Raw genomic sequence first — 112,665 nt, forward strand, 5'->3', positions numbered from 1 at the left:
ATTGGTGGAGCTAGACGGGATCGAACCGTCGACCTCTTGCATGCCATGCAAGCGCTCTCCCAGCTGAGCTATAGCCCCTCATCGCTGAGGACGGGGCGAATCTTAATGGCGCATCGGAAAGCTGTCAAACTTATTTTTCAAAAAAATTAAAATTTTTTGCCGACATAACAATCACTTACCGCCCTCCCCCCGTAAATTCGGGGGAAGCGCCGAAGATCAGGATCAAAAGATCGCGGCCTTCGGCAGCTCCTACTGAGTCAAACGCCGTCAGGCAATCGCGCCCAGAAGCTTTTCCCACTCTTTGTTTTCTTTCTTCGACACGCCGCCCAGCAGGTCAATGGCCTGGCGCAGACGGAAACGGGTCAGGTCCGGACCGAGGATTTCCATCGCGTCGAGTACCGATACCGAACTGGCCTGCCCGGTGATCGCAGCAAACATCAGCGGCATGGCGTCACGCAGCTTCAGCTCCAGGGATTCGACCACCGTCTGAATCGTTGCAGTGATGCTGTCCTTCTCCCACTGACGCAGGCTTTCCAGCTTCCACAGGATCAATTGCATCAACTGACGAACCTGATCGCCCGAGAGCTTCTTGGATTCGAACAGTTTAGCGTCCGGATTCACGCCACCAGCGAAGAAGAAGCCAGCCAGCGGCGCGACCTGGCTGAAGGTTTCAACCCGGCCCTGCACGTGCGGCGCGATCTTCATCATGTATTCAGGGTTCAGCGCCCACTTCTGCACGCGAGCGGCGAACTCTTCCACCGGCAGGTCACGCAGCCACTGGCCGTTGAGCCACGACAGTTTCTCGATGTCGAAAATCGGCCCGCCAAGCGAGACGCGGCTCAAGTCGAAGTTGTCGACCATTTCCTGCAGGGAGAACTTCTCGCGCTCGTCCGGCATCGACCAGCCCATGCGGCCCAGGTAGTTGAGCATCGCTTCCGGCATGAAGCCCATGCGCTCGTAGAACGTCACCGAGGTCGGGTTCTTGCGCTTGGACAGCTTGCTCTTGTCCGGGTTACGCAGCAGCGGCATGTAGCACAGCTGCGGCTGTTCCCAGCCGAAGTACTCGTACAGCAGGATCAGTTTCGGTGCCGAAGGCAGCCATTCTTCACCGCGCAGCACGTGGGTGATGCCCATCAGGTGGTCGTCGACCACGTTGGCCAGGAAGTACGTCGGCAGGCCGTCGGTCTTCATCAGCACTTGCATGTCCATGCGATCCCACGGGATCTCGACATCGCCACGCAGCATGTCCGGCACCACGCACACGCCTTCGGTCGGCACTTTCATGCGGATCACGTGGGGTTCGCCGGCAGCCAGGCGGCGCGCGACTTCTTCCTTGGACAGCAACAGCGCACGGCCGTCGTAACGCGGGGTCTCACCGCGGGCCATTTGCTCGGCGCGCATCTGGTCCAGTTCTTCAGCGGTGCAGAAGCACGGGAAGGCATGGCCCATGTCGACTAGCTGCTGGCAGTACTTCTGGTAGATATCGCCGCGCTCACTCTGACGGTAAGGACCGTGCGGGCCGCCGACATCCGGGCCTTCGCTCCAGTCGATACCCAACCAGCGCAGGGCGTCGAAAATCTGCTGTTCGGACTCGCGGGTCGAACGCAGTTGGTCGGTGTCTTCGATCCGCAGGATGAACTCACCGCCATGCTGCTTGGCAAAGCAGTAGTTGAACAAAGCGATGTAAGCGGTACCTACGTGGGGGTCCCCGGTAGGCGATGGCGCGATGCGAGTGCGGACGGTGGTCATGGCATGTCTCAAAAAGAATGAAAAGCGAAGATCAAACAAGGGGCGAATGGTAACAGGCGATAGCCGCCCGGCTCCAGTGAGAGCGGGATTTAAGCGCTGCTGGAGCTGCCAAGGCTGCGATCTTTTGACTTTGCCTGTAAAAACAAGATCAAAAGATCGCAGCCTTCGGCAACTGCTACAGAGGGAGCGTCAAACCGCGATCAACCGCTCCCGCAGCTTGCCGATTTCGTCGCGCAGCTGCGCCGCGGCTTCGAACTCCAGGTCGCGGGCGAGCTGGTACATCTTCTCTTCCAGCTGACGAATGCGCTTGGTGATCTCGCTCGGCGAACGCAATTCGGCTTCGTATTTGGCGCTTTCCTCGGCAGCCTTGGCCATGCCTTTGCGCTTCTTGCTGCGCGAACCCGGCACAGTCGCGCCTTCCATAATGTCGGCGACGTCCTTGAACACCCCTTTGGGCGTAATGCCGTTGGCCAGGTTGAAGGCGATCTGCTTGTCGCGACGACGCTCGGTTTCGCCGATTGCCCGCTCCATGGAACCAGTAATCCGATCCGCATACAGAATCGCCCGGCCATTAAGGTTGCGTGCCGCCCGGCCAATGGTCTGGATCAGCGAGCGTTCGGAGCGCAGGAAACCCTCCTTGTCCGCATCAAGAATCGCCACCAGCGAGACTTCCGGCATGTCCAGGCCTTCACGCAGCAGGTTGATCCCCACCAGCACATCGAAGGTGCCGAGGCGCAAGTCACGGATGATCTCGACCCGCTCCACGGTGTCGATGTCCGAGTGCAGATAACGCACGCGCACGCCGTGATCGGCCAGGTAATCGGTCAAATCCTCGGACATGCGCTTGGTCAGCGTGGTCACCAGCACCCGCTCTTCCAGGGCTACGCGCTTGGTGATTTCCGAGAGCAAGTCGTCGACCTGAGTCAGCGCCGGACGGATTTCGATCTGCGGGTCCACCAGGCCAGTCGGGCGCACCACTTGCTCGACCACGCGCCCTGCGTGCTCCGCCTCGTAATTGCCCGGCGTGGCCGAGACAAATATTGTCTGCGGGCTGATGCCTTCAAACTCGTCGAAACGCATTGGCCGGTTATCCAGCGCCGATGGCAGGCGGAAGCCATATTCCACCAGCGTTTCCTTACGGGACCGGTCGCCCTTATACATGGCGCCGACCTGCGGCACGCTGACGTGGGATTCGTCGATCACCAGCAAGGCGTCGGCCGGCAGGTAGTCAAACAAGGTGGGCGGCGCCTCGCCGGATGCACGGCCCGACAGGTAGCGCGAGTAGTTTTCGATGCCGTTGCAGTAACCCAGCTCCAGAATCATCTCCAGGTCGAAACGAGTGCGTTGCTCCAGCCGCTGGGCTTCCACTAGCTTGTTGTTGGAGCGCAGGTATTCCAGGCGCTCCTGCAACTCGACCTTGATCCCCTCGACGGCGTCGAGCAGGGTTTCCCGAGGCGTCACGTAATGGCTCTTCGGATAGAAGGTGAAGCGCGGCAGCTTGCGGATGACTTCGCCCGTCAGCGGATCGAAGGCGGACAGGCTTTCCACCTCGTCATCGAACAGCTCGATGCGGATCGCCTCAAAATCGGATTCCGCCGGGTGGATATCAATCACATCGCCGCGCACCCGGAAAGTCGCCCGGGCGAAGTCCACGTCGTTGCGGGTGTATTGCAGGTCGGCCAGGCGACGCAACAGCGCACGCTGGTCGAGCTTGTCGCCGCGATCCACGTGCAACACCATCTTCAAATAGGTTTCCGGGCTGCCCAGACCGTAGATGCACGACACCGTGGTGACGATGATTGCGTCTTTGCGTTCCAGCAGCGCTTTGGTCGCGGACAGGCGCATCTGCTCGATGTGGTCGTTGATCGAGGCGTCCTTCTCGATGAAGGTGTCGGACGACGGCACATAGGCTTCGGGCTGGTAGTAGTCGTAATAGGAGACGAAGTATTCAACGGCGTTGTTCGGGAAGAACGCCTTGAACTCGCCGTACAACTGCGCGGCCAGGGTCTTGTTCGGCGCCAGCACCAGCGTCGGGCGCTGCACTTGGGCGATCACGTTGGCGATGCTGAAGGTCTTGCCCGAGCCGGTCACACCGAGCAGCGTCTGGTGCGCCAGCCCGGCCTCGATGCCCTCGACCATCAGACGGATGGCTTCCGGCTGATCGCCGGCGGGCTCGAAGCGGGTGACTAGCTGGAATTCAGACATACATACCTCTGGTTCACTCTTGCCCGGTTAAGCCGGACAGGAACGAGAAAGACCGCAAACGACCGATGTCGCCCGAGGAAAAAACTGGATTGTGCTCAATGTGGAGCCGATTGCCATCCCTTTCAAGGCAAACGTCCTACATCGGGTAAAACCTTTGACGACGTCGCTCGACCAACGATCGAAAAATAATTGGAAAAACTTACCGTAAAAGCCGAATCGCCTGTCGCCATCAATCGCTGATGGCCTCTATACTAGCTCCCCGTTTGTGCACCGCTCTAGTGCATTCGGCTGGAGCGCGACACGTCCCTCCACACTCCATTCAGAGCCGCCGCAATAATGAGCCTGTTCTCCGCTGTCGAAATGGCACCACGCGATCCAATCCTGGGCCTCAACGAAGCATTCAATGCCGATACCCGTACCACCAAGGTCAACCTGGGGGTCGGTGTTTACTGCGACGAGCAAGGGCGAATCCCTCTCCTGCGCGCCGTTGTCGAAGCCGAGACGATTCGCGCCGCTCAACACGTTTCCCGTGGCTACTTGCCGATCGACGGCATCGCCGCCTACGACCAGGCCGTGCAGAAACTGCTGTTCGGCAATGACTCGCCACTGATCGCTGCTGGCCGGGTCATCACCACCCAGGCCGTCGGCGGTACTGGCGCGCTGAAAATCGGTGCCGATTTCCTCAAGCAACTGCTGCCGAACGCCGTCGTGGCGATCAGCGACCCGAGCTGGGAAAACCACCGCGCACTGTTCGAAACCGCCGGTTTCCCAGTACAGAACTATCGCTACTATGACGCCGCCACCCACGACGTTAACCGCGCCGGCCTGCTGGAAGACCTGAACGCCCTGCCGTCCGGCTCCATCGTTGTGCTGCATGCTTGCTGCCACAACCCGACTGGCGTCGACTTGAGCCCGGCGGACTGGAAAAACGTGCTGGACGTGGTGAAAGCCAAAGGTCACGTTCCATTCCTCGACATGGCCTACCAGGGCTTTGGCGACGGTATCGATGAAGACGCTGCCGCTGTGCGCCTGTTCGCCGAATCGAACCTGACCTTCTTCGTTTCCAGCTCGTTCTCCAAATCCTTCTCGCTGTACGGCGAGCGCGTTGGCGCCCTGTCGATCGTCAGCGAATCGAAAGAAGAAAGCGCGCGCGTGCTGTCGCAAGTCAAACGCGTGATCCGCACCAACTACTCCAACCCGCCGACCCACGGTGCAAGCATCGTCGCCGCTGTGCTGAACAGCCCGGTATTGCGTGCCCAGTGGGAAGAAGAACTGGCAGAAATGCGTCTGCGGATTCGCGGCATGCGCACCCAGATGGTCGACCTGCTGGCGAAAAACGCTCCACAGCGCGATTTCAGCTTCGTCGGTCGCCAGCGCGGCATGTTCTCATACTCCGGCCTGACGGTTGAGCAAGTGACCCGTCTGCGCAACGAGTTCGGCATCTACGCCCTGGACACCGGCCGCATCTGCGTTGCCGCGCTGAACCAGAGCAACATCGACGCCGTGACCAAGGCCATCGTTCAGGTGATCTGAGTCGTCGCGTGACATGAAAACGGGAAGCCAAAATGGCTTCCCGTTTTTTATTGGCCTCAGATAAATCTCAAAGCAGCCGCTGCGCCCTTTAAACTCCCACAGGCTTTATGTACACCCGAGAATTCTTGCGAGAACCCACATGAAAAACGACGACCTACGCGCCGACCGCGATGAACTGGACCACTTCGTGCCCCGCTCCTCGGCCAAACGCGGTAATAACCTGGTGCTGCAAGTGGCCGCGGGCGTGTTCCTTGGCGGCCTGGCCTTGTGGCTGGTGCAACTGGCCGCCACGATGCTGTATGCCAAGCTGATGCTCGGCACTATCACTTTTGGCGGTTAGGCCAATTCGCTCGCACGCTGGCTGGCCGCGTCGTCATAGGCGACATAAAGCGACTCGGCCACCTGACTTTTGATCGCCTTGGTGCTTTCCAGGCCCAGGACAAAACCTTCGGCCTTGCCGCCTGCGCGGTTCAGTTCTTCAGCGGTGCTGGCCTGAGTGATTGCGTCGAACAGTTTCTCGGCGTGCGGGCCGACACCTTTGGGCAAGCTGATCTGAGCAATGCTCATGGGAACACCCCACTGTTTCGGGGTGTGAAGGCTGGGTGATTCATGGCGCGTACCTTTTCGGCTGAGGGCCGGCAGCGCGTGTCACCACTTCCGGGCAGCCATGGTAGACCTCTCCCGCGCTTCTGGTAACCGCCGATGGCCGATAAACCTCCCTCTGATCCGATGAAAACATCAAATTGCCAACAGAGGCTTGACTTCTCTTTTTGAATCAGTAACATACACGCCATTCCGCGATAGCTCAGTTGGTAGAGCAAGTGACTGTTAATCACTGGGTCCCTGGTTCGAGTCCAGGTCGTGGAGCCAGACAGCAAAACCGAAAAAGCCCCTGAATCGAAAGATTCAGGGGCTTTTTTGTGCATGCCATAAAGTCAAAAGATCGCAGACCGCAATCTTTTGACTATCTATCTTTAGACATGCTCACTGCTTTTCGCATGCACCGCCCGTAAATCGGCGTGCCCATGATCCATCTCCACCACCGGAATCTCATTCCCGTCGCAGTCGCGCAGTTTACCTTCGCTGAAGTAGTCCCCTTCCCGCAGCGCCGCCAGGTCTTGATAACGCAGGACTCGTTCAGTACCGGCGGCAAATACCGATTGCTGGTCCGAGTTGCCGGCCGTGAGGTGGTTGAAGGTCAGGTTCAGCACGATGGCCATGATCGCCGAGGAGCTGATGCCCGAGTGGAAGATCGTCGAGAACCAGCTGGGAAAGTGGTCGTAGAAGTTCGGGGCGGCGATAGGGATCATGCCGAAACCGATGGAAGTGGCGACGATGATCAGGTTGACGTTGTTGCGGTAGTCGACCTTGGACAGCGTCCGAATGCCGCTGGCGGCGACGGTACCGAACAGCACGATGCCGGCGCCACCAAGTACGGAGGTTGGCACGGCGGCGATGACCCGTCCCATGAACGGCAGCAACCCAAGCACCACCAGAAACACACCACCGGTGGCCACCACGAAGCGGCTCTTGATCCCGGTGACCGCCACCAACCCGACGTTCTGGGCGAAGGCGCTCTGAGTGAAGGAGCCGAAGATTGGCGCGATCATGCTCGACAGCATGTCTGCACGCAAACCGTTGCCCAGGCGTTTTGAGTCGACCTTGGTGCCGATGATTTCACCGACGGCGAGGATATCGGCCGAGGTTTCCACCAGGGTCACCATGATCACGATGCACATCGACAGGATCGCGGCGAAGTGGAAGGTCGGCATGCCGAAATGGAACGGCGCCGGAAAGCCGAACATCGGCCCTTGGGTAACGGACGAGAAATCCGCCATGCCGAGGAACACAGCGATGACCGTGCCGATGACCATCGCCAGGAGGATCGACAAACGGGAAATGGTCGCGCTGCCGATCTTGCTCAATAGCAACACCAGCACCAGCGTCATCGCCGCCAGACCGATGTTCGCCATGCTGCCGAAATCCGGCGCATGGCTGTTGCCACCCATGGCCCAGCGCGCGGCCACCGGCATCAGCGTCAAGCCGATAGTGGTGATCACAATGCCCGTCACCAGCGGTGGAAAGAACTTGGTAATCCTTGAGAACACCGGCGTGATCAGCAAACCGATCAACGACGCGGCAATCACCGCCCCGAGAATCGACTGAAAGCCACCCTCCCCGCCACTGCTGACTATCGCGACCATGGTCGCAACGCCGGAGAACGACACGCCCTGCACCAGCGGCAACTGACAACCGAAAAACGGCAAACCCAGGGTTTGCAGCAATGTCGCCAGCCCCCCTGCAAACAATGAAGCAGCAATCAACAAACCGATGTCTGCCGGCGAGAGCCCGGCCGCCTGGCCGATGATCAAAGGCACCGCGACGATACCGCCGTACATGGTCAGAACGTGTTGCAGGCCATAAGCCATATTCGCGCCGATCCCAAGGTTTTCGTCCTCGGGCCGTTGGTGTGAAACATGGGGCGTTTTCATGGTTGGGGGGTTCCCTGGTTTTTGTTATGCGCACACTGTATTCAATACTTAGGACAACTGTCTATAGAGTTGTATACAACTGCCCAGTCAGATTATGGACACTTGTCCACGCCACCCTTTGGCCATAGCGCCTCCAACCCCAAACGTCTTGAAATACATCCCTGCGCCCCTATCCCTCCTCACCGCTAATCTTTTGCTTTCCAAGCGACCGCCGGCACGGACGCCTCCTCGCTTATACATATAAAGTATGCATAATGAAGTCATTCGAGATTCAGTATCACAGGGCAAAGAACGCGGCCAACAAACTAAAACATCAAGGCATCAGCCTCGCAGAGACAGAACCGGTGTTTTATGACGAACGAGCCCTGACTTTTCAGGACAATCATCATGATGAGCAGCGGTGGATCATCATGAGGCTGGATGCCAAAGGTCGCTTGCTGGTCGTTGCGTACACCTGGCGCGACCCGAATTTCGTGCGAATCATTTCCGCACGCGTCGCCACCAAAGGCGAGCGTCGCCACTATTTGGAGGCTTGAACGATGAAAGACGAATACGACTTCAGCAACGCCAAGCGTGGAGCAATTGCCACAAGCAAAGGCAAGACCCGAATCACCATCATGCTCGACGATGTCGTCATAGAGGCTGCACGCGCTCTGGCAGAAAACGAGGGGTATGGCTACCAGACAGTGATCAACAATACTTTGCGCCAGGTGTTGCTCAGCGATAAAGGCAAAGCGGCGAAGCCCGATGAGAACACCGCAGGTACAAACGTCGGGCATTTCAAAAAAGGCATAACCGCCTCGGAGCTGAAAAGCCTGGAGAAAAAATTGTCAGAGGCCCTCAGCGAAATCCATCACGTGATGGAGCTAGAAGTTCGTTCCTAGACACAAACCGCTTGAGTCGGCCAAATAAAAAAGGGCGGATTGATCAGATCCGCCCTTCGCGTGGTGCTCAGTTTGCCTGCGGCACCGGCTCGATCAACCGCTCCAGCACCGGCTCCAACGCCTCCTTCGCTGGCACCCGAATGTCGAACTCACGTTCCAGCAACCCGATCAACTCATCCACATCCGTCACCTGCCGCCGCTCGCTCTCACTGCCCAAGCGGTGAATGGCAAAACTGCCATTGTTCAGCGTGCGTCGCCATCCCTCCCCCGTCCGCGCCACCATCAATTGTTTGACGAAGGGCGATTCAGGATGAGTCGAGACGTACCAGTTACCGAGGGTGTAATCGATGTCTTCCTGACGTTGCAGATCGAAGATGTACATCGCCCGCCATTCACCGCCGACGTTGGCACGCAGGGTGTAACCGTCTGCATGCTGTTCGATGCGATAGGGTTCGTGGGGAGTGAGCTGTTCGTCCTCGATGTCGAGGATCAGCGGTGCGGTGGGCACCATGCCGCCGAAGCCGACGTCGGTGATGTAGCGCACGCCGTCAAGGATCACCAGGCTCAAGCGGTGAGTGCGTGCGGTCCATGCGCCTTCGGGCTGGTTCATGACTACGCGACCGGTGATGCCGCGCGCCTCGAACCCCAGCGTCTGCAGCAAGGCCAGGAACAGGTTGTTGAGTTCGTAGCAGTAACCACCGCGACCGTCGTGCAACACTTTCTGCTCGATGGACGGCAGGTCGACGAGTACCGGTTGCCCTAACAGCGTGGTGAGGTTTTCGAACGGAAAAGCACCGGTGTGGCGCAACTGCAATTGACGCAGGGTTTCCAGGGTCGGCGCCGGGGGCGCGTCGAAACCCAGGCGTTGCAGGTACAGCGCAAGATTTGTCAGTCGTGGTTCGCTCATCGCTCAATCCTTATGCATGGAGCCCGCGGATCGCTCCGCCGATGGCCGCCATGTATAAGGGAAAAAGTGCTCGGGCCGATAATTGATTTCGCCAATCGCCGCTCACGCCAAAACTATCGCCGTTTGCGTGAACCCAATCGAATCCACGTCGGCGCGTGATCGCTGGCATGAGACTCGTTACGAACCCAGGCGTCGACGCCGGCCTCTTGCAGATAAGGACTCGCTGCCTGATTGAGCAGTAGATGATCGATGCGCAGTCCCGAGTTTTTCTGCCAGTGCTGCCGGAAGTAGTCCCAGAAGGTGTAGATCCGCTCCTCTGGATACAGATGACGCAGGGAATCAGTCCAGCCCTGATCCAGCAGACGCTGATAACACGCACGACTCTCGGGTTGCAGCAGCGCGTCCTTGAGCCAGGAGCGTGGGTTGTAGATGTCCATATCGGTGGGCACCACGTTGTAGTCGCCGGCCAGCACCACCGGATGCTCGCTGCTCTGCAGGTCCTTGGCGTACGAGATCAGCCGCTCGAACCACGCCAGTTTGTAATCGAACTTCGGCCCCGGCTGCGGATTGCCGTTGGGCAAGTACAGACACCCCACCAGAACCCCGTGCACGGCCGCTTCGATGTAGCGGCTATGGGTGTCACTGTCATCGCCCGGCAGACCACGCCGACGCTCCAGCGGTTGCGCATCGCGCGCCAAAATCGCCACCCCGTTCCACGCCGCCTGGCCCTGCCAGATAGCGCCATAACCGGCCGCCTCCAGCTCAGCGGCAGGGAATGCCCCGTCCACCGATTTGAGTTCCTGCAGGCAGGCGATGTCTGGCTGCTCCCGCGCCAGCCACGCCAGTAGATTGGGCAGGCGTGCACGCATGCCGTTGACGTTGAAGGTGGCGATTTTCAGGTTGTTCATAATCCGACGCTCGCAACGGATGGGCGGTATCCCATTGTGACCGGGGGCCGCCACGGCAGTTGCCGTGGCGTACGTAACAGGCGACTAAAGGTGCGCGCCCTGCAGCGGGAAATCTTCCTGCGAGACCTTGAGCAACGGCAGCAGTGCAGACCTGTCCACTGGACGACTGAGGTAAAAACCCTGCACTTCATGGCACTGATCCGAGATCAGGAAGTCCAGTTGCTCCAGCGTCTCGACACCTTCGGCAGTCACCGTCAGGCCCATTGCCTTGCCCAGGTTGATGATCGCCTGTACCACGGCGCGATCATTGCTGCCGCTGCTCATGGACGAAATAAAGCGTTTGTCGATCTTGATCCCGTCGAACGGATACGTGCGCAAGTAACCCAGCGAGGAATAACCGGTGCCGAAGTCGTCCATGTTCAGGCGCACGCCCAACTCCTTGAGCGCATTCATGGTCGCCAAGGCGCCATCGACGTCGATGAGCATCACGTTTTCAGTGATCTCCAGCTCCAGCCGACTGGCGGGCAAGCGGGTCTGGATCAACGCTTCGCGCACGTCCTCAATCACATCGCTACGGGCGAATTGAACCGGTGACAGGTTGACCGACACCATCATCGCACCGGGCCAGGTCAGAGCGGTCTCGCACGCCTCGCGTAGCACCCAGCGGCCCAATGGCACGATCAGATCGGTTTGCTCGGCCAGCGGGATAAACGCGTCGGGACTCAACAAGCCTTGCACTGGATGCTGCCAGCGCAGCAGCGCTTCGACCGAGACGATGCGCTTGCCATCGACGTGATAACGCGGCTGGTAATGCATCACGAATTCGTTGTTCTTGATCGCCCGACGCAGGTCGGTTTCCAGTTGCCGGCGATGCTGGATCTGATCGTTCATGTGCGCGGCAAAATAGCACCAGGTCTTCTTGCCATCGGATTTGGCCTGATACAACGCGATATCGGCACACCGAATCAGCTCCTGTGGAATATGCCCCTGGCGCCGACTCAAGGCGATACCGATGCTCGCGCCGATGTGCAGCGAGTGATGGTCGTAGTGAATCGGCTGATGCAGGCTGTCGAGCAAGCGCTCGCAAAACCGGTCGATTTCCGCGTGGCTGTCCATGCCATGGAGCACCAGCACGAACTCGTCGCCACCCAGTCGGGCGACCAGGTCAATTTCTCGTGTGCACTCGCGCAAACGGGTGGCGACTTCCAGCAATACTGCATCGCCGGCCGGGTGGCCGAGGGAATCGTTGATCGGCTTGAAGTTATCCAGGTCGATCATCAACAACGTCAGCGCCGTCGACTGCTCTTTCAGTGCCAGCGCCTCATCGAGAAAACGCGCCAGTTTGTTGCGGTTCGGCAGGCCGGTCAGGGCATCGTGCAACGACAGATGCTGGATCTGCGCATGGGCGGCGACTTCGTCGGTGATGTCGCTGGCCGTTCCGCGATAGCCCAGCACTGCGCCCTTGCGCTGGATCGGCCGTGCCGACACCCGACAGACCCGCTGTTGCCCCGATTGATCGCGGTAGGAACAGCGCAAATGGCTGACGGCTTGCTCTTCATCGAGTTTGTTCAGCCACAGCGACAACGGCGTCGTATCGCAATTGAGCAATTGCCCGATGTTCTGTCCCAGCCACTGCTGATCGGAGAACCCGGTGACGGTGCTGAAGCGTCCCGACAGATAAGTGATGCAATGCTGGTCATCGATTTCCCAGATCCAGTCGGACGCGGCCTCGGCTACCGCACGAAAACGCTCTTCACTGGCCTCCAGTGCCTGGTTCGACAAATCGAGGCTGGTGTAACTGGCATCCACATGCCCCGACGTGCGCAGGACATAGCGAAAGAAATAAGCGGTCAACAACGCCAGAACCAGCAGCGCCCCGCCCAGTGGCGGCAGCAGTGACCAAAGCAATTGATGACCCGGCCGCTGGAGCCGGGAGACCAGACTGTAACCGGTGCCAGCGAGGGCAATAGCGGGCTGACCGGGAGCGATGACGTTGTCGGGCGTCAGGCTCAAGTCGTGCAAACCGTAATCGACGCTCAAGGCGCTGAGCTTTTCAGGGTTCAGCTGGTCAACGTATATAAGCACCGAAGTGCTTTTGGGATCGACCGCCGGGCGTTCGTCATTGGGCACAATCGCGGCGGCCGACAGCAGCGCGGGTTTGCCCTCGAACAAGGTGTAGTGGCTGACGGGTTTGATGAGGTTCTCCTGACCCTGAACCTCGTCAATGAGCGTCGCCATCAAGGTCGACAGATAGGCCGCCGCCTCGTCCTGCACCTGAAGCCCACGCACCACGGCGTATTTTGTTCGCTGGGGATCGACCACGAAAACACCCTCGTAGTGGTCCATGGTGAACAGGGTCTTACCCAGGTTCTGCTCGACGTAGGCCCATTCCACATCGACCTCGCCGTTCAGGTGATCATAGGCCGACGTCCAGTTGGCATAACTGGCAATGTAGTTTTTCGTGGCGGTAATGCGGTTTTCCAGCGCGCGCTGGGTATAAAACGTGGTCTTGGCCAGGTCCTCGGCATCGAGCCGCCCGGCAATACTGAACAGGGCGATCAGCGCGATCAGCACCCCAACCACAAACAACAGACCGACCACCAACATCAGGTTGCGGGTAATCGGGGTATGGCGCGCAGGTGCAGCGGTGGTAACGGCAGACAAATCCATGCACTTGATCCTGTCGATCGATTGCTCGATCGGAATGAGACCGGTGGGCCGGTCGGTCAGGTGTGACAGCCAGGCTCTCTGCACTGACCATAGCAGGCATGCCCGATCATCGCTCCTGGATAACGCAAGTCATTGCCGCACTTGAAGAACCGGTCACAAGAACCATTGCCCATCGATGGCCGCAAGCATCATCGATCCGAGCGCATCAGCGCCTCGACGCCCCCTTCCATCGACAACACCGCCGAGCGATTTCGCCCTGAATGCTTGGCCTGGTACAGCGCCGCATCCGCGCGCTTGATCAACACTTCGGTGCTGTCGTGCGCCGTCGGCACAAACGAATAACAGCCAAGACTGACCGTCAGATAGCCCGTGGGCGAACCGCTGTGGGTGATGTTTTTGTCCATGACGCTGCGGCGGATTTGCTCGGCGATCGTCAGTGCTCCATGAATGTCGGTGTCCGGCAGCAACACCGCGAACTCTTCACCGCCGTAGCGCACCGCCAGATCGGCTTTGCGGTGACAGCAACTCTTCAGGGCCCGCGCCACTTCAGCCAGGCAATGGTCCCCGGCCACATGACCGTAAGTGTCGTTGTAGCGCTTGAAGTAATCGATATCGAGCATGATCAGGCCCAGCGAACTCGACCGCCGGGCACCGCGCCCGAACTCTTTCTCCAGCGCCCGTTCGAACAAGCGGCGGTTGGCCAACCCGGTCAGGCTGTCGTGGGTGGCGATCAGTTCCAGGGTTTTCTGCGCCTCGCGCAAATCCGCCTCGATGCGCTCGCCCGCGCGAACCTGATGAATGAACACCCAACCGAACAACCCCACGCCGAGGACAACCAGAGCGACGATCACACCGGATTGAATCGCCGTGTCGTACCAGTCCTTGAGGACCGCGTCTTTGGAGGATGCCGCCGCGACCACCACCGGATAGGCATCGAGCTGACGATAGCCATACAGCCGAGGGATGCCATCCACCACTGAGTCGATCATGGCATTGCCGGATGTGGCGTTGGGCAAGAGTTTCTGAAAAATCTCGCCCTTAGCCAATGACCTGCCGATCTGCGATTCCACAAACGGCCGCCGCGCCAGCAGTGTTCCATCGGTCAATGCCAAAAACATCGCGCCGTTGTCGTCGAGGCTGAAGCTTTTGAAGAACTGATCGAAGTACGACATCTTGATCCCGGCCAGCAACACACCCTGGAAATGACCGCTCTGATCGTTTATCCGCCTGGAAACCGGAATGATCCACTCGCCATTTTCCCGACTACGAATGGCCGGGCCGATGTGCGCCAGGGTTGAGATGTTTTGCTGGTGAAACCTGAAATACTCGCGATCCGCCACACCAGCCCCGCGGGGTAGATCCTCGAACGACGTCACGGCCCATTGCCCCTGCCTGTCGAACAGAAATATCCCGTGCAACTGATGCAGCGCCTGCACCCGCCGGGCGAAGGTTTTCTGCAGGCGTGGCGTCTGGGCAGCGTCGAAACCTTCAGCCTGAATCCAGTCCACCAGACTGGTCAGTACCAGATCGGCCTTCATGAACGTGTCTTCGGCCTGCTGCGCCATGGCCCGGGTCAGGTTCGACGACGACACCTCGGCCAACGCCAGGTCATGCCGACGCGACTGCTCCAGTTGCAGGTAAAGCAGCCCACAGAGACAAAGACATACCGCCGCAATGAACAGCACCGCGGCCTTGAGCAAAGGCAGTCGCTTCAAGGCACCGCCGGACGCGTGCTGCGGATCGTGAATGGGGATAGGCAAAAGTGAGTCCTGGAAAAGGGTAAGACATGGGCAACGGCCCAAAGCCCCTATTTTTTTGAGCGTAGTCTACGGGGTTGTGCGGGATAAACAGAGGATTGAGGGATAAATGGTTGTGTTTTAATTCCATGACGCAAGGCAAAACCACATGACCTTGAAGAAGCTACGATTAACTGACATCACGACAGGAAATCGAAATGAGTAAGGTAGACGAGCTCGCCGCGAAGCTTAAACAATCCCGGCAAACCAGTGCCGACGCGACCATCGCCGATCAAGCCATCGACAGCTGGCCCGCCCAGGTCTACGAGCTGTATCACCAGATCGAAGCCTGGCTGCAACCACTGATCGAGGTGGGCCTGAAGCTGCGACGCAATTCCACCCATGTATTCGAGAGTGCGCCGGACGGCGCGACTTACGATTACGCCATCGACCAACTGCTGATCGAAGGCAACCACCACGGCATCACCTTCGATCCCGTCGCGCGCCTCACCGTCGACGGTGCCGGGCGGATCGAAATCCACTCGACAGGCAAGGAGCTCGCCTTGTTACGAACCGTGAACGAACACGGCGAGACGCAGTGGTGGCTCCAGGCGAGCGAACAATCCGGACAACAACCGGATGCGATCGCGCTGACGGAACACAATTTGCTGCTGGCCGTGCAGGAAGGCTTGGGGCTTTAAGGCCTACAACTTGCTCTGCTCCGCTGCCACCGAGGGAGGCGCCGTTCGCCTCCCGTCCAGCGCCGGCCGCTCCGAAGGCAGATTCAACGCCCGCAATACCGGGGAGTCATAGCCATACACATCGGGCTTGAATGTCACGCGCCCATCAAGACTCAGGTCCACCGTCCAGTAGGCCAACAGCACCGGCACTTTCACCGGGAGCCTGATGTTCTCTGTCTTGCCGTTGGCTAACTGTTTTTGAATCCCTTCGCTGTTCCAGTGAACCGGATCGTTGAACAACAGCTCCACCAATTGCAGCGGGTTTTCTACCCGAATACAGCCGGAGCTGGTCGCGCGATTGGATTTCGCGAACAAATCTCGATGCGGCGTGTCGTGCAGATAAATCGAATACTCATTGGGAAAACGAATCACTACCTGCCCCAGCGAGTTATCCGACCCCGCATCCTGCCGCAAGGTGAGACCGCGCGGGTTGTCCCAATCGACAGTGGACGGATCAAGCACATTGCCATCTCGATCGATCACGCGAATCCGGCTTGCCTCAAGGTAACCAGGATTGTCGCGAATCTTCGGAAGCATGTCCTTGAGCAGAATCGTCGGTGGTACGGTCCAGGTGGGGTTGAACGTGACGTAGGTGATCGCGGATTGAAAAATCGGCGTGCTGCGAAACGGTTTACCGACCTGCACCCGTGAGCGCCAGATCGGTTTGCCATCGCGATAGAACGCGACTTTATACCCGGCGATATCGACCACGACGAAGGTGCCCTGAAGCTTGTACAGCAGCCATCGCGCCCGCTCCATGTTCACCCGCACCTGATCGATTCGCGCCTCGACTGGTACATTCAGCTCCGTGAGTGTCGCCGGCCCCGCTACGCCGTCCGCCCCAAGGTATTGCTCCGTCTGAAACTTCTTCACCGCCGCGGTGACGGCGTCGTCGTAGTCAGTGCGAGCAGTTCCTTGCGCGGCGAGATAACCGCCCGCCGCCAAACGCGTACGCAGTAGAGCAACTGAGGCGTCGTCCATGCCGGGCCTGAGCGTCTGCCCTTCCGGGATCTTTGGCCAGCCACCCCGATCACGAACCTTGCGCAGTTGCGCCAGGCCATGGCGCAACGTGCCGTAAACCGCTTCTTGGGGCGGCGCCTGGGCAAAGGCGCGCGCAATGTCATGGCTATCGAGGGCGGCAAAAAACTTATTGACGTCCTCCCGAGGATCGACGCCGGCGGGGTCGAAGTTCCAGTGGATGTCCAACCGCGAAGGGTCGACCTTGCCGCGCCGCAACTGCAGCAGCGCCGTGATGAACGTCCGGGTGGCGGAGATATCAAAGGCTGCCCGTTGCCCGGGGGTTGGGGAGGTTGTCTGCATCAGCGTGTGGGCCTCGGCCAACTCGGCGATCCGGAAATCCGCGGGGTTCAGGCCATCGGCCTGGGTATCACCCAAGCTTTTCAACAACTGGGCGACATCGTCATCGTCCGTCCAGGCGGCGCGATAGCCACGATGGCTATAAAAATCCAGCACGACTCGGTTCACATCGACCCGTTGATGACGCGGCGAGGTGAGCAGCGGCGGAAACGCCGAACTCAATGGCGCCAACTCCGCCTGAATCGCTTGGCCGACATAATCACCGGGAGCCGCTTCAGCCACAGTGCTAACGGGAGATGCCGGCTCAATCGGCGAAGTTTGCGCGATCGCCGTGCCGCTTATCAGAAAGCCCATAAAAAATATGCGGCTTATGACGAATAACCTTGTTAACTGCCCCATGGATAATCCTTAATCTTCCGTTTTCAACCGGCTAGCGTCGTGCGCGCTGCTAGACTCGAAATATTCAGATGAGACTTGCATATGGCCCCACACCGCTTTGGCTGCTTAATGACGGCCCTGCTGCTGACTGCTTTTTTTTCATTACCGGCAGCCTACGCCGATTCGCTTGAAGCTGCCTTGGTCAAAGCGGCCCCCGATGCCAACGCCAAAGTCATTGCCCTGGCCGTTCGCGCCTCCCAATGCAGCCGGGCACAAGGCACGTCCCCGGCGCAGAGACTCGCAGTGATCGATTATTCCCTGCCCTCGACCGTACAACGTCTTTGGGTATTCGACCTTAAACAACGCAAATTGTTGTTCCATGAACTGGTCGCCCACGGTCGCAACAGTGGCGAGAACATGGCCAGCCAATTCTCCAATCAGAATGCCAGCTACGCCACCAGCCTGGGCTTGTACCGTACCCAATCCAGCTATGTCGGGCAGAACGGTTATTCCCTGCGCATGGAAGGCCTGGAACCGGGTTTTAACGACAACGCCTTCGAACGGGCGATCGTCATTCACGGCGCGCCTTACGTCAGCCCTGCCCTGGCGCGGGCCAATGGCCGGATTGGCAGAAGTCTCGGCTGCCCTGCAGTGAGGCCTGCGATTGCACATCGGCTGATCGACTCGATGAAGGATGGGCAGTTGTTATTTTCTTACTACCCGGATCAGCGTTGGTTGAAGTCTTCTTCGTATATCAATTGCGGTAACGCCACCGTGGCGGATTCGTCCAGGTCCAATAGCAGTCCTTGAACACCGCGTGAAACTGTCAAAACTGTAATCTTGGCCTCAGCCTGCTGAAAGGCACCGCCCGTTAGCCTCCTCCCCATTGAGTTCTCTTCCTTCCGCTTAGGATGGACCTGAGGGCTTCATCAGGCTGACGGACGGGATAAAACGGCATGCATTCCAACACCTCAAGACGCACCTTTGTGAAGGGCCTGGCCGCTGGCGGGGTGCTCGCTGGCCTCGGGCTGTGGCGCACGCCAGTCTGGGCGGTCACCAGCCCCGGCCAACCGAATGTGCTGGCCGGTACCGACTTCGACCTGTTCATTGGCGAATCCCCGGTCAACATCACCGGCAACCCTCGAACCGCGATGACCATCAACGGCGGCATTCCCGGCCCCCTGCTGCGCTGGCGTGAAGGCGACACCGTCACGCTGCGGGTGAAAAACAAACTCAAGGACAGCACGTCCATTCACTGGCACGGCATTTTGCTGCCGGCCAACATGGACGGCGTGCCGGGCCTGAGTTTTCACGGGATCGAACCGGACGGCATGTACGTCTACCAGTTCAAGGTCCGGCAGAATGGCACTTACTGGTACCACAGCCATTCGGGCTTTCAGGAACAGTCCGGGGTTTATGGGCCGTTGGTGATCGATGCCAAGGAGCCGGAGCCGTTCCAGTACGACCGCGATTACGTGGTGATGCTCACCGACTGGACCGACGAAGACGCCGTCGGCCTGATGAAAAAACTCAAGAAACAATCGGACTACTACAACTACAACAAACGCACTGTGGGCGACTTCATCCACGACGTCAGCGAGAAAGGCTGGGGGTCGACGGTGGCCGATCGCAAGATGTGGGCCGAGATGAAGATGAACCCCACCGACCTGGCGGACGTCAGCGGTGCCACTTACACCTACTTGATGAACGGCCAGGCACCGAACATGAACTGGACTGGCCTATTCCGTCCCGGCGAAAAGCTGCGCCTGCGTTTTATCAACGGCTCGTCCATGACCTATTTCGACGTGCGTATCCCGGGCTTGAAAATGACCGTGGTCGCGGCGGATGGCCAACACGTCAAACCGGTGAGCGTCGACGAGTTCCGCATCGCGGTGGCGGAGACGTTCGATGTAATTGTCGAGCCGACCCAGGACGCCTACACGCTGTTCGCCCAATCGATGGATCGAACGGGTTATGCGCGAGGCACCCTGGCGGTGAAGGCAGGGTTGTCGGCGCCGATTCCAGCGCTGGATCCGCGACCGCTGCTGACCATGGATGACATGGGCATGGGCGGCATGGATCACGGCAGCATGGGCGGTGACATGGCGGGGATGGACCACGGTGCCATGCAAGGCATGAACGGTGGTGACATGCAGGGCATGGACGGCGGCGACATGCAGGGCATGGACAGCATGGCCGGAATGGATCACAGCAGCATGGCCATGGGTGGCATGGCCGGAATGCAATCCCATCCCGACACGGAAAAAGACAACCCTCTGGTGGACATGCAAGCCATGAGCACCACGCCAAAACTCGACGACCCGGGCATCGGCCTGCGCAACAACGGCCGCCGTGTGCTGACCTACTCCGACCTGCGCAGCACCTTCGAAGACCCGGACGGCCGCGAGCCCGGCCGCACCATCGAACTGCACCTGACCGGCCACATGGAGAAGTTCGCCTGGTCATTCAACGGCGTGAAGTTCTCTGATGCCGAACCCGTGCGACTCAAGTACGGCGAGCGGGTTCGAGTGGTGCTGGTCAACGACACGATGATGACTCACCCCATTCATTTGCACGGCATGTGGAGCGACCTCGAAGACGAGAACGGCCAGTTCATGGTACGCAAACACACCATCGACATGCCGCCAGGATCAAAGCGCAGCTATCGGGTCACTGCCGATGCGCTCGGCCGCTGGGCCTACCACTGCCATCTCCTGTACCACATGGAAATGGGCATGTTCCGTGAAGTTCGCGTGGAAGAATAAGGCGCTACCCATGACCAGACTCACTCCGATCACTTTGACCCTCGTCACCATGGGCCTGACGCTCTCTTCGGCCATGGCCGCCACCGACAACATGCAGGGCATGGACCATAGCCAGATGCCGGGCATGGACCACAGCCAGATGCAGAGCGAGGATTACGGGCAAATGCAGCCCGCCGCGCCGACCCAAAGCCGCACGCCGATCCCGGCATTGACCGACGCCGACCGTGCCGCCGTTTTCGTCAGCCCCGCCGGCCATGACATGCACGACAGTGCGCTCAACTATTACTTCCTAGCCGACAAACTCGAATGGCAGGACGCCGATAACGGCAGCGCATTGGCGTGGGATCTGTCCGGCTGGATCGGCGGCGACATCGATCGCCTGTGGCTGCGCTCCGAAGGCGAACGCGTCAATGGCAAAACCGAAGACGCCGAGGTCCAGGCCCTCTGGGGTCACGCGATCAGCCCATGGTGGGACGTGGTGACCGGCGTGCGCCAGGACTTCAAACCCGGCGCCCCGCAAACCTGGGCCGCGTTCGGCGTGCAAGGCATGGCCCTGTACAACTTCGAAACCGAGGCCACCGCGTTCATCGGCGAAGGCGGTCAGACCGCTGCACGCCTTGAAGGCGACTACGACATCCTGCTCACCAACCGGCTGATTCTGCAGCCGACCGCCGAGCTCAACGTCTACGGCAAAAACGACCCGCAACGGGGCATCGGCTCCGGGTTGTCCAGCACCGAAGCCGGCCTGCGCCTGCGCTATGAAATCCGCCGGGAATTCGCGCCCTACATCGGCGTGACCTGGAACCGCACCTACGGCAAAACCGCCGATTACGCCAGGGACGAAGGCGAGGACCGCAGCGAAGCCCGACTGGTCGTCGGTGTTCGGCTGTGGTTCTAAACACTTCAACTCAAAAACCTAAAAACCAACCGCTTAAAGCGGTAAGAGGCCTTGCATGCGCACCATCAAAACCACCGCTGTCGCCATCGCACTTTCCACCGGGCTGCTCATGAGCGCACTGGCTCAAGCCCACCCGAAACTGCTCTCCTCCACTCCAACCGAAGGCGCGGACGGCGCAGCGCCCAGCAACATCGAGCTGCACTTCTCCGAAAACCTCATGACCCAATTCTCCGGCGCCAAACTGGTCATGACCGAAATGCCCGGCATGGCCCATTCCCCCATGCCGATGAAAGCCAAGGTCTCCGGCGGCAGCGACCCGAAAACCATGGTCATCACCCCGCTCTCGCCCCTGCCCACCGGCAGCTACAAAGTCGAATGGCGCGCCGTGTCTTCGGACACTCACCCGATCACCGGCAACGTTACGTTCAAAGTGAAGTGATTGATGAGCGACTCGGTCGGCATTGCCCTGCGGTTTGCGTTGTATGTGGATTTGATGCTGTTGTTCGGGGTAGCGCTTTTTGGGCTGTACAGCCTTAAAGGTCAGGAACGGATGTCCGGGGCGGTGCTGCCATTCCGCTCGATGCTGGCGGGGACGGCAGTGCTGGGCGCGGTGTTGTCCGTCGCCAGCATGGTGATGATGGCGAGCGCCATGAGCGGTGAAACGGACTTCGCCGAGCTGCGTCCGCACATCGAAATGATGCTGTTTGAGACGGATGTCGGCTTGGCTTGGGGGGTTCGCATTGTTGCGCTGGTGATCGCTGGCTTAGCGGTGATGCTCCGTGCATCTGGTTTCAGTTTATGGGTCGCGGCTTTTGCCGGTGCTGTTGCCCTCGCCAGCCTGGCCTGGAGCGGGCATGGGGCGATGGATGAAGGCGATCGTCGCTTTTGGCATTTCGCGGTGGACATTCTGCACCTGCTGGCCGCGGGGGCTTGGCTTGGCGCGTTGCTGGCGTTTGCGTTGATGGCGAAGATCAACGCCCTGCAAACCGAAGCGCGCCTCAGGTTGCTGGCCCGCGCGGTCAATCGGTTTGAGGCGATTGGCGCGGCCATCGTCGTGGTCATCACGGTGACGGGGGTGGTGAATTATCTGTTCATCGTTGGGCCGAAGCTGGACGAGGTGTTTCTCAGCACTTACGGGATTCTGCTGTTCATCAAAGTGGTGCTGTTTGCCGGCATGCTGGTGCTCGCCGCGTTGAACCGGTTTCACCTCGGGCCGTTTCTGGAGCGGTCGTTGCGGGACGGGCAATACACGGTCGCCGCCAATGCGTTGCGGCGCAGCGTGGTGGTGGAATTGGCAGCGGCGGTGTTGATCGTGGGATTGGTGGCCTGGTTGGGGACGTTGAGTCCGGAGATGAAAATGGGCGAATTGTAGGGGCACAAGTACCTTTAGAAGGCGCGTAACAAAAGAGGTCGCCTTCCCCGACGTCCGGTGCCCTCCTTTATTTGCCTAGGTGAAAATCCCCTACTACCGTCAACAGTCAGAGGCGGCATTTACCGCTGTGGGCACTCGACATCAGGGAGCGAAATCGGGATGGCTTACAATTTAGCGTTGGTGAACCCCTTTAATGCAAAGGAATCAGCGGATTACGACGAAATATCTAGAAGCTGGCTTGATGCCTGGAAAGAAAAGTCCAAAAAAATAATGCCCTCACCCTCGGAAAGCGATTCAAAAAATTCATCTCCTTCTTTCAAAGAAGATGGAATAAAAAGATTAAGAGATGACGATGAGGAAGAAAAGGCACACCCGAGCAAGACACAAAAAACTTCGACAATCATCTCTAAATACATAAGCAAAGGCTGCCTGGTGTCCGGTGGACCCGCCGCCGAGCAGCTTGTTAGTTTTATTAGAACACTGATTGGAGACGGAGATCGAATTTACGTCCTGGGCCATTGTGAACCGGGAAGCTCCGTGCTTATGTCCTCGGAAGAAAAAGGCAAAGGTCAAACCGTCAACGCCAAAGAACTGGCAAGATTCTTTGACGTGTTATTTGGACTTAATAAGAGCTATGCGGGAAAAATCAAGATATTCGGATGCCATAGCGCACTGGGTTTGGGTGATACAAAATCCTTCGCCGAACAATTCAAGGATGCAATGAGGAAACGTGAATACCATAACTGCACCATTGAAGGGTATACAGCGTCAGTCAGAGGCTACGATGGCGAGCACAAAGTTGCGTTCATCGGAACCGCCGAAGAGCTAAAACGAGCCCAGATGGCTGAAATTCTGTATGCAGAAGAAACGATCAGCAAAGCTAAGCTCGACTCTTTCTATGAAAACAAAACCGCACGTCCCAGCACCCGGAGAGTGTCCTTCGCCTAGTTTCAGATAGTTTTAAGACAATAGGCTGACGCGTCGCTCAATCATTAAAGGGCGCAAAGGCTTAAGGGTTGACACCCAAGCGCCAAGGTGAAAAAAAGCGGCGCAATTATCGAAAGGAGTTCGAAAATGGCTGACGTGATGAAAGTAGTGGATGTCGACTTAAAAATACTTAAATCAAACCCACCGCAGCTACACATATCGGCAATTGGCCTGGTGAATTCTGGTGGATGGACAAACCCGAGACTGGAGCCACGGGTCTATATCCAGTTCCCACCGGACGGCATTCAGGACTTCGATTTTGTTGCTGATCCGCCCCAAGGGGCTGCTATACAGGTCATCCTTCCCATCGACGCATCAAAACTTTGGAAAGACCCGCCACTCGATAAACTCAAGGGAGTAAGAGTCCACTCTGCTAGCAACTCGATTGAAGCTCACCTTAAGAGTTCGAAGTCCGTGGCTTGTGGATAAACAACTCATATAGAGGGATACGTGTCGGGCCTTGCCTGACACGTATCAGCCATTGGAATGTCACCCTGGCAGCACAACAAACCTCTGTGGACGTCGTTTGATATGGATCAACAACGCCCTGCGACCGTGGCGTAAGTTCAAGATCACTCCCTCTAACGGGAACACAACATACCTTGGTCCGCAGCCATCCGACGCTGCCGATCCGCGTTATCAATGTGGAGATCGCCATGCACATCTACGTCAAGTCCCTCCTGGCCGCACTGGTCATGAGCAGCCCATTGCTGACGCTGGCTGCCGAATACCCCGAAACAACGCCCGCCGCCCCCTCCGAGGACGCAACCCAAGCCACGCCCATGCAAGACAAGGCCATGAGCGAACAGATGAAGAAAATGCAGACGGCCCACGACAAAATGATCGCCGCCAAAACCCCGGCCGAACGCCGGGCAGCCATGCAGGAAGCCATGACTACGATGAGAACAAGCCTCGGCATGCTGCACGACAATTGCAGAGGTATGGGGATGGGCATGGGCATGTCCGGTGGCAAGGGCAGCTCGGATACGGCGATGATGGACATGATGATGAAAATGATGGATCAGCAATCCATGATGATGAAGATGCCGATGGGCCAATAAGCATCGCGCCATGGCCCCCGTCGTAGACGGTTGGCATTGGCCGGCATAGCCGGACGACACCCCGGAAGATTTCCGTCAGAACGGAGCGCGTCACATGAACCACTCAAACCCCTCGACACCTCCAGCCACCTCATTCTGGCGCAGCAAACCCGGCATCGCGCTAGGCATGCTGCTGGTGATCGGACTGTTCTACCTGGCCCGCGAGCATTACGGTCATATCTACCCGCTTTTGCCCTATCTGATTCTATTGCTGTGCCCGCTGATGCACCTGTTCGGGCATCACCACGGCAGACACTGACCCATGCATCGCCATCTCGATCACCTCAAATCACCTGCTTTGGCGCAGCAGGCGGCGGAGCCGACGACCGAAAAAGAGTACACCTGCCCCATGCACCCGGAGATCCGCCAGCGCAGTCCGGGTACATGCCCCAAGTGCGGCATGACCCTTGAGCCGGTGTTGCCCGAACTGGAGGAATCGGACAACCCTGAGCTCGCGGACTTTTCCTGGCGCTTCTGGTGGACCCTTCCTCTGACTCTAGCGGTGACCGCACTGGCGATGGGCAGCCATGGCTTGAGCCTGTTTCACGGCGCCACACAGAACCTGGTCGAACTGGTGCTCGCCACGCCCGTCGTGCTTTGGGCCGGCTGGCCGTTCTATGTGCGCGGCGCCCGTTCGGTCATCCAGCGCAGCCCCAACATGTGGACGCTGATCGGCCTCGGCACCGCGGCGGCCTTCCTCTATAGCCTTGCCGCCACCCTGACACCCGGCCTGTTTCCAGCCACCTTCATGATGGACGGCCGGGTTGGTGTGTACTACGAAGCAGCGGCGGTCATTATTTCCCTGACGCTGCTCGGACAGATGCTGGAACTCAAGGCGCGCTCGCAAACCTCGGCCGCGATCAAATCACTGCTCGGCTTGGCGCCCAAGACTGCGCGCCGGATCAACACCGACGGCAGCGAAACAGACATTGCACTGAGCCATGTGCACAGCGGCGACACCTTGCGCGTGCGCCCCGGCGAGAAGGTCCCGGTCGATGGTGTGGTGTTGCAGGGCGAAAGCGCGGTGGACGAGTCCATGCTCACAGGCGAGCCGGTCCCCGTGATGAAACGCCCTGGTGACGGGCTGATCGGCGCCACCCTCAATACCCACGGCAGCCTGGTGATGCAGGCGCGGAAGGTGGGCTCAGCCACCGTGCTTGCGCAAATTGTGCAGATGGTGGTCCAGGCACAACGCTCCAAAGCACCGATGCAACGCCTGGCGGACGTGATTGCTGGCTACTTCGTCATGGTGGTGATCGCCATTGCCGTCCTGACTTTTGTCGGCTGGGGGTTGTGGGGGCCGCAACCGAGCTGGGTGTTCGGCCTCATCAATGCAGTGGCGGTGCTGATCATCGCCTGCCCGTGTGCCCTCGGCCTGGCCACACCGATGTCGGTGATGGTCGCCACCGGCAAGGCGGCCAGCAGCGGCGTGCTCTTTCGGGATGCGGCGGCGATCGAAAACCTGCGCAAAATCGACACCCTGATCGTGGACAAGACCGGCACCCTCACCGAAGGCCGCCCGGCGTTTCACAGCGTCGAACCTGCGCCTGGCTACAGTGCTGACGAGGTGCTGCGCCTGGCCGCCAGCCTCGACCAGGGCAGCGAGCACCCGTTGGCCCACGCCATCGTCGAACATGCACGCGCCAATGGCTTGGTGTTGAGCACAGCGCAGACGTTCGAGTCGGCGTCAGGGATCGGCGTGCGCGGCCAGGTCGACGGGCACCGTGTTCAACTGGGCAACACCGCCCTGATGGCAGAAGCCGGCATCGCCCTGGAAGCCTTGCAACCTCAAGCCGAGCAACTGCGCAGCGACGGAACCAGCATCATGTACCTGGCCGTGGATGGCGTGCTCGCGGGGTTGCTCGCCGTCGCCGACCCGATCAAACCCACCACCCGGCTCGCTGTCGAACGCCTGCAGGCCGATGGCGTGCGGGTGATCATGGCGACCGGAGACGGCCTCACCACTGCCCGTGCCGTCGCCCGCCAACTGGGTATCGAAGAAGTCCACGGCGAGGTCAAGCCACAGGACAAGGAACGCCTGGCCGCCGCATTGCAGGAACGCGGGCACCGAGTGGCAATGGCCGGCGACGGCATCAACGATGCCCCGGCCCTGGCCCGTGCCGATGTCGGTATCGCCATGGGCACTGGCACCGATGTCGCGATGAACAGCGCACAAGTCACCCTGGTCAAGGGCGACCTGCTCGGCATTCTGCATGCCCGCAACCTGTCGGTGGCAACCGTGCGCAACATGCACCAGAACCTTGCCTTTGCCCTGGCCTACAACGCCATGGGCATCCCCCTCGCCGCCGGGTTGTTCTACCCGCTGACCGGGCATTTGCTGTCCCCGTTGGTGGCGGCACTGGCCATGAGCGTGAGCTCTGCCTCAGTGGTGTTCAATGCCTTGCGCCTGCGCCGGGCCGTGATTGACTGAGCACATTGCTGACAGCCAGGAAGCGGTTTCACTACACTGATCCAGCCTTGCCCCCCACTCCATCACAAAAGCCCGATAACGATGAAAACCATAAAAAGCACATTGCTGCTCAGTGGCCTGCTGGCGCTATCCTGCGGCGCTCAGGCAGAGCAAAGCCCTTCGCACCTGGACACCGTCCTGCAACAAGGCCAACTGCGCGTTTGCACCACAGGCGACTACAAACCCTATACCTTCAAAGGTGAAGACGGCGAATACTCGGGCATCGACATCGCCATGGCCCGCTCACTGGCCGACAGCCTGGGAGCGAAGGTCGAGTGGGTCCAGACCACCTGGAAAACCCTGATGCCCGACATGCTCGCGGGCAAATGCGACATCGGCGTCGGCGGCATCTCCGTCACCCTGGAACGCCAGAAAAAAGCCTTCTTCAGCACCACCCTGGACGTCGACGGCAAAATCCCGCTGGTGCGCTGCGAAGATCAGGCGAAATACCAGACCCTCGAACAAATCAACCAGCCTTCGGTTCGCCTGGTCGAACCGGCCGGCGGCACCAACGAAGCCTTCGTCCACGCCTTCCTGCCCAAGGCGCAACTGCAGCTTCACGACAACGTGACCATCTTCCAGCAACTGCTGGACAAGAAGGCTGACGTGATGATCACCGATGCGTCGGAAGCGCTGTATCAGCAGAAACTCAAACCGGGTTTGTGCGCGGTCAACCCGACGCAATACATGCAGTATGGAGAGAAGGCATATCTGCTGCCGCGGGATGACATCAGCTGGAAGATGTATGTCGATCAGTGGCTGCATTTGGCCAAGGTGACGGGGAATTACCAGAAAATTCTGGGTCAGTGGATCGCGGTGCCAGAGGCTAAATAGCCCGTTAGTTGCCGCGACACATTCCCTGTAGCAGCTGGCGCAGCCTGCGTTCGGCTGCGCAGCAGTCGTAAAATCAGAACACGCGGTTCATCAGGTAAATCACGCAACGGCGAAAACACCCCAGCCGTTGCGTCATTCCTTAGTCGTGCAGCAAGCCCGAGCTGTACTCATTAAAGCTGTTGCCGATCGCGCTCCCACCAAAGTTCACCTTGTTGGGGTTATGGCCATCGAATTGTTGGCAGCCTTCTGAAAAACAGGAACTGGTGCTCACACCCGAACAGGCGCTCAAGAGCAAAGCACCGGTGATCAGCATGGCTTTGAAGAGGTTCGAGATCATCTTGTTGTTTCCTGTGGGCTGGAGGTGAGGCAGCACGGTCTTAGGTGGTCATCCTATGCCGCGAGCCTGCCCAACTTGATGAAACATTGCTGAGCGACAGCGTTGGTTCAGCATCCTTGTTTTTTCTGAAGCGACCCACCTGTTTAGATGAGCGTTTAAAGACACTCACCGTTACTTCACCAAGGCTACAACGCCTTGCGTCGTTGCCTACGACTGCGCCAGAATCCGCCGGCTGTGCGCCTGGCGCTCCCGCCGGTAACTTGATTCCCGTCACTGCTCATCAGTGATCGGGTCTGCAAGCCCGCCGGAATACCAGTCGCATAGCCCTACCGTAGGACACTCGTTTGTGTCCGCTCAATGGCGGCTTTGTGCGGGAGACCTTCGGGTCTGCCGGGTTCCTGGTTTCCCGGTCTTGCAGACCCGCGCATAGCTGCCACCCATCATCTGCAAGTGATGCTGGTAGCTCCTAATGAATAATCAGGAGTTTCACCATGTTCAAGGCCACACCCAACCCGCCGGTCACAGACCCGACATCCCCTTACGAATCACTCGACTCAAAAAAACTCCACGAAGCCGCCGAACGCGCCCTCGACCACTACCTCAAACCGGCTGCTCAAATCATGGCCACGGCCAACGAGCCCGAGCGCATGTTCCTAGCCAACCCGAAGTACAACACCGAATCCCTGCTGGCCAACGCCTGCGAGTCATTGGGCTCGGCCACGGTTATGCTCAATGATTTTGCTGCGCTGCTGGAGGGGACACACCGCAAAACCCTGCTGGGTATTGCGCAGGTGGTCATGTTGGGGGAGCTGGCGGTGAATCAGGCGTTGGATAAGGTCGAGCCGTCTGAGTAATTAATGTTGTACATCGGCGCGGGGAGCGTGAGCTCCTCGCGCCTCAGCCACCTTTCAAAGCAACTCTGATACAGTCGCCCCCGGTAAATTCGTTGACAGGAAGTCAAACATGGCAAAGCCCGCCGCACGTATCACCGACCCCACCAGTTGTCCCATGCCTGGGCACGGCCCAAAAGCCATCGCCTCTGGCTCTCCCAACGTGTTCTTCGACGGTCTTGCAGCCGCGACCAAAGGCGATGCCTGCACCTGTGGCAGCGCTCTAGTCTCGAGCGTAGCAGCAACGGTCTTCATCAATGGCAAGAACGCTGCACTGGTCGGCACTGTCGGAACCCATGGCGACGTCGTGATTGGTGGGTCAGGCACTGTGATCATCGGTGATTCGCATACACCAGCACCGTTCATGCCCCCACTTCCGCTTTTACTGCAAAAACCTACGGACACAGCTTCAGCATCGTCGATAGCGAAACCGGTCAACCTTTAGCCGGAAGAAGTTTCACTGCCACAATTAACGGTGAAAAGATCATTGGTATCACCGATGGTGCAGGAATAGCGCACGTCAAAACCCCCATCAAAGATGCCACTATTTCTGTGAGCATTTACTTTATCTCTCCTGCTCGGACGCTTAGCGAACTCACGGATTGATCAAACATGGCTGAACAATTTACTACTGAAGCAAAAGCAACCGAAGTCAAACCCAAAGAACCAGCGGCGCCCACTACCATCACCGTCAACGATAGAGCTGCTACCAGAGAAGCGATCCTCAGACTCGTCCGCAAAAATGGTGAGTTTATAGAACGATCATCTTGGGGAGCGCATAAAGCAAAAGGCGAAATGGTCGATGACTGGGACTACTCGATGATCGCACTTCACCATGCCGGTAGAAGTGTCGGCTGTGGTGCCGGCGCAGGACAGATGCGTGCGATTCAGAGCGAGCACCAGGCCAAGTTCGATGACATCGGTTATCACTACGGCATCGATTGTATGGGTAAAGTATTCGAAGGACGCGACATCCGGTTCAAAGGCTCAAGCGTACATAATTACAACACGGGCGTAATTGGCATCGTTTTGCTAGAAAATTTGACAACCGCCGATGAAGGTGGCGATGTGGTTGCCCTTGCCCGTCAGGCTCTTGAAGCCATCAACGGCAATATGGACCAGAAAATCCCAGCCATACAAATCGACACCCTACTGAACTTAATTCAAGCCCTGACCAGCGTTTTCAGGGTGACGACTTTGGGTGGACACCGGGAATTTCCCATGCAAGCCGGGGAAGGAAAGATTTGTCCCGGCAACATTGGGATGGAGCTGGTGAGAAACCTTCGAATTAAAACCAAACTGTTACGACCACCCGCATCATGAAATTTCTACTTATCATTGTTCCGACCATACTCGTCGCCTTCCTCTACATCGGCTTTTACGAAAGGATGGAAGACGCCTACCCGGAAAAAGTATTTTTCATCAAGAAATACCCGACATTTCAGATTAAGTTTGAAAATATTTTCGCGTACGAATCAGATGACAAAAAATTGAGTGAGCTAAGTGACACGGAGCGACAGTTGGTCATCCAGTACTGTAAATATCGGTTAGGTGTGACTACGACATTGAAAAACCAAAACGAGCTTGAGGAATGCAAAAAAAGGTAAGATAAACCATCTTTTGGATGGTAAAAATTGGACAGATCTATTTCATACGCAAAATAAATCCGCCCCTGAGGGACGGATTTATTTACTCGTACCAAGACGCTCAACCCCTCCCCTTTCTGCTTTTCTCCGGAATTGATTTTCCACCTAGCGGTTGTCGATTTTGGCGCTGCTTTTCCTTCCTTTTTCGCTGGAGGACATCCGGCAGATCAATAGTGCATATAACATACACTTGATATTTCAATTTTTTCCAAGGGCGGCAAATTTACTGCCGCGAGGGCTTTGCGCTCACCTATACTAAAAAGATTAAATAGTGCTAATGAGCACGCTTAATAAGATATTGAAATTATTGAAATTTAAATGTGTAGATACCCTAGCGAACTACTGGTATCGCGATGAGGATTTGACATGAACGTTTTGTTGAAAGAGCTTCTGACCTATCATCACGAAGTGTCTATGAAAATTACTCAGATCAAAGAGTTGCTGAGGAAAATTAGACATGAACCCGATGGAACTGATGACTGCAAGCTGTTGTTCACGATGCTGGAAGCCTTGCATGGTGATGCAGAGCGACACCACCATGAAAATGAAGAACTTATTCGGCTGGCCTTGCTAGCGACTGAGGCGCCGATCCACCAACGGGTCAAGGATATCGAGCGAGATCATCAGGCATTTGGGCGCATTGCTGGACAGTTGAAGATGCTGAAGGATACAACTCACGAAACGAGAGTAATTGCTGACACTATCGATGACTTCATCAAAAAATATTACGATCACATGGACGCCGAGGAGAATATTTTCTTTCCGGCGGCAGATAAGTGGCTGTCAGACGACCAGTGGCAGGAAATCAAGCATCAATGGCATTAATTGGAGCTCGCCTCATACGTTAAAAAATTAGCTACTACTTAGTACTGACCTCACTAAGTAATTACGCGAACACCACGTATTAACTTACAGGGGTGTCCGTATATCGATGGCTCTTTGTTGCAAGTCACTCAACCCCTTCCGTTCCTGTTTTCACTCGCTCTCAACTACCTCCGCTAGACTCACCTGAGCCCCGCAAGCCCAATCCTGATAAACTCCCCACCTCCCAGCCTCGGTCAGGCTGGTCGTTGGTAACTCAGCATCTCTCTTTATACGCAAACACGCTTATTTGAAATCGCCCATTTATTCTCGAGGTAATGGTGACTCACTCTTCGGATCAACGTACTGACGAAAAAAGCCTGCCTCGATTATTGCTCGATCTACTTTGGCAAATCGCCGTACTGTTGATCCCGATTTTCCTCGTGGCGGTACTACCGCTGTTATGGGCACTCGGTGTGGTACTGGGTTGTACTGCCTTAATGTGGCTGACCGCGCGGGCCGGTTGGCAACGAACCGGCCGAGGGGCTGCACGGCTGATGACCTCTGCCGCACTAGGCCTGGGTTTTAATCTGGGCAGGGCTTTGCCGGCGTACTGGGATATTGCGGGGGCAGCGGCTGTGATGTTCTTCGGGCTGGCTTGCGTCAGTCACTTGGAAAGACGTTTTGGCCTGGTCGATAAAACACAGGCCAAGTCGTCACCGCTATCGCCTGGTCAGTCTTCAGGTGGCGCCAGTGCCTGGGGTGGGGACGAACCTCAGCAAACTCCCGAGGGCGAGCCCATCAGGGTGTTCAACTACAGCGAAATCGCCATGGGCGGGCCCGTCCTGTGCGATTACCTGTTTCCAGATGGGGTGCTGCTCCAGGGCCTTGGGTCGTCGGCTCGCTTCTCGAATGACGGACGTTATTTCGCCGCGCCTTTACCCTCGCGCCAAGCCTGGGGGTTGGTGATTCTGGATCGACAGTTGCGTCAGCTTTACCAGTGTTCGTGTGATGAATTTTGGGAACTGGATGCCTTTAACGACGGCATCCTGAGTGGGCGTTACAGTCCTCTGGTCGACAACGGCGCACGGGAGATCAGCCTGGAGCAACTGCTGACGACGGCTGAAAAGGTTAGCCTGGTGCCCGTTATTGACCTTTGGGTTGAGCCTGGTGACTGGCAAAAAAACCTTGCGCTCGACGCGTTCCGGCATACGTCTCCCGATGGTCAGCAAAGTTTGGACGCTTGTCTGGCGCTGCCGGCCAGCCTGCGTGAATTGCCACAGCCTTGCGCCCCGCTGATGAACCCGGAATACCGCGTGAGCATAAACGGTGAGCCCACTTCGTTGCTGATCAGGGCCGATACCTCAATCATCTGGAATCACGATAGTCGCTCGTTCGCTTGCCATGCACGGATGGATGATGAGCAACCGCAAGCCCTCGAATACTGGCTCTGGCACGTAGACCGCGGCTGGCAAGCATTGCCTTGTCCGTGGCTATCCGCCGACAGCGAACCTTCCGTGGGTTGGAGCGACCCCCTGGAGCTGGATGACCACTACCTGCGGCTATCGTCCTACTTCGACTACCCGCAGCCTGATCGCGGTCGCTATGGTTATGGCTTGTACAGCATACACAGCGACTGTGAGTCTCAGGTGGGCCATGATCCGAACGGCCGGGTGCAGGTTGCGCAGCGGCACCTGACTCGCGTGCGGTTGGCCGTGCCTCTGGTGGGTGATGGACAGCGAGGCGCGACGATGGTCGAGTCGGCACCATTGACTGATGATACGCGGGCTCAATTTAGCTGGCGGCAAGACAACAGCCTGGGGCTCGGGGGTTACACCTGCAGGATTGGGGGCTGGGAGTTACCGGGCGTTTGGCTGCTCGATCATCGAGTTTCAGACACTGGACGTTACATCGCATTAATACCGTTCGCCCTGCCGCCCGCCACAGCAGGTCACGTGGTGGTGGTCGACGCACAGGAACGACAATTGATGAACAGCCCTCCTCTGTTGGTCGCACGATTGTTGGACTTTCGTGGGCCGAGACTGAGCCTGGCAGTGATTCGAGGTCGCCTGGATCAGGATCGGCAAAGCAGTCCATTGCAGCGCTTTGATCAATCGCCACCCGAGGCGGACGATGCCGCTGCATTTTGCCAGTATCGACAGGACTCCCGGCTTTACTACGAGTGGTGTGAGCTCAATGTCAGCCAACAAGGTCTGAGCGCCCTCCCCGATTGGCGCCTGGTTCAACAGCCACAGTCTGCAATCGCCGATGGAAACTTTGTCCAGCCAGCACCGATGGATAAAGATGCCGCGTGGCTGTTCGGTTGTGAAACCGAATACGCCGATAGTTGGCTACGCGTCCAGAGCCCACGCCTGGGCGGGCATTTGCTGACGGCGTCCGGTTGCGCCATCAGCCATCTCGCGCCCTCGATGATCTGGTCCGAGGATGCACGTTATCTCGCGCTGACTCGAGTCCATACCAACGTCGACGATGACCACGGAGGTCGCTTGGCATGGCAGATCTTGCTGCTGGATGTCCAGGAGCGAACCTTGAGGCATTCACCTCAGTGGCTCCACAATCGACCACAGTTTGAAGGTTTTAATGCCAATGTCTTGAAGGTGCGTCTATTTCTGCGCGACTGGGAAGCCGAGGATGAAAGAGACCGAGGCTCAATCAGCGCAATGAAGTTGAGCGACCTGCTGGCACTCCCCGCCGAGTCCCTGTGCCCGCACGCAGGACTCTGGCTGACGAAGGATCAACTTTGCCACTCCGAAGCGTGGCAAGCATTGGATACATCGGCTTTACGCCATTGGCGCTAGTCACGTTTATCACTGGCGCTGGCATGCCGCGCGGAAAGAGACGAAGCCGACTGCGGTGAGAAGCACGACGTCAGAATCGTGGTCGCCGCAAGTGCCCCCTAGCGCCCTTCCACTCCCTCATTCCTGATAAACTCCCTACCCCGCCTCACGCTTCTTTTATTCAGATACCCATGCCCCATTCAGCCGCACCAACCATCGCCCAACCGCTCTCCCGCCGCTTCTCCGTCGCCCCGATGATGGACTGGACCGACCGCCACTGCCGTTTCTTCCTGCGCCTGCTCTCCAAGCACGCCCTGCTCTACACCGAAATGGTCACCACCGGCGCGCTCCTCAACGGCGATCACGACCGCTTCCTGCGTCACAACGAAGCCGAGCACCCGCTCGCCCTGCAACTCGGTGGCAGTGTTCCGCTGGACCTGGCCGCCTGCGCCCGCATGGCCCATGAGCACGGTTACGACGAGGTAAACCTGAATGTCGGCTGCCCGAGTGATCGGGTGCAGAACAATATGATCGGCGCGTGCCTGATGGGGCATCCGCAGTTGGTGGCCGATTGTGTGAAGGCGATGCGTGATGCGGTGTCGATTCCGGTGACGGTGAAGCATCGGATCGGGATTAATGGGCGGGACAGTTACGAGGAGTTGTGTGATTTCGTCGGCACGGTTCGGGATGCCGGGTGCACAAGTTTTACCGTGCATGCGCGGATTGCGATTCTGGAGGGGTTGTCGCCGAAGGAGAACCGCGACATTCCGCCTCTGCGTTATGACGTGGCGGCGCGGTTGAAGGCGGATTTTCCGGAGCTGGAGATTATTCTCAACGGCGGGATCAAGACGCTGGAGGCCTGTCACGAGCATTTGCAGACGTTCGACGGTGTGATGCTGGGCCGTGAGGCGTATCACAACCCTTATGTGATGGCTGAGGTGGATCAGCAGCTGTTTGGCAGCACGGCGCCGGTGATCACTCGGGCCGAGGCGCTGGCGCAGTTGCGGCCTTATATTGCCGAGCATCTGCTGGCGGGTGGCGCGATGCATCACATCACTCGGCATGTACTGGGGCTGGGTACCGGGTTTCCGGGGGCGCGCAAGTTTCGGCAGTTGTTGTCGGTGGATATTCACAAGGCCAAAGAGCCGTTGGCGTTGCTGGATCAGGCGGCAGAGTTGTTGGAGGGACGTTAATCCCTCGTCACTCGCTTGTAGGTTTCGCGCGCCGGTGTCCGCGCTCTGTCTCGTTAGAAAATGGCCGCTTTGAAATGGCGGCCGTCACTTGTTCGGCCCGAGCGCTCAAAGGTCTAATTCGCAAGCTGGTCAAATCGGTAAGCATTGAGGACATGACCCAGGCCTGCTCAGCACGCTAACCGTCACCTCCATTGAACCTGCCCTCCATTTCAGCATCGTATTTACCGAGACCACGCCCCGCCTTTCAAACATCCGTTTCCAGGATGTTGCCACTGGGGCCTTCGATACGCACATGCACCCTTGAGTGGCTGTCAGCGCTCGGGTAATGTCATTAGACCCATAGGACAGAGCACGCCCATGACTTCCAAGCTGGAACAACTCAAACAAATGACCACCGTGGTTGCCGACACTGGCGACTTCGAAGCAATCGCTCGCGTTAAACCCGTGGACGCCACCACCAACCCTTCCCTGCTGCTCAAAGCGGCGGCCATTCCCGGTTATGCCGAGTTGCTGAACGCTTGCGTCAGCGACTGCAAGGGCGATGTGGGCCTGGCCAGTGACCGTTTTGGTGTGGCGGTAGGACAAGAGATTCTGAAGGTGATTCCTGGCCGTATTTCCACTGAAGTGGATGCGCGCCTGTCGTTCGACACTGACGCCGTATTGAAGCGTGCGCACCGTCTGATCGACTTGTACGAAAAGGCCGGCGTTGGCCGTGACCGTGTGCTGATCAAGATCGCTTCGACCTGGGAAGGCATCCGCGCTGCCGAGAAGCTGGAAAAGGAAGGCATTCAGACCAACCTGACCTTGCTGTTCTCTTTCGCTCAGGCGGCGGCATGTGCTGACGCTGGAGTTTTCCTGATTTCGCCGTTCGTGGGCCGTATCTACGACTGGTACAAGAAGGCCACCGGCAACGACTACACCGGCGCGGATGATCCGGGCGTGCAGTCGGTGACGCGCATCTACAACTACTACAAGGCCAATGACTACAAAACCGTAGTGATGGGTGCCAGCTTCCGTAATCTGAATCAGATCGAACAGTTGGCCGGTTGTGATCGGTTGACCATCAGCCCTGATCTGCTGGAGAAACTGGCGGCGGATACCGGCAAGCTGGAGCGCAAATTGGTGCCGGGGCATACGGGTGAAGCGCGTCTGAGCTTGAATGAAGCGCAGTTCCGTTGGTTGTCCAACGAGGATGCGATGGCGACCGAAAAACTGGCTGAGGGCATTCGTCAGTTTGCTCGGGACCAGGAGAAGCTTGAGGCGTTGTTGCAGGCCAAGCTGTGATTTGAGTTAGCTGGATGCAAAAAGGGCGAACCATGAGTTCGCCCTTTTTTTGCGTTGAATTCGGGTAATGGGCTTAGCACTGGAAGATGTGGTGATTGTTAGGGCGCCTTCGCGGGCAAGCCCGCTCCCACAGGGAATTAATCAGTGACGCTCCAGCGCGTTCACCAGGTCATGAAACGCCTCACGGTTGGAGTCGTTCAGGCCCATGAGGATTTTGTGTGCTTCGAGGACTTTGATCCGCACCACTTCTTCGGACTGGTCCTGGTCTGGCAGGTCGGTCAGGCATTCAGGGCATGGGATCGGGCGGTCAACGATGTTGAACACTTGCTCGAAGCCCATGGACTGCAGCAGACGGGTGATGTCTTCGTGGGTGGTGACGACAGTCGGCAACAGGCCGACTTTTTGCCGCGACAGGATCGACAGCTTGGCCAGCAGGCCCAGGGTGGTGCTGTCGATGCTACGGGTTTCAGTCAGGTCGATCACGATGGCGTTGAAGTTCAACGCAGTGAAGATCCGCTCAATAGTCGCATCCAACGCCGAACACAAGGTCAGGCGAACTTCACCGACGAACTTCAGGACGAAGGTGCCGTCCTGCTCGGCGAACTGGATTCTACCGGTACTCATTAAAGATTCCTGCTCAACACCAACAGGGCGATATCATCCGGCATCTCCCCTAGCGTGGCCAATCCAAAAACCTGGCGCAGACCATCCAGGCTGCCGCCCGCCGCTTTGACCCGTTGAGGCAAAGCAGCTTCTTTATCTTTGAGTGTGGGTTCTGGCAAAAGGTCCAGAATGCCATCAGACATCAGCGTCAGGCTGAATACCGGCGGCAGCTCCAGTACGTGGTCTTCGTAGGTGGCTTCATTGAAGAGGCCCACCGGCAGACCACGCCCTTCCAGGTAACGAACACTGTCTGGCGTGTACAACACGGGCAACGGCAGATGACCGCCGATGCTATAGGTCAACAAACCTGTCTCCTCGTCGATGACTCCACCGACCATTGTGACGTGTTTACCCAGCTTACAACTGATCAGGCCCCGGTTGATATGACCAAGGACTTCTGAAGGCTTGAATTCCGGCAATGTGCCGTTGCGCTTGGATTCGAACAGCAAGCGCGTGGTCATGAACTTCAGCAGCACGGTGACGAAGGCTGAAGAGGCGCCATGACCGGAAACGTCCGCCAGGTAGAACGCTACCCGACGCTCGTCGACCCGAAAGTAGTCGACGAAATCGCCCGACAGGTACAGCGACGGGATGATCTGGTGCGCAAACTGGAACTCGTTGATGGTCCAGGGGCTCACCGGCAGCATGTTCATCTGCACCTGGCGACCGGCGTTCTGGTCTTCCTGGAGCAAGTTCAGGCTGGCTTCGAGCTCGCGGTTGGCCTTTTCCAGCTTCTCGCGGTAGCGCTGGTTTTCCAGCAGCAGACGCGCACGATCCAGGGCACGGCGCACGGAGTGCTCGAGTACGGCGAGATCTTCGAGAGGCTTGATCAGGTAGTCCGCTGCGCCCAGGCGCAGGGCCTCGACGGCGTCGTTCATCACACCGGCGCCCGAAACCACGATTACCGGGGTTTGCGGCGACAGTTCGGTGACCTGGCGAATGAGTTCGAGTCCGCCCATCTGCGGCATGCGCAGATCGCAGATGACCAAGTCGGGCTTGTCTTGCTCGAATACCTGAAGACCCTGCTGGCCATTGCTGGCCTGCAGGACACTGAAACCACTGTCTTCCAAGTAGGCCGCGAGGCTCGCACGCACTACTTCGTCATCATCGATTATCAGCAGCGTGGCACTGGTTTTTGGCATGTGGGCAAACGGCGCCAGAATTAGGTTGGCGTAGCAGGCTGGGCATTTGGCCCTGCACACACTACTGGATTCGCTTTCTAGCCTCTCTGCTGCACCGTTTTCGAGCGTTTGCCCTACTCACTGTTCCACCAGAGGTGCCCTTCTAAGGCGCAGACGGTACTCCCATCCGCGAGGCGTTTCAAGCTCACGCCGATGGTCGCTTGACGTCTTTACTTGTCAAATCACCGAGAGTTATAAGAACAGGCAAAACCGTAACCCAAAGGAAGGATCGAGCCCATGAGCCAAACCGATCGGGACTACAGCGAAAAGCGCGATTTCATCCGCATGCGGGTTGATGCCGATGTGTCGCTGATTCATGAAGGCGATGAGGTGCAAGCCGTCTGCATCGACCTTTCCAGCAGTGGCATGCAGCTGGAGGCGCCCCGCTCATTCAAGGTCGGTGACCGGCTCAGCGTGCGGATCGATTCCGATCACGCAGCCCTCAAAGGCCTTGAAGCCGACACCGAGGTGGTGTGGGTGAAAGCACAGGACGGTGGCGGCCAGAAACTCGGGCTTACAATCCTGAAGATGAAATAGCCCTGACTTAACCCCGCAAGCCAAACGAAAGAAGGCGGCCAATTGGCCGCCCTCTTCGTTTTACCGGTCGAGATTAAAAATCGTCTTCGACCTTACCGTCCTTGACCTTGAATTCGCGGTTTTGCAGGTATGCATTGCGTATAAAGGTGTATTTGTCGCCAGTGATCAGTTTCTCGGCCGACAACAGGCTGGCGCGAGTGTCGACGATGTTCAGGCCGTAAATCGAGTTACGTACCGGTATATCGTTGATGTAAGGGTACGGACCGGTATAGCCATCGACATACTTGGAAGGCGTATCACGCAAGGTGCTTGGACCCAGCAGCGGCAGCATCACGTACGGGCCGCTGCCCACGCCCCAGTAACCGAGGGTCTGGCCGAAGTCTTCGTCGTTGCGGTGCAGGCCCATCTTGGTGCCCACGTCGAAGAAGCCCAGCAGGCCGAAGGTGGTGTTGAAGATCAAACGCGCGGTGTCGACGCCAGCCGCAGCGGGCTTGGCCTGCAACACGTCGTTGGCGAGGTTGGTCACATCGCCGACGTTGCGGAACATGTTGTGGATGCCGTCTTCCAGGAACTGCGGTGTGACGAACTGGTAGCCCTGAGCCAACGGCTTCAGTGCGTAGGTGTCGACAAAGTCGTTGAATTTGTAGATCGGGCGGTTGATGCTTTCCCAAGGGTCTTCTTCCGTGGCGGCCTGAGTCGCAAACGGAACCAGCAATACACTGGCACACATACAAAGCTGAGCGAGTCGATTGCTCCAGCGCATAGAAAAACTCCTTGGATTGTACTGACGCGGGCGCTTGGCCCAGCCGCAAAGACCGCTAGTATATGACGGAAAACCCGGTTTAGGCAGCATCGTGCACGATGGTCTACGAACGACGCCTCCTGACGGCGAGCGATTCACATCCGTGTCACTCGATTGTCATCGTCCATGAATAGCCTTGTCGCTATTTCAGGGACGTTTCCATGCCGCACGCCGAAGTCTTGCCCCTTGCCGCACCGAATCTGACCGCCGTGCTGTTCGGTCTCAGTGGTTGCCTGGTGGATTTCGGCGCGCGCACGCGTCAGCACGGCACCGTTTCTGCCGAGCATGCCGAGGTCACGCCCGGCGCCCTGGAGAGCCTGTCCAGCTTGCAGCGACAACGGATTCCCTGCGTCTGGCTTGATGAACTACCCCCTGCCCTCAGCCATTCTCTGGCCGTCGCACTTCCGGCCTGGATCAAATCTTTGCAACACTCGGAAACAATCAATCCATGGCCGGCCCCGAATGCCTGCTGGCAAGCCTTGATGGCGTTGAATGTCGAGCGCCTGGACGGTTGCGTGCTGGTCAGCGGCGAGCCGCGACTGCTGCAATCGGGCCTGAACGCCGGGCTGTGGACCATCGGCCTGGCGTCGTGCGGCTCGCTATGCGGGCTCGCGCCGAACGAATGGCAAGCCTTGAGCCAGAAGGAACGGGAACACTTGCGCGGCAAGGCGACGGTGCAGTTGTTCGGCCTGGGCGTGCATTCGGTGATCGATCATCTGGGCGAGCTCGATACCTGCCTGGCCGATATCAGCCTGCGTCGGCTCAAAGGCGAAAAGCCCTGACTGAGATCATGCAGGTTGCGCGCGAGTGGATTAATCTAAAGGTCAGCCATAGACCTTTTGGCGCGCCGCTGCGGTCTATGCCAGTGCCTATTGATAAAAGGAAGAACGCCATGCCCGCCCGCGAACTGCAAGATCAGCTCAATAAACTGCGCGAGCAATTGGAACAGAATCCGCCACTGACCGAAGCCGAGCGCGAAGACCTGCACGCGCTGATGCAACAGATCCAACTGGAGCTTGAGCTGGAAACCAAAACCCAGGACACCAACCTCGCCGACAATGTGAATCTGGCCGTCGAGCGCTTCGAACTCGAACATCCCACATTGGCCGGCACCTTGCGCAACATTGTGCAAGCCTTGGGCAATATGGGGATCTGAACCTGCCAGATGCAAAAAAGCCCCGCTATCGATAGCGGGGCTTTTTCATATCCGGGATGTGCAAATGCAATCCCACACTGGCTCTTTATTGTCGGACCAAGCGATGGTTCGGCAGTTGCACCTCTTCGGTGCTGCGATACGGGTTGATGTCCAATCCACCACGACGCACATACCGCGCGTACACCGTCAATTTCTCCGGCTTCAGCAACCGCTGCAGGTCGAGGAAAATCCGCTCTACGCACTGTTCATGGAAGTCCGAGTGCTGGCGGAAGCTCACGATGTATTCCAGCAAACTCGCGTGATCCAGCGCCGCGCCACGATACTCCACCACCACGCTGCCCCAGTCCGGCTGACTGGTGACCGGGCAGTTGGATTTGAGCAAATGGCTGTGCACGCACTCTTCAACGATGCGCGACTCATTGCAACGCAGCAGTTCCGGACGCGGATGCTCATAGTTGCTGACACTGATGTCCAGGTCATCGATGCACACGCCCGGCAACGCCACGACGCCTTCCGCCTCTACCTCTTTCAGGCTGCGAACCCGCACGCCCACCGGTTTGCCGGCAGCGGCCGAGAGGTCTTTCACCAGCGTCGCTTCAAGGCTGGCGGTGTCGGCAAATGGCGTCTGGTTCAACGAGTTGAGGTACAGCTTGAACGACTTCGACTCGATAATGTTCGGCGAATCCACCGGGATGCTGAATTCGCCGATCGCCACCACAGGCTTGCCGGACGGCAATAGCCACGACAGCTCGAAGCAGTTCCAGAAGTCCACGCCCTTGTACGGCAGGGTTTGCGCGGTCAGGCCCAGCTCGGCCCATTTCGCTGTGCGCGGGATCGGGAACAGCAAGGACGGCGTGTAGGTGGCGATGTATTCGCTGGATTTGCCCAGCGGCGAATGTTCGGCTGCGGGATGCATGACGGAAACCTGACTGAAGAATCAGCGGATTCTACCAGCCTTTGCTCCCGCCTTTGAGTGCTTACTGACTGACTGTCAGTTTGCCGACCATGCCGGCCTGGTAATGGCCGGGGATGTTGCAGGCGAATTCCAGGTTAGTGGCCTTGGTGAAGGTCCAGGTCAGCTCGGCGGTTTTACCCGGCTCCACCAACACACTGTTGGGGTCGTCATGCTTCATGCCGTGATCCATGGCGCCATGATCCATTCCGGCCATGGAACCGTGGTCCATGGCCTTCATACCTGTAGGCATCAGCATGCCGCTTTGCTGCATCTGGAGCATTTCCTGCTGATGCCTGGCATGCATCTGTGCATCGCCGAGGTTGAATTCGTGCAGCAACTGGCCTTTATTCACCAGTACAAGACGCACGGTTTCCCCGGCCTTGATATCGATGGTCTTGGGACTGAAGGTCATATCGCCCATTACCACTTCGACGCTGCGGGTGGCCTGGGCGGCCGAGGCCGGTTGACCGAAATCGTAGGTCTGCGCCGGTGAGGCTTCCAGCCCTAAACTCAGAGTCAGCAAACAAGCGGCCAGTGCCAGACGCTTTTGCAAAAACATAGTCGCACTCCAACAAGATGAGGTTCAGCTTGTGGGAAACTCTACCCCGTCGGCTCTGCCAGCTACCTGACAGGCAGATTACAACTTTGTCAGGTTGGCCTGCTTCCTCGCCGCCCACGGTATAACGCACCTGTTCAAACTGCCCGAGTCGCCCATGAAACTGCTGATCGTCGAAGACCAACCGAAAACCGGCCATTACTTACGCCAGGGCCTGACCGAGGCTGGCTTCAACACCGAACTGGTGGCCGATGGCACCACCGGCCAGCAACTGGCCTTGAGCGGCGATTACGCCTTGTTGATTCTCGATGTGATGCTGCCTGGACGCGATGGCTGGCAGATTCTGCAAGCGGTGCGCAGTGCAGGCCTGGACACGCCGGTACTGTTTCTGACCGCACGAGACGCGGTGGAGGACCGAGTCCATGGCCTGGAACTGGGCGCCGACGATTACCTGGTCAAACCTTTCGCCTTCTCCGAACTGCTGGCCCGGGTTCGCAGCCTGCTGCGTCGCGGCAGCGCCACGCCCCAGGAAACCAGCTTGCAACTGGCCGATTTGCGCCTGGACCTGATCCGTCGCCGGGTCGAGCGTAACGGTCAGCGCATCGACCTGACCGCCAAGGAATTCGCCCTGCTGGAAATGCTCCTGCGGCGCCAGGGCGAAGTTCTGCCCAAGTCGCTGATCGCGTCCCAGGTGTGGGACATGAATTTCGACAGCGACACCAACGTCATCGAAGTGGCGATCCGCCGGTTGCGCCTGAAGATCGACGACGATTTCCCGAACAAGTTGATTCACACCGTGCGCGGCATGGGTTACGTCCTTGAAGAGCGCCCCGCCTGATGCGCCGGCTTTCATTAAGCAACCGCCTGGCACTGCTGTTTGCCGCCTGCACTGCGGTGGTGTCGTTGTTCGCCGGGGTATTGTTCAGCCGCGCCAGCGAGGCGCACTTTGTCGAGTTGGACCAGCAGTTGCTGGATGACAAATTGATTGGTTTACGCCGGGCGCTGGATGACATTCAGGCCGGCGACGCCGAAGCCAGGCTGGCCGATGAATTGAGCCGACAGGCCGATCTTTCGCTGCGCATCATTAGCAGTGACGGCCAACGCATGTACGACAGCTCGCCCAGCGTGCCCAAAGATTTACCGCGCAAACCTGGCCTGTCGACGGTGAGCGACGATGGCACCGATTACCGCGTCCTGAATGCGCCGCTGTTCCTCGACAAACCCGACTCACCGCAACTGACCTTACTGCTGGACATCACCCATCACCAGCATTTTCTGCAGCGCATGCAGCACCTGATCTGGCTGACGGTCGGCCTCTCGGCCCTGGCCACCGCCCTGCTCGGTGCCTGGGCGGCGCGCAGTGGTTTGCGTCCGTTGCTGCGCATGAGTGCGGTCGCCAGCGGCGTATCGGCGCAATCGCTCAACGCCCGCCTGCCGGAAGCAGACATGCCGCCCGAACTTGCGGAAATGGCCCACAGCTTCAACGCCATGCTCGGACGCCTCGATGACTCTTTTCAGCGGCTCTCGGCCTTCTCCGCCGACATCGCCCATGAACTGCGCACACCGCTGTCGAACCTGCTGACCCACACCCAAGTCACCCTCACCCGCCCTCGCCCCCTTGAGGATTACCGCGAGGCGCTGCACAGCAACCTCGAAGAACTGCAATGGATGGCGCAACTGGTCAACGACATGTTGTACCTGGCCAAGGCTGACCATGGTTTGCTGATGCCCAAGCGTGAACCGCTGGACCTGGCGGAAGAAGCGGATGTGCTGCTGGAGTTTTTTGCGCCGCTGGCTGAGGACGCCCGGGTGAAGTTGAGTCGTGACGGCCACGCGAGCATGCAGGGCGATCGCAGCATGTTGCGCCGGGCACTGTCCAATTTGCTGGACAATGCGTTGCGGTTTACCCCGGCTGGTGGTGAGGTGCGGGTAAAGATCGTCGAGCAACCGGCAGGCTTGAGCCTGACCGTTGAAAACAGTGGTGAAGGGATTTCCGAGGACCTGGTGCCGCGTTTGTTTGACCGCTTCTACCGGGCAGACCCCGCGCGCCGTGAAGGCAGCAGTGAGCATGCGGGATTGGGATTGGCGATCACCCAGTCGATCATCCGCGCCCATGGCGGGCAGATTCGTTGCGAATCGGCTCAGGGGTGGACGCGGTTCATAATTGAGTTGCCAAGAAAGGACTGAGGCCAGCAGGACTGGCCCCCTCGCGGTCTAACGGACTACGAATACCGCAACGCGGTAGCCGGCTCGACTTTCGCCGCCCGCCACGCCGGATAAACCGTCGCCAGAAAGCTCATGATGAAACCGGCGGAGCAGATCAACAACACATCCGCGCCCTGCAATTCGGACGGCAAGTTGCTGACGAAGTACACATCGGAACTGAAGATGTGCTGCCCGCTGACCCGCTCCATCCAGCCCACCAGTTCACTGACGTTCAACGCCGCGATCACGCCCAGCACGCCACCGATCAAGGTGCCGACAATCCCGATCACCGTGCCCTGCACCATGAAGATCGCCATGATCTGCCGAGGTGTGGCGCCGATGGTTCGCAGGATGGCGATGTCCGCGCCCTTGTCGTTGACCACCATGATCAGCGTGGCGATGATGTTGAACGCCGCCACGGCGACGATCATCAGCAACAACAGGCCGATCATGGTTTTTTCCATCTTCATCGCGCTGAACAGACTGCCCTGGGTGTGAGTCCAGTCGTCAGCCTTGTAGGCGGCGCCCAGGCCGGTCGCGATGTCGCTCGATACTTGCGGCGCGGCGTACAGATCCTTCACCGCCAGGCGCACGCTCTGTACCTGATTCGGTTGCCAGTGCTGCATCTGCGCGGCATCGGCCATGTGGATCAGCGCCATCGAACCGTCCAGTTCGGCACCGACCTTGAATACGCCCACCACGTTCAGCCGCTGCATGCGCGGGGTGATGCCACCCGGTGCATTGCTGACTTCCGGCACGATCAGGGTGATCTTGTCGCCGACGTTCAAGCGAAAGCGCCGCGCGGTGATCTCGCCGATCACCACGCCGAACTCGCCCGGCTTCAAGGCGTCGAGACGCCCCTGAACAATGTGCTTGGCAACGATCGAGACCTTGCTTTCCAGCGCCGGATCGACCCCGCTGACCTGGATCGGCTGCATGGTGCCCTTGTAGGACAGCATGCCTTCCATCTCGGTGAATGGCACGGCGGCGGTGACTTCAGGATTCTTCATCGCCGCGGCGGCCACCGGCTGCCAATCGTCGATAGGGTTCACGCCGACGATGGTCGCGTGGGGCACCATGCCGAGGATGCGCGAGCTCATTTCGCGCTGGAAGCCGTTCATCACCGACAGCACCACGATCATCGCCAGCACGCCCAGGGCGAGGCCGATCATCGAGGTCATCGAGATGAAGGAAACAAAGCGATTGCGGCGCTTGGCGCGGGTATAGCGCGTGCCGATAAAGATCGATAACGGTCTGAACATTCGCTGGGGCACCGTATAAAAATAAAAGACCCGACGCACTGTTCAGTGTGCCGGGTTTCAGCCAATCAGATGGGGGTCAGGCAACCTTCCTGCAAATGCAGGACGCGATCCATCTGGCGAGCCAGGTTCATGTCGTGGGTCACCACCAGGAACGCCGTGCGCATCGAGGTGCTGAGTTCCAGCATCAAATCCTGAATGCCCTGGGCGGTGTGGGAGTCGAGGTTGCCGGTCGGCTCGTCGAGCATCACCAGGCCTGGCTTGTTCACCAGGGCGCGGGCAATGGCCACACGCTGGCGTTCGCCACCGGACAATTCCGCCGGTTTGTGCTCCAGGCGATGGCCCAGCCCTACCCGCTCCAGCAACGCCGTCGCACGCTGACGCGCTTCCGGGATCGCGGTCTTGCCGATCAGCAGCGGCATGCAGACGTTTTCCAGCGCGGTGAACTCAGGCAGCAAGTGGTGGAACTGGTAAACGAAACCCAGCGACCGGTTGCGCAACAGGCCACGGGCCTTTTCGTTCAGGGCGGAGAGTTCTTCACCGGCCAGCCAGACGCTGCCCTTGGTCGGCGTATCGAGGCCGCCCAGCAGGTTGAGCAAGGTACTTTTGCCCGAACCCGACGTACCGACGATCGCCACGCGCTCACCCGGATGCAGTTCCAGTTGCAGACCGGCCAGAACCTCTACCGATTCCGGGCCTTCCACGTAGGATTTGCCCAGATTGCGGCAGCTCAAGATTGCTTTATCACTCATGCCCGACTCACTCATAACGTAGCGCCTCCGCAGGCTGGGTGCGCGCGGCACGCCAGGCTGGATACAGGGTGGCGAGGAAACTCAGGACCAACGCGGCGGCGCAGACCATCAACACGTCCTGGCTCTGCACTTGCGACGGCAGGTAATCGATGAAATACACGTCGGCGTTCAAGAACTTGTGGCCGATCAGCCCTTCCAGGGCCGCGATCGCGGCGCTGACGTTCAGCGCGGCGAAGATCCCGACCACGGCGCCGATCAGCGTACCGACCACACCAATGACCGTGCCCTGGACCATGAACGTCGCCATGATCGAGCCCGGTGTGGCGCCCAGGGTACGCAGGATCGCGATGTCGCCCTTCTTGTCGTTCACCACCATCACCAGCGTGGAAATGATGTTGAACGCAGCAACGGCGACGATCAGCAGCAACAGCAGGCCGATCATGGCTTTTTCCATGCGGATCGCCTGATACAGATTGCCGTGGGTACGAGTCCAGTCGCGGGCGTAGTAACGGTCTTCGCCGAGCTGCTGGGCGATGGTCCACGCGGTGCGCGGTGCCTGGAACAGGTCGTCGAACTTCAGTCGCAGGCCCTGGACCTGATCCGGTTGCCAGCGGTGCAACCTGGCCAGATCCTGCAGATTGGTCAGGCCCAGATAGCCGTCCAGCTCACCGGCGCCGACATGGAAGATGCCGACCACGGTAAAGCGTTTCATGCGCGGGAACATCCCGGCCGGGGTCACGGTGACTTCCGGCGCGACAAACGTCAGCTTGTCGCCAACCGCCGCGCCGAGCTTGGCTGCCGCCTTGTCGCCGATGACGATGCCGAAACTGCCCGGCGCCAGGTCGTCGAGTTTGCCCTGCTGCATGAAGTTATCAATGATCGACACCTGCCGTTCCTGCACAGGGTCGATGGCATTGAGCAGCACTTTGGAAACCTTGCCGTTGTTGGTCAACAGGCCCTGCATCTGGACGAAGGGCGCAACCGCCGCCACCTGCGGGTTCTGCTTGACCTTGGCGGCCAGGCTTTGCCAGTCGCTGATTGGCTCGCCGGACTCGATGGTTGCGTGGGGCACCATGCCCAGCACACGGGTGCGCATCTCATGATCGAAGCCGTTCATGACCGATAACACAACGATCATCACGACCACGCCGAGGGCGAGTCCGATCATCGAGGTCAGGGAAATGAATGACACAAAATGATTGCGACGTTTTGCACGGGTATAACGCGTGCCGATAAATACGAAGAGAGGTCTGAACATGTCGGGGCTTGTTCGGAGGGAAAAGGAACGTCCTTGTGGCGGGGGTCGATAACCAGCTTTACACTCAGACCACCGCCGCTACCATGGGTTCGCCATGTCGACATTAGATGAAGAAGATCGCCGCGAATACTACCGTATCGAGGACACGATCGCACTGGAAATTCGGCCCCTGTCTGCTCCCGAAGCAGCAGGCCAGGAAGTGTTGCAGGATGCTTCCCCGCTATTCAACCTGCTCAGCGAACTGCACCTGAGCGAATTCGAGTCGCAACACCTGTTGCGCCAGATCAACGAACGCGACCGAGCCATCGCCGCGTTCCTCAAATCACAGAACAAACGCATCGATCTGCTGAGCCAGGTGGTCGCCCTGACCGTGCTCGGACAGATCGGCGAACCGCAGCCGGTGATCATCTCCGAAGGCGGCATCGACTTTCAGCATCCGACGCCCATTGCCGTCGGCGCGCACCTGTCGGTCAAGCTGGTGCTGATGCCACAAGCCCTCGGCCTGTTGCTGCGGGCCCGCGTCACCCATTGCGACCGCAAGGGCGGCGGCTACGACGTCGGCACCGAATTCGAATACCTGTCCGATGCCCAGCGACAACTGCTGGCCCGCTACATCTTGCAGCGACAGGCACAAGAACGACGCCTGGCGCGCGAACAAAACGAAAACGGCCATTAATTAAGGAAGAACCGTGACTCTCATCTACGGCCATCGCGGCGCCAAAGGCGAAGCACCGGAAAACACCCTGACCAGCTTTCAGCAATGCCTCAAGCACGGCGTGCGCCGCTGCGAACTGGACCTGCACCTGTCCAAGGACGGCGAGTTGATGGTGATCCACGACCCGACCCTCAAACGCACCACCGACCGCCGCGGCAAAGTGGTCGAACACACGGCTGCGGAGCTGGTGACCTACGACGCGCGCAAGGGGGGCCCGGGCTGGATCAAACCCTGCCCGATCCCGACGCTGGAAGAGTTGTTCGAAAAATGCGATTTCGAGCACTGGCAGCTGGAAGTCAAAAGCGCATCACGCACCCGTGCCGCAACCACCGTGCTGGCGATTCGCGAAATGGCCCAGCGTTTCGGCATACGGGACAAGGTCACGATTACCTCGAGTTCACGCGAAGTGTTGAAAGCCGCGCTGGACCTGGTGCCGGACGTGTCTCGCGGACTGGTGGCCGAGTACGCCTGGCTCGACCCGCTGAAGGTCGCGCAAAACTATGGCTGTGAGATGCTGGCGCTGAACTGGACCCTGTGTACGCCGGAACGCCTGCAGAAGGCGCAGCGTCAGGGGCTGCATGTGTCAGTGTGGACAGTCAACGAGCCCGCGCTGATGCGCAGGCTCGCCGACTTCGGCGTTGACAGCCTGATTACAGACTTTCCCGGTTTGGCCAGCGCCACGCTCGAGAATTGCTGAAATCGGTCTCCCCGGCCGGCTCAGGCCACCGGCCGGAGCCGCTCAAAAAAGCCGGTTGAGGCCATCGTACGCCGCTACCCGATAGGCTTCGGCCATGGTCGGGTAGTTGAACGTCGTGTTGACGAAGTACTTCAGGGTGTTCTGCTCGCCCGGCTGGTTCATGATCGCCTGACCGATGTGCACGATCTCCGATGCCTGATAACCGAAGCAGTGAACGCCCAGCACTTCCAGCGTATCGCGGTGGAACAGGATCTTCAGCATGCCTTGCGGTTCGCCGGCGATCTGCGCACGCGCCATGCTCTTGAAGAATGCCTTGCCCACTTCATACGGCACCTTGGCCTGAGTCAGCTCCTGCTCGTTCTTGCCGATCGAGCTGATCTCCGGAATCGTGTAGATGCCGGTCGGCACGTCATTGACGAAACGCCAGCTGCCGTTGTCGACGATGCTGCCAGCGGCCGAACGCCCCTGGTCATGGGCGGCACTGGCCAGGCTCGGCCAGCCGATCACGTCACCGGCGCCATAAATGTTCGGCACGCAGGTGCGGTAGTTCTCGTCGACTTCGATCTGGCCACGGCTGTTGACCTTCACGCCGATGTTTTCCAGACCCAACTGATCGGTGTTGCCGGTACGACCGTTGCACCAGAGCAGGGCGTCTGCCTTGATCTTCTTGCCGGACTTGAGGTGCAGGATCACGCCGTTGTCCACGCCTTCGACGCGGTCGTAGTCTTCGTTGTGGCGAACCGTGATGTTGTTGTTGCTGAAGTGGTAGCTCAGGGCCTGGGAAATTTCCGAGTCGAGGAAGCTCAGCAACTGACCACGGTTGTCCACCAGCTCAACCAATACACCCAGACCACTGAAGATTGAGGCGTATTCGCAGCCGATCACGCCGGCGCCGTAAACAATGAGTTTACGCGGGGTGTGGCCGAGGCTGAGGATGGTGTCGCTATCGTAGATACGCGGGTGATGAAAATCGATGTCCGCCGGGCGATAAGGACGCGAACCGGTGGCGATGATGATGTGCTTGGCCACCAGTTTTTCGACCACGCCGTTGGCGCAGACGACTTCGATGGTTTGCTCGTCGGCGAAGCTGCCGGTGCCGAAGAACACGTCGACGCGGTTACGGGCGTAGTAGCCGGTGCGCGAGGCGACTTGTTTGGAGATAACTTTTTCAGCGCTTTTCAACACGTCCGGGAACGAGAACCAACGCGGCTCACCAATGGCCCGGAACATCGGGTTGGTGTTGAACTGCATGATCTGCCGGACCGAGTGACGCAAGGCCTTGGACGGGATGGTGCCCAGGTGGGTGCAGTTGCCGCCGACCTGGCGACGGCTATCGACCATCGCCACCTTGCGCCCTGCCTTGGCAGCGTTCATTGCCGCGCCTTCTCCCGCCGGGCCGGAACCCAACACCACCACATCGTAGTTGTAGACAGCCATGCGTACTCCTCAGAACAGGCCGCGACACCCTCGGCGCCTGCGGCTAAATCACGCCGATCGGCGGCGTGAAGGAACAATTTGGGGCCAGTGCAGAACCCGGACACAGTCTATAGAAGCGTCAACGCCGCGCACATTAACCCTTGGTCGCGTCGTAGGCTAGTTTTGCCTGCACTACAAAGCCATCGAAAAATGCTTTTGCAGCCGCAATCACTCGGTTTTCTCACCGGCCAGGCGCTCAAAAGCCTGATTGGTGCGTGTGACAAAACCTGTATCGGCACGAATCACAAAGAATGCAGCAATGTCATGCGTTTGGGCATAGTCCCAACCCCGTTCAGGGCCAAGAATCAGCAACAGCGTCGATAAGCCATCGGCCATCAAAGCTGAAGGATGAATCACCGTGACTGACGCCAGGGTGTGTAGGACCGGTGTTCCGGTGCGGGCATCGAAGGTGTGGGAATAGCGCCGGCCACCCTGCTCGAAATAGTTACGGTAATCACCGGAGGTGGACACGCCGTAGCCGTCGACGGCAATGATGCGCTCGGCCACTTGCTGATCATCACGGGGTTCTTCCAGGGCGATGCGCCACGGTGAGCCGTCGAGTTTTTTGCCGACAGCCTTGAGTTCACCGGTGGCTTCAGCGAGGTAGTCGTGGATGCCCAGCGCTTCGAGTTCGGCGGCAATCGTGTCGACCGCGTAACCGGCAGCGATGCTGTTGAAGTCGACCTCCACTGCGGCATCCTTGCACAACTGGTCACCTTCGATGCGCAGGTGATTATGACCGACACGCTGCTGCACCTCGGCCAGTGCTTCGGCGCTCGGGACTTTTTCCTCACGCGCCTGCGGGCCAAATCCCCAGAGGTTGAGCAGCGGTTCCACCGTCAGGTCGTAGGAGCCGTCACTTTGCAAAGACAAGCGCTCGCCGACGCGGACCAATTCGAGGATCGGCGCAGGCATTGTCTGGCAGTGGTTGGCGGGCAGGTTATTGAAGCGTTCGATGTCGGAGTCACTGCGATAGGTCGACATTTGCCGATCGACATCAGAGAGTATTTTTTCGACCTGGACGCGGACTTCCGCCGGTGCGGGAAGACCGGCATGGCGCACGTATTGGATCGAATAGCTGCTGCCCATGGTCGGGCCGTCGAAGCGTTCCAGGCTATCGCCGTTGCCACAACCGGACAAAATCCCGACCACTACCACAAGCCCTCCCCACCGTCCAGTTAACAAATCTTCATCTCCCCTCAAAACCGCGCCCGCCATTATGGGCTTCAGAGCGCATGGGAGCGAGCCTGCTCGCGATAGCGGTGACCGGTTTTACGATTGCTGCGCAATCGAACGGGAGCAAGCTCCCTCGCCACATAGGTGCAGCGCTTTCAAACAAGGTCGACCAGAGTGAGTACCTACACATGTCTTCCAATACGAGCAAAGGCAAAGCGATTTTTCGCGTTGTCAGCGGTAACTTTCTCGAAATGTTCGACTTCATGGTCTACGGCTTTTACGCCACGGCCATTGCCAAAACCTTCTTTCCCGCCGATAGCGCGTTTGCTTCCCTGATGCTGTCTCTGGCCACTTTCGGGGCCGGTTTCCTGATGCGTCCGCTGGGGGCGATTTTCCTCGGTGCCTACATCGACCGCCACGGCCGCCGCAAAGGCCTGATCATCACACTGGCGTTGATGGCCGCCGGCACGGTGCTGATTGCCGGTGTGCCGGGTTATGCCACGCTGGGCGTCGCGGCGCCGCTGATCGTATTGTTCGGTCGTCTGTTGCAGGGCTTTTCAGCAGGCGTGGAACTGGGCGGTGTGTCGGTGTACCTCGCCGAAATCTCCACACCGGGCCGCAAAGGCTTCTTCGTCAGTTGGCAGTCCGCCAGCCAGCAAGCCGCGGTGGTATTCGCCGGCCTGCTCGGCGTGGGTTTGAACCACTGGCTGAGCCCCGACCAAATGGGTGAGTGGGGCTGGCGCGTGCCGTTCCTGATCGGCTGCATGATCGTGCCGGCGATCTTCGTGATCCGCCGTTCGCTGGAAGAAACCCCGGAATTCCAGGCACGCAAACACCGCCCTACCCTGCGGGACATCGTCCGCTCGATCAGTCAGAACTTCGGCATCGTCCTCGCCGGCATGGCGCTGGTGGTGATGACCACGGTGTCGTTCTACCTGATCACCGCCTACACCCCGACCTTCGGCAAAGCCGAGCTGCATCTGTCGGATCTGGATGCGCTGCTGGTGACGGTGTGCATCGGCCTGTCGAACTTCTTCTGGCTGCCGGTGATGGGCGCGCTTTCCGACAAGATCGGCCGCAAACCTCTGCTGCTGGGCGCGACGATTCTGGCGATCCTCACGGCTTATCCGGCGCTGTCGTGGCTGGTGGCGAACCCCAGCTTCAGCCACTTGCTGATTGTCGAACTGTGGCTGTCGTTCCTGTATGGCTCGTACAACGGCGCCATGGTGGTGGCCCTGACCGAGATCATGCCGGTAGAAGTGCGTACGACCGGTTTCTCCTTGGCCTACAGCCTGGCGACCGCAACATTCGGTGGTTTCACCCCGGCGGCCTGTACGTACCTGATCCATGTGCTGGACAACAAGGCAGCGCCGGGGATCTGGCTCAGTGGTGCGGCGGTGCTGGGGTTGATCGCGACACTGGTGTTGTTCCGGGGCAATCGGCATGCGTTGCGCACGGCGCAAGCGGCGGTCGTCAGAGGCGCTCACTAAAAGGAACGCAGTCAGGTGCAGAACCTGTAGGAGCGGGCTTGCTCGCGAAGAGGGAGTGTCAGTAAACACTGATGTTGCCTGACACACCGCCTTCGCGAGCAAGCCCGCTCCCACATTTAATCGGCGTGCCCCATAGGTTTTAGTTCGCTTCGGTCCACATGCAGCCAAGGCGGCCCCTCTGCAAATCTGGCCTCCAGCCATGTCTTGAACGCCATGAGCGTCGACTGCGCGATGTTCAGGCAGTATCGGTATTCGATTTTAGATGAACAATTTAGGCTCACTGCAGTTCATTACTGCACACAGTGCAGCAGTCAGAAACCTTCGGCAACAGGGCCACAGCAAGGGCCAGGAGAATCAGTGCCACGGCGACGGCAAACGTTATCCGCATGCCGCTGGCGACGGCTGCGGGAGACGCGCTGGTGATGTCTGTCGTCGCCGAAGCAAGCGCAAACACCGCGCCCATCACCGAAGCTCCAGTGATCAGGCCGAGATTGCGTGACAGGCTGAGCATGCCGGAAATCACGCCGCGCTGGTCCGGGCGGATGTCGGTCATGATCGCGGTGTTGTTGGCCGCCTGAAACAACGCGTAGCTGGCCGTGATCACCGCGATGGGCGCGAGGTAACCGAGGAGGCCGAACCCCGCTGGCATCATTGATAAAGCACTCGCGCCGAGCGCCATTGTCGCGAGCCCGAGACGGGTCATGCGCCGAGTGCCAAAACGGTCCACCAGGCGACCGGCCGGCACGCCGGTCAATGCAGCCACCAACGGTCCGACCGACAAGGCGAAACCGACAAGTGCCGTGCCGAGGCCAAGCGCACCCGAGAGATAAAACGGCCCGACCACCAGCGTCGCCATCATCACCGTCGAAACGAGCGCGCTCATGGCCAGGCTGGCGCTCAATCCCTGTTGGCGGAACAGCGCTAATGTGATCAATGGCGATGCGACCGTGGCCTCGACGAAGATGAAAAGCCCAACGCCGAAAACAGCCGCCAGTAGCAGCGCGACATTGAGCGTTCCAAAATCACCGTGCCCGAGCGTCATGGCCAGTGCGTACGCCGCGAGCGTCAGCGCCAGCAACAACGTGCCGGCCTTGTCGAACCCCACCCGCCCCGCTTTCGCCCGCTGAACATCCGCCGGCAAATAGCGATAGGCGAGCCAGATGTTCAGCACACCCAACGGTATGTTGATCAGAAAAATCGCCTGCCAGCCAACGCTGGCAATCAACATCCCACCGAGCGACGGCCCCAGCGTGGTGCCGATCGCCGACATCGTTCCGAGCAACCCCATGGTGCTGCCGGTCTGCGCTTTCGGCACCGTCTCACCGACAAACGCCACGGTCAGCGCCAGCATGATCGCCGCCCCAAGCCCCTGCACCGCCCGGGCGCCGACCAGCCACCCAAGCGACGGCGCGACACCGCAGGCCAGCGATGACAGGGTAAAAATGGCGATGCCCACCAGTAGCAAACGCCGACGGCCGAGCATGTCGCCGAGCCGTCCGACGCTGACGATCAGCGTGGTGATCGCCAGCAGATACGCCAGAACAATCCACTGCACGTGTTGGAAGGAAGCATCGAACGCCTCGGCCAACGTCGGCAATCCCGCATTGGCGATGCTGGTGTCGAGTGAAGGCATCAACATCGACAGCGAAAGACTCGCAAGCGCCCAGCGCACCGAACCTGATTGAGTGATGGATTTCATTGTCTGGCCACGTCTGAAAGGTAGAGCAGCAGCGTATGCCCGTGCGTGACAAGGCGGAAGGCGCAGCATTTGCACTTGATAGATGCGTTTGACGCCATGTTAGCCCCGCGCCGTGCTAACGTTGCGGCATGACCACTCCCGATCTCAATCTGCTGATTACCCTGGACGTGCTGCTCGCCGAAGGCAGCGTCGCCCGCGCCGCCCAACGACTGCGGCTGAGCCCGTCGGCCATGAGCCGGGCGTTGGCGCGGTTGCGCGAAACGACGGGCGACCCGCTGCTGGTCCGGGCCGGACGCGGCTTGGTGCCGACGCCACGAGCGCTTGAATTGCGCGAACACGTCAGTCGATTGGTGCAAGACGCCGAAGCGGTTTTGCGCCCCGCCGAACAGCTCGACCTCAAGCAACTGGTTCGAACATTCACGCTGCGCACCAGTGACGGCTTCGTGGAAAACTTCGGCCCGGCGCTGATCGCCCGCGCCAGTGAGGAAGCCCCCGGCGTGCGTTTGCACTTTGTGCAGAAGCTGAGCAAGGACAGCGCCGCACTTCGCGACGGCTCGGTCGATCTGGAAACCGGTGTGGTTGGCGGCACGACCAGCCCGGAAGTGCGCACCCGGGCATTGTTCGAGGATCGTTTCGTGGGCGTCGTTCGCACGGGGCATCCGCTGAGCGAGGGCGAGATTACTGCCTCCCGTTATGCCGCTGGCCGGCACATCCTGGTCTCACGGCGCGGGCTCGACAAAGGACCGATGGATGAAGCGTTGGAAGCGCTGGGACTGCAGCGGGAAATCATCACCGTCGTCGGCGGTTTCTCGGCCGCCCTGGCGCTGGCTCGCGCCTCGGACCTGATCGCCACCGTGCCTGCCCGACATACCCAAAACCTGCGCACCGGCCTGCACAGTTTCGATCTGCCGTTCGAGCTGCCGCCGATCACCATTTCGATGCTGTGGCATCCGCGGATGGATGCCGATTCGGCGCATCGGTGGCTGCGTGAATGTGTTCGAGAGGTTTGTGCGCGGCCCTGAGGAACCCTCAACCCTTCCTTTTCTGAAGCCCCTTCAACCGCACACTCGCCCGCTGCGCCGCCGCCATTTTTTCCGGGCGCTTCATGCGTTTCCACTTTCTGATGTCGTCCTTGGTGCGACCACAACTGACACACAGTTCACCACTGAGCTGGCAAACGGAAATACACGGATTTTCGATATCCTTGGCCACGGCTCAACCTCGCGTCGAGCGCTTGGGCGCCAGGCGTTGCTGCCAGTTGCCGCCATTGGCGCGCTGACATTGCTCTTCAGAATCAAACTGCACATGGGCCGCGACCGGGCTGACGAGAACGTCCGCTTCATTTAATGCTACGGCCGTCAGTTCGACCATGCGCTCGCCCTGCCCGCTCTCCAGCGCCTGATCCTTATGGGCCTGCGTATCGAAGACCCAGATCACCCGCAGGCTGGATGGAAAGGCGTCGTAATCGATTTCGTGGGTCAACCAGCAAAACCCGACTATTTCCGCCTTGGCTGTTTCGCACGCCTCGGTCAGAGTGGCGACCAGGCGACGTTCGATGTGTGCCTGATCGCGTTTGCTTAAAGACATCGGGTGGATCCTTGGGTGGCGGTCAACGGAAAAGGCCCATCATACGTGACCTCACTCGCCTTTTCGGCTCGTTCCGTAAACAAGACACGGAACGAATGCGAAGTTGATTTTCCCCTCAGACCTGCCGCCATCGTCCTACTTGCTTGTCTTTCGCATGTGTATCAGCGCGACACGGCGCCCATCCTGCGACACCCGCTCCTCAACCCCAAACGGCACAAACCCGAGCTGCGGATACAAAAGCAGCCCCGCCGTGTTCTCGTTGAAACACGAAAGCTGCACCTCGCTTGCCCGATGACGTTCAAACGCCAGCCCCACCATCGTTTCCACCAAAAACCGCGCGACACCTTTCCCCCGAGCCTTGGGCGAAACGATCACATTGCCGATTGAGCAAACGCCATCGCGCTCAAACGAATAAAAGTTAGCAAAACCGACAACAGCATTATCCCCTTCAACCACCGTTGAGTCCGAGCGTTGAGCTATCGATGCAAGCAGCTGAGCCTCCGTCAGCGGGTACTGTGCCTTCGGGAACATGAAAAAAAGCTCTTGGGGCGTTTGAGGAAAGTCGCAAATCGTCAACACGTCTTCAGCACTGACGGGGCGGTGGGTTAGCAGCATTGGTTTGGTTCCATCCAAAGGTCGATGCGACAGATTACGTTTTGCCGGCGCTGGATAAAAGAAACGCGTAACAGCGACTCCATCTCGACGGCTCAGATAAAAGACTATCCCTATCACCTCCCAATACTCCCCCTATTAGCTGACTGCTTTATAGGCGTCTACCCTTACTGGAGCGCTGGCATCAGCCGGCCGGTTGAGACCTGAGAAGAGATACGAATGAGTCAGGAAACGTACTAGGCTTGCCGTGGGCCACCGTGCTGGCAACTCGATTGCCGCTATCCGGATTTCCCGTGTGACCACGACGATCAATTGATCGCACGGCCGCAGCCTATGTCATTGATTCCGCTCGTCGCTATTGCGTGCCCACCCCGGGCCGGATAGCCGGATGAACACGACCAAAGGTAGCGCACACATGGCAAATGAATCGAAATGCCCGTTCAATCACGCCGCCGCTGGCGGTGGCACGACGAACCGCGATTGGTGGCCGAACCAACTGAATCTGAAGATCCTGCACCAGAACTCGCGGCTGTCCGACCCCACGGACGAGGGTTACGACTACGCCGAAGCGTTCAAAAAACTGGATTTTGCGGCGGTCAAGCAAGACCTGCATGCACTGATGACTGATTCACAAGACTGGTGGCCTGCGGACTTCGGTCACTATGGGCCACTGTTTATTCGCATGGCCTGGCACGCCGCCGGCACGTACCGCGTCGGTGACGGTCGTGGGGGTGCCGGCTCCGGTCAGCAGCGCTTCGCCCCGCTCAACAGTTGGCCGGACAACGTCAGCCTCGACAAGGCGCGCCGGCTGCTTTGGCCGATCAAGCAAAAGTACGGTCGCAACATCTCCTGGGCTGACCTGATCGTCCTCACCGGCAACGTCGCACTGGAGTCGATGGGCTTCAAGACCTTTGGCTTTTCCGGCGGCCGGCCAGACGTCTGGGAACCGGATGAGGCCGTCTACTGGGGCTCCGAAAACAAGTGGCTGGCAGGTGACACCCGCTACGAAAAAGACAAAAAAGAGCCCATGCAAGAGCCCGGCGAAGGCCCTCTCGTCGCTGAGCCGGGGAAAAATGAGGACAGCCGCACCGAGGGCGAACGCAACCTGGAGAACCCGCTCGCCGCCGTGCAAATGGGCCTGATCTACGTCAACCCCGAAGGCCCGGAAGGCAACCCGGACCCGGTCGCTGCGGCGATAGATATCCGCGAAACCTTCGGGCGCATGGCAATGAATGATGAAGAAACCGTGGCGCTGATCGCTGGCGGCCACGCTTTCGGCAAAACCCACGGCGCCGGCCCTGCCGACAACGTCGGTGCCGAGCCCGAAGCCGCTGGTCTCGAACAACAGGGCCTGGGCTGGAAGAGCACTTTCGGCAGCGGCAAAGGCGGCGACACCATCACCAGCGGCCTGGAAGTGACCTGGACCACCACGCCGACCAAATGGAGCAACAACTACCTGGAAAACCTGTTCGGCTTCGAGTGGGAACTGACCAAGAGCCCGGCGGGCGCCAACCAGTGGACGGCGAAAGGCGGTGCCGGCGCGGGCATCATTCCGGATGCTCACGACCCGTCCAAGCGGCGTAATCCGACCATGCTGACCACGGACCTGTCGCTGCGATTCGACCCGATCTATGAACCGATTTCGCGGCGCTTCCTCGCCAATCCGGATCAGTTGGCCGACGCCTTCGCCCGCGCCTGGTTCAAACTGATCCACCGCGACATGGGCCCCCTCACCCGCTACCTCGGCCCGGAAATGCCCAACGAAGTACTCCTGTGGCAAGACCCGATCCCGCCGGTCGACCATGCCTTGGTCAACGACAGCGACATCGCCGCACTCAAGGGCAAGCTCCTGGCCAGCGGCCTGACCGTCTCGCAACTGGTGTCGACCGCCTGGGCAGCGGCCTCCACCTTCCGCGGCTCCGACAAACGCGGCGGCGCCAACGGCGGACGCCTGCGCCTGGCCCCGCAGAAATCCTGGCAGGCCAACCAGCCTGAGCAACTGGCGAGCGTGTTGGCGAAACTCGAAAGCATCCAGAACGAGTTCAACAGCGCGCAAACCGGCGGCAAGAAAATCTCCCTGGCCGACCTGATCGTGCTGGCCGGTTGTGCCGGCGTCGAACAAGCGGCAAAAAATGCCGGCCATACCATCACGGTGCCTTTCACACCGGGACGCATGGACGCCTCGCAAGAGCAAACGGACGTTGAATCCTTCGGCTACCTCGAACCCGCCGCCGATGGCTTCCGCAACTACCTCAAAACCCGCTACAGCGTACCGGCCGAGGCCCTGCTGATCGACAAGGCCCAACTGCTGACCCTCACCGCGCCGGAAATGACCGTGCTCATTGGTGGCCTGCGCGTGCTGAACACCAACGTCGGCCAAACCCAACACGGCGTGTTCACAAAACAACCGGGAGCGTTGACCAACGACTTCTTCAAAAACCTGCTCGACATGGGCGTGGAATGGAAACCGGTCTCTGAGGCCAATGAAGAGTTCGAGGGGCGCGACCGCAAAACCGGCGATCTCAAATGGACGGGGACGCGTGTTGATCTGGTGTTTGGCTCGAATGCACAGCTGAGGGCGTTGGCTGAGGTTTATGCCAGCAACGACGCAAAGGAGAAGTTTGTGAAAGACTTCGTGGCAGCCTGGGTCAAGGTGATGAATCTGGATCGGTTTGATCTGAGGTGATGCTGGCGCTCAATCCAGCGTGAAAAAAGCCCACTGACCGTTACTGGTTCAGTGGGCTTTTCAAGTCTGGGTACACGACGGCTGTCACGCCATCAACGTCGCCCTGGCTCAAGCCAAAGTGGAACCGAATCACTAGCGATATAGGTATTTCCCAACTAGGGTTCTCAGTAGCGCATCACCGACGTGGCGAACCGAAGGAGCCAGATCAATTGATGAGGTCTTTTTGTGTCGCGGTCGCATTCGTAGCGCCCATCGTGTTGTCCACCACGGTCGCGGCTGAAGTACTTGCGCATAAGACAGCGCTCGCTTTTGTTGCTCAAACCCATGTGGGTGACAGCCTGCCAACACTGGCACTGTTGGCGGCAAAGAAAACCCAAACCTTTGCGATGCTCATTGAAAAGTTAGGAAGTGAAAAAGCACACAGTGCCGTATCGAGCGAAATTGACGCGCTACTTCCGCAGTACCAGCCGAAATGGAATCAAAATCTTGCTGCGGCTTATGAGAAGTCTTTTACTGAAGAAGAGCTGCTATCACTCACGTCTGAAGGCCAGGCATCCAAATACGCTGGCAAAGTGCTGGAACGGCGAACTGACATCGGCAGAGACATGCAGTCCAGCTCTACCCCGATACTGATTGCCCTTGTATCCGAGGCACTTAAAGCGGCCTATTCCAAGCATATTCGTTGAGGCGGTCTTGGCCCCCCTGCCATCAGCTTGTCCGAAGAAAAGCAACGCCTCCCAGTGTGGAGGCGTTGTGCTTTTTGCTGATCGCAGGACGAGACTAAACGGGAGAAATCGTAGCCAGCGCGCCAATCAAAATGGTCAACACCAGAAATCCACCCAGGAAAATTGCCATCTTGCCCATGGGGCCTCCTACGCTATGAGTTTGCGGTGCAGCGGTTACCGCCACTGCTGACCGTGCCGTCATTGTGAGCCGCGGGCTGATCCCATTACAGATGCAGATAGTCGAGAAAAATACGGATCAGATCCGACGCATCAATCCACAATGAACAACTTCGCACCGCTGGTGGTAAACGAGCGGTGCCCCTCGGCATCGTTGCCCACCTGATAGCTCATTCCGACAGTCAGTATGAACTGGCGGCCATCTTCCAGTTCTGTGTGTAGCTCGCCTTCCAGGCACAACAGGATATGACCTCTCCAGCACCAGTGATCGGCCAGATATCCGGGGCTGTATTCAACCATCCGCACACGCGTTGAACCAAACTGGCAGGTCCGCCAATAGGCCATGCCCGTCTGGCCGGCATGTTCGACCGGTTCAATCTTCGACCAATCGGTAGTCCCAAAGGGGATGGCGGTAAGGTCCATTATTGCCTCATCAACTTGAAGTGAATACGGACCCTATCAACCGGGCCACGCTGCCGATAGACACAGATAGCCCACATTTACGGAATACAGGCTTGAGAGCAAAAACTAGTTGCCCCGCCCGCCACCAAACGACCACTCATCTGCCGCGGTCGTGGTAATCACCACCATCACGTCCTCAGAATCGATGCCCGGCGCTCGGCCCAGTTTCTCGACCAGGTTGCGATAAAAACGCTGTTTCGTCTCGATGTCTCGAGGGCGACCGGCAGTAATCGCGATCAGCACAAAGTCATCACTACGAGGACCGCCCAGGTAGTCGGGATCAAAGATCAGCTCGCCCGTTTCATGTTGGTGAATGACCTGGAATCGATCAGCCATCGGCACTTCGAAGCTTTCTACCAAGGCGTCGTGCAGCCCTTGTGAGAGGGCCTGTAAATACTCGGCAGACTTTCCCCGGTGCAGTGAAATACGTGCAAATGGCATTAAGACCTACTCCTGAAAATCCAACTGACAGGGGAAAACTATCAAGTCGCGATCATTCCGAATATCAGATTTAATAGCGGCCTTAGTCCCGAATTAATGGATGATTCGATGCGCCGTCCGACCTTCGATCTTGATGTGCTTCGCACTTTTGTGACTGGCGTGGAGTTCAACAGCTTTGCCAAAGCGGCGGATCGACTCAATCGCTCGACATCTGCCGTGAGCGCGCAACTCAAGAAACTCGAGGAACAGGTAGGCTCGCCTGTGCTGGCCAAATCCGGTCGAGGGCTGGTGTTGACGCCGGTGGGTGAAACCCTGCTCAGCCACGCCCGCCGACTGCTTGAACTGAACGACAGCATTTTCCAGACCCTGCACGAAAGCCAGACCGCCGCCACGGTACGCCTGGGGCTTCAGGAAGACTTTGGCGAACACTTTCTCAGCGACATTCTGCGACGCTACGTCAAGATGTACCCGATGGTGAGCCTCGAAGTCAGGATCGCGCGCAATGCCGAACTGCTTGCATTGATCGACAGCGGCGGCCTGGACCTGGCCCTGTCTTGGGACACAGGGCACAAGTCCCCCTACGCCACGCACCTGGGTGAAACGCAGATGCACTGGATCGGGCCTCGTGACTCGCCCCCCATCAACCGCTCTGTCGATTCCCCCCTGCCATTGATCATGTTCGACGCCCCTTGCGTGTTGCGCAGCGCGGCCACCCAGGCACTGGATGAGGCGCGGATTCCCTGGCGAATCGCGCTGACCAGCCCCAGCGTTGGTGGAATCTGGGCGGCCGTTGCGGCCGGTTTGGGCCTCACGTTGCGAACCCGCATTGGTCTGCCAGGGCATCTCGCCGTGATTGCCGGTCTACCCCCGCTGCCGACCCTCGGCTATGTGCTTTATCGAGGGGCAGAACACTTGGCGCCTGCCCCCCGACAATTGGCTGCGTTGATACAAACGAGTCTGCAAGAGCAGGCGCTCAGTATGACTAGAGACTCCCCCGCTTGATGCTGCCTAAAGCAGGTCGCTCAAAGTGTCGTACTTGTAGTACTGGCTGTAATTCAGAACATCTCGAGGTGTCACCTTTTCCGGAAAAGGGCTGTACATCGGGTCATCGATCCGATGGAACTTGAGCGTATCGGGAGCCGCTGCGTCAGGTACGTAAGCGGCGGCGGGATGCTTCGCTTGCCATGCCGCCCAGAGCCGGTCGACATTGCAATGATGCAGAAAAAACACCGGGTCGTTTGGCGAAGACGACAACCCCATGTCACCGCCGACCCACACATGGACGTTGTTGTGAATGCGTTCTTTGCCAGTCCATCCCTCGATGTAGTTGCGCGCACCACCGGTGGATTGCGCCGCGTCGTAGGGCACTTTGTCATACAGGGTATTTTCCTGGATGACCTTGCGTACATTGGCTCGGCTGGGCAGCGCCCCACCTCCCCCCAGATAACGCACCAGGGGGCGGTTTACCCGGCCCAGTTCCATGGTGCGGCCATCACCCATCAGTCGTACCCGCCACTTCCCGTCCACGAACTGTCCAAGGTACTGATTCGACCAGATGACTGATGTCCTGGGGTCCTGAAGTTCCGCGTCAGTGTTCCAGTCCCAATATGGAATTCGAAAATGTGGGTCATTTACCGCTTTGCGAAGCAACGATTCCAGCCGCACTAGAAAGTAGCGATGCCACGGTAAAAATGATGGGCCTCCATGCGCAGCATTCCTGGCCATCTGCCCCGCAGGCGTTGAAATCATCATGGCCCGGTGGTGCCAGGCCACCAAGGAGTCATAAATCGAGAGATTGGCCTGCCCAGGCCAGGGATTCAGCGCAGGATCCTTGAGCAGCTTCACCCCTTCGACGTATTTCTGAAGCGCCGCGAGATCTTTGACAGCATTAGACCTGATCATGATGTGCTCCGTGATCATGGTGAACGGGATGGTCGGAGTGCTCTCCCCCGTCGCCATTGCCCTTGGCGAAAGACTCGGGATAGGCATCGATCACCGCTGTCATCAAATCGAGAGCCGATCCGTAAGAAACGAATGGAGTGGCATGCGTATGGACCTGTCCAGCATCGTCCACAAACAGATGCGCCTGGACCGGGGCCCCATCCACCTCCACCTGGTAGGTGGTCACGATCCGGACAACGTGCCCTTTGTGATTAATCTCGCGAACCGTCCTGGCCTCATGGCCTGCATGCGGGTCCACGTACTCGGGAAACTGCTCCTTGATCCACGCAGGGTGCATTTTGTCAGGATCAGTGATGGATATCTCGGCGAGAGCAGCTATGTCGGGCGGGCTCAACAGCACGTTGGCTTCGGTAGCTGAGGGTTCAGGGCTGGAGACATTTTTCCTTGTCATGATTCCTCCTGGAGTGTGCCCCCGGACGATTGCCCGGACTGGCTGGAGAAAGTGTAGTTGGTGATGGGTAGAGATGCTGTTGAAGCCAGAATAATGGGACCGGATGCATCTCTCCTGGGGGGCGGACATTCAGTTTGAACACGGCTGCCAGTCCTCTGATCCCTTGCCAGGAAAGAATGATCAGAAAGACCAGTGGTGAGCCTTGACTTCATGGCTCCCAGTTATATGCCTGAACTGGTTGAGCACAGGCAGTTGGTGACCGTAGATACCGTCTTGAACTTCACCTACTCCTGCGGATCAATCTGACCCAACAGGATATTGACGTCAAAAAACAGAAGTCGCGCGATTACAGCTCAGGGGTTGGGCGTGAAATATAGGCCTATGATTTATATAGACTTTTAAAAAAGTCGGAATTGGTAGCGCAGAGTTATCTAGAGGCTTCTATTATTTCGTTATCGCCGAATTCGGCCCAATCATTGTTATGCGTCAACGACAACGCAAGCCCTTAATCAATAATTATGGGAGGGTAACATGTCGACAAAAAAAATAACTGCCTTACTCGTGCTGGCTTTTAGCTTTTTCGGAGTGACGAGTTGTGCCAACATAAGAAATTACTCAGAAGTCTCAAGCGAAAGAAACAAGAGCATTGTTCCAGACATTGACTATTATGACCTTGCATACAATGTAGATGTTATTGTGCTTCCTGCAGAAATAAAAACCAAAGAAAATGCAGATACAGACAACAACTTTCCAGGTGAATTACAAATTTCAAACTGGGGAAACTCCATCAAGAATGCGACCCAGAAAGAAATTCATAACAGTGATCGCTTTATCGAATTTGGACATTACAGCGGCCGCATTGAAATAAGTACAGAAATATCTTCAGTATCTATAAGCAACGCCCGAGGCGGGACTCGATCGAAATGCAATGTTGTTTACACATATAAAGATTTAGCGGCAGGAAAAACACTCTCCAGGCATGACAGTGCCATTGAATTAATAGCGCCCCCCTCTGCCATACCAAAAACCAGCAATAGCTTTTCTTACAGCCTTGATCAACTGACATATGCTATTGCTCGCGAGGCGATTTCTGGCCTCATTCGATTGTCGCCTGTTGCCGACATCCAGCTAACGCAGAAGCAAGTGAAATTTTATAATTCAAATATCAAAAGAAAACCCAACCAAATTATTAGCTACGTGCCGATTGACAGTCTTATCCACAAGAACAAAAAAGAACTGAACTCTGCTTTTTCAATGGCCAAGAAAACGCAAAAAAATAGCAATAAGTCGACGAAAAAAAACAAGCCAACAGTTAAATTAGACACCGTCTCCGCTCCCGCCGCCCACCCTCTGAAATCTAATAAAGCTAGTGATACACCCACCGCAAACACCGTGACATCGAGTGACAACACTGTCAGTCAGAACTCAAGCCAGGCTGCGACTAAAAACAAGAAAGACGATAGTAATTCAAACGAAATAGCTAGTTCATCGGAGCGCTTGAAGGATGGGGCCATTAAAAACAATGAGCCCAATGATGACAGCAGTGGATATATAGCCACCCCGGAAAACCATCAACCTCAAATCGATGTATCGGCAGAGCAAGAAAGAGCATTGGATGAATGTTTGAAGAAGGAAAAAGAAAAGTTACAGGGAGCGACTGACAATGCCACATCACGTACCGGATATACAACCGTGTCGGGACTCTATCAACCTCAAAACAAGATATTAGCAGTGCAAGAAAGAGCAATGGATGAATGTTTGAAGAAGGCAAAGGCAAAGTTACGGTGAGCGACTGGCAATGCTGCTTCACGTACCGGATATACAGTCGCGTCGGGACGCCCACCAACCTAAGAGCATTCAAACAGACTCCACAGCACCAAAGAACATATGGATTCAAGAACGACGAGGGACACAATGAGCAATTCATTCTTGGCTTCCATAATACAATGGACAAGTGCAACTCTTCTGATACTGATTATTCTTCGATGGTTCATGAAAGAGCAGATAAAGGAACGGACGACTGAGGAATCAGGACTATTGAGACTACCGAGAGGCGTCCTTATTGTTGGCCTTACTTGCCTCCTGGGATTCTCCGCCTTGGCAATTATCTCAAATATCATCAGCAATAAAACGACTACTGCGTGGACAACGGCTGGCTTTCTCAGTTTTGCGCTACTGGGACTCTATCTAGTTGCCGTTTATTTTCTCGAACGACACGAAGTCTCGGAGCACGGCCTTACATTCGGCCGAGTGTTCCGAAAGCACGGATATTTAAGTTGGGTCGAGGTTTGTAGTGTTCGATACTCTAGGAAGATGAATTACTTTCGGCTGGAAACGCATATGGGCAGTGTCGCGCGGATCTCGATCCTCTTCATGGGACTTCCCGAATTTGCAAAGCTGGTCCTCGTTAACGTCCCCCTTGAAATGATAGAACCTGGAACCTTGCCGGTTTTGGAAGCAATCGCAAACCGCAGCCCTGTTCAGTAAGGGAGGCGAAGATTTTTGGATTCAGAAAAGCAGGCGTATTACGCAAGGTTTGAGGCTACGGATAAATGGATAAAAAGCCTGGAATTGATGCATGACGATGAGTGAAACCGCTCTCCTCAGGTCTGCTTCACAGCCCAACGGGGGCAAGCCCCCTCGCCACAAAAAACGCGCCAAACTCAGGTATTGCGCTACCTGCCAGAGCTGAATCCCAGACACAAAAAAGCCCACTGACCGTCACCGGTCCAGTGGGCTTTTGACAGGACCTCTAGTTACAGAGCCATATCCGTCGCAGCATTCTCTTTCACAGCCTTAGGCTTCTCAGCCGGAGCAGCAGGAGCCGCTGCCTGACCAATCACCGGCGGCGGAGTCAGCTCCAGCACCTTGGCGGTGTAAGCCCACTCTTGAGCCACTTTCTCAGGGCTGTTGTTCAGCTGAGTGCCGTAGCTAGGCACGATCTGGTGCAGTTTTTCCTGCCAGGCTGGGGTGGCAACCTTGTCCTTGAACACTTTCTGCAGCACGGTCAGCAGATCGGCGATGGTGCCGTCAGCGGAAGCAACGATTTCGGTACCCAACTTCAGCACGCCACCCGCGGCTTCATCACGCTTGATGATTTGCACGCGTTGACCGGCTTGCCACAGACTGCCCTTCCCTACGGCAGGATGAAGGAATTCCGATTTTTCCATTGACCTCTGAGAGGTCTCTTCAGCAAACAGGGCCTTCTGCTAGGCTAGCCGTCAGGATTAAAGGGCCACAGGGAGAAGGCAGGGTGCCTCACATTCGACACGTTATGGAAAAACCACCCAGAAATATTTGGAGACGCAGCTCCGTGCAGAACCAACGGCGCCAAAAACTTCAGTGATCAGTGTGCTATCAACCTCGGAGTGGCACTACGCCGGGCAGGTGCTGATCTCGGCAAGCTCAAGGATGTCCGCCACTGTTGGCAGCACCCCAAGAGCGAAGGGCGTGTATTGGCAGCAGAAGAAATAGCGCAAGCGTTAAGCCAAGCCAAAATACCCGGGCTGCACGCCATCAAAAAGATAAAGCCAAAGGACTTCGAAGATGATCTTGAAGGGCAACAAGGCATCATTTTCTTCAAGGATTTCTGGCGCCGAGGAAACGAGACCTTCGGCAATCGCAGCGGCGATCATATTGATCTATGGAACGGACGTAGACTCACGGACTGGCTGAGCTACCCTCGTATTCAGTTGGGGTTTTCCATTGAGGGCAGCTTCTCCGACTACCACGAGTCGAAGGAAATATGGTTTGGGAAGGTCATATGAAAACTGTTAAAGGGGCGTTGTTCGTCATTCTTATTGTTGCCCTGGCCATTGGAGCGTTTAACTTGATATTCGTGGCAGTGTCTGGCTACTTTGGGCCGTTCTACGAGAGTGAGGCAGACCAAAGTCGAAACTTTGCGATTTGGCTTTTGGGTAATGCGGGGGTTGGGTTGCTTTCGGTTTTCATGGGTGTCGTTTTGTATCGGCGATATCTGCGACACGCGAACACCACGAACACGTAGGAGCTACCGAAGGCTGCGATCTTTTGATCTTTCGCCCACAAAAAAGCCCACTGACCGTCACCGGTTCAGTGGGCTTTTGACAGGGCTTCTAGTTACAGAGCCATATCCGTCGCAGCATTGGCCTTCGGCGCCTTAGCCGGAGCAGCCGGAGCAGCAGCCGGAGCCGCCACCTGACCAATCACCGGCGGCGGAGTCAGCTCCAACACCTTGGCGGTGTAAGCCCACTCTTGAGCCACTTTCTCAGGGCTGTTGTTCAGCTGAGTGCCGTAGCTAGGCACGATCTGGTGCAGTTTTTCCTGCCAGGCTGGGGTGGCAACCTTGTCCTTGAACACTTTCTGCAGCACGGTCAGCATGATCGGTGCGGCAGTCGACGCGCCTGGCGATGCGCCCAGCAGGCCGGCGATGGTGCCGTCTTGCGAAGCAACGATTTCGGTACCCAGCTTCAGCACGCCACCGGCGGCTTCATCACGCTTGATGATTTGCACGCGCTGGCCGGCTTGCCACAGGCGCCAGTCTTCGGCTTTGGCATTCGGGAAGTATTCTTTCAGGGCATTCATGCGGTCTTCGTCAGACAGCATCAGTTGGCCTGCCAGATACTCGACCAGTGGGTATTCCTTGATGCCGACGCGGGTCATTGGCCACACGTTGTGCGTGGTGGTGGTGCTCAGCAGGTCCAGGTACGAGCCTTCTTTGAGGAACTTGGTGCTGAAGGTCGCGAATGGGCCAAACAGGATGACGCGCTTGCCGTCCAGGACACGGGTGTCCAGGTGCGGAACCGACATTGGCGGTGCGCCAACGGAGGCTTTGCCGTAGGCCTTGGCCAGGTGTTGTTCGGCGATGGTCGGGTTATCGGTGACCAGGAACGAGCCGCCAACCGGGAAGCCTGCGTATTCCTGGGCTTCAGGAATGCCGGACTTCTGCAGCAGGTGCAGTGCACCGCCGCCCGCGCCGATGAACACGAACTTGGCGTCGGTTTCGGTTTTGGTGCCGTCTTTCAGGTTTTTGTAGCTGACGCGCCAGCTGCCGTCTGCGTTCTTGGTGATGTCTTGCACTTCGCTAGACAGCTTCAAGTCGAACTTCGGCGTGGTTTGCAGGTGCGCGACGAACTGGCGGGTGATCTCGCCAAAGTTCATGTCGTTACCGAGCGGGCTCCAGGTGGCCGCGACTTTCTGGTTCGGGTCACGCCCTTCCATCATCAGCGGAACCCATTTCTTGATCACTGCCGGGTCTTCGGAGTACTGCATGCCGGCGAACAGCGGGCTTGCTTGCAGGGCTTCGTAGCGCTTCTTCAGGAACTTGATGTTGTCATCGCCCCACACAAAGCTCATGTGCGGAGTGGAGTTGATGAACGAACGCGGGTTCTTCAGCACGCCTTGCTGAACTTGCCAGGCCCAGAACTGACGGGAGATCTGGAAGGCTTCGTTGATTTCAACGGCTTTCGTGATCTGAACTTTGCCATTCTCGTCTTCCGGGGTGTAGTTCAGCTCGGCCAGGGCGGAGTGACCGGTACCGGCGTTGTTCCAGCCGTTGGAGCTTTCCAGGGCGACGCCATCGAGGCGCTCGACCATTTCCATCGACAAGTCGGGTTCCAGCTCATTGAGCCACACACCCAACGTTGCACTCATGATGCCGCCGCCAATGAGCAGCACATCGACTTTCTTTGCCTCCGCGTAAGCGGACGTGATCCCCATCGACAAAGCCAGCCCCAGCAGGGCTGTGTTCAGTTTCTTAAACATTTGTAGCACCTATGATAAACGCCATCCGCCTCCAACCTTCATTCATGAGCAACCCAGGTTCACGGGTACGCAGGCAGCGTGCCGCGGGTTTCTGCATTCAGAAAGATTTGAAGGTGGGCACACAAGGCCGACGTGTCTCCATCGACCTCAGTTATATGTCCCTCGTGCACTGACTTCTTATCATTATTGGCTCAGCTACTTGAGCGACATTGATTCTGTCGCACGTCTGTGGACGTACGAACCGAATAAGTCAAACCAAGTTAATGCGACAGAATATCACGCCTCGGCCAGCCTGCGCGCCGAAAGGACTCGACAGTCTAGACGGGACGAGGCCCGCGCTCGGCGTTTTTGCTCAAACGATCCAGCACAAACGCCTTGGCGTTGCGCGTCATTTGGTCGAGATGCCGGTCGCGCTGCTTTTCTGCATCGATCATTGCCCGCTTGCCGTGTTTTTGCAGCAGATACGTATGTATCTGCCGCACCTCCAAAGAACTGTAGATCGAGGTGACATCCAACAGGCCCATCAGGCCTTCAGTGCCGTGATCCCGGGAGTTCATCAGCACCTGAGTGCCGCGCACGCCCAGCACTTGAAAACCCATCGACTCGAACCACGGCACCTTGGCGACGGTGCACGTCAACTCGGCATGCGGGTAGCGACCGAGCATGTCTTGCAGCATCGCCCGCGCAACACCCTGTCGCCGTTGACTGGCCTGCACCGCCATGTACGCCACGCCGCAGGCCTCGGGATCGTCCTTGACCGGCAGGTACAGCAAAAACCCGATGACCTTCTCGGGATCTTCGTCATCCATGGCGACGATCAATTCGACCGCAATGCCTTTGGCGCCGCCGAGCGCTTCCAGGTAGAGATGAACCTCATAGCCCACCGCGTATTGATAGACGTTGTACAACGGGTTGCTCGGCGCGATGCCTACCATGCTGATGTCGGTCAGGTTGTCGACGACCATCTGCAGAATCTGGCTGTTGATGGGCTCCGGGCATGGAGTGGCAAAGTGGGTGAGCTGGGGCATTGCGTTTCTGACTCCGGATCAAGGCTTACTGAACATCAGCCCGGCCATTGTCACAGATCGAGCCCCTCGCAGGAAAATCAACGCTGCGGCGCGACGATGCGGAAGCGGATGTCGATGTCGTTGGAGACCACCGTATCGGCCCACTCCCCCTCCCCGATCTTGAAGTCACTGCGTTTGAGAATGATGTTGCCATCGAAAATCCCGATGGCCTGCTCCGGCTTCAACAGCACCTTCACCTGCAACTCGCGCGTCATACCCCTGAGGTTAAGTTTGCCGGTGATCAGATAGCGTTGATTGCCCAGCGCTTTCACCCGGGTCGATTCAAAGGTCGCCACCGGATAGTCCGCCGTGTTGAACCAGGCAGGCTTTTGCAGCTCGGTATTGGCATCGCTGCTGCCGGCGTCGATGCTGGCAAGGTCGATGGTCATCCTGGCGTGGGCCGCGGTGGGGTTTGCCGTGTCGAAATCGAGCGTGGCGTCGAATTTGCCGAAGGTGCCGTACACCCTGGAGCCGAACTGGTTATAGGTGAAGGAGATCTTGCTGGCGGTGGTGTTGACCCGGGTGTATTCAACGGCTTGGGCACAGGGCAAGACGCCGATCGTGAGGATGGCGAGCAATGCGGCTAAACGCGGGAATCGAAGAGACATGGAATTCTCCGGGTGGAATGCCCTTCAGGGATTGAAGTGCAGCACCCGTGTGGCTGCGATAGCTGGACTTAAGCAAATATTCGAGGGTTATTCCAGCCCAGCAGAGCCCCTGCTCCTCAAAAGCCCGGCCCCACGGGTCTTTGGACTCGCCGGAAAGCCCGATGTGCCTAAAGTTGTGCTCTTGGCCGCCGACTCCCTTTTACTAACTCCTCTTACGAAGGACCGTAAAGTAGTGAACCTACAGCGTGAAATTGACGAGGTTTTCGAAAGAAAAGCCTTCGAACGGCCACTGTTCTATTCCTACCCGGGAGGTTTGCGATTCAGCCTTTCCGAAAAGGGAACTGCCATTGAACAGTTTCTCCTGGCGCTTCAAAAAGCACGGTGCATTTGCGGGGACATATTCTCCGAGGAAGGATCGCTCGTTGTCTGTCTTCGTGTTCGTTCCGGAGCAAATCCATTTGCACACCGACCTGTTCTAGCGGAGCTTCGGGCGGCCGGTATCAAGATCCCCTCGAATCATTCCCGATGGCTTAACCCCATTCATCCGGACAATTGGTTTAATGAACATGAAGAAGAGCATTGGGCAAATGTCGCCTTTCATGCCCCATTGTCGCTACTTCAGAACTTTCTATGGTGTGCATTGGCGAAGGACATTGGAGACATTCGGCCCCGCCCGTTTTGTGACATCTACTTTTTCAACCTGAACCTGCAGGTTATGGCATTTCCCTACGATGATCGCGGCATGGATGTCGTCGGACCGAACAGGACTGCCCTGGCGCAGCTGTATCAGAAACATCAGCGTTTTTTACTAACCCATGATCGACCAGTGATGGATGAGGTATTCGGAGTCCAGGAACCCCATTGTAGATAACGCTGACAACGACGCCTGGACTCCAAAAAATTTGGGCTCGATGGGGCGTGAAACAACCCGAACTGCTCTTCGATAAAGGAAAGTGCAATGCCACCGCTGATATGGGACCCGTTTGACCTTTTCAACGTACTTGGGGTTGCTCCTTCTGAAGGAGAGTCCGGGATCTCGCACCAGTACATCGTCGAACAGGGCGCTGTCAGACTGCAATTGACCATTTGGCAATTTGATTGCGATGTTGAAGTCCAGCTGTGGGCGGCTCCGCTACCAAACCCAATAGTGCGGTACTCAATGCTCGATTGCCCGGGTATACGCGTCGTTAACGATAAACGTGGTCGTTTTTTAGAGTTCGCTGCGTCTAATACCTTCTCGGGTCGCTACGACGGCTATTCAGTCATTCCTTATGGTTTAAGACTCTGGATTGATCCGCAAATTTTTCTTGAGCCATTCACCTACTCGTGATTGGTGCTCCCACGTCTTTACCCAGCCTGCCATTACTGGATAATGGCCCCCTGCCACAACCAGGCTCTGACCTTGATTTCTCAAGGTTTTATATTGCTACAGCCTGACAGTCACCTTCAAGGACGGACGATCGGCTACGGAACAAGGAATCAGCACCGTGATATCCCAGCAAGACTCAGCAATACCGCTTACCCGCACTCAGAAATTCACCTCGTTGATCACCCGCGGCATGGCAGGCCTCAGCGTCGTGCTGGGCGCCATGTGGGCGTTAATCACCTATGCCGTGCCGGACCCGAGCGTGTTCGGTTTCAGCTTCATCAGCTGGAAAAACGTGGTCCTGCTGGTGAGTGCATTTATATTTCTGGGAGCCGTTTCAATCGGCTGGCAGATTCGTAATTTCACGCCGATGCTCCGCGGCGCGTTGCAGTTTTTCATGATCGCCGGCTTGTCTTTCGGCTTCTTCATCCTAGGCACCGAATACGCCAAGCCCTCTTTCGAGTTCGCCAAACTGCAAGCCAAAATAGTCGAAAACGAAGGCAACAACCTGCTCGGCAAACGCATGGAAGTGCTGGATAACATTCGCATCGAACTGGAGGGTTGCGAGAACATCGGCCGTCTGCCCACCTGCACTTTTGAACTGACCAATCTGAACGTAGACCGCAGCTTTCGCTTCGACGACGGCACCCGGCTATTCGACGAGTCTGGCGGTCCACTGAAGTTCGAGTCGATCCGGGTGGGCCAGGTCGAGGACAACGCCTGGCTGCGCTTTCAGCTGATTCGCAACGTACCTACACGCGTTACGCTGATCTTCCAGCAGAGCAACAGCAAACTCAGCAAAACACCAGCGATCAAGTTGGTGTTTCGAGATGGGAATGATGAGACGCTTACCGTCAAATTCAGTGAGATTGTAATGCGCTAGTTGTTGGAATAAAGGCTCTCTACCGACCACTACGGCGTAGGCACATACTCTTCGGTAATAACGAGACTATGTATAAGCCCCAACCACCCACTTCACTTTCTCCAGCGCCTCCCTGAGCGCCCCCATCTCCACGGAGCCCAGCGCCAGGCGAAACGCATGTGGAACGTTGGCCGATGTGGCAAACGGTTCGGCGGTTGAAACCGAGACGTTTTCCCGCATCAACGCCATGGCGATCTGGTCGGCCCGTGCGTCTTCCGACAATGGCAGCCAAAGAAAATACGACGATGGATGGCGAATACAGCGCAGCCCCGCCAGTACCTCGCCGGCCACGATTTGCCTGGCCTGCGCGTCCCGGCGCTTTTCGGCTTCCAGTTGCATGACGGTGCCGTCGTCAAGCCAGGTGGTGGCAATCGCCGTCATCACACCCGGGGTATTCCAGGTGGTCGCTTTGATTGTGCGCTCCAGCGCGGGCACGTTCTGCAGGGGGGCGGCGACGAAGCCGACGCGCAGTCCGGTGGCCACGCTTTTGGAGAGCCCTGACACGTAAATCGTCCTCTCGGGGGCGAGTACCGCCAGCGGCGCGGGTGGATTTTCGGCGAGGAAGGCGTAAGCGGCGTCTTCTATGATCAGCAGCCCATGCTGGCGCGCAATCGTCACCAGGTGTTCCCGTTGCTCGGCACTCATCACCCAGCCCAGCGGATTGTGCAGGGTCGGCATCGTGTACACGGCCCGCACGCGTCGATGCCGGCACAGGCTTTCCAGCGCTTGCAGATCAGGCCCGTGATCGAGCACCGGAATGGGCACGATTTCAAGGTGCAGCGTGTCGGCCAGGGCCTTGAACCCCGGGTAGGTCAACGCGTCCGCGGCAATCACGTCACCGGGTTGCAACAGCGCCATCATCGTCACCGCCAGCCCTTGCTGGGCGCCGGTGACGATCAGCATTTGCTCAGCCTCGACCGTCAGCCCTCGAACGCGCAGATGGCGCGCCACGGCGGCGCGCTCATGGGGTCGCCCGGCGTGTGGCTGGTAGCGCAGCAACGCTTCCAGATCACCGGCTGAGGCGAGTTGGCGCAGTGCATTACGCAACAGTTCTGCCTGCCCGGGAAGCGCCGGATAGTTGAAGTTCAGGTCGGTCATGCCGGCGGCAACGCTGTGTTGATCGATAGCCTGGTTGGGCGACCACGAGGTTTCCCTGACGAACGTCCCCCGCCCCGTCTCCCCGCTGACCAGGCCCATGGCTTCCAGCTCCGCATAGACCCGGCTTGCCGTCACCAGGGCCAGGCCTTCCGTGGTCGCCAACTGACGGTGAGTCGGCAAGCGTGTGCCCGGCAACAGGCGCCCTGAACGAATATCCGCGGCAAACGTATCCACCAGTGATTTGTAGCGGGAACGAGGCATGAGCAGATGTATCCATGACAATATTTTGATTGTATTGAGTTTCGTCCATACGATGCCTTCCATGCAACCTGAGCATGAAGGGGATCCAGAATGGAACGCACATCGAACCTGCAACAGCACACCACGGAAAGGACCGCGAGCGGATGGCTCAACGGGTTCATCGGCGTGCTCATCTTCAGCGGCTCGCTGCCGGCGACACGGGTGGCCGTTCTACAGTTCGACCCGGTCTTCCTGACGGTTGCCCGGGCCAGTATCGCTGCCATTGTGGCGCTGTGCTTGCTGTTGCTGTTCAAGGAAAAACGCCCGGCCAGGCATCAGTTGCTCTCCCTGGCCATCGTGGCCCTGGGCGTTGTATTAGGGTTTCCGCTGTTGACCGCGCTGGCGCTGCAATATGTAACGTCTGCGCACTCCATCGTCTTCGTTGGCCTGTTGCCGCTCGCCACCGCAGCGTTCGGGGTCTGGCGCGGCGGCGAGCGGCCCCGGCCGGTGTTCTGGTTCTTCTCGGTGCTGGGCAGCCTGCTGGTGGTGGGGTTTGCCGTCTCCCAAGGCCTGACGGCCTCTCCTGCGGGGGACATTCTGATGTTGCTGGCCATCCTGGCGTGCGGGTTGGGCTATGCCGAAGGTGCGAAGCTTTCCAAGACTCTGGGAGGCTGGCAGGTGATTTCCTGGGCGCTGGTGCTGTCGCTGCCCGTCATGGCGCCGCTGACCTGGTTGCTGGCCCCGCCTTCGCTCTCGGCAATTACCCCGCCTGCGTGGTTGAGCCTGGCTTACGTGTCGCTGTTCAGCATGTTGATTGGCTTTGTGTTCTGGTACCGCGGGCTGGCTCAGGGCGGGATTGCCGCCGTCGGCCAGCTTCAGTTGCTGCAGCCGTTTTTTGGCCTGGCACTGGCGGCCACGTTGCTGCACGAGCAGGTCAGCGTTGCCATGCTGGGGGTGACCGTGGCGGTGATTCTTTGCGTGGCCGGGGCACGAAAGTTCTCGAAATAGACGGCTCGCGTGGCGAAACAAATCGGCCAGGAGCTTTTTTTTAGAGGCCCTTTTCTGTAGTGGCCAGAGCACTAAAGAGGCCCCGTCAGCTCCACACTGTCGCGGTACTCCGGCACCGAGACCGACCAGCCCAGCTCCAGGCTGATTCGCCGGCGCAACACATCCGAAGCATTGGGTTCGCCATGTACCACATAGGTGTGTTTCGGCGGCCGCTTGAAGCCGCGCAACCACAGCATGATTTCCTCGCAGTCGGCGTGTGCGGACAGGGTTTCCATCGGCACCACTTCGGCGCGGATCGGCACGTCTTTGCCGTGAATACGTACTGACGGGGCGCCTGCGATGATCTGCGCGCCGCGGGTGCCGCCCGCCTGAAAGCCCGGCACCAGCAGCGTATTGAGCGGGTTGGGCGCCAGCGCCTTGAGGTGGTGCAGCACCCGCCCGCCAGTGGCCATGCCGCTGGCGGCGATGATCACCGCGGGTGTGCGCTGCTGGTCCAGCTCGATGGAGTCTCTGGTTGAGCGCACAAAACGCGTGACACGGCACATGCCTTCGCACTCTTCCAGGGACAACCGGTGTTCACTGCGAAAGCGCTGGTACAAGCGCGTGACGTCGGTGGCCATGGGGCTGTTGAGGTAGATCGGCAGGTCGGGAATCGCGCGTTTTTGTTGCAAGCGATACAGGTGATACATCAGCAATTGCGCGCGACCGACCGCGAACGATGGCACCAGCGTGATGCCGTGGCGCAGCGCGGTACGGGTGATGACCTCGGCCAGTTGATCTTCCGGGGATTCGTCGGGATGCCGACGGTCACCATAGGTCGACTCCACCAGCAGATAATCGGCCTGCTCGATCGTCTCCGGGGCAAACATCAATGGATCGTTCGGCCGCCCCAGATCCCCGGAGAACACCAGGGTCATGCCATCGGCGACGACTTCCACGGTCGCTGCGCCCAGAATATGCCCGGCACCGCGCAACAGAATGCTCATCCCCGGGACAATGTCGACCCGGTGGTGCAACTGCACCGGCCGCAGCAATTTCAATGCCCGCTCGGCGTCTTGCTCGGTGTACAGCGGCAAGGCCGGAGAGTGTTTGGAGAAGCCATGGCGATTGGCGAACTCGGCCTCTTCTTCCTGCAAGCGGCCGCTGTCGCACAGCAGGATTTTCACCAGTTCACAGGTGGCTGGCGTCGCATACACCGGGCCGCGATAACCGTTGCGCACCAACACCGGCAGGTAGCCGCTGTGATCCAGATGAGCGTGGGTCAGCACAATGGCTTCGAGGTCGCGAACCGGCAACTGGAACGGGTCCCAGTTGTGCAAGCGCAGTTGTTTATAGCCCTGGAACAGACCGCAATCGATCAGCACATGCTGGTCGCGATGTTCCAGCAAATACTTGCTACCCGTGACCGTGCCCGCAGCACCGAGAAATGTCATTCGCATGGCCGTTTCCTTGCGCATTCATGGAGCACTATTGATCGCTCCTTTGCGCTTGTGGGCAGTTGATTTTTATCAATTGAGGTCACACTGGTTCATCTTCTCTGTCGAGCCGGGGCAATGGCTTGATGATCGTCAGGCTGCAAGGCGACCGGTTCAATACGCTTTCCGCCGTACTGCCGATGAACATATCGATCCCGCGATGGTAGGTCGTTCCCAGCACCACCATGTCGAAGGCATGTTGTTGCGCGAAATGGGCAATGACCTTGGGAGGGATGCCAGGCAGCAGATGGCGCCGTTGTTTCTCGACTCCGTAGCGTTCGGCAAGCGCTTCAAAGGCCTCCAACTGGGCATCGTTGACGGCGTCTTCCAAGCTGCCATCGAGAGTCGCCGTCGGCACATTCACTTGCGCCTCGCCCAACTCCGACCAGCCGCTGACATTGAGCAGGTGCAAGGTAGCACCGCAAGATTCGGCCAGGCTCGAAGCCAGGTCGAGAATCCGGTCATTGAGCCCTTGGGTCAGTTCCTCCAGATGGGACAAGTCGATGGTCGCCAGTATGCTCAACGGCTTGGGATTTGTGGCATCGATGACCAGGTGCAAGGGCGCTGGACAGTCGCGCAGCAACTGCCAGTCCAGCGGACGATGGAAGGCGCGATCGAGCGCTGATACGCGGTGGGTGTCCTTGATCACCAAGTCTGCATGGAAGTCATTCACGTACTCCAGCAGATGCGCCAGGGTCGGTCTGGCCCACACCACTTCAGTGCTCACTTGCACGCCTTCGCGTCGTTGAAACCGGGCTTGCTGCTCCAGCCATTGACGATGTACCTGCAAGTAACCTTCCCGCGCCTGGGCCATGGCGTCGTGGTCAAACAGGCCGGCCGCCGCCAGCGCCTGGACATAATCGAAAGCGACAATGTGCAGCATCGCACCGGTTGCACAGGCCAGGGCCCGCGCCCGATCGAACGCCGGGGTGCGGACCATTTCGGTCGGGGCAATCAATAGCAAACGTTGAATTTTCACCCTCACCCACCTCATCTGGATAGCTTCAGGTTGTGGCTCAAGTATCGGGGGGCTCTCGCCTTGCGGCTCTGATTTTTATCAACTAATGGCCGGCCAGCGATCGGCTTACTGCGCGACGCTCGAACCCGGCTGCCTGACCGCCAGAATGCTGCCCGGTACCGAGTACAACGCCCGCTCGGTGTTGCTGCCAATCAACCGGTCGATCCCCACGCGATGCACAGTGCCCATCACCACCACATCCGCCAGGTATTGCTCGACAAACTCACTGATGACCGGCACCGGCAGGCCCATGACAAAGTGCCGACGCTCGGGAGGAACACCGTAGCGATCCGCCAGGGTAATAAACGCCCGGTGCAGGGATTCGCGCAGCTCCTCGACGAAGTCCATGCCCCAGCCACCGGCGATCAACGGTGCATCGCCATTGAACGCCGGCGACAAGTCGTAGGCGTACAGCAGGTGCAGTGGTGCGTCGCATTGCAGCGCCAGCGCGTTGGCCGTCTGGATGATGGTGTCGTTCAGGCCACTGATTTGCGTCGCCGGATCGAACGGGTCCACGGCGGCCACGACCCGGTGCGGCAACCCGTAACGGACCTGATTGACCAGGTGCACGGGGATCGAGCATTCGCGCAGCAGATGGCAATCGAGCGGAGTGATGAACACCCGTTTGAGCGCCGGTTCCAGGGTGACATCCTTGATCAGCAGGTCGGGCTTGAGGTCTTCGACTGCCTTCAAAATGTCCAGCAACGGATGGGTGGTGAAGACCGCTTCAACCGTCACGTCCACGCCCTGCCCGCTGAGCCGCTCGACCTCGTCGGCCACCCAACGATGACAGTGGCGCAGATAACGCTGATACCCCGCCTCGTCGATTTTTTCTTCCCATAAATGAACAATCGGTGCCGGATCGACAAAGGCCCGCACATCCAGCGCGGCCCCGCTCGCCTTGGCCAGCGCGATGGCCCGGAGCAAGGCAGGAGACTGATGCAGGGTCCGGTCGGCGATCAGTAACAAACGTTGATATTGCCCCATCTCACACCTCCGCTCGAAACCGGTCCCTTACCCGCCGGCATGGGCCAAGACTGCGCCCGTTGCCCCCTCCCCGAGGTTGATTTACATCAAATACCCGCAAATGAATGCCCTCGTGACGGGTGTCTGATCCAGATCAGATTCAAGGGCTGCCAGTGGCGTAGAAAGGAATCAACCGCGTGATGGGTGAATACGCACCGACCTTTCAAACAAGATGGAGGATCATCCATGCTCACTGTCAAAGACCACAATGATCGGGCCGCGGCGGCCTATGCCGCAGTCACTGGAAAGTACTGGATCGAAGCGCTCAAGGACGGTCGCCATGTGCTGATCCGGCCACTGCTGGAAAAGGACCGCGAACTTGAATACGCCTTCATCAAGCGCCTGTCGCCCGAGTCCCGGCACATGCGTTTTCTCGCGCAGATCAACGAGCCCGGCGCCGCCATGCTCGATCAGTTGATGGACACCGATAACAAACAGCGCATGGCTTACATTGCGCTGGTTCACGAAAACGGCAAATTGATCGAAATCGGCATCAGCCGCTACGCCGCCACGTCGGAACATGAGTGTGAGTGCGCGGTGACAGTCGCCGATGAATGGCAGCATCTGGGCCTCGGCACCGCCTTGATGGAGCATCTGATCAAGGCCGCCCGCAGAAACGGCTTTAATCAGATGTATTCGATCGATGCTGCAAGCAATACCCCCATGCGCGACCTGGCCAAAGCCATGGGTTTCGAGCGGCACAATGACCCCAACGACAGTCGTCAGGTCATCCATCGTCTGTATATGTCATAAAAGCCGATTGCCCCACGACGTACCGGCCAACGGTCCGCCGTGGGGCAAGTCTACGTTCAGGGTTACAACGACCTGTCGGGTTTGATCGCCAGCACACTGCAAGGGGCTCGGTGCAAGAGCTGTTCGGCAGTGGTCCCCAATAGCTTGTTCAACCCCGAGTGCTGCACCGTCCCCATCACAATGACATCGGTGTGATGGTCCTCGGCGAACTTGCAAATACTCGGCACTGGCGCACCTTCGATGAAGTGCCGACGTTGCGACGGCACGCCGTGACGCTCGGCCAGTGCCGTGAACGCCTGGTGTTGCGCCGTGCCCATGGCTTCGTAAAGACCGGAGGCCAACGGGAGTGCGCCAACGCCCATGTCCAGGGCATACACGGCTGTCCAGTCATACGCATGCACCAACTCGATCTGCGCCTCACACTGTTCAGCCAGCTTGGTGGCGGCGTCGATAATCTGGTCATTGAACACCAGGTCCTGCTCTTCGCTGCGCAGCACATCGACGATGGCCAGCACGTTACGTGGCCGCGCGTTCCGGGCGTTGGTCACCAGATGCACCGGCACCGGGCAATCGCGCAACAACTGCCAATCCAGCGGAGTGAAAAACACCCGTTTCAACGCCGACTCTTCCTGGGCGTCCTTGATGATCAGACTCAGCGACATCTCGTTGACGAATTGCAGGATTTCCTCGTAAGGGTGCTGTACCCACACCACCTCGCTGGTGACCTCGACGCCGTGTTTGCTTATCAAATGGGCTTGCTCGGCAAGCCATTGCCGATGGGTTTGCAAATAGCCTTCCCGGGCCTGGGCAATTTGCTCGGGGGCGAACAGGCCGGCGACGGCCAAGGCCTGCAAGTAATCGAATGCCACGATGTGCAGCGGCGATTGCATCGCGCGGGCCAACGCGGCGGCCCGGTCGAACGCCGGAGTACGAGTCATGGAATGGGGGGCGATCAACAGTAAACGCTGAGTCTGCGACATGGGACACCTCGGCACGCGGCCATCTCGATGCAATGAGTAGAACCCTAGAGTGATCGCGGCAGATTCGGGCGACTTGATCTTTGTCAGCTACAGCGCTCGGATGCCCGTTAATGCAGCAACATGCCCACCCACATCGCCAACGTCAGCAAGACCTGGCCGGGAATGACATACGCGGCGAACCGTCGCCCACCGCTGACCCAGGCCACCAGGCATTTGCTCAGGGAGTTACTGCTGATGGCAACCAGCGTGGGCCCGGCAATGGCGTCGAACGGCAACAGTCCGGCCTTGGCCAGGGCGCCAATGGACGCCGTCGAAGAATGGGCATCGGCGAAACCGGTGAGCGTCGTCGTGACCATCACGCCCACTTCGCCAAAGTGATTGAGCACCATCGAAGACACAAAGGTAACGCCGGTCATGGTCAGTGCGATGACCAACGCCAGCTTGAGGTTGAACGCACCGCCGACCTTGACCGGCTGATTGTCGCCACTCGCAGGTTTGGGCAACATCAGGCTCAAGCCATACAGCGCCGTGGCGGCGGCACCCAACAACAGCGGCCCCCACATGTAGCGCAATAGACCGATGTCGACCGCCCCCAGGATCAGGCCGACCTGAATGATGGTCGCCAGGTTGGACAGCATCGCTGCCGCACTCAAGACTTTGATGTTGCCTGGCTCCTTGGCGACAAGGTGCCCCATCGCGGCGATGGTCGCGATGCTGGAAGCAAACCCGGAGGCGATGGCGCTGACCACATAGCCGTAACGGGCACCCAGGGTACGAACGGCAATATGCCCGACCGCCCCGACGGCCATCAGCAACACCGTCAGGGTGCAAATGGTGCGCAGATTGATGGCGGCATAGGGGCCGATAAAGCGATCCGGCGCCAATGGCAACACCACCAGGGCGGCGACCAACAGCACCAGACCGTCGCGCATCTCCCCTTCAGTCAATTGGCTGCGCGCAAAATGATGCAGTTTTTGGCGATACGTCAGCAGCCCCGCCACCACCACGCCAATGGCGATGGCCAGTTCGGGCGCGCTGTTACACAACGCCCCCAGTGCCAATACCGTGAATAACGCCACTTCACTGGTGACACCTGGGTCAGTGCCCAGGCTTCGCCAGTAAGCCACAGTGACCAGCAAGGCCACCGAAACCGCCATGATGCCCACCAGCAAACCACCACCGATTTGCATCGCCACATAACCCAGCAACGCGGTGATCGCGAACGTACGCAATCCGGCACAGGCGCGACTGTCCCCCCGCCCCTTGTGCCGTTCACGTTCAAGGCCGACGAGCATGCCGATCCCCAGCGCAGCTGCCGCCCCTGCCAGGCCCAAGGTTTCGTTCATGTGATTCCTGTCCGGGTAAGCCACAACCCCAAGACTGCACCGGCATGACGCAGGAGAGATTGATAGTGGTCAATGTTTTATAGATGGACCTGGCGCCCCCCGCCACACGTCGGGCCGCAAGCTGGATCACTCGCCAGATTGATAAAGATCAATCCCGGCCCCCCGGTCAGCGGCAGGATAAAAGCCAGAGGACCACTGCCCAAACGCAGGGGTGCCAGTGAGTACAGGAATATCTACGATTATTGACGGGAGTTTGGTCATGTCTGAGCAATCACGCTTCATGCTGGTCGTCTCGCCCCTGATGGAAAACAGCCCCGCGTTCGACCGCGCCGCTGCGTTGGCCAAGGCCTCGGGCGCGGCCCTGCATATCGTCGCCTTCGATTACCTGCAAGGGCTGGCAACGGCGAGCATGGTCAACGAACAAGCGCTGGAGGAGATGCGGCTGGGGTATGTCGAGCGCCATCGGCAATGGCTCGAAGAACAGGCCCGCCCCTTGCGTAAAATCGGGGTGCCCGTCACCACGGAGGTGATCTGGGTTGAACGACCTTTGCAGGAAATCCTCATTCATCTCAAAGAACAGCCGATGGCGGTACTGATCAAGGCACTGGAATACGAGTCGCTGCTGTCACGCATCATGTTCACGCCCCTGGATATCCATTTGCTGCGCGAATGCCCGGTACCGCTGCATTTTGTCAGCCACGTGAAGCACGCGCTGCCGCGCAAAATCGTCGCCGCGGTCGATCCCTTCCATAGCAATACCCAGTACAAGGATTTCAACGACAGGATTTTGCGCGAAGCCTCAAAACTGGCCAGCACCTGTAACGCCCAGCTCGACGTGATCTACGCCCACGACCTTTCATCCCTCAGTGCGGACGAGTTCGATTTCGACAGTAGCTCAGCGCTGTTTGCCCCAGGCAAGGCCAAGACGTTATTCGATGCCCAGGCCGATGCCTTCCGCGAACTGGCCGAGCGCAATGGTATTGCGCCAGAGCAGCAGCACATGATCATGGGCAACCCGACCAAGGTTCTTACCCAATACGCCGATGCCTACGACATCGACGTACTTGTCATGGGCCGGGTCGGCCACCGGGGCGTGGGCCGACTGGTGGGCAGCACGGTGGAGCATCTGCTGTACAAAATGCCATGCAGTGTCTGGGTGGTTTCACCTGAGGAACTGTAGAGGGCTGTTTCGCACCTGGCCTACCAACCTTTCAGACAAAGGAAATCACCATGAACGACTTGAGTCTGCGTCAGAGCATTATGGATGAGCTTGAATTCCAGCCTGAGATCGATGCCGCCAACATCGGTGTGACCGTGGACAATGGCGTCGTCACGCTCACCGGGCACGTTAAGAGCTACGCGCAAAAAGTCAGCGCGGAACGCGCGGTAAAAAGCATAAAAGGGGTACGGGCCGTGGCCGAAGAAATTCAGGTCAGGCCGATGAAAAGCGCGGGCACGGCGGACGACGCCATTGCCTCCCGCGCCTTGAATATCCTCACCTGGAGCTCCGACATTCCCGAGCAGGACATCAAGGTCATTGTGCAGAAAGGGTGGATCACCCTTGAAGGCGAAGTGGACTGGCAGTACCAGAAAGAAACCGCCGAGATGGCCGTGCGCAAGCTGTCGGGAGTGGTAGGCGTGGACAATCGGCTCGTCCTTCGTCCGCAAGTGAACGTGGACGATATCCAGCGTCGTATCGAAGAAGCCCTCAAGCGCAATGCCGAAGTCGATGCCAAGGAAATTCACATCAAGGTCGAAGGCGATGTGGTGAAGCTGGAAGGCAAGGTTCATTTGTGGCGTGAGCGTCAGATCGCCGAACGTGCCGCCTGGTCAGTACCGGGGGTGAGGCAAGTGGATGATCATCTGCGCATTGCCTGAATCAATGAGCCCGGGGAACCTGTAATTCCCAGGGATAACAATCACTTGCGACGGGCCAACGGTTTTCCGTTTGTCGATTGCTTCCGGCGATCTTCCGAACGGAATCCGTGCCCGAGTGCACAGCACCTATGCTTTATATATAACCCTCCAAGGGCGCCATTGACATGACTGAAGTCCACCTGCTTCAGAGTCAACACCTCAAGGCTGCCTGTTCCAATTGCAGTGTATTAGAGTTTTGCCTGCCTTTTGGTCTCGACAAACTGGAACTCGAGCGCCTGGACAAGCTGATTTTGCAACGGTTCAAGGTCAGGAAAGGCGCCCCCCTCTACCGCGCAGGCGATCCCTTGCACTTGCTGTATGCGATCCGTATTGGCTCATTCAAGACCAGCGTGCTGTCGCTCGATGGCCGCGAGCAGGTCACCGGATTCCAGTTGCCCGGCGAGATGCTCGGCCTGGACGCCATTAGCGCCGAAGAGCACACCTGCAATGCATTTGCTCTGGAGGACAGTGAAGTCTGTCCCATCCATTTTTCTCAGCTGGAAAAACTCGCCCGGGAGCTGCCGGCACTGCAACACAACCTGAACAGGTTTCTGAGCCGTGAAATCGTCCGCGATCACGATCTGCTGATGATGTTGGGCAACATGAACTCGGATGAGCGTCTGGCCGCCTTTCTGCTGAACCTGTCGCTACGCTTGAGCATGCGTGGCTACTCATCCAGCGAATTCATACTCAAGATGCGGCGCGACGAAATAGGCTCCTACCTGGGGTTGCGCCTGGAAACCATCTGCCGGGGTATCGCCCATCTGCGGGAACAGGAGCTGGTGGAAATAGCCGGTCGTGAGGTCAAGGTGCTGAACATGCACGGGCTCAAGCAGCTGGTCGCCGGTTGCCATTCCGCGGTCCTCCACTGACGCGGTATGGCTTTTCAACGCTTATCAAGGTAGCGAAACAACTCTTCCTCCTGATCGAAGTGCAGTCGCACGAGGGTATCCAGGCGGATCAACTGATGCTGGATCTCATCGACAGAAGCTGTTGCAGGGTCGGCACTGAAATCCGTGCTCATGCGTGCCAGCAAATGGATCAGGCGAAAGATCTCGCGGTGGACGTGGCTCATCGCCGACATGGGGTCCTCGCCGGGCAGGCTTTGCGTCAACAGCGGGTACAGGTTTTTTTCGTCGTCCCGTTCATGGCGGGCCAGTGATTCCTGCAGGTTTTTTACCAGCGCCAGCAAGTCGCTCTGCGCTTGCTCGAGTGGGCGCTGGGCGAAGTCGCTTGCCAGTTGATGCAGATCGCTGAGTACCGAAGCGAGCTGGTCGTGTTCGTCCTGCAGGTGATCGATATGCTCGGCGGCCAGCTTGCGTTGGCGCAAACCCGGTAACGGCCCCAATGCACGCAAGGCATTGAAGATGATCACCACGTCGATACCCTCCTGCACCACGGCACCGACCAGCGGTGGCAAGTAGCCGAAGGCGGCTACCCCCATGGCCAGCACCGACATGCCCATGCCGGCCAATACACCTTGACGGGCGATGTGGCGAGTCTGACGGGCGATGTCCAGCGCCTCGACCAGACGGTCCAGACGATCCACCAGCAGCACCACGCCCGCCGCTTGCGCGGACGCCGTGGCACCGCTCGCCCCCATGGCCACCCCGACATTGGCCGCCGCCAGGGCGGGGGCATCGTTGATGCCATCACCGACCATCAGTGTGCTGGCATGCTGGCAGGCATCCTGTACCGCACGCACCTTGTCCCCAGGACTCAACCCGGCACGCAACTCGTCGATCCCGGCCGACAGTGCAATCATCTCGGCGGTTTCCACGCGATCGCCCGTGAGCATGACGATCCGCTCGATGCCTCGGTTGCGCAGTCGGCGCAGGGTCAGCGGGGTTTCCCGACGCAGCTTGTCGGAGAAGATCAGCAGGCCCGCGAGTGCCCCGTCCACTTCAACGAAGCTGCCGCTGCACGCCAGGTAATCCATGCGGCGCAGCATGGTAGCGGCCCAGTCGCCAACCGGTGATTCATTCTGAACAAAGGACAACGTGCCGAAACGCACCCGCAGACCATCGATCAACCCGCAAAGACCGGAGCCCGGACTTTCCTCGACCGCCTGCGGCACGCTGAGCGCCAATCCACGCTGACAGGCCGCCTCGACAATGGCCTGGGAGATGGGGTGCGTCGAGGCCTGTGCCAGCGAAGCGGCGAGACCCAGCAGACGCTGCGGATCGAGCGCTCCGTTGGTCTCGATCGACTGCAAACGGGCGTGGCCGCTGGTCAACGTGCCGGTCTTGTCGAGAAACACTTGCTTGACCTCGGCCAGCGCTTCCAGGGTGACGCCGTCCTTGATCAGGATCCCGCGCCGCGCTGCCCTGGAAATACCTGACATGATCGAAATCGGCACGGCCAGAATCAACGGGCAAGGCGTGGCCACCACCATAACCGCCAGCGCGCGCAAAGAGTCGCCACTCAGGTACCAGGCGATGCCGGCAATCAGCAATGTCAGCGGTATGAAGAACAACGCGTAACGGTCGGCCAAACGCACAAAAGGCGCGCGCGATTGCCGTGCGGCTTCAGCCAGGCGCACGACCCCGGCGTAGGTGCTCTGCGCTGCGGTTCGAGTAGCTGTCAGCAGCATTGGCGTACCGACATTGGTCACCCCGCTGGGCAGTAGCTCTCCTTCCAGGCGGGTGACCGGCAATGACTCGCCGGTGAGCGCCGACTCGTCAAGAATCGCCGTGGGGCTGAGTAGACGGCCATCGACCGGTACCACTTCCCCCAGGCGCACAAGCAGCGTCTGATGCGGCTGGATCTGCTCGACCGGAATCTGCCGTAAATTGCCGTTCTCCTGCAGCCAGGCAACGCGTGGCGCCCGGTCGACCAGCGCACGCAGTTCGCGTTCGGCGCGTTGTTGGGTGAAGAACTCCAGGATGCGCCCCGACGCCAGCATCAAGGCAATCACCGCCGCCACCAGCGTCTGCTGAAAAAACAACGCGGCGGCAATCGACAGCAGAGCGATCAGGTCCACACCCGCCTCGCGCCGGGCCAGGCGCCTGACAATCTCGACGAGCAGCACCAGGGCCATCACCAGACTGCCCGCGGCCCAGCAAATCGAGGCCCAGTCAGACTTGTGAGCAAGCTGCGCAATGCCCCCGGCCAGCAGGGTCAGGGTGGTGAGCAGCAATAAAACCGGGTCCAGCCACTTACTGAACATCGATGTGGGTTCCTCAAGAAACGCTGCGCAGCCCTCGTTGTACAAATGCCTGCGGCTCATCGCCGTCATGGGTAGAGCTTAGGTCTGGAATGCCCGGCATGTTCGCTGCGCGCTATCAATTGAAGCCTCGTCTGGCGTTAGCGCAATGGCCGCTGCGGGACAAAATCGCTGTGTGCTTTCTTTCTGATTTAAATCAAACAGCCAGGGGCCGTTCACGTAGACATTTAGAGTCAGCGTTCACACCGTCGTATCTGCGGTCAGCGCTCATTCTTTCGTTTCGTGGAGGCCTGACATGGCGACTCATCTGCACGGCACGCAACCGATTCTCCCGCCGACTGCCCCCCAACCCCTGGCCGGCAGTTGGCGACAACTGGAGCCTAAGCGCCTGTCCCTGAGCCTGCTGACGGCTCTGGTGATCGGCTCGATGATCGGCAGCGGCATTTTCAGCCTGCCGCAAAACATGGCCGCCAGTGCGGGTGCCGGTGCCATCCTGATTGGCTGGCTGATCACCGGCGTCGGCATGCTGTCGCTGGCACTGGTCTATCAAACCTTGTCCAGCCGTCAGCCGACCCTGGACAACGGCGTGTTTGCCTATGCCCGGGCGTTGGGCGGTGAGTTCCTCGGCTTCAACTCCGCCTGGGGCTATTGGATCAGCGCCTGGGTCGGCAACGTCAGTTACATGGTGATTCTGTTTTCCGCGCTGAGTTTTTTCTTCCCGCTGTTTGGCGAAGGCAACAACAAAGCGGCGATTGTCGGGGCGTCCGTGGTGCTCTGGTCATTGCACTGGATGATCCTGCGGGGCATGCGCACCGCGGCCAAAGCCAACGCCCTGACCACACTGGCCAAAGTCGTGCCCTTGCTGCTGTTTATCGGGCTGGTGATCGCGGCCTTCCAGCGTAAAACCTTCATGGTCGACTTCTGGAGCTCTCCCGCACTGGGCAGCACGCTGGATCAGGTCAAAAGCACCATGCTGGTGACCGTCTGGGTGTTCATCGGGATCGAGGGTGCCAACGTGTTTTCCGCCCGTGCGGCAGAACGCGTCAATGTCGGCCGTGCCACCGTTATCGGTTTCGTCATTACCTTGTTGCTGCTGATTGCGGTGTCCCTGTTGTCGCTGGGCATTCTCGGACAACCGGAGCTGGCGACCCTGAAAAACCCTTCGATGGCGGGCGTACTTGAGGCAGTTGTCGGGCCGTGGGGCGCGATGCTGATCAGCATCGGTTTGATCATTTCAGTCGGTGGCGCCCTGCTCGCCTGGACGCTGCTGGCAGCCGAATCGATATTCACCCCAGCCAAGGAAAAGGTCATGCCGGGTACGCTCGCCATGGAGAGCACCCGTGGCGTGCCCGCCAATGCGCTGTGGATCACCAACGGCTGCATACAACTGTTCCTGCTGCTGACGCTGTACTCGAGCGCCACTTACCTGACCCTGATTTCCCTGGCCACTTCGATGATTCTGCTGCCGTACCTGTTCAGCGGTTTGTACGCATTGAAACTGACCTGGCAGGGCCAGACCTACGCCGGTCACCGTGGCCTGCAACTGCGTGACATGGCCATTGCCTCGGTCGCCACGCTGTATTGCCTGTGGTTGCTGTATGCCGCCGGGCCTAAATACATGTTGCTCAGCGCTTTGCTCTACGCCCCCGGCTCGTTGATTTACCTGGGCACCATGAAAGCTCGTCAGGGACAAGCGCTCAACGGCCCCGAGACGGGACTGTTGATCATTATCTGGGTGGCGGCAGCCATCGCCGGCTGGATGTTGTGGTCCGGAGCACTGGCCTTGTAAGGGCGAGTGCCGGGTTGTTGTTTTGTCGTGGTGGGCCGAAACCAATGCTCGCGGCTCACCTTATTCGCCAAGAGGAGAAAAGAAAATGAGCAACTCCGTGAAGAAAGTACCCGTTCATACCGAAGCGAAAGCCGCTCCGCGCCCAAAGACAACTGAACTGATGCGCCCCTTCGAAAAGCTTCGGCAACAGGTCGACCATCTGTTCGAAGACTTCAGTCTTGGCTCGGGGTTGTCGCTGTTCAACCGTGGACTGTTCGATGTCGCCCCCCTGTGGGACCGGGAGTTGATCGGTCAGAGCATGCCTGCGGTAGACATCGTCGAGAAAGATAAAAGCTTCGAAATCACTGCCGAGCTTCCCGGCATGGATCAGAAAGACATTGAGATCAAACTGTCCAATGGCAGCCTGATCATCAAAGGGGAAAAGCAAGAAACGAAGGAAGAAAAAAAGAAAGGCTACCATCTCAGCGAACGTAGCTATGGCTCCTTCGAACGGATGTTCAACCTGCCCAAAGAGGTGGATGCAGAGAAGATCGAAGCCAGTTACAGCAAAGGCGTACTGAGCATCTCGTTGCCGAAAAAGCCAGAAGCCCTGAAGGCTGACAAGGTCGTGCAGATCAAAGGCAACTGAGTCCCGGGCCTGCCCCTTGTCGGGAAACCGACAAGGGGTTTTTTATGAGTGCCAGACAACCTCGCCCTTCATCTCCTGAACGTTGTGGGGCTCTTAACGACCAACCAATGCCTTGAGCTCGGCCAGCGAGCGGGTATTGATCACGTTGTGTTTTTCCAGCCAGCCACGGCGTGCCTGAGCGACGCCATAGCGCAAGTTGGCGAAATCAGCGGTGCGGTGTGCATCCGAGTTGACGCTGATCAGCACACCTTCATCCTTGGCGTACTGGCACTGCAGGTCGAACAGATCCATGCGTTGCGGTTGCGCGTTGAGTTCCAGGCAGCAACCACGCTGAGCGGCAGCCTTGACGATTGCCGGCAGGTCCAGGTTCAGAGGGTCGCGTTCATTGATCAGGCGACACAGGGGGTGGGCCAGGATGGTGAAGTAGCGATGGTCCATGGCCCTGAGAAGGCGTTGGGTCTGTTGACGCAGCGTCAGGCCGAAATGACTGTGGACGGCGCCCACCACCAGATCCAGACGTCCCAGGATATCGTCGGGTAGGTCCAGGTGGCCGTCTTCGAGAATGTCCACCTCGATACCCTTGAGCAACGTCATGCCCTGCAAGCGGCTGTTAAGCGCATCGATTTGGTCGATCTGCTTCAACAATTGCTCGACTCCCAGCCCATGGGCCACCCTGAGGGACTGCGAATGGTCGGTGATCGCCAGGTATTCCAGCCCGGCCTCCCGAGCCGCCAACGCCATCTCTTCCAGGCTGTTGCCTCCATCCGAAGCGCGGGTATGTGCATGAAGATCGCCTTTGAGGTCGGTCAACTCAATCAGCCCAGGTAAATGGCCGGCCAATGCCGCAGCGACTTCGCCACGGTCTTCGCGCAGTTCCGGCGTGATCCACGGCAAGCCCAATGCCTGATAGACCGAAACCTCGGTGGTGCTGGCCAGGCGATTTTTGGCTCGGAACACGCCATATTCATTGAGCTTGAGCCCCAGCTTCTGAGCCCTCTGACGAATCGCGATGTTATGAGCCTTGCTACCGGTGAAATACACCAGTGCAGCGCCATACACCGCCGGCTCGACGACACGCACATCCACTTGCATGCCTGAGTTCAGCATGACGCTTGCACGCGTATGCCCCTTGACCAGTACGGTGGAAATGTCCGGATGGCTGATGAACTGCGTGGTGACATCCACCGAAGGCGCTGCCGCCACCAGAATATCGATGTCGCCGACGGTGTCGCGCATGCGTCGCAGGCTTCCGGCAGTGGTTGCTTGCTCGACTCCCGGCATCTGCTGCAGGTATTCGGTCAGTCTGCGCGCCATCGGCTCAACCAAAGCCAACGGCAAACGGCGATCCTTTCCGATCCCCTTCTGCGCGGCACTCAACAGCCGCGCTTCCATCCGCTCACCGAAGCCGGGCAAATGGCGAATGCGACCCTGTTGAGCGGCCAGACAGAGCTGCTGCGCAGTTTCGATACCCAGGTCGTGATAAAGGTTTTTGACGCGCCTGGGTCCCAACCCGGCAATGGAAAGCAGCCCGACCAGCCCGGGTGGCAATGTCGAACGCAAGCGTTGGCGTAGCGAGCAATCACCGGTGGTCACGATTTCATTGATCTTGCCGGCAAGATCAACCCCGATCCCGGTCAGTTTGGGTAGCGGCTCGCCACGAGCGAGGGTTTTCGCCACGTCAAATGTCAGCGCCCTCAGGGTCCGTGCTGCATTGCGGTAAGCCCGGATCCGGAAGGGATTGGCGTCCTCGATGTCCAGCAGATCAGCGATTTCATCAAAAACCGCAGCGATATGATCATTGTCGACCACCTGACCGCCGCTGGTCGGGGGCGGCAAGGCCGACGAAGGTGCCTGGAAAGGCGCGACAGCGTGCTTCATGGCATGACTCCCATCGCACAGGCTTCATGAAATCAGCATTACCGATCCAGCCTTCCCGGCATTGATATAGGTCAGACAGCAACCGAACACTCATCGGCCACTTCGTGCACCGACTATTGATAAAACTCAAATGCTCGACTGCATTCAGGCGTAGGAATGATTGAAGAGGCGGTACAGGCCCGCGACGTCGAATGGATCGAAAACAACCCCGTGCGAGCCCTGCCCTGACAGTCGACGTGATGCCGCGCCGCATCGCACGTCGGGCAATCCACCCTTATGGGGATGACGTTCATGAACACACCTTCCCAAAACATGCTGAACCAGCTGTATGGCACGCATACCCACATTGACGAGGCCTCCATCGTCCCGCTCTTGCGCCAATACGCCGAACCCCTGCCGGAACTGAGTTCACCGGCCTTTGGTGAAATGTTCGACCGCTTCGCGGACGCGCGCGTGGTGATGATCGGTGAAGCCAGCCATGGCACCAGCGACTTCTATCGGACCCGGGCGGCGATTACCCAACGGCTGATCGAGCAACACGGATTCAATATCGTGGCCGTTGAAGCAGACTGGCCGGACGCGGGCCATGTAGACCGTTATGTCAGAGGGTTGGCGCGCTCGGCGTGGACGCGGCACATTTTCAGCCGGTTCCCGACCTGGATGTGGCGCAACACCGATGTGAGAGCGTTCACCCATTGGCTGCATCAATACAACCACCAACACGCACCTGAACAGCGCGTCGAGTTTCGCGGTCTGGACGTTTACAGTTTGCGCAATTCCATCCATGAGGTGCTGAGCTATCTGGACCGTGTCGACCCGCAACTGGCACACGAAGCACGGCGTCGCTATGGCTGTTTGACCCCGTGGCAGGATGATCCTGCGCTGTACGGCCACTTCGTCGAACGCGACGGCATAATGCCCTGCGAGCATGCGGTGGTCGAACAGCTCAATGCCATGCTCGCCGAGCAACTGGCCGGGGATATCAAGGACGATGAAGCGTTCTTCGATGCGACCCAGAACGCCCGGGTCATCCTGGCGGCGGAACAATATTACCGAGCGATTTATCGAGGTTCGACGGCCTCCTGGAACCTGCGCGACAGGCACATGTTCGACACGTTACGTGCGTTGCTCGAACACCGCGGTCCGCAAGCCAAGGCCGTGGTGTGGGCGCACAACTCCCATATCGGCAATGCGGCCGCGACAGAGATGGGTTGGAAAGGTCAGTTCAATATCGGTCAACTGTGCCGCAATGCCTACGGGCGCGATGTGGTTCTGATCGGCATGAGCACCGACCGTGGCCAGGTGGCCGCGGCCGACGACTGGGATTGCGAGATGCTCATCAAGGACATCCGGCCCTCCCGGCCAGACAGTTGGGAGCGCAAGTTCCTCGACGCCGGCGTCCCGGCTTCATTGACCGACTGGCGGGATCCACAGCGAAAAGAGCTGCGCCGGGCCCTGTCCAAACCGCTGCTGGAACGGGCCATCGGTGTGATCTATCGACCCGCAAGCGAACGCTTCAGCCATTACTTCGAGTCAGTGTTGACCGAACAATTCGACGCCATGGTCTGGATTGAACAGACGCAACCGGTAACTGCGTTGCCCCTGCCAAAAAGCCAGGCGCTGGAACCGGAAGACGAAACCTTTCCATTCGGCATATGACAGGCATCGGACGGTGGTCGTCTGCGTGGGATGACTACCGTCGCAAATACTGCTCGAACCAGTCGCCGGCCAGTCTGGCGACTTCTTCGAGGGTTCCTGCTTCTTCAAAAAGATGTGTCGCGCCCGCCACCACTTCCAGACGCTGTTCGCACTGCAGGGCGCGACTGCTTTGCACATTGAGATTGAGCACCACCGGATCCAGCTCACCGACAATCTGCAAGGTCGGCGCCTTCACGCGGGACAGCGCCTCACCCGCCAGATCGGTCCGCCCTCCCCGGCTCACCACCGCATGCACCACGTCCGCCCGCTCGGCCGCTGCCAACAGTGCCGCCGCGGCACCGGTACTTGCGCCGAACAATCCGATCGGTAGCGGTTGCAGTTCGGCGTCCCGACCAATCCAGTCGATCACCTTCACCAGTCGGTTGGACAGCAGCGCAATATTGAAACGCAATTCCCGGGTCTGGTTGTCCAGGTATTGCTCTGGCTCCGTGAGCAGATCGAACAGCAACGTGCCCAACCCCCGCTCAGCCAGCGATAGCGCAACCTGTTGATTACGCGGGCTTGAACGACCACTGCCGCTGCCATGAACGAACACCACCAGGCCGCCAGCGTGCACCGGCAGACGCAGGTCGGCAGACAGCTCCACGTTCCCCAGGTCCAGCTTTCGATAGCGAAGCTCAAACATCGGAGTTCTCCTGACCGGAAGCACTCGTACCGGACTCTCTGCGCCAGGCCCGATGCAAAAGATCGATGACTTCTTCGTCCGAGGTCTGGGAAAAATTCAAATACCAATTGCCGATCGACATCAGCCATTCGGGAGTGAGCGGGCAGATCACCTCATCGACTTCGCTAAACAGCGCCTCTACCGTCTCCGGTGGCGCCACCGGCACGGCGACGACAATCCGCGACGGCGCTTGCAGGCGCGCCGCCTGGACCGCCGCCATCATCGAGGCCCCGGTCGCCAGGCCATCGTCGACCAGAATCACCACCTGATCCTTGAGCGCCAAGGGGGCTCGCGAGCCCCGGTACAGGCGCTCACGACGCAACAGCTCCTGGGTTTCCCGTGCCACCACGTTATCGAGCGTGCGCTGATCGATACGGTTCGCCCGCAGCGTATCGTCATTGACGATCTGGATACCGCCACTGGCAATCGCGCCCATGGCGAACTCCTGATGGAATGGCACCCCGAGCTTGCGGACCAGCATCAGGTCCAGGCGAACCTCCAGGGCCGTGGCAATTTCATAAGCCACCGGCACGCCGCCACGGGGCAAGGCGAGAACGATGACATCGGGTCGATGAGCGTATTTGAGCAGCGGCTCCACCAGCCTTCGACCGGCATCAACCCGGTCACGCAGGAGGGTTTGCGTTGAGGGACTATAAATCACTTGAAAACCTCCCCAGGCGAGCACACCTGTCGGTTCGTATCACACAGCCTTGACCTCTCCACGTCCTTGCGGGATCAAGCATCAGTTTTTATTAAAAATCCTCCGCTGGAGTCTCCTTGTCGTTGATTTTTATCAAGCTCGCGCGCAAGACCAACCCTGTCCGCGCAAGGGACCGGGCATTTCATTTCGCCGTTGTTGATCAATATCAATCAGGCTGGGGCGCAATGGATTACGTTGCCAATAGTGGACAGCGCCGCCCCGCAGCGGCGCGCTATGGGAGACTGTCATGCCGACCTTATTTGCGAGCCCGCGATTGCGCTTGTACGACAGCGATGAACTCGATTCGGTGTTGCAGGCAATGGCGCGCCAGGCCGCGGCACTGTTGCCGCCCACTCAAACGGCACTGATTGGCATCCAGCGCCGCGGCGAACCTCTGGCGCAGCGTTTACAGCAGCATCTGTCACATCAGACCGGCCAGCCAGGACTGCCGCTCTACCCCTTGAAGGTCAAGCGCTATGCCGATGACCTCAAAGTGCTGCATGCCCACACCGAACTGACCGAAAACCCGCAGCTGGGCGAGCTGGACCTTGCCAGCACCACCCTGCTCGTTGTCGACGATGTGCTGTTTGAAGGCCATTCGCTCCTGCGTACCTGCGCGTATCTGGCGCAACTCGGTGCTCGTCGGGTCTACACGGCCGTATTGGTCGACCGGCACGTCTGCCAGCAGCCGATCCATGCCGATATCGTCGGCGTGCATCTGCAAGTGGCCGCCACTGACATCGTCGAATGCAACGTGCCACCTTACGAAAGGGAGTTTTGTATTGAAGTCTGGCGGCATGGCGCCGCGCGATGACGGCGCAACATGCGTAATCGAACAGTGAGTAGCGCTTACTGTTTGCTTTTTTCGTCCTGGTCGCCTTCCATCATTCGTGGTCTGAACATGTGCATCGGCATCTGCCAACGGTCATTGCCGTAGAGCCGGTGATGCACCACCGTCCAGAACAGGTCGAAAATGGTTTTCTGCTCAGCATCCAATACCCCGTAGAAAGTTTTGGTGCGCACCAGCGCAGCATCCATGCGCTCCAGATGCGCCTCCATCCACTTGGTTTGTGTGCGCAAACGCTCTATCTCTCTGGCCATTCTTTCGGGGGTCGTTTCATCCGTCGACGCCCTCTTCGTGCTCGCGCTTTCATCACGTTCGGCCTTGGCCTTTTCCTGATGCTGATTGGCGTCCGCCATGACCCCCGTGGCCCATGTGTCCCAGGCAGCCATTTGCTCCGGCTTGAGATTGAGCTTGCCCTTGAGATCGTCCAGGGTCTGTTGCGTATATTTGACCCAGTCGAAATCCTGGAAACGATGATACATGCCACCACCTTGCGCAGCAGACGTCGGCGGGTTGGCGAAGACGCTGGTAGAGGGCACCAGCAACACGCTTGCCGCCATTAACATGCATTGGCCGATCAGGCTTGATCTGTTCATTTCGGTTCATCTCGATACCGTGGGTTGATTCGAGAATAGGAGTCGGCCTGGGGGTGTATCTGATCCACATCAGAAAACAGGCAGACCGCCGGGCAAGTGGATAAACGGTCGAGCTGCCCCGTAAGAAGAGCGGCCAACAATCGTTATCCAGGTGCTGTCACCCAATCCAGCGGATCACGGGTTCATTCCGGGGCACGGGCGCGGGGGCAGATTTCGGGTGACCCACGATGATCGGTGCCACTGGCGTCCACTCGGTGGGAAGGCCAAGTGCATGCTTTCCTTGCGCAGTACCGAGAAACCCCTGGGCAAAACCGATCCAGCAACTACCCAGCCCTTCAGCGTAGGCCGCGAGCATCAGGTTCTCGGCAGCCAGTGCGCAGTCTTCGACGACCCACTGACCCGGCGCGGTTCCCGAAATCAGGATGAGTACCGGCGCGTGGTAGAAGATTTGATAGTTCTCATCATCGAGCAACGTATGGAAGTGCTCGGGCTGGGCCTCGGCGGGTATTGTCGCCAACAGGTGAGCCTTCGCTTCGCGCGAGACCCGATCCAGCAGGCTCTGGTTGCGTATGACGGTAAATGTCCACGGTTGTTGGTTCATCGCGCTGGGCGCCTGCGCAGCGGCACTGATCAAACGACGAATGATGTCTTCATCAACCGCTTCTGTTGTGTACTCCCGTGTCGAGCGACGGCCCAAGATCGCCTTATTGATGTTCATGGGGGGCATACCTCAAAAGAGTGTCATATCCTTTATAAAGTCATCCGCCCACGAGGGCTTGCTGTTGATCTAAATCAAATCAAGGCACAACCGGCCTCCCGTTTTGTATGACGACTCGCCCCCCTCGGAGCGGACCACATTGCGCGAAATTGATCTGCACCAGATAGACGATGAACGCTCAATACACACTGCAAGCGTCTGGCTCGCGCAGGAGCGCTGACATGTGCGGGAAAATCATGGCGTGTATCGGTGAGAGTGTCGCGTTCCGGCTGCTGATCCGCGTCATGCTGATAGGCGTCTGCGCACTGGCCTGGAGCACGGGCGGCGCCGCACAGAACGCCACACAGAACGCCGCACAGAGCGTCGAGCCAGGCGTCACGATCCTCGTTTACCACCGTTTCTCGGACACGGCGGACGACTCGATGACCGTGCGCATGAGCACCTTCGAAACCCAGTTGCGCGTCCTGCGCGAGCACGGTTATCACATCGTGTCGCTGCGCGAGGTGGTCGACTGGCTGCGCAATCCCGATGCGACGTTAGCGTCGAAGCCGGTGGCGATCACCGTCGACGACGGGCATCGTTCGGTCTTCGACAAACTGCTGCCCGTCATCCAGCGCGAGCGTTTTCCGGTGACCCTGTTTATCTATCCATCGGCCATCTCCAACGCGTCCTATGCGCTGACCTGGGAGCAGTTGCGAACCCTGAAACAGACCGGGCTCTTCGACATCCAGTCGCATACGTACTGGCATCCCAATTTCAACGTCGAGCGCAGGCACCGCACACCGGCGGATTTCCAGCAATTCGTCCGAACCCAACTGCAAAAATCACGTCAACGCATCGAGTCGCAAACCGGTGCGCAGCAGGTCGACATGCTCGCGTGGCCGTTCGGTATCTATGACGACGAGTTGATCGCACTCGCCTCCGAAGAGGGTTACGCAGTGGCCTTCACACTAGACGCGCGCAAGGCTGACCGGCACGCGCGACTGCTCGCCCTGCCGCGCTTTCTGATGAGTGATGCCTATGGCGCACACGCGTTCGCGCAGTTGCTCGGTGAACCGGACACTCAGCCGACAACAGGGAACCCGCGATGACCGTTATCCGCGCATTGAGGCGCTATGCGATCCCGGCGCTATTCGTCGTCACGGCCCTGCTGACCGGGCGAAGCGCACTGGCTGTCACCGGTGTCGTGCTCGACTCGAGCACGCAGAACCCGCTCGCCGACGCAATCATCACGACCTCGGCCGGCGTGATGCGTACCGACGAAAACGGGCGGTTCGAGACGGCCGAGGCGGTCGAGAGTGTCGCCGCCCGCGCCCCAGGGTATTTGCGCACCGAGGCCAAAGTGAGCGACGAAACGCCCGTGACGCTCGCACTGACCCCGTTTCGCCCCAAAGCGGTCTATCTGTCGGTGTTCGGCGTGACCAGTTCGACCCTGCGCAACAACGCTGTCAGCCTTGCTGAAAACACCGAGATCAATGCATTGGTGATCGACGTCAAGGGTGACCGTGGCCTGACGCCCTATCGCAGTGCGGCGCGCGAGGCGATCGGCGCAACGGCCCACTTGACCACACGGGCACCTCAGATGCGCGACTTGCCGGCATTGCTTGCCAAGCTACGCGCGCAACACCCGTACCTGATCGCGCGCATCGTGGTGTTCAAGGACGATCCATTGGCCAGTGCGCATCCAGAGTGGAGCGTGCACACCGCTGACGGCCAGCCGTGGCGGGATCTCGAAAAACTGCAATGGATGGATCCGTTTTCGCACGAGGTCTGGCAGCACAATCTCGATGTCGCCGAGGAGGCTGCGCAGATGGGTTTCGACGAGATCCAGTTCGACTATGTGCGTTTTCCCGACAAGAGCGGGCTACGCTTTGCCCTCCCCAACAACCGCGCCAACCGGACCGCGGCGATCATCGGTTTTCTGCAGGCCGCACGCGCACGACTCGCCCCCTACAATGTATTTGTCTCCGCGGACATCTTCGGCTACGTCTGCTGGAACCTCGACGATACGGCGATCGGCCAGCAAATCGAACTGCTGGGCGCGGAGCTCGACTACATTTCGCCAATGCTGTACCCGTCCGGTTTCACATGGGGGCTGCCGGGCTTTACCAACCCGACAGCCGACCCCGGCCAGATTGTCAGGCGTACCCTGGCGGAGGCGATGAAGCGCACCCACCTGCCGGGCGTGCGCTTTCGTCCCTGGTTGCAGGCCTTTCGTGACTATGCCTTCGATCGTCGCCCGTTTGACGCGGCCGCGATCAGTGCTCAGGTTCACGCCGCCGACGCAGCCGGCACCGATGGATGGATGTTATGGAACCCACGCAATCACTACGAGGCCGCCGACTTGCCACAGCGCTGAAGCGCTGGGCGATGCTGCTTGGCCTGGCGATGGCGGCGCACATCGCATGCGCCGCTGATCTCGATGCGACGACGCGCCTGCAAGCCGCACAAATCGTCGAGGGCCAGATCGCCGCCGGACGCGTTCCGGGGGCGGTTATCCTGATCGGTGACGCCACAAAGGTGTTTTATCGCCAGGCCTTTGGACAACGCACGACGACGCCCCCCCGCGAGCCGATGACGCTGGACACCGAGTTCGATCTGGCATCGCTGACCAAAGTCATCGCGACGACCACGGCCATCCTGCAACTGGCCGAAACGGGCCGCATCAATCTGGACGCCCCCGTTGCACGGTATTGGCCGGCCTTTGGGGCGCAGGGCAAAGAGGCAGTGAAGGTGCGTGACCTGCTTGCACACACGTCCGGGCTGCGCCCAGATTTGCCTGGGCGGCCACCCGGTGCGGGCCGCAAAGGTGTGTTGAGCGCCATCGCGGCGCAACGGCTGCGCAACGCGCCGGGTGCCCAAGTCATCTACAGTGACCTGAATTTCGTGGTGCTCGGCGAACTGGTCGAACGCATCACCCACAGCTCGCTCGACGCCTATTGCCAGGCTCACATCTTCGGGCCGCTGGGCATGCGCGATACGGTTTTTCTGCCGGATACCCTGCGAGCGATACGCAGCGCACCGACACTCGCCACCAAGGCCGGCACGCTCCGGGGGCACGTACACGATCCGACGGCGCAATGGATGGGCGGCGTCTCCGGCAACGCCGGGCTGTTTTCCACGGCGGACGACCTTGCGCGTTTCGCGCAGATGGTGCTGAACCAGGGGCGCGCAGGCAGCCGGCAGATTCTGCGGCCGGCGAGCATCGCCGCCCTCGCGAGCGCCGCTTCGCCGCTCGACAGCGTGCCGTGGCGCGGCCTCGGCTGGGAACTGGCCGCACCGTTCGTATCGAACCATGATCGTCTGCCGCCGATTGGCGTCATCGGCCATACCGGATACACCGGCACGGGGCTGTGGATTGATCTGATGACACGCCAATTCATCGTCATCCTGAGCAACCGGGTGTATCCCGATGACAGCGGTGACGCGCGCCCGCTTCGTGCGCAATTGCTCGCATTGATGGCCAGTCGCGGGGCGCCTGCAAGCGGCGCGCAAATCGGCCGGTTGTTGCCCTCAGCGTTGCCGGCGCTGCGTGCCGCCGATCGCCTGCCCACCTCGACGGGCCCGGTGCAGACAGGCATTGACGTGCTTGAGGCACAGCAGTTTGCCCCGCTCGCCGGCCTGCGCGTGGGCCTGATCACCAATCGCAGCGGATTCGACGCCAAAGGCCGACGCACCGTCGACGTCCTCGCCCACGCGCCAGGTGTCAGGCTGGCGGCATTGTTCTCGCCGGAGCATGGGCTGAACATCGACGTGGACGAACGAGTCGGCGACACCCGCGACCCGGCGACGGGCCTCACCGTGCACAGTCTCTACGGCGCAACGCAGCGCTTCCCGGCCGGTTCGCTCAAAGGGCTGGATGCGCTGATCTTCGATATTCAGGACGCCGGCGTGCGCTTCTTCACCTATGAGACGACACTCGGCTACGCACTCGAAGCCGCCGCGGCGCAAGGCATTGCGCTGTTCGTGCTGGACCGGCCCGACCCGCTCGGCGCACAACGTTTCGGCGGCCCGGTGATGGACAGTCGCCGTGAATCGTTTACCGGCTATTTCCCTGCACCGCTGCAGCCCGGCATGACCGTCGGCGAGCTGGCGCGTCTATTCAATCGCAACAAGCACATTGGTGCGGATCTGCGCGTTGTGCCGATGCTGGGATACCAGCGCGCGATGACCTTTGCCGACACCGGGTTGGGATGGGTGCCGCTCTCACCGAACCTGCGCACGCTCTCCCAGCTGGACCTGTACCCGGATATCGGTTTACTCGAAGGCGCAAATCTGAGTGTGGGGCGTGGCACGCCGCATCCGTTCGAGTGGGTCGGCGCGCCGTGGATCGACGCGACCCGGCTCGCAAACGCACTGAATGCGTTTGACGTCGGCGCGCATTTCGAGCCGGTCGACTTCGTCCCCACCGAATCAAACTGGCACGGTCGGCTCTGTCATGGTGTGAGCATCACCCGCCTCTCAACGCCTGCGCAACGCCCTGTAGCCAGCCTGGGGCTGACCCTGCTCGCCACCTTGCACACGCTCTATCCCCACATACTCGACCTGGCGGCGACCCGTGATTCAATCGGCTCGCAAAGCGTGTGGCAGGCGATTCGCGATGGCGCGACACCTGACGCGGCGCAAGCGCTCGACGCGGTGCCGCTTGCGCGCTTCTCGCGGCTACGGCAGGAGACTTTGTTGTATTGATGGGCAGCGTCATTGGTTGCCTATCGATGGCTGTCCAGCCTATTGGGTTTTGTCGGGCCGTCCCTAGACCGCCAGGACGCTGCATGGCACCTGATACAGAATATGTTCGGTCGTGCTGCCCACCAGTTTGTTCAATCCATGGGACTGGACTCTGCCCATCACGATCACGTCCACCTGATTTTCCTCGGCAAACTCACTCAGCGCCGAGACCGGGTGCCCCAGAATGAAATGCCGGCGGTCAGAGGCCACACCGTACCGACCGGCCAGCGCCAGGAACGATTTCTCCAGTTCCCTGCGCAACTGCTTGGTCAGCTGCGACAGTGTCAGGCCGCCGCCGCCCATATCGCCCAGATAGTCTGTCGTGTCGCAGGCATACAGCAGGTGCAACTCGGCATTGCACTGCAGCGCAAGGCCATTGGCCTGCTGGATGATCCGGTCATTCAACTCTTTGTCGGCATCGGTACCCGAAGCGTCAACGGCGGCCACGATCTTGTGCGGCAAGGTATGGCCACTGCCGCCCATCAGATAGACCGGCACTGGACAGTGGCGCAGCAAGTGCCAATCCAGCGGGGTGAAGAACGCGCGCTTGAGCGCCGATTCATGCTGAACCTCCTTGATCAACAGGTCGGGCTGCATTTCCGTGACGTGATCCAGAATGTCCTGCTGCAGGTCATCGGCCCAGGCCACTTCTGCCGTCACCTCGATCCCCAGGCCACGAATATTTTTTGCCTGATACTTCAACCAGTCGCGGTGGTCCTGCAGGTAGGTTTCCCGCGCCGTTTCCCGCACGCCCTCTTCAAGCAGCGACAGAATATCCAACGACTTTATCAAGGCAGCGATATGCAAACGTGCCCCGCTGGCCTTTGCCAGGGCCGCCGCATGTTGTATCGCAGGAGACTGGCGCAGGGCCGGGTTGATGATCAATAACAACCGTTGATACTGGCTCATGATCTGACTCCAGGCAGGTGGGCTTCAACGCGCCATGGCCTGTTGCGAGGGCGCGGTCGTTGCGCCCTCGCTGGACCAGGCACCAGCGTCAACCCAGACTCCTCCGTTGGAATCGCTTTGGCGTTGATATAAATCAAATACCCTCGCCGGGCAGGTTACCGGCAGCAGCCCTCCATCATGAGTCGCTCTTGTTCATGGTTTTCAACCATTGCTGGTGGGCTTGACGGTATTTGTCATCCGCCAGTTTTTTCGCTGCAGAAAATCGTTGTATCGTCTGGGTCGAAACAGGCTCGCTCAACAACGCATAGGCTTGTTTGCTCAGTCGGTCGGCTTCGGAAAAGAGCTCCGCGCAACGATTGATTGATTCAGAACAGGCGGCGGATTTTGTCGTTGAATCATTGGCGATCATGGTCGTACTCCTCGATCCCGACCTCCTGTCATTTCTTCAAGTTTTGTAGCGTCGAGTACACCCTCGCCCGGATCTACTCATCACGCGTCCAGTCGATGTTCACCCCGAACTCATCATCGCTGTACTGATAATCGGCGTGCCCTTTGAAGGCCGCTTTCAGTGCATGACCCAGGCGGTTCGCGAGATGGATGCCCGTGGTGGTCACAACCAGCGCCCCCTCCGAATCGGTCAGGCTGATGATGCGCTCCAGGGCATGCTCCGCTTTTTCCTTTTTCTCGGTGTTTTCGATCAGGTTGATGATTTCGTTTCGATGCGCGGGCAAGAAGCTGCCCGATAGCGTGAGCGTACCCGCCGGCTTGTTGTCATTGGTACGCTGACAGGCTGGGCAGGTCACTGATTGCGCATCATGAACCACCGTGTTTTCAGGAACTTTCCAGGTCCAGTTACCTGCCTGGTAAGCGGCCCCACACTGCGGGCAGACGGCAGAGCCTTCGATTTTCGGCAAGCAATAAGGATCATGGGCCGGTGTTTTGAACAGCTGGTTTTTCTGACTCTGCTGAAACTTGTCCATGGTCTTTCCTCGCAAATGAGTTGGCTAAAAATCCCACGCGAACCGTGTTTTCAAATCGCCCCCCTTCCAGTCAGGTCCACTGAAAACACGGTGGATTTGAAGATTTCATTTGGGCCCGGTTTGCTGCGGCGCAGGTTGATATTTGTCAATTCGGGCCAACAACCGACGGTCGATCATCCGAACGGTACGTACTGCGACTGCACACCTGCCTGTGTGACTTTGTTGATAAAAATCAACGCTGCACGTGCCATTTCATAGAAGCTGAAACAATGCAGAACTCTTCAGGAGAACAACCTGATGGCTCACACTAAAATCCTGTTTCGTGCTGGCGCTCGCGAGAAAATCCTCAGCGGAGCCACACAATTGGCGGACGCTGTCCGGGTGACCCTGGGACCGAAATCAAAATCGGTGTTGATCCAGAATAAATGGGGCAATCCGACGGTCTGCAACGATGGCGTGACGATTGCCAAACGGATCGACCTGCTGGACCCCGAGGAGAATCTGGGTGCGCAAATGCTGCGTCAGGCGGCGGAACGCACCGGCGAGGCCGTGGGGGACGGGACCAGCACATCGACGGTCCTGGCCCATGCAATCCTGGCTGACGGCATCCGCAACGTCGTCGCCGGTGCCAGTGCGATCGACCTCAAGCGCGGTATGGACCGGGGGCTTTCTCTGGTCATGCAATCACTGCTGGCGCAATCGCGCCCGGTCAGCACGCCTAAGGAAAAGGCCCAGGTGGCCACGCTTTCGGCCCACAACGACGCGGTCATCGGTCAGCTGGTGGCCGACGCTCTGGAAAAGGTCGGCATTGAAGGTGTTGTCAGTGTCGAAGAGTCCAAGACCACCGAAACAGTGGTCGAGGTCATGGAAGGGATGCGCCTGGATCGTGGATATGTCTCGCCCTACTTCGTGACCGATACCGAGAAGATGCAGGCCGAACTCGACGATGCCTACCTGCTGCTCTGTGACCATAAGATCGGCGTGCTCAAAGACCTGCTGCCATTGCTGGAATTGATTGCCAAAAGTGGCCAGCCACTGGTCCTGATCGCCGATGACATAGAAGGTGAAGCGTTGACCACGTTGGTGGTCAACCAGATTCGGGGAGTTTTGCGCGCGGTGGCGATCAAGGCGCCAGGTTTCGGTGATCGACGCAAGGAAATGCTTCAGGACATTGCCGTTCTGACCGGCGCAACCCTGATCTCCAATGAGCTGGGGATCAACCTCGAACAGGTGGAGTTGAGCCAGTTGGGTCGGGCTCATCGCGTCGTGGTGCAAAAAGACAGCACCGCGCTGATTGGCGGCGCAGGTACACGCGAGGCTATCGAGGCGCGCCTGCAACAGATCCGCGTTCAAATGGACAACACCACCAGCGATTACGACCGGGAAAAACTGCAGGAACGCCTGGCCAGGCTGTCTGGCGGCGTGGCGGTGATCCGCGTCGGCGCGCCTTCCGAAGCGGAAATGAAATCGCGCAAGGATGCACTCGACGATGCGATTTCCGCGACCCGGGCAGCGATCGCCGAAGGCATTGTTCCAGGTGGCGGCCTGGCGCTGCTCAAGGCGGTGCCGATGATCGCAGCCGAGGAAGCCAGCCATGAGGGCGATGTCAAAACCGGCCTGCAGATTCTGCGCCGGGCTCTGGAAGCACCGGCCCGGTTCATCGCTGAAAACTCGGCGGTGGATGCCGGCGTGGTCATTGCCCGCATGCTCGCCGAACCGGGCAACGTGGGCTTCGATGCGGCAGCCAATTGTTATGTGGACATGTACGAAGCCGGCATCATCGACCCGACCAAGGTGGTGCGTATTGCCCTGGAAAATGCCGTGTCGGTTGCCAGTGTCCTGCTGCTCACCGAGGCGACCATGACGGATATTCCAGAAAAGGAATCGCCTGCCCAGCCACCGTTTCCTGAATGACCGGCACGAGGTGAGGTGATCCAGACCCGAGGTCTCTGTGCACATCATCCGGCGCCCTGCGCGAGGGAGAAGCTGAAGCAGGCTATCTTTATAGTAAACGGGATGGCCGCTGGCTTACCGATATGCGTTCACACTCTGAGCCAAGGCCATGAAAAAGAACGACCGGTGGAACCTGTCCTACTTCGCGATCGCTTTTATCGTCATGGGCCTCATGCAGGTCTTCTTTGTCGAGCGCCAGGCCGTGCAGCCCCTGCCCTACAGCCAGTTCATGCAATTGTTGAACGAGCAAAAAGTCAGTGACTTGCAGATCGACAAGGACCGGATCAGCGGCAAATTGGTGGAACCCATCGACGGACGCGACCGGTTCTCCACGGTGCGGGTCGATCCGGCGCTGGCGACCGAACTCTCCCAATCGGGCGTCGGCTTTACCGGGGTCAATGAAAACACCTTTATGAACAGCCTGTTGGGCTGGTTGTTGCCGTTCATAATGATCATGGTGTTCTGGCATTTCCTGTTTCGCGGGATGGCGGACAAACAAGGCCTTGGCGGGTTGATGAATGTCGGCAAGTCGCGGGCCAGGATCTTTGTCGAACGCGATACTGGAGTGACCTTCGCCGATGTCGCGGGCATTGACGAAGCCAAGGCCGAACTGGTGGAAATCGTCTCGTTCCTCAAGGACAAGGCCCGATACGCACGCCTGGGCGCACACATTCCCAAGGGCACCTTGCTGGTGGGCCCGCCAGGCACCGGCAAGACCCTGGTGGCCAAAGCCATCGCCGGTGAAGCCGGTGTGCCGTTTTTCTCGATTTCGGGGTCCGAATTTGTCGAAATGTTCGTCGGGGTCGGTGCGGCCCGGGTCCGCGACCTGTTCGAACAGGCCCGCCAGGCCTCACCCTGCATCATCTTCATTGATGAACTCGATGCGCTGGGCAAGATGCGTGGCGTCGGCGTGTTGGGCGGCAATGACGAAAAAGAACAGACCCTCAACCAGTTATTGGCCGAGCTGGACGGCTTCGATCCCCGGGAGGGCGTGGTTTTGCTGGCTGCGACCAACCGGCCAGAGGTCCTTGATCCGGCGCTGTTGCGCGCAGGGCGCTTCGACCGGCAGATTCTGATCGACCGTCCCGATCGCAAAGGGCGGCAGTCGATTCTTAAGGTTCATCTGAAGAAAATCACCGTGGAACCAGGCCTCGATAGCGCACGTATCGCCGAAATCACCACTGGTTTCACCGGCGCCGACCTGGCCAACCTGGTGAACGAAGCGGCCATCGTCGCCACCCGTCGCGGCGCCGAGGCGGTCAGCCTGAACGACTTCACCGCCGCAGTGGAACGCCTTATCGCGGGGCTAGAACGCAAGAGCAGCCTGCTCGATGCCGACGAGCGCCGGGTGGTGGCCTATCACGAGATGGGGCATGCCCTGGCCGCGAGCAGCCTGCCGGCCATGGACCCGGTGCATAAAGTCTCGATCGTGCCCCGGGCCATCGGCTCGCTGGGCTATACCTTGCAGCGACCGACCGAGGATCACTTCCTGATCAGTTGCCAGACACTCAAGGACCGGATTGTCGTGCTGATGGCCGGACGCGCCGCCGAGGACCTTGTCTACGGCCAGATCTCCACCGGAGCCGCCGACGATCTGGGCCGCGCGACCGATATCGCCCGGCAACTGATCACCCGCTTCGGCATGAGCCCCGAGCTCGGGCAGTCGGTGCTGGAAAAGCAAACCCCAACGTATCTGGGAGATCGCATGGCCACGATGGGCGAAAAGGATTATTCGGAACAGACAGCCCGGGAAATCGACCTGGGTATTCGCGCCCTGCTCGATGAAGCCTACCAACGGGCCAAGGCGCTGCTTCAGAGTCGTCGGGCCGACCTGGACGAGGGCGCCCGCCTGTTACTGGAAAAGGAAACCCTCACGCCCGAGGAGTTCCCGGCGCTGATGCCATTCAAGCCCACCCCGGCATTACCAGCCCCGTGACGCTGCGAACAATCGCCCGCAGACGGCGCCCTGCCCCCATCGCTGAAGGCCCATCATGTTCGCAGTCACGCTAATCAACACGTTGGTGGTGGTCATCACGGTGGTGATCCACTACGAATGCCTGCTGCGTCTGAACGATTGGCTGCCCAGGCTCAAACTCTGGAGCCGCTTTCGGATCGTCGTCGGGGTATTCGGCGCGATGGTGGCCCATGCGTTAGAGGTCTGGTGTTTCGCGCTGATCTATTACCTGCTGATCCGCTCCGGTGAATGGGGTAGCCTGCGCGGCAATTTCGATGGTTCGTTCATGGACTGCGTGTACTTTTCCTTCACCACGTTCACGACCATCGGTTTCGGCGACATTTCCCCCATGGGTAACCTCAAGTACCTGACCGGGTTGGAGGCACTGACGGGACTGGTGCTGATTTCCTGGACCGCCTCGTTCCTGTTTCTGGAGATGCAGAAATACTGGAAGAGCAAGTAACGCCCGGCGCCGCCCATCAACCCTGATTGCCCGGCGCAGGCGTCCATTGCCACTCCATCACTTCGGGCATGTCCTGCCCGTGTTCGATGAGGTAAAGCTTGTGTTTCTCCATCGTCGCCCAATAGCGCGCCCGGGCGGTCTGGAGTTGATCGTGCAGCCGGGGCACGCGCTCGATGACATCCAGGGCCAACTGATACCGATCCAGATTATTGAGCACCGCCATGTCGAACGGCGTGGTGGTCGCCCCCTCGTCCTTGAAGCCGCGAACATGGAAGTTTTCATGATTGGTGCGCTTGTACAGCAGCCGGTGGATCAGCGCGGGGTAGCCGTGGAAAGCAAAGATCACCGGCCGGTCGACGGTAAACAGTTCATCGAAGACGCTGTCGGGCAAACCGTGGGGATGGTGGTACGACGGCTGCAGGACCATCAGGTCGACGACATTGATCACCCGCACCCGCAAATCCGGCACGTATTCGCGCAGCAAAGTGACCGCCGCCAGGGTTTCCAGGGTCGGAACGTCGCCGGCACAGGCCATCACCACGTCCGGATCGCTGTCATCGCGGCAGGCCCAGTCCCAGCGTCCGATACCGGCCTGGCAATGACGAATGGCGGCATCGATGTCCAGCCACTGCCACTCCGGTTGCTTGCCGGCCACGATCACGTTGATGTAGTTGCGGCTCCTGAGGCAGTGATCGGCCACTGACAGCAGGCAATTGGTATCGGGCGGCAGGTAGATCCGCACCACGTCCGCCGTTTTGTTCGCCACCAGATCGATGAACCCCGGGTCCTGATGGGAAAAACCATTGTGGTCCTGGCGCCAGACATGGGAGGTGAGCACATAGTTGAGCGAGGCCACCGGTTTGCGCCATGGCACTTCGGCGGCGGTTTTCAGCCATTTGGCATGCTGGTTGAACATCGAGTCGACAATGTGGATGAACGCCTCGTAACAGGAAAACACCCCATGCCGGCCGGTCAGCAAATAACCTTCGAGCCAGCCTTCGCACACCTGTTCGCTCAGAATCTCCATCACCCGGCCATCGGCCGACAGATTGACGTCATCAGGCCCCAGCGGCTCCATCCACGCCTTCGCACTGACTTCATACACCGCATCCAGCCGGTTCGAGGCGGTTTCGTCCGGGCCGAACAGGCGAAAATTGCTCGACGTCAGATTGCATTTCATCACGTCGCGCAAAAACCGGCCCAGCACCCGCGTGGCCTCTGCCCGCAGGCCACCGGGCGCTTCGACGTTCACCGCATACTGGGTGAACCGTGGCAGATCCAGTGCGCGCAACAGCAGCCCGCCGTTGGCGTGGGGGTTGGCGCTCATTCGCCGATGGCCGGTCGGCGCCAACGCCGCGATCTCGGGTAACAAGCTGCCATTGGCATCAAACAATTCGTCGGGGCGGTAGCTGCTGAGCCATTCCTCCAGTTGCCGCAAATGCTGCGGCTGCTGGAAGTCGGCCAAGGGCACTTGATGCGCCCGCCAGGTGCCTTCGACCCGCTGGCCATCGACGAATGTCGGCCCCGTCCAGCCCTTGGGCGTGCGCAAGATCAGCATTGGCCACAGGGGTCGCTCCAGCGTCCGGGACGACGATCGTTGACGCGCGCCCCGCTGAATGTCGCGAATTTCCTGCACGATGGTGTCCAGCGTTCTGGCCAGGGTTTGATGAACCTCGGCCGGGTCATCGCCTTCGACGAAATATGGGTCGTAGCCATAGCCGTACATCAACGCCGACAACTCCTCCTCGCTGATGCTGGAGAGCACCGTCGGGTTGGCGATTTTGTACCCGTTCAAATGCAGAATCGGCAGCACCGCCCCGTCACGCGCCGGGTTGAGAAACTTGTTGGAATGCCAACTGGCCGCCAGCGCCCCGGTTTCCGCCTCGCCGTCGCCAATCACACACGCCACGATCAGGTCCGGGTTGTCGAACGCGGCACCGTAGGCATGGGCCAGGCTGTAGCCCAGCTCGCCGCCTTCATGGATCGATCCCGGAATCTGCGCCGACACATGGCTGGAAATGCCATACGGCCAGGAAAACTGCCGAAACAGTCGGGCCAGGCCATTGGTATTGCGCCCCACCGACGGGTAGAGCTCGGTGTACGTGCCTTCCAGGTAGGTCTGGGCCACGATGGCCGGCCCGCCATGCCCGGGGCCGGCGATGAAGATCATGTTCAGGTCGTGGGCCGTGATCAGGCGATTGAGGTGCGTATAGATCAGGTTCAACCCCGGCGTCGTGCCCCAGTGCCCCAGTAACCGTGGCTTTACATCCGTCAGTGTCAGCGGCACCGCCAGCAGCGGATTGTCCTTGAGGTAGATCTGCCCGACCGCCAGGTAATTGGACGCCCGCCAGTAGGCATCCAGCCCTTCCAGTTGCTCGGCACTCAGAAAATCGCTCATGACGTCCTCCGCCAGGGCTTCGGTTTAAACCGCAAGATATGCGTCGATTCTGGGTGTCTGCACGGCCTAAGACTTGATTTACATCAAGTCTTGGGCCGTCTATCCCGGCTCAACAGGAACAAGCTTTTCCCCCGCTCATCGACTCTATCTGTAAACGCCCGATTGAAACGGGGGATCCGAACTATGCTCTAAGCTCCTGTCAGGGGGAATTTTTGCGATGCCTGAAACTCGGCCGTATCAACATCATTATCTGAAAGCCGCGTGCTCCAATTGCAGTGTTCTGGAGTTGTGTCTGCCGATTGGCCTGACCAGCAACGAAGTCGAACGACTGGATACCCTGATCATTCAGCGTGTAAAGGTTAAAAAAGGTGCAGCCCTGTACCGGGCCGGCGATCCGTTGCGCTCGCTCTACGCGGTGCGGATCGGTTCATTCAAGACCAGCATGCTGTCGGTCGACGGCCGCGAGCAGGTCACCGGGTTTCAGATCCCCGGCGAGATGCTCGGTCTGGACGCTATCAGCGACGATCATCACACTTGCAGTGCCTTTGCCCTGGAGGACAGTGAAGTCTGCCCCTTCAACTTCGCCCAACTGGAGAAACTCGCCCTGGAGCTGCCCTCGTTGCAGCACAACATGAACAAGATCCTGAGCCGGGAAATCGTCCGTGAGCACAACCTGCTGATGATGATGGGCAACATGAACTCCGATGAACGCCTGGCCGCCTTCCTCCTGAACCTGTCGCAACGGCTGAGCATTCGGGGGTACTCGTCCCGAGACTTTGTGCTGAAGATGCGTCGCGAAGAGATCGGCTCCTACTTGGGCCTGCGTCTGGAAACCATTTGTCGGGGCATCGCTCATCTGCGGGACTCGGAACTGGTCGAGATTTCCGGGCGTAACGTCAAAGTGCTGAATCTGGACGGGCTCAAGCAACTGGTCGCCGGCTGCCACCGGGAATCCCCCCTGTAACGCCTTGCGGTGCATCGGCTTTTGGAGAATCGTCATGCGCGCCATGGTTCTGCATGCCCCCGGCCAGCCGCTGCAACGGGAAGAACGTCCCGTGCCGCAGCCCGGCGCGCAGCAACTGTTGATCAAGGTGTTGGCCTGTGGCGTGTGCCGCACCGACCTGCATTTAGTGGACGGTGAACTGCCGCAAGCAGTGCTGCCGCGGGTGCCGGGCCATGAAATCGTCGGTGAAGTGACAGCGGTGGGTGGCGACGTTTCGCCCGACTGGGTCGGCAAGCGCGTCGGCGTTCCCTGGCTTGGCTGGACGTGCGGTGAGTGCACGTTTTGCTGCTCGGGCCGGGAAAACCTCTGCGACCGGGCGCAGTTCACCGGCTGTCATCGGGATGGCGGTTATGCCGACTACACGGTTGCCGATGCCCACTTCTGTTTCCCCCTCCCGGACACGCTCTCGGCCACCGAAGCCGCACCGCTGCTGTGTGCCGGGCTGATCGGCTTTCGCGCCCTGCAAATGGCCAAAGGTGCACGCCACCTGGGCCT

The 112,665-nt window shown here is 58.8% G+C and carries 106 protein-coding genes, 2 tRNA genes and 1 pseudogene (1 of these 109 only partly in view); 60 read left to right on the forward strand and 49 right to left on the reverse strand.

All coding sequences use genetic code 11. The features are described 5' to 3' along the window. Positions 1 to 2: 2 nt before the first annotated feature. The 3 genes from AC07VO_RS11520 to uvrB form a co-directional block, all read right to left on the reverse strand. A tRNA-Ala gene (locus AC07VO_RS11520) sits at positions 3 to 78 on the reverse strand. Positions 79 to 267: 189 nt separating this feature from the next. After that, a complete protein-coding gene (gene gltX / locus AC07VO_RS11525) occupies positions 268 to 1,749 on the reverse strand; it encodes a glutamate--tRNA ligase (RefSeq protein WP_086945458.1) in 1,482 nt (493 codons plus the stop codon). A gap of 189 nt (positions 1,750 to 1,938) precedes the next feature. Continuing rightward, the gene (uvrB, locus tag AC07VO_RS11530; protein WP_019582112.1) at positions 1,939 to 3,954 is read right to left on the reverse strand and encodes an excinuclease ABC subunit UvrB; all 2,016 of its coding nucleotides are present in this window, start codon (positions 3,952 to 3,954) and stop codon (positions 1,939 to 1,941) included. A gap of 336 nt (positions 3,955 to 4,290) precedes the next feature. Here uvrB and AC07VO_RS11535 point away from each other — a divergent pair, with 336 nt between their 5' ends. Together AC07VO_RS11535 and AC07VO_RS11540 are read left to right on the forward strand one after the other, a co-directional pair. Continuing rightward, positions 4,291 to 5,487, forward strand: coding sequence for an amino acid aminotransferase (locus tag AC07VO_RS11535; RefSeq protein WP_086945457.1), 1,197 nt, complete (start codon positions 4,291 to 4,293; stop codon positions 5,485 to 5,487). 139 nt (positions 5,488 to 5,626) lie between these two features. After that, positions 5,627 to 5,827 (forward strand): hypothetical protein, encoded by a 201-nt coding sequence (locus AC07VO_RS11540; RefSeq protein WP_007935214.1) that lies wholly within the window; start codon positions 5,627 to 5,629, stop codon positions 5,825 to 5,827. Here AC07VO_RS11540 and AC07VO_RS11545 read toward each other — a convergent pair. Then, a complete protein-coding gene (locus AC07VO_RS11545; RefSeq protein WP_018928109.1) occupies positions 5,824 to 6,054 on the reverse strand; it encodes a hypothetical protein in 231 nt (76 codons plus the stop codon). The two genes, AC07VO_RS11540 and AC07VO_RS11545, sit on opposite strands and share 4 nt — an antisense overlap. 227 nt (positions 6,055 to 6,281) lie before the next feature. On the opposite strand from AC07VO_RS11545, the gene AC07VO_RS11550 reads away from it, so the two are divergent. Then, positions 6,282 to 6,357: transfer RNA gene (locus AC07VO_RS11550), tRNA-Asn, on the forward strand. A gap of 104 nt (positions 6,358 to 6,461) precedes the next feature. On the opposite strand, the gene AC07VO_RS11555 is transcribed toward AC07VO_RS11550, so the two are convergent. Beyond that, the gene (locus tag AC07VO_RS11555; protein WP_026286581.1) at positions 6,462 to 7,979 is read right to left on the reverse strand and encodes a nucleobase:cation symporter-2 family protein; all 1,518 of its coding nucleotides are present in this window, start codon (positions 7,977 to 7,979) and stop codon (positions 6,462 to 6,464) included. 254 nt (positions 7,980 to 8,233) lie between these two features. Here AC07VO_RS11555 and AC07VO_RS11560 point away from each other — a divergent pair, with 254 nt between their 5' ends. Continuing rightward, entirely contained in the window at positions 8,234 to 8,515 is a 282-nt protein-coding gene (locus AC07VO_RS11560) for a BrnT family toxin (RefSeq protein WP_086945456.1), read from the forward strand. Positions 8,516 to 8,518: 3 nt separating this feature from the next. Beyond that, the gene (locus AC07VO_RS11565; RefSeq protein WP_064616981.1) at positions 8,519 to 8,863 is read left to right on the forward strand and encodes a BrnA antitoxin family protein; all 345 of its coding nucleotides are present in this window, start codon (positions 8,519 to 8,521) and stop codon (positions 8,861 to 8,863) included. Between the two features lie 67 nt (positions 8,864 to 8,930). On the opposite strand, the gene AC07VO_RS11570 is transcribed toward AC07VO_RS11565, so the two are convergent. The 4 genes from AC07VO_RS11570 to AC07VO_RS11585 form a co-directional block, all read right to left on the reverse strand. Further along, a complete protein-coding gene (locus AC07VO_RS11570) occupies positions 8,931 to 9,770 on the reverse strand; it encodes an arylamine N-acetyltransferase family protein (protein ID WP_086945455.1) in 840 nt (279 codons plus the stop codon). A gap of 113 nt (positions 9,771 to 9,883) precedes the next feature. Next, positions 9,884 to 10,678, reverse strand: a complete 795-nt coding sequence (gene xth, locus AC07VO_RS11575; RefSeq protein WP_086945454.1) for an exodeoxyribonuclease III — start codon at positions 10,676 to 10,678, stop codon at positions 9,884 to 9,886. A gap of 84 nt (positions 10,679 to 10,762) precedes the next feature. Next, a complete protein-coding gene (locus AC07VO_RS11580) occupies positions 10,763 to 13,348 on the reverse strand; it encodes a bifunctional diguanylate cyclase/phosphodiesterase (protein ID WP_086945541.1) in 2,586 nt (861 codons plus the stop codon). A gap of 188 nt (positions 13,349 to 13,536) precedes the next feature. Then, positions 13,537 to 15,108, reverse strand: a complete 1,572-nt coding sequence (locus tag AC07VO_RS11585) for a sensor domain-containing diguanylate cyclase (protein WP_064616978.1) — start codon at positions 15,106 to 15,108, stop codon at positions 13,537 to 13,539. Positions 15,109 to 15,302: 194 nt separating this feature from the next. Between AC07VO_RS11585 and AC07VO_RS11590 the strand changes: the two genes are divergently transcribed. Next, on the forward strand, positions 15,303 to 15,785 hold the full coding sequence (locus tag AC07VO_RS11590; RefSeq protein ID WP_064616977.1) for a hypothetical protein: 483 nt from the start codon (positions 15,303 to 15,305) through the stop codon (positions 15,783 to 15,785). A gap of 3 nt (positions 15,786 to 15,788) precedes the next feature. On the opposite strand, the gene AC07VO_RS11595 is transcribed toward AC07VO_RS11590, so the two are convergent. Then, positions 15,789 to 17,540, reverse strand: coding sequence for a L,D-transpeptidase family protein (locus tag AC07VO_RS11595; protein WP_086945453.1), 1,752 nt, complete (start codon positions 17,538 to 17,540; stop codon positions 15,789 to 15,791). 81 nt (positions 17,541 to 17,621) lie between these two features. Here AC07VO_RS11595 and AC07VO_RS11600 point away from each other — a divergent pair, with 81 nt between their 5' ends. From AC07VO_RS11600 to AC07VO_RS11650, 11 genes are all read left to right on the forward strand, one after another. Beyond that, the gene (locus tag AC07VO_RS11600; RefSeq protein WP_086945452.1) at positions 17,622 to 18,329 is read left to right on the forward strand and encodes a murein L,D-transpeptidase catalytic domain family protein; all 708 of its coding nucleotides are present in this window, start codon (positions 17,622 to 17,624) and stop codon (positions 18,327 to 18,329) included. 146 nt (positions 18,330 to 18,475) lie between these two features. Further along, positions 18,476 to 20,284 carry a copper resistance system multicopper oxidase gene (locus tag AC07VO_RS11605; protein ID WP_086945451.1) on the forward strand — a complete coding sequence of 603 codons (1,809 nt, stop codon included), beginning with the start codon at positions 18,476 to 18,478 and terminating at the stop codon, positions 20,282 to 20,284. A 10-nt stretch (positions 20,285 to 20,294) separates the two neighbouring features. Next, positions 20,295 to 21,182 (forward strand): copper resistance protein B, encoded by an 888-nt coding sequence (locus AC07VO_RS11610; RefSeq protein ID WP_018928121.1) that lies wholly within the window; start codon positions 20,295 to 20,297, stop codon positions 21,180 to 21,182. A 55-nt stretch (positions 21,183 to 21,237) separates the two neighbouring features. Next, a complete protein-coding gene (gene copC / locus AC07VO_RS11615) occupies positions 21,238 to 21,621 on the forward strand; it encodes a copper homeostasis periplasmic binding protein CopC (RefSeq protein WP_018928122.1) in 384 nt (127 codons plus the stop codon). A 3-nt stretch (positions 21,622 to 21,624) separates the two neighbouring features. Beyond that, complete coding sequence (gene copD / locus AC07VO_RS11620) at positions 21,625 to 22,554, forward strand: copper homeostasis membrane protein CopD (RefSeq protein ID WP_086945450.1); 930 nt, start codon at positions 21,625 to 21,627, stop codon at positions 22,552 to 22,554. A 159-nt stretch (positions 22,555 to 22,713) separates the two neighbouring features. Next, positions 22,714 to 23,502 carry a hypothetical protein gene (locus tag AC07VO_RS11625; RefSeq protein ID WP_086945449.1) on the forward strand — a complete coding sequence of 263 codons (789 nt, stop codon included), beginning with the start codon at positions 22,714 to 22,716 and terminating at the stop codon, positions 23,500 to 23,502. 126 nt (positions 23,503 to 23,628) lie between these two features. Beyond that, positions 23,629 to 23,970: a hypothetical protein gene (locus AC07VO_RS11630; RefSeq protein ID WP_018928125.1), complete on the forward strand. Its 342-nt coding sequence runs from the start codon at positions 23,629 to 23,631 to the stop codon at positions 23,968 to 23,970. A gap of 227 nt (positions 23,971 to 24,197) precedes the next feature. Continuing rightward, complete coding sequence (locus AC07VO_RS11635) at positions 24,198 to 24,602, forward strand: hypothetical protein (protein ID WP_086945448.1); 405 nt, start codon at positions 24,198 to 24,200, stop codon at positions 24,600 to 24,602. 94 nt (positions 24,603 to 24,696) lie between these two features. Beyond that, positions 24,697 to 24,900 carry a DUF2933 domain-containing protein gene (locus tag AC07VO_RS11640; protein WP_018928127.1) on the forward strand — a complete coding sequence of 68 codons (204 nt, stop codon included), beginning with the start codon at positions 24,697 to 24,699 and terminating at the stop codon, positions 24,898 to 24,900. 90 nt (positions 24,901 to 24,990) lie between these two features. Beyond that, a complete protein-coding gene (locus AC07VO_RS11645) occupies positions 24,991 to 27,072 on the forward strand; it encodes a copper-transporting P-type ATPase (protein WP_495007568.1) in 2,082 nt (693 codons plus the stop codon). 81 nt (positions 27,073 to 27,153) lie between these two features. Next, on the forward strand, positions 27,154 to 27,945 hold the full coding sequence (locus AC07VO_RS11650) for a transporter substrate-binding domain-containing protein (protein WP_086945447.1): 792 nt from the start codon (positions 27,154 to 27,156) through the stop codon (positions 27,943 to 27,945). A 139-nt stretch (positions 27,946 to 28,084) separates the two neighbouring features. Here the strand turns inward: AC07VO_RS11650 and AC07VO_RS11655 are convergent, their stop codons facing one another. Further along, positions 28,085 to 28,282, reverse strand: a complete 198-nt coding sequence (locus AC07VO_RS11655) for a hypothetical protein (RefSeq protein ID WP_019582096.1) — start codon at positions 28,280 to 28,282, stop codon at positions 28,085 to 28,087. A 491-nt stretch (positions 28,283 to 28,773) separates the two neighbouring features. On the opposite strand from AC07VO_RS11655, the gene AC07VO_RS11660 reads away from it, so the two are divergent. From AC07VO_RS11660 to tal, 8 genes and pseudogenes are all read left to right on the forward strand, one after another. Beyond that, positions 28,774 to 29,136, forward strand: a complete 363-nt coding sequence (locus AC07VO_RS11660) for a DUF6124 family protein (protein ID WP_064616969.1) — start codon at positions 28,774 to 28,776, stop codon at positions 29,134 to 29,136. Between the two features lie 109 nt (positions 29,137 to 29,245). Continuing rightward, positions 29,246 to 29,778: pseudogene (locus AC07VO_RS11665) on the forward strand (PAAR domain-containing protein). Between the two features lie 6 nt (positions 29,779 to 29,784). Next, positions 29,785 to 30,495 carry a peptidoglycan recognition protein family protein gene (locus AC07VO_RS11670; RefSeq protein WP_019649364.1) on the forward strand — a complete coding sequence of 237 codons (711 nt, stop codon included), beginning with the start codon at positions 29,785 to 29,787 and terminating at the stop codon, positions 30,493 to 30,495. After that, complete coding sequence (locus tag AC07VO_RS11675) at positions 30,492 to 30,779, forward strand: hypothetical protein (RefSeq protein WP_018928133.1); 288 nt, start codon at positions 30,492 to 30,494, stop codon at positions 30,777 to 30,779. Before AC07VO_RS11670 ends, AC07VO_RS11675 begins: the two co-directional genes overlap by 4 nt. Before the next feature lie 405 nt (positions 30,780 to 31,184). Continuing rightward, positions 31,185 to 31,643: a hemerythrin domain-containing protein gene (locus AC07VO_RS11680; RefSeq protein ID WP_018928134.1), complete on the forward strand. Its 459-nt coding sequence runs from the start codon at positions 31,185 to 31,187 to the stop codon at positions 31,641 to 31,643. Between the two features lie 314 nt (positions 31,644 to 31,957). Next, complete coding sequence (locus AC07VO_RS11685) at positions 31,958 to 34,438, forward strand: hypothetical protein (RefSeq protein WP_495007517.1); 2,481 nt, start codon at positions 31,958 to 31,960, stop codon at positions 34,436 to 34,438. A 170-nt stretch (positions 34,439 to 34,608) separates the two neighbouring features. Beyond that, positions 34,609 to 35,610, forward strand: coding sequence for a tRNA dihydrouridine(20/20a) synthase DusA (dusA, locus tag AC07VO_RS11690; protein ID WP_192351322.1), 1,002 nt, complete (start codon positions 34,609 to 34,611; stop codon positions 35,608 to 35,610). 357 nt (positions 35,611 to 35,967) lie between these two features. Then, complete coding sequence (gene tal, locus AC07VO_RS11695; RefSeq protein WP_018928139.1) at positions 35,968 to 36,894, forward strand: transaldolase; 927 nt, start codon at positions 35,968 to 35,970, stop codon at positions 36,892 to 36,894. A gap of 141 nt (positions 36,895 to 37,035) precedes the next feature. On the opposite strand, the gene rssC is transcribed toward tal, so the two are convergent. Continuing rightward, the gene (rssC, locus tag AC07VO_RS11700) at positions 37,036 to 37,518 is read right to left on the reverse strand and encodes an anti-sigma factor antagonist RssC (protein ID WP_007935262.1); all 483 of its coding nucleotides are present in this window, start codon (positions 37,516 to 37,518) and stop codon (positions 37,036 to 37,038) included. Further along, positions 37,518 to 38,699 carry a two-component system response regulator RssB gene (gene rssB, locus AC07VO_RS11705; RefSeq protein ID WP_018928140.1) on the reverse strand — a complete coding sequence of 394 codons (1,182 nt, stop codon included), beginning with the start codon at positions 38,697 to 38,699 and terminating at the stop codon, positions 37,518 to 37,520. The genes rssC and rssB overlap by 1 nt, the downstream gene beginning before the upstream one ends. Before the next feature lie 276 nt (positions 38,700 to 38,975). Here rssB and AC07VO_RS11710 point away from each other — a divergent pair, with 276 nt between their 5' ends. Then, a complete protein-coding gene (locus tag AC07VO_RS11710) occupies positions 38,976 to 39,275 on the forward strand; it encodes a PilZ domain-containing protein (RefSeq protein ID WP_007935265.1) in 300 nt (99 codons plus the stop codon). Positions 39,276 to 39,348: 73 nt separating this feature from the next. Here the strand turns inward: AC07VO_RS11710 and AC07VO_RS11715 are convergent, their stop codons facing one another. After that, entirely contained in the window at positions 39,349 to 40,038 is a 690-nt protein-coding gene (locus AC07VO_RS11715; RefSeq protein ID WP_018928141.1) for an MlaA family lipoprotein, read from the reverse strand. Between the two features lie 200 nt (positions 40,039 to 40,238). On the opposite strand from AC07VO_RS11715, the gene pcrP reads away from it, so the two are divergent. Together pcrP and AC07VO_RS11725 are read left to right on the forward strand one after the other, a co-directional pair. Then, positions 40,239 to 40,859 carry an HAD superfamily inactivated hydrolase PcrP gene (gene pcrP, locus AC07VO_RS11720; RefSeq protein ID WP_192351324.1) on the forward strand — a complete coding sequence of 207 codons (621 nt, stop codon included), beginning with the start codon at positions 40,239 to 40,241 and terminating at the stop codon, positions 40,857 to 40,859. 110 nt (positions 40,860 to 40,969) lie between these two features. After that, entirely contained in the window at positions 40,970 to 41,233 is a 264-nt protein-coding gene (locus AC07VO_RS11725) for a DUF4404 family protein (protein WP_018928143.1), read from the forward strand. Positions 41,234 to 41,318: 85 nt separating this feature from the next. Here AC07VO_RS11725 and queF read toward each other — a convergent pair whose 3' ends face one another. Together queF and copI are read right to left on the reverse strand one after the other, a co-directional pair. Beyond that, entirely contained in the window at positions 41,319 to 42,149 is an 831-nt protein-coding gene (gene queF / locus AC07VO_RS11730) for an NADPH-dependent 7-cyano-7-deazaguanine reductase QueF (protein WP_495007518.1), read from the reverse strand. A gap of 61 nt (positions 42,150 to 42,210) precedes the next feature. Next, on the reverse strand, positions 42,211 to 42,747 hold the full coding sequence (copI, locus tag AC07VO_RS11735; protein WP_064616954.1) for a copper-resistant cuproprotein CopI: 537 nt from the start codon (positions 42,745 to 42,747) through the stop codon (positions 42,211 to 42,213). 154 nt (positions 42,748 to 42,901) lie between these two features. On the opposite strand from copI, the gene AC07VO_RS11740 reads away from it, so the two are divergent. Both AC07VO_RS11740 and AC07VO_RS11745 read left to right on the forward strand, forming a co-directional pair. Beyond that, positions 42,902 to 43,582 (forward strand): heavy metal response regulator transcription factor, encoded by a 681-nt coding sequence (locus AC07VO_RS11740; protein ID WP_064616953.1) that lies wholly within the window; start codon positions 42,902 to 42,904, stop codon positions 43,580 to 43,582. After that, positions 43,582 to 44,931 (forward strand): heavy metal sensor histidine kinase, encoded by a 1,350-nt coding sequence (locus AC07VO_RS11745; RefSeq protein WP_192351326.1) that lies wholly within the window; start codon positions 43,582 to 43,584, stop codon positions 44,929 to 44,931. Before AC07VO_RS11740 ends, AC07VO_RS11745 begins: the two co-directional genes overlap by 1 nt. A 35-nt stretch (positions 44,932 to 44,966) precedes the next feature. On the opposite strand, the gene AC07VO_RS11750 is transcribed toward AC07VO_RS11745, so the two are convergent. The 3 genes from AC07VO_RS11750 to AC07VO_RS11760 all read right to left on the reverse strand — a co-directional run bounded on the left by AC07VO_RS11750 (position 44,967) and on the right by AC07VO_RS11760 (position 48,218). Next, a complete protein-coding gene (locus tag AC07VO_RS11750; RefSeq protein WP_018928148.1) occupies positions 44,967 to 46,211 on the reverse strand; it encodes a lipoprotein-releasing ABC transporter permease subunit in 1,245 nt (414 codons plus the stop codon). A gap of 65 nt (positions 46,212 to 46,276) precedes the next feature. Beyond that, complete coding sequence (gene lolD / locus AC07VO_RS11755; RefSeq protein ID WP_018928149.1) at positions 46,277 to 46,960, reverse strand: lipoprotein-releasing ABC transporter ATP-binding protein LolD; 684 nt, start codon at positions 46,958 to 46,960, stop codon at positions 46,277 to 46,279. Between the two features lie 7 nt (positions 46,961 to 46,967). Beyond that, positions 46,968 to 48,218, reverse strand: coding sequence for a lipoprotein-releasing ABC transporter permease subunit (locus AC07VO_RS11760; RefSeq protein ID WP_018928150.1), 1,251 nt, complete (start codon positions 48,216 to 48,218; stop codon positions 46,968 to 46,970). Positions 48,219 to 48,312: 94 nt separating this feature from the next. On the opposite strand from AC07VO_RS11760, the gene AC07VO_RS11765 reads away from it, so the two are divergent. Together AC07VO_RS11765 and AC07VO_RS11770 are read left to right on the forward strand one after the other, a co-directional pair. Next, the gene (locus AC07VO_RS11765) at positions 48,313 to 48,894 is read left to right on the forward strand and encodes a PilZ domain-containing protein (protein WP_028939700.1); all 582 of its coding nucleotides are present in this window, start codon (positions 48,313 to 48,315) and stop codon (positions 48,892 to 48,894) included. 13 nt (positions 48,895 to 48,907) lie between these two features. Beyond that, positions 48,908 to 49,630 carry a glycerophosphodiester phosphodiesterase gene (locus AC07VO_RS11770; protein ID WP_192351329.1) on the forward strand — a complete coding sequence of 241 codons (723 nt, stop codon included), beginning with the start codon at positions 48,908 to 48,910 and terminating at the stop codon, positions 49,628 to 49,630. A gap of 42 nt (positions 49,631 to 49,672) precedes the next feature. Here the strand turns inward: AC07VO_RS11770 and sthA are convergent, their stop codons facing one another. Together sthA and AC07VO_RS11780 are read right to left on the reverse strand one after the other, a co-directional pair. Next, the gene (sthA, locus tag AC07VO_RS11775) at positions 49,673 to 51,067 is read right to left on the reverse strand and encodes a Si-specific NAD(P)(+) transhydrogenase (protein ID WP_192351331.1); all 1,395 of its coding nucleotides are present in this window, start codon (positions 51,065 to 51,067) and stop codon (positions 49,673 to 49,675) included. A gap of 207 nt (positions 51,068 to 51,274) precedes the next feature. Continuing rightward, positions 51,275 to 52,324: an FAD:protein FMN transferase gene (locus AC07VO_RS11780; RefSeq protein WP_064616949.1), complete on the reverse strand. Its 1,050-nt coding sequence runs from the start codon at positions 52,322 to 52,324 to the stop codon at positions 51,275 to 51,277. A 146-nt stretch (positions 52,325 to 52,470) separates the two neighbouring features. Between AC07VO_RS11780 and AC07VO_RS11785 the strand changes: the two genes are divergently transcribed. Continuing rightward, positions 52,471 to 53,772, forward strand: coding sequence for an MFS transporter (locus tag AC07VO_RS11785; RefSeq protein ID WP_018928154.1), 1,302 nt, complete (start codon positions 52,471 to 52,473; stop codon positions 53,770 to 53,772). 277 nt (positions 53,773 to 54,049) lie between these two features. Here AC07VO_RS11785 and AC07VO_RS11790 read toward each other — a convergent pair whose 3' ends face one another. Continuing rightward, positions 54,050 to 55,471 carry an MFS transporter gene (locus tag AC07VO_RS11790; RefSeq protein ID WP_192351333.1) on the reverse strand — a complete coding sequence of 474 codons (1,422 nt, stop codon included), beginning with the start codon at positions 55,469 to 55,471 and terminating at the stop codon, positions 54,050 to 54,052. Positions 55,472 to 55,599: 128 nt separating this feature from the next. On the opposite strand from AC07VO_RS11790, the gene AC07VO_RS11795 reads away from it, so the two are divergent. Beyond that, positions 55,600 to 56,493 (forward strand): LysR family transcriptional regulator, encoded by an 894-nt coding sequence (locus tag AC07VO_RS11795; protein WP_192351335.1) that lies wholly within the window; start codon positions 55,600 to 55,602, stop codon positions 56,491 to 56,493. Positions 56,494 to 56,500: 7 nt separating this feature from the next. On the opposite strand, the gene AC07VO_RS11800 is transcribed toward AC07VO_RS11795, so the two are convergent. The 3 genes from AC07VO_RS11800 to AC07VO_RS11810 all read right to left on the reverse strand — a co-directional run bounded on the left by AC07VO_RS11800 (position 56,501) and on the right by AC07VO_RS11810 (position 57,673). Next, a complete protein-coding gene (locus tag AC07VO_RS11800) occupies positions 56,501 to 56,683 on the reverse strand; it encodes a DUF1289 domain-containing protein (protein WP_081626539.1) in 183 nt (60 codons plus the stop codon). A 3-nt stretch (positions 56,684 to 56,686) separates the two neighbouring features. Further along, the gene (locus tag AC07VO_RS11805; protein WP_018928157.1) at positions 56,687 to 57,058 is read right to left on the reverse strand and encodes a hypothetical protein; all 372 of its coding nucleotides are present in this window, start codon (positions 57,056 to 57,058) and stop codon (positions 56,687 to 56,689) included. Between the two features lie 135 nt (positions 57,059 to 57,193). After that, positions 57,194 to 57,673, reverse strand: coding sequence for a GNAT family N-acetyltransferase (locus tag AC07VO_RS11810; protein WP_064616944.1), 480 nt, complete (start codon positions 57,671 to 57,673; stop codon positions 57,194 to 57,196). A gap of 385 nt (positions 57,674 to 58,058) precedes the next feature. Here AC07VO_RS11810 and katG point away from each other — a divergent pair, with 385 nt between their 5' ends. After that, the gene (katG, locus tag AC07VO_RS11815; RefSeq protein WP_192351337.1) at positions 58,059 to 60,356 is read left to right on the forward strand and encodes a catalase/peroxidase HPI; all 2,298 of its coding nucleotides are present in this window, start codon (positions 58,059 to 58,061) and stop codon (positions 60,354 to 60,356) included. A 212-nt stretch (positions 60,357 to 60,568) separates the two neighbouring features. Continuing rightward, positions 60,569 to 61,042, forward strand: coding sequence for a hypothetical protein (locus AC07VO_RS11820; protein WP_192351503.1), 474 nt, complete (start codon positions 60,569 to 60,571; stop codon positions 61,040 to 61,042). Between the two features lie 309 nt (positions 61,043 to 61,351). Here the strand turns inward: AC07VO_RS11820 and AC07VO_RS11825 are convergent, their stop codons facing one another. Continuing rightward, the gene (locus AC07VO_RS11825; RefSeq protein ID WP_192351339.1) at positions 61,352 to 61,681 is read right to left on the reverse strand and encodes a DHCW motif cupin fold protein; all 330 of its coding nucleotides are present in this window, start codon (positions 61,679 to 61,681) and stop codon (positions 61,352 to 61,354) included. A 105-nt stretch (positions 61,682 to 61,786) separates the two neighbouring features. After that, positions 61,787 to 62,161 (reverse strand): tautomerase family protein, encoded by a 375-nt coding sequence (locus AC07VO_RS11830; protein ID WP_064616942.1) that lies wholly within the window; start codon positions 62,159 to 62,161, stop codon positions 61,787 to 61,789. Between the two features lie 108 nt (positions 62,162 to 62,269). Here AC07VO_RS11830 and AC07VO_RS11835 point away from each other — a divergent pair, with 108 nt between their 5' ends. Further along, complete coding sequence (locus AC07VO_RS11835; RefSeq protein ID WP_192351341.1) at positions 62,270 to 63,163, forward strand: LysR substrate-binding domain-containing protein; 894 nt, start codon at positions 62,270 to 62,272, stop codon at positions 63,161 to 63,163. Between the two features lie 6 nt (positions 63,164 to 63,169). Here AC07VO_RS11835 and AC07VO_RS11840 read toward each other — a convergent pair whose 3' ends face one another. Next, complete coding sequence (locus tag AC07VO_RS11840; protein ID WP_018928164.1) at positions 63,170 to 64,063, reverse strand: tyrosinase family protein; 894 nt, start codon at positions 64,061 to 64,063, stop codon at positions 63,170 to 63,172. After that, positions 64,050 to 64,514, reverse strand: coding sequence for a hypothetical protein (locus AC07VO_RS11845; RefSeq protein ID WP_018928165.1), 465 nt, complete (start codon positions 64,512 to 64,514; stop codon positions 64,050 to 64,052). Before AC07VO_RS11845 ends, AC07VO_RS11840 begins: the two co-directional genes overlap by 14 nt. Before the next feature lie 531 nt (positions 64,515 to 65,045). Here AC07VO_RS11845 and AC07VO_RS11850 point away from each other — a divergent pair. Continuing rightward, entirely contained in the window at positions 65,046 to 66,302 is a 1,257-nt protein-coding gene (locus AC07VO_RS11850; protein WP_310396206.1) for a hypothetical protein, read from the forward strand. Between the two features lie 968 nt (positions 66,303 to 67,270). Here AC07VO_RS11850 and AC07VO_RS11855 read toward each other — a convergent pair. After that, a complete protein-coding gene (locus AC07VO_RS11855) occupies positions 67,271 to 67,714 on the reverse strand; it encodes a malate:quinone oxidoreductase (RefSeq protein WP_263864860.1) in 444 nt (147 codons plus the stop codon). 168 nt (positions 67,715 to 67,882) lie between these two features. On the opposite strand from AC07VO_RS11855, the gene AC07VO_RS11860 reads away from it, so the two are divergent. Together AC07VO_RS11860 and AC07VO_RS11865 are read left to right on the forward strand one after the other, a co-directional pair. Continuing rightward, the gene (locus AC07VO_RS11860; RefSeq protein WP_310396208.1) at positions 67,883 to 68,281 is read left to right on the forward strand and encodes a T6SS effector amidase Tae4 family protein; all 399 of its coding nucleotides are present in this window, start codon (positions 67,883 to 67,885) and stop codon (positions 68,279 to 68,281) included. Next, positions 68,278 to 68,520 (forward strand): hypothetical protein, encoded by a 243-nt coding sequence (locus AC07VO_RS11865; RefSeq protein WP_225609270.1) that lies wholly within the window; start codon positions 68,278 to 68,280, stop codon positions 68,518 to 68,520. Before AC07VO_RS11860 ends, AC07VO_RS11865 begins: the two co-directional genes overlap by 4 nt. A 92-nt stretch (positions 68,521 to 68,612) precedes the next feature. Here the strand turns inward: AC07VO_RS11865 and mqo are convergent, their stop codons facing one another. The 3 genes from mqo to AC07VO_RS11880 all read right to left on the reverse strand — a co-directional run bounded on the left by mqo (position 68,613) and on the right by AC07VO_RS11880 (position 71,931). Then, entirely contained in the window at positions 68,613 to 70,256 is a 1,644-nt protein-coding gene (mqo, locus tag AC07VO_RS11870) for a malate dehydrogenase (quinone) (RefSeq protein WP_192351345.1), read from the reverse strand. Positions 70,257 to 70,573: 317 nt separating this feature from the next. Then, a complete protein-coding gene (locus tag AC07VO_RS11875; RefSeq protein ID WP_192351347.1) occupies positions 70,574 to 71,284 on the reverse strand; it encodes a GNAT family N-acetyltransferase in 711 nt (236 codons plus the stop codon). Positions 71,285 to 71,361: 77 nt separating this feature from the next. Continuing rightward, a complete protein-coding gene (locus tag AC07VO_RS11880; protein WP_064616936.1) occupies positions 71,362 to 71,931 on the reverse strand; it encodes a YceI family protein in 570 nt (189 codons plus the stop codon). Between AC07VO_RS11880 and AC07VO_RS11885 the strand changes: the two genes are divergently transcribed. From AC07VO_RS11885 to AC07VO_RS11895, 3 genes are all read left to right on the forward strand, one after another. After that, positions 71,930 to 72,802 (forward strand): DUF3885 domain-containing protein, encoded by an 873-nt coding sequence (locus AC07VO_RS11885; protein WP_225609271.1) that lies wholly within the window; start codon positions 71,930 to 71,932, stop codon positions 72,800 to 72,802. The two genes, AC07VO_RS11880 and AC07VO_RS11885, sit on opposite strands and share 2 nt — an antisense overlap. An 87-nt stretch (positions 72,803 to 72,889) precedes the next feature. Next, positions 72,890 to 73,261 (forward strand): hypothetical protein, encoded by a 372-nt coding sequence (locus AC07VO_RS11890; RefSeq protein WP_018928174.1) that lies wholly within the window; start codon positions 72,890 to 72,892, stop codon positions 73,259 to 73,261. A 157-nt stretch (positions 73,262 to 73,418) separates the two neighbouring features. Further along, the gene (locus AC07VO_RS11895) at positions 73,419 to 74,180 is read left to right on the forward strand and encodes a hypothetical protein (protein ID WP_018928175.1); all 762 of its coding nucleotides are present in this window, start codon (positions 73,419 to 73,421) and stop codon (positions 74,178 to 74,180) included. 66 nt (positions 74,181 to 74,246) lie between these two features. On the opposite strand, the gene AC07VO_RS11900 is transcribed toward AC07VO_RS11895, so the two are convergent. Next, positions 74,247 to 75,578 (reverse strand): aminotransferase-like domain-containing protein, encoded by a 1,332-nt coding sequence (locus AC07VO_RS11900; protein ID WP_192351349.1) that lies wholly within the window; start codon positions 75,576 to 75,578, stop codon positions 74,247 to 74,249. A gap of 90 nt (positions 75,579 to 75,668) precedes the next feature. Between AC07VO_RS11900 and AC07VO_RS11905 the strand changes: the two genes are divergently transcribed. Continuing rightward, complete coding sequence (locus tag AC07VO_RS11905) at positions 75,669 to 76,565, forward strand: DMT family transporter (RefSeq protein WP_192351351.1); 897 nt, start codon at positions 75,669 to 75,671, stop codon at positions 76,563 to 76,565. A 71-nt stretch (positions 76,566 to 76,636) separates the two neighbouring features. Here the strand turns inward: AC07VO_RS11905 and AC07VO_RS11910 are convergent, their stop codons facing one another. The 3 genes from AC07VO_RS11910 to AC07VO_RS11920 form a co-directional block, all read right to left on the reverse strand. Then, positions 76,637 to 78,004, reverse strand: a complete 1,368-nt coding sequence (locus tag AC07VO_RS11910; protein WP_225609272.1) for an MBL fold metallo-hydrolase RNA specificity domain-containing protein — start codon at positions 78,002 to 78,004, stop codon at positions 76,637 to 76,639. 79 nt (positions 78,005 to 78,083) lie between these two features. After that, complete coding sequence (locus AC07VO_RS11915; RefSeq protein WP_138867165.1) at positions 78,084 to 79,019, reverse strand: universal stress protein; 936 nt, start codon at positions 79,017 to 79,019, stop codon at positions 78,084 to 78,086. Positions 79,020 to 79,124: 105 nt separating this feature from the next. Beyond that, complete coding sequence (locus AC07VO_RS11920) at positions 79,125 to 80,045, reverse strand: universal stress protein (RefSeq protein WP_192351355.1); 921 nt, start codon at positions 80,043 to 80,045, stop codon at positions 79,125 to 79,127. Positions 80,046 to 80,270: 225 nt separating this feature from the next. Between AC07VO_RS11920 and AC07VO_RS11925 the strand changes: the two genes are divergently transcribed. Further along, positions 80,271 to 80,837 carry a GNAT family N-acetyltransferase gene (locus AC07VO_RS11925; RefSeq protein ID WP_192351357.1) on the forward strand — a complete coding sequence of 189 codons (567 nt, stop codon included), beginning with the start codon at positions 80,271 to 80,273 and terminating at the stop codon, positions 80,835 to 80,837. Positions 80,838 to 80,899: 62 nt separating this feature from the next. On the opposite strand, the gene AC07VO_RS11930 is transcribed toward AC07VO_RS11925, so the two are convergent. Further along, the gene (locus AC07VO_RS11930) at positions 80,900 to 81,817 is read right to left on the reverse strand and encodes a universal stress protein (RefSeq protein WP_192351359.1); all 918 of its coding nucleotides are present in this window, start codon (positions 81,815 to 81,817) and stop codon (positions 80,900 to 80,902) included. A gap of 107 nt (positions 81,818 to 81,924) precedes the next feature. Further along, the gene (locus AC07VO_RS11935) at positions 81,925 to 83,163 is read right to left on the reverse strand and encodes an MgtC/SapB family protein (protein ID WP_064616929.1); all 1,239 of its coding nucleotides are present in this window, start codon (positions 83,161 to 83,163) and stop codon (positions 81,925 to 81,927) included. 259 nt (positions 83,164 to 83,422) lie between these two features. Here AC07VO_RS11935 and AC07VO_RS11940 point away from each other — a divergent pair, with 259 nt between their 5' ends. From AC07VO_RS11940 to fnr, 3 genes are all read left to right on the forward strand, one after another. After that, a complete protein-coding gene (locus AC07VO_RS11940) occupies positions 83,423 to 84,343 on the forward strand; it encodes a universal stress protein (RefSeq protein ID WP_192351362.1) in 921 nt (306 codons plus the stop codon). A 50-nt stretch (positions 84,344 to 84,393) separates the two neighbouring features. Further along, positions 84,394 to 85,041: a BON domain-containing protein gene (locus AC07VO_RS11945; protein WP_192351364.1), complete on the forward strand. Its 648-nt coding sequence runs from the start codon at positions 84,394 to 84,396 to the stop codon at positions 85,039 to 85,041. A gap of 164 nt (positions 85,042 to 85,205) precedes the next feature. After that, positions 85,206 to 85,952, forward strand: a complete 747-nt coding sequence (fnr, locus tag AC07VO_RS11950; protein ID WP_192351366.1) for a fumarate/nitrate reduction transcriptional regulator Fnr — start codon at positions 85,206 to 85,208, stop codon at positions 85,950 to 85,952. Between the two features lie 14 nt (positions 85,953 to 85,966). Here the strand turns inward: fnr and AC07VO_RS11955 are convergent, their stop codons facing one another. After that, positions 85,967 to 88,249 (reverse strand): heavy metal translocating P-type ATPase, encoded by a 2,283-nt coding sequence (locus tag AC07VO_RS11955; protein WP_192351367.1) that lies wholly within the window; start codon positions 88,247 to 88,249, stop codon positions 85,967 to 85,969. A gap of 292 nt (positions 88,250 to 88,541) precedes the next feature. Between AC07VO_RS11955 and arcD the strand changes: the two genes are divergently transcribed. Next, entirely contained in the window at positions 88,542 to 90,035 is a 1,494-nt protein-coding gene (gene arcD, locus AC07VO_RS11960) for an arginine-ornithine antiporter (protein ID WP_310396236.1), read from the forward strand. Positions 90,036 to 90,120: 85 nt separating this feature from the next. Then, complete coding sequence (locus AC07VO_RS11965) at positions 90,121 to 90,663, forward strand: Hsp20/alpha crystallin family protein (protein ID WP_138867159.1); 543 nt, start codon at positions 90,121 to 90,123, stop codon at positions 90,661 to 90,663. Between the two features lie 93 nt (positions 90,664 to 90,756). On the opposite strand, the gene polX is transcribed toward AC07VO_RS11965, so the two are convergent. After that, positions 90,757 to 92,541, reverse strand: a complete 1,785-nt coding sequence (gene polX, locus AC07VO_RS11970) for a DNA polymerase/3'-5' exonuclease PolX (protein ID WP_192351371.1) — start codon at positions 92,539 to 92,541, stop codon at positions 90,757 to 90,759. A 291-nt stretch (positions 92,542 to 92,832) separates the two neighbouring features. On the opposite strand from polX, the gene AC07VO_RS11975 reads away from it, so the two are divergent. After that, on the forward strand, positions 92,833 to 94,200 hold the full coding sequence (locus AC07VO_RS11975) for an erythromycin esterase family protein (RefSeq protein ID WP_192351373.1): 1,368 nt from the start codon (positions 92,833 to 92,835) through the stop codon (positions 94,198 to 94,200). A 34-nt stretch (positions 94,201 to 94,234) separates the two neighbouring features. Here AC07VO_RS11975 and AC07VO_RS11980 read toward each other — a convergent pair whose 3' ends face one another. Together AC07VO_RS11980 and AC07VO_RS11985 are read right to left on the reverse strand one after the other, a co-directional pair. Beyond that, positions 94,235 to 94,885 carry a dienelactone hydrolase family protein gene (locus AC07VO_RS11980; protein WP_138867157.1) on the reverse strand — a complete coding sequence of 217 codons (651 nt, stop codon included), beginning with the start codon at positions 94,883 to 94,885 and terminating at the stop codon, positions 94,235 to 94,237. After that, entirely contained in the window at positions 94,878 to 95,582 is a 705-nt protein-coding gene (locus AC07VO_RS11985; protein WP_032834042.1) for a phosphoribosyltransferase, read from the reverse strand. The genes AC07VO_RS11980 and AC07VO_RS11985 overlap by 8 nt, the downstream gene beginning before the upstream one ends. Before the next feature lie 289 nt (positions 95,583 to 95,871). Between AC07VO_RS11985 and AC07VO_RS11990 the strand changes: the two genes are divergently transcribed. Further along, entirely contained in the window at positions 95,872 to 96,438 is a 567-nt protein-coding gene (locus AC07VO_RS11990; protein ID WP_018928194.1) for a phosphoribosyltransferase family protein, read from the forward strand. Positions 96,439 to 96,473: 35 nt separating this feature from the next. Here AC07VO_RS11990 and AC07VO_RS11995 read toward each other — a convergent pair whose 3' ends face one another. Then, complete coding sequence (locus tag AC07VO_RS11995; RefSeq protein WP_192351375.1) at positions 96,474 to 97,064, reverse strand: Spy/CpxP family protein refolding chaperone; 591 nt, start codon at positions 97,062 to 97,064, stop codon at positions 96,474 to 96,476. 157 nt (positions 97,065 to 97,221) lie between these two features. Continuing rightward, positions 97,222 to 97,782 (reverse strand): nitroreductase family protein, encoded by a 561-nt coding sequence (locus AC07VO_RS12000; protein ID WP_111453879.1) that lies wholly within the window; start codon positions 97,780 to 97,782, stop codon positions 97,222 to 97,224. Positions 97,783 to 98,003: 221 nt separating this feature from the next. Here AC07VO_RS12000 and AC07VO_RS12005 point away from each other — a divergent pair, with 221 nt between their 5' ends. Genes AC07VO_RS12005 through AC07VO_RS12015 form a run of 3 tightly spaced genes read left to right on the forward strand, consistent with a single transcriptional unit; the run spans position 98,004 to position 102,471 of the window. Continuing rightward, positions 98,004 to 98,873 carry a polysaccharide deacetylase family protein gene (locus tag AC07VO_RS12005; RefSeq protein ID WP_192351376.1) on the forward strand — a complete coding sequence of 290 codons (870 nt, stop codon included), beginning with the start codon at positions 98,004 to 98,006 and terminating at the stop codon, positions 98,871 to 98,873. Continuing rightward, on the forward strand, positions 98,870 to 100,141 hold the full coding sequence (locus AC07VO_RS12010) for a putative glycoside hydrolase (RefSeq protein WP_086945361.1): 1,272 nt from the start codon (positions 98,870 to 98,872) through the stop codon (positions 100,139 to 100,141). Before AC07VO_RS12005 ends, AC07VO_RS12010 begins: the two co-directional genes overlap by 4 nt. After that, entirely contained in the window at positions 100,093 to 102,471 is a 2,379-nt protein-coding gene (locus AC07VO_RS12015) for an exo-beta-N-acetylmuramidase NamZ domain-containing protein (RefSeq protein WP_225609273.1), read from the forward strand. Before AC07VO_RS12010 ends, AC07VO_RS12015 begins: the two co-directional genes overlap by 49 nt. Positions 102,472 to 102,534: 63 nt before the next feature. Here the strand turns inward: AC07VO_RS12015 and AC07VO_RS12020 are convergent, their stop codons facing one another. The 3 genes from AC07VO_RS12020 to AC07VO_RS12030 all read right to left on the reverse strand — a co-directional run bounded on the left by AC07VO_RS12020 (position 102,535) and on the right by AC07VO_RS12030 (position 104,399). Then, positions 102,535 to 103,419 (reverse strand): universal stress protein, encoded by an 885-nt coding sequence (locus AC07VO_RS12020; RefSeq protein WP_192351377.1) that lies wholly within the window; start codon positions 103,417 to 103,419, stop codon positions 102,535 to 102,537. 175 nt (positions 103,420 to 103,594) lie between these two features. Then, positions 103,595 to 103,828 carry a hypothetical protein gene (locus AC07VO_RS12025; protein ID WP_086945358.1) on the reverse strand — a complete coding sequence of 78 codons (234 nt, stop codon included), beginning with the start codon at positions 103,826 to 103,828 and terminating at the stop codon, positions 103,595 to 103,597. Positions 103,829 to 103,901: 73 nt separating this feature from the next. Next, positions 103,902 to 104,399, reverse strand: a complete 498-nt coding sequence (locus AC07VO_RS12030; RefSeq protein WP_192351378.1) for a BCAM0308 family protein — start codon at positions 104,397 to 104,399, stop codon at positions 103,902 to 103,904. A gap of 297 nt (positions 104,400 to 104,696) precedes the next feature. Here AC07VO_RS12030 and groL point away from each other — a divergent pair, with 297 nt between their 5' ends. The 3 genes from groL to AC07VO_RS12045 all read left to right on the forward strand — a co-directional run bounded on the left by groL (position 104,697) and on the right by AC07VO_RS12045 (position 108,769). Continuing rightward, positions 104,697 to 106,313, forward strand: a complete 1,617-nt coding sequence (gene groL / locus AC07VO_RS12035) for a chaperonin GroEL (RefSeq protein ID WP_018928208.1) — start codon at positions 104,697 to 104,699, stop codon at positions 106,311 to 106,313. 148 nt (positions 106,314 to 106,461) lie between these two features. Next, a complete protein-coding gene (ftsH, locus tag AC07VO_RS12040; protein WP_018928209.1) occupies positions 106,462 to 108,288 on the forward strand; it encodes an ATP-dependent zinc metalloprotease FtsH in 1,827 nt (608 codons plus the stop codon). A 55-nt stretch (positions 108,289 to 108,343) separates the two neighbouring features. Further along, a complete protein-coding gene (locus AC07VO_RS12045) occupies positions 108,344 to 108,769 on the forward strand; it encodes a potassium channel family protein (RefSeq protein ID WP_018928210.1) in 426 nt (141 codons plus the stop codon). A 16-nt stretch (positions 108,770 to 108,785) separates the two neighbouring features. On the opposite strand, the gene AC07VO_RS12050 is transcribed toward AC07VO_RS12045, so the two are convergent. Further along, positions 108,786 to 111,167: a phosphoketolase family protein gene (locus AC07VO_RS12050; RefSeq protein WP_192351379.1), complete on the reverse strand. Its 2,382-nt coding sequence runs from the start codon at positions 111,165 to 111,167 to the stop codon at positions 108,786 to 108,788. A 217-nt stretch (positions 111,168 to 111,384) separates the two neighbouring features. On the opposite strand from AC07VO_RS12050, the gene AC07VO_RS12055 reads away from it, so the two are divergent. Further along, complete coding sequence (locus AC07VO_RS12055) at positions 111,385 to 112,131, forward strand: cyclic nucleotide-binding domain-containing protein (protein ID WP_111453726.1); 747 nt, start codon at positions 111,385 to 111,387, stop codon at positions 112,129 to 112,131. A 34-nt stretch (positions 112,132 to 112,165) separates the two neighbouring features. Then, positions 112,166 to 112,665 carry the 5' portion of a zinc-dependent alcohol dehydrogenase family protein gene (locus AC07VO_RS12060; protein WP_192351380.1) on the forward strand. 484 nt of this gene lie beyond the right edge of the window, so only the first 500 of its 984 coding nucleotides appear in the window; its start codon is at positions 112,166 to 112,168; its stop codon lies beyond the right edge, outside the window.

The organism is Pseudomonas sp. GW821-FHT03E01, from assembly GCF_059420765.1.

What these genes read in the sequence shown, in the direction of transcription:
- AC07VO_RS11645 (WP_495007568.1), top strand. Translation starts at nt 24,991, where the DNA reads ATGCACCCGGAGATCCGCCAGCGCAGTCCGGGTACATGCCCCAAGTGC.
- polX (WP_192351371.1), bottom strand. Translation starts at nt 92,541, where the DNA reads ATGAAGCACGCTGTCGCGCCTTTCCAGGCACCTTCGTCGGCCTTGCCG.
- AC07VO_RS11845 (WP_018928165.1), bottom strand. Translation starts at nt 64,514, where the DNA reads ATGACAAGGAAAAATGTCTCCAGCCCTGAACCCTCAGCTACCGAAGCC.
- AC07VO_RS11640 (WP_018928127.1), top strand. Translation starts at nt 24,697, where the DNA reads ATGAACCACTCAAACCCCTCGACACCTCCAGCCACCTCATTCTGGCGC.
- AC07VO_RS11680 (WP_018928134.1), top strand. Translation starts at nt 31,185, where the DNA reads ATGAACGTTTTGTTGAAAGAGCTTCTGACCTATCATCACGAAGTGTCT.
- AC07VO_RS11605 (WP_086945451.1), top strand. Translation starts at nt 18,476, where the DNA reads ATGCATTCCAACACCTCAAGACGCACCTTTGTGAAGGGCCTGGCCGCT.
- copI (WP_064616954.1), bottom strand. Translation starts at nt 42,747, where the DNA reads ATGTTTTTGCAAAAGCGTCTGGCACTGGCCGCTTGTTTGCTGACTCTG.
- mqo (WP_192351345.1), bottom strand. Translation starts at nt 70,256, where the DNA reads ATGTTTAAGAAACTGAACACAGCCCTGCTGGGGCTGGCTTTGTCGATG.
- AC07VO_RS12020 (WP_192351377.1), bottom strand. Translation starts at nt 103,419, where the DNA reads ATGAGCCAGTATCAACGGTTGTTATTGATCATCAACCCGGCCCTGCGC.
- AC07VO_RS11820 (WP_192351503.1), top strand. Translation starts at nt 60,569, where the DNA reads ATGAGGTCTTTTTGTGTCGCGGTCGCATTCGTAGCGCCCATCGTGTTG.
- AC07VO_RS11940 (WP_192351362.1), top strand. Translation starts at nt 83,423, where the DNA reads ATGTCTGAGCAATCACGCTTCATGCTGGTCGTCTCGCCCCTGATGGAA.
- copC (WP_018928122.1), top strand. Translation starts at nt 21,238, where the DNA reads ATGCGCACCATCAAAACCACCGCTGTCGCCATCGCACTTTCCACCGGG.
- gltX (WP_086945458.1), bottom strand. Translation starts at nt 1,749, where the DNA reads ATGACCACCGTCCGCACTCGCATCGCGCCATCGCCTACCGGGGACCCC.
- AC07VO_RS11965 (WP_138867159.1), top strand. Translation starts at nt 90,121, where the DNA reads ATGAGCAACTCCGTGAAGAAAGTACCCGTTCATACCGAAGCGAAAGCC.
- AC07VO_RS11810 (WP_064616944.1), bottom strand. Translation starts at nt 57,673, where the DNA reads ATGCTGCTAACCCACCGCCCCGTCAGTGCTGAAGACGTGTTGACGATT.
- pcrP (WP_192351324.1), top strand. Translation starts at nt 40,239, where the DNA reads ATGCCGCACGCCGAAGTCTTGCCCCTTGCCGCACCGAATCTGACCGCC.
- AC07VO_RS11935 (WP_064616929.1), bottom strand. Translation starts at nt 83,163, where the DNA reads ATGAACGAAACCTTGGGCCTGGCAGGGGCGGCAGCTGCGCTGGGGATC.
- AC07VO_RS11780 (WP_064616949.1), bottom strand. Translation starts at nt 52,324, where the DNA reads ATGGCGGGCGCGGTTTTGAGGGGAGATGAAGATTTGTTAACTGGACGG.
- AC07VO_RS11545 (WP_018928109.1), bottom strand. Translation starts at nt 6,054, where the DNA reads ATGAGCATTGCTCAGATCAGCTTGCCCAAAGGTGTCGGCCCGCACGCC.
- AC07VO_RS11765 (WP_028939700.1), top strand. Translation starts at nt 48,313, where the DNA reads ATGTCGACATTAGATGAAGAAGATCGCCGCGAATACTACCGTATCGAG.
- AC07VO_RS12005 (WP_192351376.1), top strand. Translation starts at nt 98,004, where the DNA reads ATGTGCGGGAAAATCATGGCGTGTATCGGTGAGAGTGTCGCGTTCCGG.
- AC07VO_RS11795 (WP_192351335.1), top strand. Translation starts at nt 55,600, where the DNA reads ATGACCACTCCCGATCTCAATCTGCTGATTACCCTGGACGTGCTGCTC.
- ftsH (WP_018928209.1), top strand. Translation starts at nt 106,462, where the DNA reads ATGAAAAAGAACGACCGGTGGAACCTGTCCTACTTCGCGATCGCTTTT.
- AC07VO_RS11635 (WP_086945448.1), top strand. Translation starts at nt 24,198, where the DNA reads ATGCACATCTACGTCAAGTCCCTCCTGGCCGCACTGGTCATGAGCAGC.
- katG (WP_192351337.1), top strand. Translation starts at nt 58,059, where the DNA reads ATGAACACGACCAAAGGTAGCGCACACATGGCAAATGAATCGAAATGC.
- xth (WP_086945454.1), bottom strand. Translation starts at nt 10,678, where the DNA reads ATGAACAACCTGAAAATCGCCACCTTCAACGTCAACGGCATGCGTGCA.
- tal (WP_018928139.1), top strand. Translation starts at nt 35,968, where the DNA reads ATGACTTCCAAGCTGGAACAACTCAAACAAATGACCACCGTGGTTGCC.
- AC07VO_RS11675 (WP_018928133.1), top strand. Translation starts at nt 30,492, where the DNA reads ATGAAATTTCTACTTATCATTGTTCCGACCATACTCGTCGCCTTCCTC.
- AC07VO_RS12030 (WP_192351378.1), bottom strand. Translation starts at nt 104,399, where the DNA reads ATGGACAAGTTTCAGCAGAGTCAGAAAAACCAGCTGTTCAAAACACCG.
- AC07VO_RS11865 (WP_225609270.1), top strand. Translation starts at nt 68,278, where the DNA reads ATGAAAACTGTTAAAGGGGCGTTGTTCGTCATTCTTATTGTTGCCCTG.
- AC07VO_RS11875 (WP_192351347.1), bottom strand. Translation starts at nt 71,284, where the DNA reads ATGCCCCAGCTCACCCACTTTGCCACTCCATGCCCGGAGCCCATCAAC.
- AC07VO_RS11590 (WP_064616977.1), top strand. Translation starts at nt 15,303, where the DNA reads ATGAGTAAGGTAGACGAGCTCGCCGCGAAGCTTAAACAATCCCGGCAA.
- AC07VO_RS11760 (WP_018928150.1), bottom strand. Translation starts at nt 48,218, where the DNA reads ATGTTCAGACCTCTCTTCGTATTTATCGGCACGCGTTATACCCGTGCA.
- AC07VO_RS12045 (WP_018928210.1), top strand. Translation starts at nt 108,344, where the DNA reads ATGTTCGCAGTCACGCTAATCAACACGTTGGTGGTGGTCATCACGGTG.
- AC07VO_RS11835 (WP_192351341.1), top strand. Translation starts at nt 62,270, where the DNA reads ATGCGCCGTCCGACCTTCGATCTTGATGTGCTTCGCACTTTTGTGACT.
- AC07VO_RS11825 (WP_192351339.1), bottom strand. Translation starts at nt 61,681, where the DNA reads ATGGACCTTACCGCCATCCCCTTTGGGACTACCGATTGGTCGAAGATT.
- AC07VO_RS11980 (WP_138867157.1), bottom strand. Translation starts at nt 94,885, where the DNA reads ATGTTTGAGCTTCGCTATCGAAAGCTGGACCTGGGGAACGTGGAGCTG.
- AC07VO_RS11885 (WP_225609271.1), top strand. Translation starts at nt 71,930, where the DNA reads ATGGAATTCTCCGGGTGGAATGCCCTTCAGGGATTGAAGTGCAGCACC.
- AC07VO_RS11790 (WP_192351333.1), bottom strand. Translation starts at nt 55,471, where the DNA reads ATGAAATCCATCACTCAATCAGGTTCGGTGCGCTGGGCGCTTGCGAGT.
- AC07VO_RS11660 (WP_064616969.1), top strand. Translation starts at nt 28,774, where the DNA reads ATGTTCAAGGCCACACCCAACCCGCCGGTCACAGACCCGACATCCCCT.
- AC07VO_RS11655 (WP_019582096.1), bottom strand. Translation starts at nt 28,282, where the DNA reads ATGATCTCGAACCTCTTCAAAGCCATGCTGATCACCGGTGCTTTGCTC.
- AC07VO_RS11725 (WP_018928143.1), top strand. Translation starts at nt 40,970, where the DNA reads ATGCCCGCCCGCGAACTGCAAGATCAGCTCAATAAACTGCGCGAGCAA.
- AC07VO_RS11905 (WP_192351351.1), top strand. Translation starts at nt 75,669, where the DNA reads ATGGAACGCACATCGAACCTGCAACAGCACACCACGGAAAGGACCGCG.
- queF (WP_495007518.1), bottom strand. Translation starts at nt 42,149, where the DNA reads ATGCATCCCGCAGCCGAACATTCGCCGCTGGGCAAATCCAGCGAATAC.
- AC07VO_RS11560 (WP_086945456.1), top strand. Translation starts at nt 8,234, where the DNA reads ATGAAGTCATTCGAGATTCAGTATCACAGGGCAAAGAACGCGGCCAAC.
- groL (WP_018928208.1), top strand. Translation starts at nt 104,697, where the DNA reads ATGGCTCACACTAAAATCCTGTTTCGTGCTGGCGCTCGCGAGAAAATC.
- AC07VO_RS11650 (WP_086945447.1), top strand. Translation starts at nt 27,154, where the DNA reads ATGAAAACCATAAAAAGCACATTGCTGCTCAGTGGCCTGCTGGCGCTA.
- uvrB (WP_019582112.1), bottom strand. Translation starts at nt 3,954, where the DNA reads ATGTCTGAATTCCAGCTAGTCACCCGCTTCGAGCCCGCCGGCGATCAG.
- AC07VO_RS11880 (WP_064616936.1), bottom strand. Translation starts at nt 71,931, where the DNA reads ATGTCTCTTCGATTCCCGCGTTTAGCCGCATTGCTCGCCATCCTCACG.
- AC07VO_RS12050 (WP_192351379.1), bottom strand. Translation starts at nt 111,167, where the DNA reads ATGAGCGATTTTCTGAGTGCCGAGCAACTGGAAGGGCTGGATGCCTAC.
- AC07VO_RS11750 (WP_018928148.1), bottom strand. Translation starts at nt 46,211, where the DNA reads ATGTTCAGACCGTTATCGATCTTTATCGGCACGCGCTATACCCGCGCC.
- AC07VO_RS11600 (WP_086945452.1), top strand. Translation starts at nt 17,622, where the DNA reads ATGGCCCCACACCGCTTTGGCTGCTTAATGACGGCCCTGCTGCTGACT.
- sthA (WP_192351331.1), bottom strand. Translation starts at nt 51,067, where the DNA reads ATGGCTGTCTACAACTACGATGTGGTGGTGTTGGGTTCCGGCCCGGCG.
- AC07VO_RS11945 (WP_192351364.1), top strand. Translation starts at nt 84,394, where the DNA reads ATGAACGACTTGAGTCTGCGTCAGAGCATTATGGATGAGCTTGAATTC.
- AC07VO_RS11850 (WP_310396206.1), top strand. Translation starts at nt 65,046, where the DNA reads ATGTCGACAAAAAAAATAACTGCCTTACTCGTGCTGGCTTTTAGCTTT.
- AC07VO_RS11715 (WP_018928141.1), bottom strand. Translation starts at nt 40,038, where the DNA reads ATGCGCTGGAGCAATCGACTCGCTCAGCTTTGTATGTGTGCCAGTGTA.
- AC07VO_RS11540 (WP_007935214.1), top strand. Translation starts at nt 5,627, where the DNA reads ATGAAAAACGACGACCTACGCGCCGACCGCGATGAACTGGACCACTTC.
- AC07VO_RS11580 (WP_086945541.1), bottom strand. Translation starts at nt 13,348, where the DNA reads ATGGATTTGTCTGCCGTTACCACCGCTGCACCTGCGCGCCATACCCCG.
- fnr (WP_192351366.1), top strand. Translation starts at nt 85,206, where the DNA reads ATGACTGAAGTCCACCTGCTTCAGAGTCAACACCTCAAGGCTGCCTGT.
- dusA (WP_192351322.1), top strand. Translation starts at nt 34,609, where the DNA reads ATGCCCCATTCAGCCGCACCAACCATCGCCCAACCGCTCTCCCGCCGC.
- AC07VO_RS11555 (WP_026286581.1), bottom strand. Translation starts at nt 7,979, where the DNA reads ATGAAAACGCCCCATGTTTCACACCAACGGCCCGAGGACGAAAACCTT.
- AC07VO_RS11975 (WP_192351373.1), top strand. Translation starts at nt 92,833, where the DNA reads ATGAACACACCTTCCCAAAACATGCTGAACCAGCTGTATGGCACGCAT.
- AC07VO_RS11740 (WP_064616953.1), top strand. Translation starts at nt 42,902, where the DNA reads ATGAAACTGCTGATCGTCGAAGACCAACCGAAAACCGGCCATTACTTA.
- AC07VO_RS11610 (WP_018928121.1), top strand. Translation starts at nt 20,295, where the DNA reads ATGACCAGACTCACTCCGATCACTTTGACCCTCGTCACCATGGGCCTG.
- AC07VO_RS11990 (WP_018928194.1), top strand. Translation starts at nt 95,872, where the DNA reads ATGCCGACCTTATTTGCGAGCCCGCGATTGCGCTTGTACGACAGCGAT.
- AC07VO_RS11685 (WP_495007517.1), top strand. Translation starts at nt 31,958, where the DNA reads ATGGTGACTCACTCTTCGGATCAACGTACTGACGAAAAAAGCCTGCCT.
- AC07VO_RS11670 (WP_019649364.1), top strand. Translation starts at nt 29,785, where the DNA reads ATGGCTGAACAATTTACTACTGAAGCAAAAGCAACCGAAGTCAAACCC.
- lolD (WP_018928149.1), bottom strand. Translation starts at nt 46,960, where the DNA reads ATGAGTGATAAAGCAATCTTGAGCTGCCGCAATCTGGGCAAATCCTAC.
- AC07VO_RS11565 (WP_064616981.1), top strand. Translation starts at nt 8,519, where the DNA reads ATGAAAGACGAATACGACTTCAGCAACGCCAAGCGTGGAGCAATTGCC.
- AC07VO_RS11890 (WP_018928174.1), top strand. Translation starts at nt 72,890, where the DNA reads ATGCCACCGCTGATATGGGACCCGTTTGACCTTTTCAACGTACTTGGG.
- AC07VO_RS11995 (WP_192351375.1), bottom strand. Translation starts at nt 97,064, where the DNA reads ATGAACAGATCAAGCCTGATCGGCCAATGCATGTTAATGGCGGCAAGC.
- AC07VO_RS11925 (WP_192351357.1), top strand. Translation starts at nt 80,271, where the DNA reads ATGCTCACTGTCAAAGACCACAATGATCGGGCCGCGGCGGCCTATGCC.
- AC07VO_RS11920 (WP_192351355.1), bottom strand. Translation starts at nt 80,045, where the DNA reads ATGGGGCAATATCAACGTTTGTTACTGATCGCCGACCGGACCCTGCAT.
- AC07VO_RS11595 (WP_086945453.1), bottom strand. Translation starts at nt 17,540, where the DNA reads ATGGGGCAGTTAACAAGGTTATTCGTCATAAGCCGCATATTTTTTATG.
- AC07VO_RS11630 (WP_018928125.1), top strand. Translation starts at nt 23,629, where the DNA reads ATGGCTGACGTGATGAAAGTAGTGGATGTCGACTTAAAAATACTTAAA.
- arcD (WP_310396236.1), top strand. Translation starts at nt 88,542, where the DNA reads ATGGCGACTCATCTGCACGGCACGCAACCGATTCTCCCGCCGACTGCC.
- AC07VO_RS11785 (WP_018928154.1), top strand. Translation starts at nt 52,471, where the DNA reads ATGTCTTCCAATACGAGCAAAGGCAAAGCGATTTTTCGCGTTGTCAGC.
- AC07VO_RS11900 (WP_192351349.1), bottom strand. Translation starts at nt 75,578, where the DNA reads ATGCCTCGTTCCCGCTACAAATCACTGGTGGATACGTTTGCCGCGGAT.
- AC07VO_RS11830 (WP_064616942.1), bottom strand. Translation starts at nt 62,161, where the DNA reads ATGCCATTTGCACGTATTTCACTGCACCGGGGAAAGTCTGCCGAGTAT.
- AC07VO_RS11535 (WP_086945457.1), top strand. Translation starts at nt 4,291, where the DNA reads ATGAGCCTGTTCTCCGCTGTCGAAATGGCACCACGCGATCCAATCCTG.
- AC07VO_RS11710 (WP_007935265.1), top strand. Translation starts at nt 38,976, where the DNA reads ATGAGCCAAACCGATCGGGACTACAGCGAAAAGCGCGATTTCATCCGC.
- AC07VO_RS11840 (WP_018928164.1), bottom strand. Translation starts at nt 64,063, where the DNA reads ATGATCAGGTCTAATGCTGTCAAAGATCTCGCGGCGCTTCAGAAATAC.
- AC07VO_RS11745 (WP_192351326.1), top strand. Translation starts at nt 43,582, where the DNA reads ATGCGCCGGCTTTCATTAAGCAACCGCCTGGCACTGCTGTTTGCCGCC.
- rssB (WP_018928140.1), bottom strand. Translation starts at nt 38,699, where the DNA reads ATGCCAAAAACCAGTGCCACGCTGCTGATAATCGATGATGACGAAGTA.
- AC07VO_RS12015 (WP_225609273.1), top strand. Translation starts at nt 100,093, where the DNA reads ATGGAACCCACGCAATCACTACGAGGCCGCCGACTTGCCACAGCGCTG.
- rssC (WP_007935262.1), bottom strand. Translation starts at nt 37,518, where the DNA reads ATGAGTACCGGTAGAATCCAGTTCGCCGAGCAGGACGGCACCTTCGTC.
- AC07VO_RS11570 (WP_086945455.1), bottom strand. Translation starts at nt 9,770, where the DNA reads ATGAGCGAACCACGACTGACAAATCTTGCGCTGTACCTGCAACGCCTG.
- AC07VO_RS11955 (WP_192351367.1), bottom strand. Translation starts at nt 88,249, where the DNA reads ATGTTCAGTAAGTGGCTGGACCCGGTTTTATTGCTGCTCACCACCCTG.
- AC07VO_RS12010 (WP_086945361.1), top strand. Translation starts at nt 98,870, where the DNA reads ATGACCGTTATCCGCGCATTGAGGCGCTATGCGATCCCGGCGCTATTC.
- AC07VO_RS11910 (WP_225609272.1), bottom strand. Translation starts at nt 78,004, where the DNA reads ATGCGAATGACATTTCTCGGTGCTGCGGGCACGGTCACGGGTAGCAAG.
- AC07VO_RS11625 (WP_086945449.1), top strand. Translation starts at nt 22,714, where the DNA reads ATGGCTTACAATTTAGCGTTGGTGAACCCCTTTAATGCAAAGGAATCA.
- AC07VO_RS11805 (WP_018928157.1), bottom strand. Translation starts at nt 57,058, where the DNA reads ATGTCTTTAAGCAAACGCGATCAGGCACACATCGAACGTCGCCTGGTC.
- copD (WP_086945450.1), top strand. Translation starts at nt 21,625, where the DNA reads ATGAGCGACTCGGTCGGCATTGCCCTGCGGTTTGCGTTGTATGTGGAT.
- AC07VO_RS12055 (WP_111453726.1), top strand. Translation starts at nt 111,385, where the DNA reads ATGCCTGAAACTCGGCCGTATCAACATCATTATCTGAAAGCCGCGTGC.
- AC07VO_RS12000 (WP_111453879.1), bottom strand. Translation starts at nt 97,782, where the DNA reads ATGAACATCAATAAGGCGATCTTGGGCCGTCGCTCGACACGGGAGTAC.
- AC07VO_RS12025 (WP_086945358.1), bottom strand. Translation starts at nt 103,828, where the DNA reads ATGATCGCCAATGATTCAACGACAAAATCCGCCGCCTGTTCTGAATCA.
- AC07VO_RS11930 (WP_192351359.1), bottom strand. Translation starts at nt 81,817, where the DNA reads ATGTCGCAGACTCAGCGTTTACTGTTGATCGCCCCCCATTCCATGACT.